General features: G+C 41.0%; 98 protein-coding genes and 1 pseudogene (1 of these 99 running past the window's edge). 49 read left to right on the top strand and 50 right to left on the bottom strand.

The genetic code is table 11. The annotated features are described in order from the left end of the window. On the bottom strand, nucleotides 1-1,198 hold the 5' portion of the coding sequence (locus NH454_RS11510) for a sugar MFS transporter (protein ID WP_138558694.1). The gene continues 74 nt to the left of window position 1, outside the view; only the first 1,198 of its 1,272 coding nucleotides appear in the window; its start codon is at nucleotides 1,196-1,198; the stop codon falls past the left edge of the window. Nucleotides 1,199-1,335: 137 nt separating this feature from the next. Here NH454_RS11510 and NH454_RS11505 point away from each other — a divergent pair, with 137 nt between their 5' ends. From NH454_RS11505 to NH454_RS11490, 4 genes are all read left to right on the top strand, one after another. Beyond that, complete coding sequence (locus tag NH454_RS11505) at nucleotides 1,336-2,553, top strand: AGE family epimerase/isomerase (protein WP_253039145.1); 1,218 nt, start codon at nucleotides 1,336-1,338, stop codon at nucleotides 2,551-2,553. Beyond that, a complete protein-coding gene (locus NH454_RS11500; protein WP_253039144.1) occupies nucleotides 2,553-3,506 on the top strand; it encodes a carbohydrate kinase in 954 nt (317 codons plus the stop codon). Before NH454_RS11505 ends, NH454_RS11500 begins: the two co-directional genes overlap by 1 nt. Nucleotides 3,507-3,794: 288 nt before the next feature. Then, a complete protein-coding gene (locus NH454_RS11495) occupies nucleotides 3,795-4,562 on the top strand; it encodes a hypothetical protein (protein ID WP_062565613.1) in 768 nt (255 codons plus the stop codon). Between the two features lie 75 nt (nucleotides 4,563-4,637). Then, nucleotides 4,638-6,374, top strand: a complete 1,737-nt coding sequence (locus NH454_RS11490) for a hypothetical protein (protein WP_253039143.1) — start codon at nucleotides 4,638-4,640, stop codon at nucleotides 6,372-6,374. A 26-nt stretch (nucleotides 6,375-6,400) separates the two neighbouring features. On the opposite strand, the gene NH454_RS11485 is transcribed toward NH454_RS11490, so the two are convergent. From NH454_RS11485 to NH454_RS11475, 3 genes are all read right to left on the bottom strand, one after another. Next, entirely contained in the window at nucleotides 6,401-6,925 is a 525-nt protein-coding gene (locus NH454_RS11485; protein WP_253039142.1) for an RNA methyltransferase, read from the bottom strand. After that, nucleotides 6,925-7,422 carry a YcgN family cysteine cluster protein gene (locus tag NH454_RS11480; protein WP_253039141.1) on the bottom strand — a complete coding sequence of 166 codons (498 nt, stop codon included), beginning with the start codon at nucleotides 7,420-7,422 and terminating at the stop codon, nucleotides 6,925-6,927. Before NH454_RS11480 ends, NH454_RS11485 begins: the two co-directional genes overlap by 1 nt. Nucleotides 7,423-7,501: 79 nt before the next feature. Beyond that, nucleotides 7,502-9,325, bottom strand: a complete 1,824-nt coding sequence (locus NH454_RS11475; RefSeq protein ID WP_135926443.1) for a DUF885 domain-containing protein — start codon at nucleotides 9,323-9,325, stop codon at nucleotides 7,502-7,504. 147 nt (nucleotides 9,326-9,472) lie between these two features. Here NH454_RS11475 and NH454_RS11470 point away from each other — a divergent pair, with 147 nt between their 5' ends. The 3 genes and pseudogenes from NH454_RS11470 to NH454_RS11460 all read left to right on the top strand — a co-directional run bounded on the left by NH454_RS11470 (nucleotide 9,473) and on the right by NH454_RS11460 (nucleotide 16,102). Continuing rightward, on the top strand, nucleotides 9,473-10,741 hold the full coding sequence (locus NH454_RS11470) for an amidohydrolase family protein (protein WP_253039140.1): 1,269 nt from the start codon (nucleotides 9,473-9,475) through the stop codon (nucleotides 10,739-10,741). Nucleotides 10,742-10,936: 195 nt separating this feature from the next. Beyond that, nucleotides 10,937-13,347: pseudogene (locus NH454_RS11465) on the top strand (TonB-dependent receptor). A gap of 412 nt (nucleotides 13,348-13,759) precedes the next feature. Then, nucleotides 13,760-16,102: a hypothetical protein gene (locus tag NH454_RS11460; RefSeq protein ID WP_253039139.1), complete on the top strand. Its 2,343-nt coding sequence runs from the start codon at nucleotides 13,760-13,762 to the stop codon at nucleotides 16,100-16,102. A gap of 281 nt (nucleotides 16,103-16,383) precedes the next feature. Here the strand turns inward: NH454_RS11460 and adhP are convergent, their stop codons facing one another. Continuing rightward, nucleotides 16,384-17,394 carry an alcohol dehydrogenase AdhP gene (adhP, locus tag NH454_RS11455; protein WP_253039138.1) on the bottom strand — a complete coding sequence of 337 codons (1,011 nt, stop codon included), beginning with the start codon at nucleotides 17,392-17,394 and terminating at the stop codon, nucleotides 16,384-16,386. Nucleotides 17,395-17,651: 257 nt separating this feature from the next. On the opposite strand from adhP, the gene NH454_RS11450 reads away from it, so the two are divergent. Both NH454_RS11450 and NH454_RS11445 read left to right on the top strand, forming a co-directional pair. Then, nucleotides 17,652-18,209, top strand: coding sequence for a MarR family transcriptional regulator (locus NH454_RS11450; RefSeq protein WP_253039136.1), 558 nt, complete (start codon nucleotides 17,652-17,654; stop codon nucleotides 18,207-18,209). A gap of 744 nt (nucleotides 18,210-18,953) precedes the next feature. Then, nucleotides 18,954-19,367 (top strand): hypothetical protein, encoded by a 414-nt coding sequence (locus tag NH454_RS11445; RefSeq protein ID WP_253039134.1) that lies wholly within the window; start codon nucleotides 18,954-18,956, stop codon nucleotides 19,365-19,367. 238 nt (nucleotides 19,368-19,605) lie between these two features. Here NH454_RS11445 and NH454_RS11440 read toward each other — a convergent pair whose 3' ends face one another. Then, nucleotides 19,606-20,631: a lytic murein transglycosylase gene (locus NH454_RS11440; RefSeq protein WP_253039132.1), complete on the bottom strand. Its 1,026-nt coding sequence runs from the start codon at nucleotides 20,629-20,631 to the stop codon at nucleotides 19,606-19,608. Then, nucleotides 20,624-20,905: a YcgL domain-containing protein gene (locus tag NH454_RS11435; RefSeq protein ID WP_135926436.1), complete on the bottom strand. Its 282-nt coding sequence runs from the start codon at nucleotides 20,903-20,905 to the stop codon at nucleotides 20,624-20,626. Before NH454_RS11435 ends, NH454_RS11440 begins: the two co-directional genes overlap by 8 nt. A gap of 155 nt (nucleotides 20,906-21,060) precedes the next feature. Here NH454_RS11435 and minC point away from each other — a divergent pair, with 155 nt between their 5' ends. Genes minC through minE form a run of 3 tightly spaced genes read left to right on the top strand, consistent with a single transcriptional unit; the run spans nucleotide 21,061 to nucleotide 22,845 of the window. Continuing rightward, nucleotides 21,061-21,765, top strand: coding sequence for a septum site-determining protein MinC (gene minC, locus NH454_RS11430; RefSeq protein WP_135926435.1), 705 nt, complete (start codon nucleotides 21,061-21,063; stop codon nucleotides 21,763-21,765). Between the two features lie 5 nt (nucleotides 21,766-21,770). After that, nucleotides 21,771-22,580: a septum site-determining protein MinD gene (gene minD, locus NH454_RS11425; protein WP_135926434.1), complete on the top strand. Its 810-nt coding sequence runs from the start codon at nucleotides 21,771-21,773 to the stop codon at nucleotides 22,578-22,580. Nucleotide 22,581: 1 nt separating this feature from the next. Continuing rightward, a complete protein-coding gene (minE, locus tag NH454_RS11420) occupies nucleotides 22,582-22,845 on the top strand; it encodes a cell division topological specificity factor MinE (RefSeq protein WP_135926433.1) in 264 nt (87 codons plus the stop codon). A gap of 55 nt (nucleotides 22,846-22,900) precedes the next feature. On the opposite strand, the gene NH454_RS11415 is transcribed toward minE, so the two are convergent. Continuing rightward, nucleotides 22,901-23,317: a GNAT family N-acetyltransferase gene (locus tag NH454_RS11415; RefSeq protein ID WP_253039131.1), complete on the bottom strand. Its 417-nt coding sequence runs from the start codon at nucleotides 23,315-23,317 to the stop codon at nucleotides 22,901-22,903. A gap of 74 nt (nucleotides 23,318-23,391) precedes the next feature. After that, nucleotides 23,392-26,181, bottom strand: a complete 2,790-nt coding sequence (locus NH454_RS11410) for a TonB-dependent receptor (protein WP_253039130.1) — start codon at nucleotides 26,179-26,181, stop codon at nucleotides 23,392-23,394. 554 nt (nucleotides 26,182-26,735) lie between these two features. Here NH454_RS11410 and NH454_RS11405 point away from each other — a divergent pair. Next, nucleotides 26,736-27,464: a copper homeostasis protein CutC gene (locus NH454_RS11405; RefSeq protein ID WP_253039129.1), complete on the top strand. Its 729-nt coding sequence runs from the start codon at nucleotides 26,736-26,738 to the stop codon at nucleotides 27,462-27,464. Nucleotides 27,465-27,466: 2 nt separating this feature from the next. Beyond that, complete coding sequence (locus NH454_RS11400; protein WP_253039128.1) at nucleotides 27,467-28,327, top strand: BadF/BadG/BcrA/BcrD ATPase family protein; 861 nt, start codon at nucleotides 27,467-27,469, stop codon at nucleotides 28,325-28,327. Here the strand turns inward: NH454_RS11400 and NH454_RS11395 are convergent. Beyond that, complete coding sequence (locus NH454_RS11395) at nucleotides 28,324-29,049, bottom strand: AraC family transcriptional regulator (protein ID WP_135926429.1); 726 nt, start codon at nucleotides 29,047-29,049, stop codon at nucleotides 28,324-28,326. The genes NH454_RS11400 and NH454_RS11395 overlap by 4 nt on opposite strands. 162 nt (nucleotides 29,050-29,211) lie before the next feature. On the opposite strand from NH454_RS11395, the gene NH454_RS11390 reads away from it, so the two are divergent. The 8 genes from NH454_RS11390 (at nucleotide 29,212) to NH454_RS11355 (ending at nucleotide 37,735) form a co-directional block, all read left to right on the top strand. Then, the gene (locus NH454_RS11390; protein ID WP_253039127.1) at nucleotides 29,212-30,372 is read left to right on the top strand and encodes a Gfo/Idh/MocA family oxidoreductase; all 1,161 of its coding nucleotides are present in this window, start codon (nucleotides 29,212-29,214) and stop codon (nucleotides 30,370-30,372) included. Between the two features lie 6 nt (nucleotides 30,373-30,378). Then, a complete protein-coding gene (locus NH454_RS11385) occupies nucleotides 30,379-31,431 on the top strand; it encodes a sugar phosphate isomerase/epimerase family protein (protein WP_253039126.1) in 1,053 nt (350 codons plus the stop codon). Between the two features lie 34 nt (nucleotides 31,432-31,465). Next, nucleotides 31,466-32,686, top strand: a complete 1,221-nt coding sequence (locus tag NH454_RS11380; RefSeq protein ID WP_253039125.1) for an MFS transporter — start codon at nucleotides 31,466-31,468, stop codon at nucleotides 32,684-32,686. 24 nt (nucleotides 32,687-32,710) lie between these two features. Continuing rightward, nucleotides 32,711-33,403, top strand: coding sequence for a DUF1080 domain-containing protein (locus NH454_RS11375; RefSeq protein WP_054552038.1), 693 nt, complete (start codon nucleotides 32,711-32,713; stop codon nucleotides 33,401-33,403). 1 nt (nucleotide 33,404) lies between these two features. Continuing rightward, nucleotides 33,405-35,084, top strand: a complete 1,680-nt coding sequence (locus NH454_RS11370; RefSeq protein ID WP_054552037.1) for a GMC family oxidoreductase — start codon at nucleotides 33,405-33,407, stop codon at nucleotides 35,082-35,084. Nucleotides 35,085-35,086: 2 nt separating this feature from the next. Beyond that, nucleotides 35,087-35,842 (top strand): gluconate 2-dehydrogenase subunit 3 family protein, encoded by a 756-nt coding sequence (locus NH454_RS11365; protein WP_253039124.1) that lies wholly within the window; start codon nucleotides 35,087-35,089, stop codon nucleotides 35,840-35,842. Nucleotides 35,843-35,915: 73 nt separating this feature from the next. After that, nucleotides 35,916-36,746: a sugar phosphate isomerase/epimerase gene (locus NH454_RS11360; protein ID WP_253039123.1), complete on the top strand. Its 831-nt coding sequence runs from the start codon at nucleotides 35,916-35,918 to the stop codon at nucleotides 36,744-36,746. Between the two features lie 536 nt (nucleotides 36,747-37,282). Then, nucleotides 37,283-37,735: a hypothetical protein gene (locus NH454_RS11355; RefSeq protein WP_138557683.1), complete on the top strand. Its 453-nt coding sequence runs from the start codon at nucleotides 37,283-37,285 to the stop codon at nucleotides 37,733-37,735. Between the two features lie 22 nt (nucleotides 37,736-37,757). On the opposite strand, the gene rnd is transcribed toward NH454_RS11355, so the two are convergent. The 3 genes from rnd to NH454_RS11340 form a co-directional block, all read right to left on the bottom strand. Next, nucleotides 37,758-38,888 carry a ribonuclease D gene (rnd, locus tag NH454_RS11350; protein WP_138557684.1) on the bottom strand — a complete coding sequence of 377 codons (1,131 nt, stop codon included), beginning with the start codon at nucleotides 38,886-38,888 and terminating at the stop codon, nucleotides 37,758-37,760. Between the two features lie 48 nt (nucleotides 38,889-38,936). Further along, nucleotides 38,937-40,598: a long-chain-fatty-acid--CoA ligase FadD gene (gene fadD, locus NH454_RS11345; protein ID WP_135926420.1), complete on the bottom strand. Its 1,662-nt coding sequence runs from the start codon at nucleotides 40,596-40,598 to the stop codon at nucleotides 38,937-38,939. A 118-nt stretch (nucleotides 40,599-40,716) separates the two neighbouring features. Beyond that, nucleotides 40,717-41,568, bottom strand: coding sequence for an alpha/beta hydrolase (locus tag NH454_RS11340; RefSeq protein WP_253039122.1), 852 nt, complete (start codon nucleotides 41,566-41,568; stop codon nucleotides 40,717-40,719). A gap of 110 nt (nucleotides 41,569-41,678) precedes the next feature. Here NH454_RS11340 and NH454_RS11335 point away from each other — a divergent pair, with 110 nt between their 5' ends. Next, nucleotides 41,679-42,968: an alkaline phosphatase gene (locus NH454_RS11335; RefSeq protein ID WP_063707462.1), complete on the top strand. Its 1,290-nt coding sequence runs from the start codon at nucleotides 41,679-41,681 to the stop codon at nucleotides 42,966-42,968. An 83-nt stretch (nucleotides 42,969-43,051) separates the two neighbouring features. Here the strand turns inward: NH454_RS11335 and NH454_RS11330 are convergent, their stop codons facing one another. The 5 genes from NH454_RS11330 to NH454_RS11310 form a co-directional block, all read right to left on the bottom strand. After that, nucleotides 43,052-43,375 (bottom strand): hypothetical protein, encoded by a 324-nt coding sequence (locus NH454_RS11330; protein WP_135926417.1) that lies wholly within the window; start codon nucleotides 43,373-43,375, stop codon nucleotides 43,052-43,054. 88 nt (nucleotides 43,376-43,463) lie between these two features. Next, on the bottom strand, nucleotides 43,464-44,156 hold the full coding sequence (gene tsaB, locus NH454_RS11325; protein ID WP_135926416.1) for a tRNA (adenosine(37)-N6)-threonylcarbamoyltransferase complex dimerization subunit type 1 TsaB: 693 nt from the start codon (nucleotides 44,154-44,156) through the stop codon (nucleotides 43,464-43,466). 10 nt (nucleotides 44,157-44,166) lie between these two features. Beyond that, nucleotides 44,167-46,083, bottom strand: a complete 1,917-nt coding sequence (locus NH454_RS11320; RefSeq protein WP_135926415.1) for an ATP-dependent DNA helicase — start codon at nucleotides 46,081-46,083, stop codon at nucleotides 44,167-44,169. A 104-nt stretch (nucleotides 46,084-46,187) separates the two neighbouring features. Continuing rightward, nucleotides 46,188-48,050, bottom strand: a complete 1,863-nt coding sequence (locus tag NH454_RS11315) for a M28 family metallopeptidase (RefSeq protein WP_253039120.1) — start codon at nucleotides 48,048-48,050, stop codon at nucleotides 46,188-46,190. A gap of 68 nt (nucleotides 48,051-48,118) precedes the next feature. Next, nucleotides 48,119-50,314 carry a pre-peptidase C-terminal domain-containing protein gene (locus NH454_RS11310; RefSeq protein ID WP_253039118.1) on the bottom strand — a complete coding sequence of 732 codons (2,196 nt, stop codon included), beginning with the start codon at nucleotides 50,312-50,314 and terminating at the stop codon, nucleotides 48,119-48,121. Nucleotides 50,315-50,701: 387 nt separating this feature from the next. Here NH454_RS11310 and NH454_RS11305 point away from each other — a divergent pair, with 387 nt between their 5' ends. Both NH454_RS11305 and NH454_RS11300 read left to right on the top strand, forming a co-directional pair. Then, complete coding sequence (locus NH454_RS11305; protein ID WP_135926412.1) at nucleotides 50,702-51,781, top strand: mechanosensitive ion channel family protein; 1,080 nt, start codon at nucleotides 50,702-50,704, stop codon at nucleotides 51,779-51,781. Between the two features lie 221 nt (nucleotides 51,782-52,002). Then, nucleotides 52,003-53,286 (top strand): sodium:proton antiporter, encoded by a 1,284-nt coding sequence (locus NH454_RS11300; RefSeq protein WP_253039116.1) that lies wholly within the window; start codon nucleotides 52,003-52,005, stop codon nucleotides 53,284-53,286. Between the two features lie 25 nt (nucleotides 53,287-53,311). Here the strand turns inward: NH454_RS11300 and NH454_RS11295 are convergent, their stop codons facing one another. After that, on the bottom strand, nucleotides 53,312-54,280 hold the full coding sequence (locus NH454_RS11295; RefSeq protein WP_253039114.1) for a sensor domain-containing diguanylate cyclase: 969 nt from the start codon (nucleotides 54,278-54,280) through the stop codon (nucleotides 53,312-53,314). Between the two features lie 83 nt (nucleotides 54,281-54,363). Beyond that, complete coding sequence (locus tag NH454_RS11290) at nucleotides 54,364-54,597, bottom strand: hypothetical protein (protein ID WP_063529102.1); 234 nt, start codon at nucleotides 54,595-54,597, stop codon at nucleotides 54,364-54,366. A 344-nt stretch (nucleotides 54,598-54,941) separates the two neighbouring features. On the opposite strand from NH454_RS11290, the gene hisG reads away from it, so the two are divergent. Genes hisG through hisIE form a run of 8 tightly spaced genes read left to right on the top strand, consistent with a single transcriptional unit; the run spans nucleotide 54,942 to nucleotide 62,009 of the window. Continuing rightward, nucleotides 54,942-55,841, top strand: a complete 900-nt coding sequence (gene hisG, locus NH454_RS11285) for an ATP phosphoribosyltransferase (RefSeq protein WP_135926409.1) — start codon at nucleotides 54,942-54,944, stop codon at nucleotides 55,839-55,841. Nucleotides 55,842-55,847: 6 nt separating this feature from the next. Continuing rightward, nucleotides 55,848-57,149 (top strand): histidinol dehydrogenase, encoded by a 1,302-nt coding sequence (gene hisD, locus NH454_RS11280; RefSeq protein ID WP_135926408.1) that lies wholly within the window; start codon nucleotides 55,848-55,850, stop codon nucleotides 57,147-57,149. After that, nucleotides 57,139-58,236: a histidinol-phosphate transaminase gene (hisC, locus tag NH454_RS11275; protein WP_253039112.1), complete on the top strand. Its 1,098-nt coding sequence runs from the start codon at nucleotides 57,139-57,141 to the stop codon at nucleotides 58,234-58,236. Before hisD ends, hisC begins: the two co-directional genes overlap by 11 nt. Next, nucleotides 58,233-59,294, top strand: a complete 1,062-nt coding sequence (gene hisB / locus NH454_RS11270) for a bifunctional histidinol-phosphatase/imidazoleglycerol-phosphate dehydratase HisB (protein WP_253039110.1) — start codon at nucleotides 58,233-58,235, stop codon at nucleotides 59,292-59,294. The genes hisC and hisB overlap by 4 nt, the downstream gene beginning before the upstream one ends. Continuing rightward, a complete protein-coding gene (hisH, locus tag NH454_RS11265; RefSeq protein WP_135926405.1) occupies nucleotides 59,291-59,881 on the top strand; it encodes an imidazole glycerol phosphate synthase subunit HisH in 591 nt (196 codons plus the stop codon). Before hisB ends, hisH begins: the two co-directional genes overlap by 4 nt. A 27-nt stretch (nucleotides 59,882-59,908) precedes the next feature. Next, the gene (locus tag NH454_RS11260; protein ID WP_235383593.1) at nucleotides 59,909-60,643 is read left to right on the top strand and encodes a 1-(5-phosphoribosyl)-5-[(5-phosphoribosylamino)methylideneamino] imidazole-4-carboxamide isomerase; all 735 of its coding nucleotides are present in this window, start codon (nucleotides 59,909-59,911) and stop codon (nucleotides 60,641-60,643) included. After that, complete coding sequence (hisF, locus tag NH454_RS11255; protein ID WP_055021694.1) at nucleotides 60,625-61,404, top strand: imidazole glycerol phosphate synthase subunit HisF; 780 nt, start codon at nucleotides 60,625-60,627, stop codon at nucleotides 61,402-61,404. The genes NH454_RS11260 and hisF overlap by 19 nt, the downstream gene beginning before the upstream one ends. Beyond that, nucleotides 61,395-62,009, top strand: coding sequence for a bifunctional phosphoribosyl-AMP cyclohydrolase/phosphoribosyl-ATP diphosphatase HisIE (gene hisIE / locus NH454_RS11250; RefSeq protein WP_054552013.1), 615 nt, complete (start codon nucleotides 61,395-61,397; stop codon nucleotides 62,007-62,009). Before hisF ends, hisIE begins: the two co-directional genes overlap by 10 nt. A gap of 62 nt (nucleotides 62,010-62,071) precedes the next feature. Here the strand turns inward: hisIE and NH454_RS11245 are convergent, their stop codons facing one another. Further along, entirely contained in the window at nucleotides 62,072-63,451 is a 1,380-nt protein-coding gene (locus NH454_RS11245) for a serine hydrolase (protein WP_253039108.1), read from the bottom strand. A 265-nt stretch (nucleotides 63,452-63,716) separates the two neighbouring features. Here NH454_RS11245 and NH454_RS11240 point away from each other — a divergent pair, with 265 nt between their 5' ends. The 4 genes from NH454_RS11240 (at nucleotide 63,717) to NH454_RS11225 (ending at nucleotide 66,206) form a co-directional block, all read left to right on the top strand. Then, nucleotides 63,717-64,454 carry a DUF4097 domain-containing protein gene (locus NH454_RS11240; RefSeq protein WP_253039106.1) on the top strand — a complete coding sequence of 246 codons (738 nt, stop codon included), beginning with the start codon at nucleotides 63,717-63,719 and terminating at the stop codon, nucleotides 64,452-64,454. A gap of 152 nt (nucleotides 64,455-64,606) precedes the next feature. Beyond that, complete coding sequence (locus NH454_RS11235; RefSeq protein WP_063707486.1) at nucleotides 64,607-65,119, top strand: hypothetical protein; 513 nt, start codon at nucleotides 64,607-64,609, stop codon at nucleotides 65,117-65,119. 41 nt (nucleotides 65,120-65,160) lie between these two features. After that, complete coding sequence (locus NH454_RS11230) at nucleotides 65,161-65,346, top strand: DUF1289 domain-containing protein (protein ID WP_135926394.1); 186 nt, start codon at nucleotides 65,161-65,163, stop codon at nucleotides 65,344-65,346. A 65-nt stretch (nucleotides 65,347-65,411) separates the two neighbouring features. Further along, nucleotides 65,412-66,206, top strand: coding sequence for a glycosyltransferase family 25 protein (locus tag NH454_RS11225; RefSeq protein WP_253039104.1), 795 nt, complete (start codon nucleotides 65,412-65,414; stop codon nucleotides 66,204-66,206). A 20-nt stretch (nucleotides 66,207-66,226) separates the two neighbouring features. On the opposite strand, the gene NH454_RS11220 is transcribed toward NH454_RS11225, so the two are convergent. Further along, entirely contained in the window at nucleotides 66,227-68,008 is a 1,782-nt protein-coding gene (locus NH454_RS11220) for a PDZ domain-containing protein (protein WP_253039102.1), read from the bottom strand. 202 nt (nucleotides 68,009-68,210) lie between these two features. On the opposite strand from NH454_RS11220, the gene NH454_RS11215 reads away from it, so the two are divergent. The 9 genes from NH454_RS11215 to ilvN all read left to right on the top strand — a co-directional run bounded on the left by NH454_RS11215 (nucleotide 68,211) and on the right by ilvN (nucleotide 79,500). After that, nucleotides 68,211-69,746: a GGDEF domain-containing protein gene (locus NH454_RS11215; protein WP_138557704.1), complete on the top strand. Its 1,536-nt coding sequence runs from the start codon at nucleotides 68,211-68,213 to the stop codon at nucleotides 69,744-69,746. Between the two features lie 71 nt (nucleotides 69,747-69,817). Then, nucleotides 69,818-71,161 (top strand): nucleotide 5'-monophosphate nucleosidase PpnN, encoded by a 1,344-nt coding sequence (gene ppnN, locus NH454_RS11210; protein WP_138557705.1) that lies wholly within the window; start codon nucleotides 69,818-69,820, stop codon nucleotides 71,159-71,161. A gap of 11 nt (nucleotides 71,162-71,172) precedes the next feature. Further along, nucleotides 71,173-71,946: a flap endonuclease Xni gene (gene xni / locus NH454_RS11205; protein WP_253039100.1), complete on the top strand. Its 774-nt coding sequence runs from the start codon at nucleotides 71,173-71,175 to the stop codon at nucleotides 71,944-71,946. 71 nt (nucleotides 71,947-72,017) lie between these two features. After that, nucleotides 72,018-72,401 carry a DUF3192 domain-containing protein gene (locus NH454_RS11200; RefSeq protein WP_075594547.1) on the top strand — a complete coding sequence of 128 codons (384 nt, stop codon included), beginning with the start codon at nucleotides 72,018-72,020 and terminating at the stop codon, nucleotides 72,399-72,401. A 6-nt stretch (nucleotides 72,402-72,407) separates the two neighbouring features. Further along, complete coding sequence (locus NH454_RS11195; RefSeq protein WP_253039099.1) at nucleotides 72,408-74,105, top strand: hypothetical protein; 1,698 nt, start codon at nucleotides 72,408-72,410, stop codon at nucleotides 74,103-74,105. A 215-nt stretch (nucleotides 74,106-74,320) separates the two neighbouring features. Continuing rightward, on the top strand, nucleotides 74,321-75,328 hold the full coding sequence (locus NH454_RS11190; protein WP_130052654.1) for an isocitrate dehydrogenase: 1,008 nt from the start codon (nucleotides 74,321-74,323) through the stop codon (nucleotides 75,326-75,328). 215 nt (nucleotides 75,329-75,543) lie between these two features. Next, nucleotides 75,544-76,518, top strand: coding sequence for a transposase (locus NH454_RS11185; RefSeq protein WP_253039098.1), 975 nt, complete (start codon nucleotides 75,544-75,546; stop codon nucleotides 76,516-76,518). A 760-nt stretch (nucleotides 76,519-77,278) separates the two neighbouring features. Beyond that, the gene (locus NH454_RS11180) at nucleotides 77,279-79,003 is read left to right on the top strand and encodes an acetolactate synthase 3 large subunit (protein ID WP_135926386.1); all 1,725 of its coding nucleotides are present in this window, start codon (nucleotides 77,279-77,281) and stop codon (nucleotides 79,001-79,003) included. After that, complete coding sequence (ilvN, locus tag NH454_RS11175) at nucleotides 79,003-79,500, top strand: acetolactate synthase small subunit (protein ID WP_135926385.1); 498 nt, start codon at nucleotides 79,003-79,005, stop codon at nucleotides 79,498-79,500. Before NH454_RS11180 ends, ilvN begins: the two co-directional genes overlap by 1 nt. Nucleotides 79,501-79,585: 85 nt before the next feature. Here ilvN and NH454_RS11170 read toward each other — a convergent pair whose 3' ends face one another. From NH454_RS11170 to NH454_RS11100, 15 genes are all read right to left on the bottom strand, one after another. Then, nucleotides 79,586-79,861 carry an HU family DNA-binding protein gene (locus tag NH454_RS11170; protein WP_036972004.1) on the bottom strand — a complete coding sequence of 92 codons (276 nt, stop codon included), beginning with the start codon at nucleotides 79,859-79,861 and terminating at the stop codon, nucleotides 79,586-79,588. A gap of 204 nt (nucleotides 79,862-80,065) precedes the next feature. Next, complete coding sequence (locus NH454_RS11165; protein ID WP_253039097.1) at nucleotides 80,066-80,599, bottom strand: DUF3833 domain-containing protein; 534 nt, start codon at nucleotides 80,597-80,599, stop codon at nucleotides 80,066-80,068. Further along, complete coding sequence (locus tag NH454_RS11160) at nucleotides 80,592-81,089, bottom strand: chalcone isomerase family protein (RefSeq protein WP_235383434.1); 498 nt, start codon at nucleotides 81,087-81,089, stop codon at nucleotides 80,592-80,594. The genes NH454_RS11165 and NH454_RS11160 overlap by 8 nt, the downstream gene beginning before the upstream one ends. A gap of 55 nt (nucleotides 81,090-81,144) precedes the next feature. Then, on the bottom strand, nucleotides 81,145-81,639 hold the full coding sequence (locus NH454_RS11155) for a DUF2878 domain-containing protein (protein ID WP_138557711.1): 495 nt from the start codon (nucleotides 81,637-81,639) through the stop codon (nucleotides 81,145-81,147). After that, nucleotides 81,617-82,879 (bottom strand): cyclopropane-fatty-acyl-phospholipid synthase family protein, encoded by a 1,263-nt coding sequence (locus tag NH454_RS11150; protein ID WP_138557712.1) that lies wholly within the window; start codon nucleotides 82,877-82,879, stop codon nucleotides 81,617-81,619. The genes NH454_RS11155 and NH454_RS11150 overlap by 23 nt, the downstream gene beginning before the upstream one ends. Nucleotides 82,880-82,892: 13 nt before the next feature. Then, complete coding sequence (locus NH454_RS11145) at nucleotides 82,893-83,633, bottom strand: DUF1365 domain-containing protein (protein ID WP_199527756.1); 741 nt, start codon at nucleotides 83,631-83,633, stop codon at nucleotides 82,893-82,895. Beyond that, nucleotides 83,626-84,882 carry an FAD-dependent oxidoreductase gene (locus tag NH454_RS11140; RefSeq protein ID WP_253039096.1) on the bottom strand — a complete coding sequence of 419 codons (1,257 nt, stop codon included), beginning with the start codon at nucleotides 84,880-84,882 and terminating at the stop codon, nucleotides 83,626-83,628. The genes NH454_RS11145 and NH454_RS11140 overlap by 8 nt, the downstream gene beginning before the upstream one ends. After that, nucleotides 84,879-85,589, bottom strand: coding sequence for an SDR family NAD(P)-dependent oxidoreductase (locus NH454_RS11135; RefSeq protein ID WP_135926379.1), 711 nt, complete (start codon nucleotides 85,587-85,589; stop codon nucleotides 84,879-84,881). Before NH454_RS11135 ends, NH454_RS11140 begins: the two co-directional genes overlap by 4 nt. After that, the gene (locus tag NH454_RS11130) at nucleotides 85,589-86,035 is read right to left on the bottom strand and encodes a nuclear transport factor 2 family protein (RefSeq protein WP_135926378.1); all 447 of its coding nucleotides are present in this window, start codon (nucleotides 86,033-86,035) and stop codon (nucleotides 85,589-85,591) included. The genes NH454_RS11135 and NH454_RS11130 overlap by 1 nt, the downstream gene beginning before the upstream one ends. A gap of 1 nt (nucleotide 86,036) precedes the next feature. Further along, nucleotides 86,037-87,428 (bottom strand): deoxyribodipyrimidine photo-lyase, encoded by a 1,392-nt coding sequence (gene phrB, locus NH454_RS11125; RefSeq protein ID WP_253039095.1) that lies wholly within the window; start codon nucleotides 87,426-87,428, stop codon nucleotides 86,037-86,039. Then, nucleotides 87,428-88,381 carry a DUF523 and DUF1722 domain-containing protein gene (locus NH454_RS11120; RefSeq protein ID WP_135926376.1) on the bottom strand — a complete coding sequence of 318 codons (954 nt, stop codon included), beginning with the start codon at nucleotides 88,379-88,381 and terminating at the stop codon, nucleotides 87,428-87,430. Before NH454_RS11120 ends, phrB begins: the two co-directional genes overlap by 1 nt. Before the next feature lie 10 nt (nucleotides 88,382-88,391). Next, nucleotides 88,392-89,042 carry a ChrR family anti-sigma-E factor gene (locus tag NH454_RS11115; RefSeq protein ID WP_253039094.1) on the bottom strand — a complete coding sequence of 217 codons (651 nt, stop codon included), beginning with the start codon at nucleotides 89,040-89,042 and terminating at the stop codon, nucleotides 88,392-88,394. Then, the gene (locus tag NH454_RS11110) at nucleotides 89,035-89,658 is read right to left on the bottom strand and encodes a sigma-70 family RNA polymerase sigma factor (protein WP_135926374.1); all 624 of its coding nucleotides are present in this window, start codon (nucleotides 89,656-89,658) and stop codon (nucleotides 89,035-89,037) included. The genes NH454_RS11115 and NH454_RS11110 overlap by 8 nt, the downstream gene beginning before the upstream one ends. Nucleotides 89,659-89,720: 62 nt before the next feature. Further along, nucleotides 89,721-90,299: an LON peptidase substrate-binding domain-containing protein gene (locus NH454_RS11105; RefSeq protein WP_253039093.1), complete on the bottom strand. Its 579-nt coding sequence runs from the start codon at nucleotides 90,297-90,299 to the stop codon at nucleotides 89,721-89,723. 219 nt (nucleotides 90,300-90,518) lie between these two features. Next, nucleotides 90,519-90,797: a hypothetical protein gene (locus NH454_RS11100; protein WP_135926372.1), complete on the bottom strand. Its 279-nt coding sequence runs from the start codon at nucleotides 90,795-90,797 to the stop codon at nucleotides 90,519-90,521. Between the two features lie 259 nt (nucleotides 90,798-91,056). On the opposite strand from NH454_RS11100, the gene NH454_RS11095 reads away from it, so the two are divergent. Continuing rightward, a complete protein-coding gene (locus NH454_RS11095) occupies nucleotides 91,057-91,686 on the top strand; it encodes a hemolysin III family protein (protein ID WP_253039092.1) in 630 nt (209 codons plus the stop codon). Here the strand turns inward: NH454_RS11095 and NH454_RS11090 are convergent. Together NH454_RS11090 and NH454_RS11085 are read right to left on the bottom strand one after the other, a co-directional pair. After that, nucleotides 91,683-91,991: an MGMT family protein gene (locus tag NH454_RS11090; RefSeq protein WP_235383426.1), complete on the bottom strand. Its 309-nt coding sequence runs from the start codon at nucleotides 91,989-91,991 to the stop codon at nucleotides 91,683-91,685. The genes NH454_RS11095 and NH454_RS11090 overlap by 4 nt on opposite strands. After that, the gene (locus tag NH454_RS11085) at nucleotides 91,975-92,886 is read right to left on the bottom strand and encodes a LysR family transcriptional regulator (protein WP_253039090.1); all 912 of its coding nucleotides are present in this window, start codon (nucleotides 92,884-92,886) and stop codon (nucleotides 91,975-91,977) included. Before NH454_RS11085 ends, NH454_RS11090 begins: the two co-directional genes overlap by 17 nt. A gap of 119 nt (nucleotides 92,887-93,005) precedes the next feature. Between NH454_RS11085 and NH454_RS11080 the strand changes: the two genes are divergently transcribed. Then, nucleotides 93,006-94,091 carry an efflux RND transporter periplasmic adaptor subunit gene (locus NH454_RS11080; RefSeq protein WP_135926368.1) on the top strand — a complete coding sequence of 362 codons (1,086 nt, stop codon included), beginning with the start codon at nucleotides 93,006-93,008 and terminating at the stop codon, nucleotides 94,089-94,091. Continuing rightward, nucleotides 94,091-97,162, top strand: a complete 3,072-nt coding sequence (locus NH454_RS11075) for an efflux RND transporter permease subunit (protein ID WP_135926367.1) — start codon at nucleotides 94,091-94,093, stop codon at nucleotides 97,160-97,162. The genes NH454_RS11080 and NH454_RS11075 overlap by 1 nt, the downstream gene beginning before the upstream one ends. Nucleotides 97,163-97,291: 129 nt before the next feature. Here the strand turns inward: NH454_RS11075 and rluF are convergent, their stop codons facing one another. The 11 genes from rluF to NH454_RS11020 form a co-directional block, all read right to left on the bottom strand. Then, the gene (gene rluF / locus NH454_RS11070) at nucleotides 97,292-98,236 is read right to left on the bottom strand and encodes a 23S rRNA pseudouridine(2604) synthase RluF (protein WP_253039088.1); all 945 of its coding nucleotides are present in this window, start codon (nucleotides 98,234-98,236) and stop codon (nucleotides 97,292-97,294) included. Between the two features lie 89 nt (nucleotides 98,237-98,325). Then, nucleotides 98,326-99,417 (bottom strand): ABC transporter substrate-binding protein, encoded by a 1,092-nt coding sequence (locus NH454_RS11065; RefSeq protein ID WP_253039086.1) that lies wholly within the window; start codon nucleotides 99,415-99,417, stop codon nucleotides 98,326-98,328. Between the two features lie 42 nt (nucleotides 99,418-99,459). Further along, entirely contained in the window at nucleotides 99,460-100,542 is a 1,083-nt protein-coding gene (locus NH454_RS11060; RefSeq protein WP_253039084.1) for a DUF418 domain-containing protein, read from the bottom strand. Nucleotides 100,543-100,549: 7 nt separating this feature from the next. Continuing rightward, complete coding sequence (locus NH454_RS11055) at nucleotides 100,550-101,764, bottom strand: HDOD domain-containing protein (protein WP_138557720.1); 1,215 nt, start codon at nucleotides 101,762-101,764, stop codon at nucleotides 100,550-100,552. A gap of 91 nt (nucleotides 101,765-101,855) precedes the next feature. Further along, complete coding sequence (locus NH454_RS11050) at nucleotides 101,856-103,394, bottom strand: glycogen/starch synthase (protein ID WP_135926362.1); 1,539 nt, start codon at nucleotides 103,392-103,394, stop codon at nucleotides 101,856-101,858. A 100-nt stretch (nucleotides 103,395-103,494) separates the two neighbouring features. Continuing rightward, complete coding sequence (glgC, locus tag NH454_RS11045; RefSeq protein WP_135926361.1) at nucleotides 103,495-104,778, bottom strand: glucose-1-phosphate adenylyltransferase; 1,284 nt, start codon at nucleotides 104,776-104,778, stop codon at nucleotides 103,495-103,497. Nucleotides 104,779-104,796: 18 nt separating this feature from the next. Further along, nucleotides 104,797-107,319 carry a glycogen/starch/alpha-glucan phosphorylase gene (locus tag NH454_RS11040; RefSeq protein ID WP_135926360.1) on the bottom strand — a complete coding sequence of 841 codons (2,523 nt, stop codon included), beginning with the start codon at nucleotides 107,317-107,319 and terminating at the stop codon, nucleotides 104,797-104,799. Continuing rightward, on the bottom strand, nucleotides 107,312-109,369 hold the full coding sequence (glgX, locus tag NH454_RS11035) for a glycogen debranching protein GlgX (RefSeq protein ID WP_138557723.1): 2,058 nt from the start codon (nucleotides 109,367-109,369) through the stop codon (nucleotides 107,312-107,314). The genes NH454_RS11040 and glgX overlap by 8 nt, the downstream gene beginning before the upstream one ends. Continuing rightward, entirely contained in the window at nucleotides 109,359-111,596 is a 2,238-nt protein-coding gene (glgB, locus tag NH454_RS11030) for a 1,4-alpha-glucan branching protein GlgB (protein ID WP_135926358.1), read from the bottom strand. The genes glgX and glgB overlap by 11 nt, the downstream gene beginning before the upstream one ends. After that, the gene (gene malQ / locus NH454_RS11025) at nucleotides 111,597-113,573 is read right to left on the bottom strand and encodes a 4-alpha-glucanotransferase (RefSeq protein WP_253039082.1); all 1,977 of its coding nucleotides are present in this window, start codon (nucleotides 113,571-113,573) and stop codon (nucleotides 111,597-111,599) included. An 8-nt stretch (nucleotides 113,574-113,581) separates the two neighbouring features. Further along, nucleotides 113,582-113,881, bottom strand: a complete 300-nt coding sequence (locus NH454_RS11020; protein WP_135926356.1) for an isoamylase early set domain-containing protein — start codon at nucleotides 113,879-113,881, stop codon at nucleotides 113,582-113,584. Nucleotides 113,882-115,343: the final 1,462 nt, after the last annotated feature.

Here is a 115,343-nt window from a genome sequence, read left to right as displayed (position 1 = left end):
AAATCACTGGTACAAAGAAGCTTTGCTGAATACTAACCGTATCTGCAACCACACCTTGTACTAATGGTACTAAGGCACCACCAACGATTGCTAAACATAACCAACCCGAACCTTTACTGGTTAGTGAGCCTAGGCTTTCGATTGCAACAGAGAAAATAGTTGGGAACATAATTGAATTGAATAAACCAATCGCTAGTACTGAGTAAAGCGCTACATCACCTTCAGTGAAAATAGTCACTAATAGCAATACAATAACCATCATGGCATTAAAGAATAACGCTTTTGAAGGCGCAATCTTTTGCAGTGCAGCAGAGCCAATAAAACGACCCACCATAGCACCACCCCAGTAGTAAGCAATTAGGCTTGCAGCCGCATGCTCTTCAAGGCCAGCAATATGCTCTTCACCAAAGTAATTTACTAAGAAGCTACCAATTGAAACCTCAGCACCTACGTAACAGAAGATACCCACAACACCCATCATTAAATGAGGTGCTTCAGCTAGGCTGTGGCCTTTCGCTTTACAGTCTTGCTCTTCTGTATGCTCTGCAATTACTGGTAATTTAAAGAAGGCAAATACCACAGCAATAGTCAGTAATGCTGCTGCAAGCATAAGGTAAGGTACTTTTACCGACTCAGCAGTTGCTGCGTTTGCAGCTAACGTACCCGCTGTACCGAAGAATAAAATACCACCCACATATGGGCCAACTGTTGTGCCTAGTGAGTTAAGTGCTTGTGCTAAATTTAAACGTGACGATGCCGTTTTTTCAGGACCTAACGCCACAACATACGGGTTAGCTGATACCTGTAATACGGTAATACCGGCCGCAAGTACAAATAATGCACCTAAGAATAACCAGTACTCATGCACAACAACCGCAGGGTAAAATAACATACAGCCGATTGATGCCACGACTAAGCCAGTTAGTACACCGTTTTTGTAGCCCATTTTTTTAACCAACATACCCGCTGGTAGCGAAACGATAAAGTAAGCACCAAAGAAACAAAACTGAACCAGCATTGCCTCTGTGTAGGTTAGATCGAATACCCCTTTTAAACGCGGGATTAAAACGTCATTTAAAACTGTAATGAAGCCCCATAAAAAGAACAGGGTTGTCATTGCCGTCAGTGGTAGCAGGTAGTTTTTATTTTGCTGCGAACCATCGGCGACAAACGATTGGTTTGTATTTATTTCACTCACGTGGTTTTCACTCCGTTAACAAGTTATCCTTGATTCTACACATTGAAGCAAAAATAGCACAAAGATTTACTAGGAACGTTCCAATATTTTTATTTCCTGCTATAGTTGCAAAACGAACATAGATTTATTGATACACCATGGCCACAGTTGACTTTAAAAGCCCTGTTTTTCTTAAACAGCACATAAAAGACATCCTTGCTTTTTATCATCCTCATTGTGTTGATCATACAGCCCATGGTTTAGCTGGGTTTTATCAGTATTTTAAAAATGATGGCGCAATTTACGATAAACAAACCCGTCATTTAGTATCGAGTACCCGCTTTGTTTTTAACTACGCGATGGCGTATATCGAGTTCAAAGAGCCTGAATATTTAAGCCTTGCTAAACATGGTTTAGCCCACCTTGAACATGCGCATAAGCAAGCATCTGGGGGTTATGCTTGGCTTATAAAGCAAGATGAGAGCGGCAAGGTAACTGTTTTAGACGATACCAACCATTGCTACGGGCTTGCCTTTGTATTGCTTGCAAACGCAGTTGCGTTAAAAGCAGGCATTAGCGACAGTAAAAATACCATTTCGCAGGTATGGGACTTATTAGAGCAGTACTACTTTGAACCCCAGCATAATGCCTACTTAGATGAACAAAATGCCGACTTTAGCCATGCAGATGACTACCGAGGCCAAAATGCCAATATGCATTTATGCGAAGCCTTACTCATGTGTTTTGAAGCAACCAACGAGACCCGTTATTTAAAGCGTGCTAAACAGCTTGCCGAGACCTTTACAGTAAAACTAGCCGCACACAGCCAACAGTTTGTCTGGGAGCATTACAATAAAAACTGGCAAATCGATTTAGATTACAACAAAGATGACCCACAGCATTTATTTAGACCTTGGGGATTTCAGCCAGGTCATCAAACTGAGTGGGCAAAATTGTTACTTATTTTACACCGCCATATTGACGAACCTTGGCTGGTAACGCGCGCCAAAAGCCTGTTTGATGAAACCCTAAGCATTGCATGGGATCAGCAACATGGTGGCATTTTCTATGGCTTTGCACCAGATAAGCAAATTTGTGATAGCGATAAATACTTTTGGGTGCAGGCCGAGTCATTAGCGGCAGCGGCCCTACTCGCTGATGCCACAAATGACGAAAGCTATTGGCAATGGTACGAAAAAATTTGGCTGTACAGTTGGCAGCATATGGTAGATCACCAATATGGTGCTTGGTATCGTATTTTATCTGCCCAAAACCAACCTTACAGTGACGAAAAATCGCCAGCAGGCAAAACTGACTACCATACTATGGGTGCCTGCTACGAAGTATTAAGAACCTTAACCTTGAGGAATGCATAATGAGTTTAGTGTGTTTTGGCGAAGCATTAATCGACTTTTTATCAGATGGTAAACAACCAGAGTCATTTACCAAATACGCAGGTGGCGCACCTGCCAATGTGGCTGTTGCAGCAGCAAAACTAGGCCTAAACACCAGCTTTTGCGGCATGTTAGGCGATGATATGTTTGGCCACTTTATTAAAGGTGAGCTAGATCAACATAGCGTTAATACATCTTATTGCCGCTTTACTGATGCAGCCAAAACAGCGCTTGCATTTGTATCACTTGATGAAAGTGGTGAACGCTCATTTAGCTTTTATCGCCCACCAGCGGCTGATTTACTTTATAGCGTAGACGACTTCGACCATGAAATGTTTGCAAATCACGCCATCATGCATGTATGCAGCAACAGTCTGACTGAGCACAACATCTATCAAACAACAATTTATGGTTTAACTCAGGCGAAAAAAGCCGGTGCAATTTGTAGTTTCGATATGAATCTGCGCGAAAACCTGTGGCCAAGTATGCGCCATACACTAGACAGAATGTGGCACGTTATATCTCTGGCAGATATCGTTAAACTCTCATTTGAAGAGCTTGAGTTTTTAAATCAAAAAAGCCATCAAGCAATGCCACTTGAGCACACTATTGATGCCATTTTAAAGGCCGGTGTAACCTGTTTGCTTGTTACCAATGGCGGCGAAGCAATCAGCTTTTACCACGCAGATTTTAAGGGCCAAGTTAGCCCACCAGCTACAAAAGTGGTTGATACCACAGCCGCAGGCGATGCATTTATTGGCGGCATGCTGTCAAAGATTGGTCAGCACTGTGAAAACAAACAAAGCTTTAAAGCGTTTTGCCAAACCCCAGCTAATATCGAACAAACTATTGCTTATGCAGCTAAAGCCGGCGCTTTTGCTGTAAGCCGTTATGGTGCATTTGCGTCTTTACCAAGCGCAGCCGATTTAGCCTAGAACTTTGTTTAGGTTGAGTAAAAAGCCCGGCATCAGTAATTAATGCCGGGCTCATTCGCTATTGCTCCGTTTTACATTTATCGATAATTGGTAAATACCTAAACACCTTCATGCTTTGATCGAACACCACATGATCCCCCGCTTTTAAAGCAATGCTAATCTCGCCAATTCAATGTTAAGTTGTTCACTGATTGAATAACAAAACGAAAATATTTCATCATCAAATCAATGCAAAAAAGCCCAGCGTTTCTATAATTAATACTGTGATTTACTTAAAAGGATTTGATAATGCTCACTTTAAAACAACCTCGTATGTTAACGATTTTATCTTTCGGTTTAGTATTCGCCTCACCAACTGTTTATGCCGACCAATGGCAATTTTCTGTAGAGCCTTATTTAATGGCCACTGCGATTGATGGCAGCTCGGCAATCGGCACTATAGAAGCCCCCCTTGAAGTCGAATTTGATACCATTTTAAACAACCTCGACAGCGCATTTATGCTCCATCTTGAGGGATATCATCAATCAAACTGGGGTTTTATTGCTGACTGGGGCTATATGGATTTAAGTAAATCTCATAACGCCCCAAAACTTGGCGTGCTCAGTGCTCGGGTGCGTCAAGCGGTGCTCGAATTAAGTGTTGCTTACCGTTTTTCTAGTCCTTCGATGGGTGATTGGGTTAACTATGTGGGTATTCGTCGTTGGGATAACACCTACGAATTCGATCTTGATCCTAACTTTATGTCACAAGTGTCCGTAGTCGACAGAGATGAAGATTGGATTGATCTCATTTTTGGCTTTCACTTTAACAAACAATTAAGCGAACATTGGCAATTAACAACTGCTGGGGATCTCGGTGGCTTTAACTTAAATGCTAAATTGACTGGCAGCTTTAAATTAGGTGCGGTGTATCAAATAAACCCGCATTGGGATCTGGGTATGAGCTATAAAACCACTTATGTAGATTACCAAACAGGCCAACGCGGAAATAAAAACTTCTTTAGTTATGATACATTTACCCACGGCCCGCAAATAAGCGTGAGCTATCAGTTTTAGTCGTTAGCCTGCTAGTAATTTGTTTCTATTTCATGGTATGTTTTTTAACTAATTAAAGAAAAAGGAATTCATCCTATGAATAATAAGCTTCTTGCTGGGGGCGCAATTGCTATTGTTGCAGGTGCGTTGTTGTACTCACAAAATAAAGCCAGTGTTGATGTAGATTTACCTGAGCTTGCCTACGTACCTGCCGACACGGCGGTTTTTTATGGTCAACTTAAACCGTTTCCGTACAGCAAATACTTTGCGCTTATGCCAGATGCAATGAAGGGCACGAGCGATTTAACGCCCATCATTGCTGAGCTTAAAACTGTTGATGATAAGAATGCCCTATTCCTTGCATCACTGATGGAAAAATACCAACAATCACTGAGCTCTTACGATGCCTTCAAATCGATTTGGGGCTTTGGTGATGACTACAAAGGCATGATGTATGCGCAAGGTTTAATGCCGATTGTGCGTTTTCAGGTCGCTGATCAAAACAGCATTATCAATAGCATTAAGCAATCTGCTGATGAAGCCGGTATTGCTTATACAACTGAAAGCCTTGAAGGCGTAAGTTACACGCGCTTTGCCATTGAACTTGAAGGCTTAGATAACTTCAACCTAATTGCATCAACTCACAATAATTGGGCTACCATCACGCTGGCCACTGCGCTTTCTAACGATCAAGATTTACGTATTGCCCTTGGCGTAGAAAAACCGGCTCAATCACTGGCTGAGACTAAAAAATTACCTGAGCTAATTAAAACTTTCTCGCTTGATGGCAACTCGGTTGGCTTTGTTGATCATCAACGTATCGCTAATGCTGTAACAGGCAAAGAAGACTCTCGCTTACACCAGATGCTCAAAGAGCTACTTGATAAAGCCCAGCAATCAAACGCATTAGCAGCAATTTCAACACCTGAGTGTCAAGATGATATTGCTGCCATTGCCGCTAAATGGCCTGCAACAGTATCAGGCACAACAAAAACCCGTATTACCGCTGACTACGCCGACTTTGACGTAAAAGCAGTATTGCAAAGCACAGATCAAGACTTACTAAATACGCTTCAAGCTGTCCGTGGCTTTGTACCAAAACATACCACTGGGCTTGACGGGCAAATGATGAGTGTTGCTTATGGTATTGATGTAGCAAAAGTCCTGCCACTGGCTAATACACTAACCGGTGCAATTAAATCAGCTGAGTTTAACTGTGGGCCAATTGTCGCGCTACAGAATGAAATGCAAGAAGTGAGCACCGCAGGCCTTGCTATGATGTCGGGCTTTGCAAATGGCGTACAAGGCATGAGTGTCAGCGTTCAAGATGCTGCATTTACTATCGATGACTACAATGGCCCACAAATAGATAAGCTTGATGCCATCGTTACCCTATCGGCTACCGATGCCCATGGCTTGTATTCAATTGCACAAGGTTTTGTACCGCCACTTGCTAACATAAAACTACCAGCCAATGGTGATGCCGTACTGATCAATGAATACATTCCATCGCCTGTGCCACTTAACTTTGATATTAAAATGGCGCTTAAGGGAAATCATATTGTGATTTTCACCGGTGATAAGTCAGCGCAGATTTCCGAGACTTTAGAGTCGCAAAGTGTCACTAAAAATGGCTTTGTGAACATGGCATTCGACGTACAAAAAATCTTATTACCTTTACTTGATACGATTGCATCAACGGGGCAATTAACTAATGAGGAAATGGCTGAGCTTGATTCGCTACGCGACCAACCTGTCGGTGTTTATTTTGCCACAGACATTACCGACAACGGCATTGGACTTGAAAGTAACGTACAAATTACTAAAAAGTAGTTTTGAGTTTGAATCTAAAAAGAGCGCTATTTAGCGCTCTTTTTTTGTTGCCATTTAAGTGAGTTGTTAGTGTCTCGACTATTACAAATGGTGTCGTTTGAACTTTCAATACCACCGAGTTTGGCAAGTCGGTCGTACAGCACAACATTGCAGGTTGCGGCTAGGTTCATACAGCCTATGGTTGGCACATACACTACTTCATCACACCATTTCAGCACGTCTTTACTGACTGAGCCATCTTCAGGGCCAAACACATAAAATGCATTTTCAGGGTGCTTAAATTCAGGCAGCGGCGTTGCACCTTCAACAAGCTCAATCACCACCATTGTGGCACCCTCAGGCTTTGCTTGCTCTAGGCTTTCGACTTGCGTGAGCGGAATATGCTCAAGCACATTTTTGGTATCGGTGTGATACTTATTAGCGCGTAAATAGCGGCTACCAGTAAAAAACACCTGCTTGGCGTTGTAACAACCCGCGGCACGTAATACCCCACCCACATTGGTTGGGCTTTTTGGGTTTAACAAGCCAATGCTTGCTTTAAGGGCGCTCATTAATCAATGTCTCTGGTTGGCCACTCGGCCACGTAAAGGTCAAAGTCATCTAGGTCTACATCACAGTCTTTCACTGTTTTGTCACGCACAGAAATACCCAACTCATGCATCATATCTTTACTGCCACCGTTCAGTAACGGGTGCCAAGATGCAAGGCCACGGCCTTCGTAAAGGCGACGGTAGCTACAGCTTTGTGGCATAAAAAAGATATCTTTGAGGTTTTCTTTAGTGAGCTTTACACATGAAGGCACCAAGGTTTGGCGGTTCGCATATTCGCTACACCCACAGGTGTCGTTGTCTAGGTATTGGCAAACGATATTAGTGAAAATGAGTTCTTCACCCTCGCGAAGTTGATCCGTTGCGGTAAATTCATCTTCGTCTTCACTGTCGATAAATGTGTTTAAACAACATTTACCACAGCCGTCACAAATGGCTTCCCATTCGGCTTGTGACATTTGCTCAAGCGAGCGCTTAAGCCAAAATTGATCTTCTAACATGGTATTACTCAAAGCCCCTAAACAGCGCGCATTCTAGCGTAAAGCCAGCATGCGCGCAAAGTTTAGCGTGTTTGAGCGATTACTTTTGCTCGTTAACCCAACGCTTAATTTTCTCTTCAAGAATTGGCATAGGTAATGCGCCATCAATCAGCACTTGCGTATGGAAAGCTTTAATGTCGAACTTATCGCCTAGCTCTTTGCTCGCGTAGTCACGTAGTTCTTGAATTTTGAACTGACCTAACTTGTACGACAGCGCTTGGCCCGGCCATGCAATGTAACGCTCAACTTCGGCGATAATGTCGCTTTCTGCCATTGATGAGTTAGCCAACATGTAATCAATACCTTGTTGACGTGTCCAACCTTTTGCGTGGAAACCAGTATCAAGCACTAAGCGCATTGCACGTAATTGCTCATCTGATAAACGGCCGTACCACATGTAAGGGTCGGTAAATAAGCCAAGCTCTTTACCTAAGCTTTCTGCATACAATGCCCAACCTTCTGCAAATACCGTGTAGCCACCGAATTTACGGAATAGTGGTAACCCTTCAATTTCTTGTTGCAAGGCAATTTGAAAGTGGTGACCCGGTGCGGCTTCGTGAATAGACAGGGTTTCAAGTAAAAACTTAGGCTGTGCTTTTAGATTAAAGGTATTGATATAGAAAATACCTGGGCGCGAACCATCTGGTGCTGGCGACTGGTAAGATGCACCCGCAGCTGATTCAGCGCGGAAATCTTCAACTGCTTTTACAACGTATGGCGCTTTTGGCGCAATATCGAACATTTGCGGCAGCTTAGCATCAATCTTTTCTTTTACAGCTTCGTACGCGGCAATTAACTCTTCTGGCGTATCGTAATAAAACTCATCTGAGGTTCTTAGGTGTTCAAAAAACGCTTTTAAATCGCCTTCAAAACCGACAGTCTCTTTGACTTTTTTCATCTCAGATAAAATACGCGATACTTCGCTTAAACCAATATCATGAATTTCATCAGCGTTTAAGCTCAGCGTAGTATGCTGTTTAATTTGGTACTCATACCAGGCTTTACCATTTGGTAGGTCGCTGTAACCAATGCTTTCACGGGCATTTGGAATATATTCATTCGCTAAAAAGTCAGCCATTTTTTGATACGCAGGCACTAAACGCTCGCTGATCATCGCCGTGTACGCGCTTGTTAGCTGTGCTTTTTGCTCGTCGCTGAAAGATTCAGGTAACTGAGCAATTGGCCCCCAGAATAATGACTCTTCTGGTTTTTCTACAATATGAGTTTGAAATTGCGGTAACAGTTTTTCAGCAAGCGGTTTAGGAAGAACCACTTTGTCTTTCATGCCTTGACGCATTGATTGCTCAACACTGTCTAACCAAGCGATGAAACCGTCAGCACGTTTTTCAAATGCTTGATAATCTTCGACCGTGTTAAAAGGTTGTGCACTTTGCCCAGAACCTAACGCAGCAAAGGTATTGTGCGCCCCGCCCATTTGGTTAATTGGCATTAAGTAACTTGGAAACTGAGCGCCTTCAATCGCAAGGTCTAAATCGCGGGCTAGAATTTCGTAGCTCAATAATGACTGACCTGTTAATTGCGCTTTGTCGATATTTGCTAGTTTGTTTTTGTATTCTTTAACAAAGTTAAGCTGCTCGTCGCGGTTTGCTTTACTAATAGGTGCAATAAATTGGTCGTTATATTCGCTACGGCCAATGTAAGTACCGCCAATTGGATTAAACTTTAAGCCTGCTTCAAAGTAGTCTGCTAGTAATGTATCAAGTTGCTCTTTGGCTGACGTTGCGCTTGGTGCTTGTTTGCTTACTGCCTGAGTTGTTTTTTCGTTGCTTGGCGTTGATTCATTACAACCAAGTAATGCAAACATCACCGCCGAACTAAGTAGTGCTAGTTTTACGTTTTTCATTCTTTCCCTGCCCTTATATTAAGTACGCGTAAATTATGAGGGTTTAGTTCCCTATTTAGCAAGTATCGCTGCAACTTATCGCAGTTTATTTACACTTTGCAAGCTGATTGCTAGAGTGGCGGCTCGACTTACCAATTTTGAATAAAAATGAAAAAGACAGCTCTTGCTATTAGCCTAGGCCTAGCTTGCCTAACCTCTTTAAATACCTACGCAACCACCTACTTATCGGCAAAAGCCATGGTAGATGTAAATTCAGGTAAACTGATTAAATCACCACTTATCAGTATAGATAATGGTCAAATCACAGCTGTACAAAGCAATAAACAGCCTAGCTTAAAAGACGGCGATAAGCATATTCAATTACCAGAGCTGACTCTGGTGCCAGGTTTAATGGATATGCATGTGCATTTAACAAGCGACCCTACCGTGCCGCGCAGTGAGCGAATTGGTCAATCGATTCCGCGTAAAGCAATTAAAGCGGCGCACTTTGCCGAAAAAACACTGTATGCAGGTTTTACAACGCTGCGTAACTTAGGCGCAGAAGGCTACAGCGTGATTGCAGTACGCGATGGCATTAACGCAGGCGACATTGTTGGCCCACGTATTTGGGCGGCAGGCCCGTCTTTAGGTGTTACTGGCGGTCACTGCGATAACAACCGTTTACCTCCAGAAATGAAATACACCGCCGAAGGCGTTGCCGACGGCCCATGGGCTGTGCGCGCTAAAGTGCGTGAAAACATTAAGTACGGTGCCAATGCTATTAAGTTTTGTGCAACAGGCGGGGTATTTTCTAAAGGCACAAAAGTCGGTATTCAACAATATAGCCAAGACGAAATGAACGCCATTGTTGACGAAGCTCATTTACGCGGCCTAACTGTTGCAGCCCATGCGCACGGTACCAGTGGTATTAAAGCGGCCATTGTTGCCGGTGTAGACAGTGTTGAGCACGTTAGCTTTGTTGATGACGAAGCCATTAAACTTGCGAAAAAACACGGCACTTGGTTCTCAATGGATATTTACAACACTGAGTACACCCTTGCCTTTGGCGAACAAAACGGGGTTGCAGAAGAAAACCTCAATAAAGAACGCCAAGTATCTAAAAAGCAACGCGATAGCTTTAACCGTGCGGTAAAAGCAGGCGTAAACATGGTATTTGGTACCGATGCAGCCATTTACCCTCATGGCGATAACGCAAAGCAGTTTTCGCGTATGGTTGAATTTGGTATGACACCGCTGCAAGCATTGCAGTCTGCCACCATCAATAGCGCTAAACTGCTTAAAGCTGATAATCAACTTGGCCAAATCAAAAGCGGTTTCTTAGCCGATATTATCGCCGTAAAAGGCAACCCGCTTGAAAACATTGCAGTACTTGAAGATGTACAATTTGTTATGAAAGACGGTAAAGTTTTTAAATAAGCTATTATGCTGGCTTTGCATGAGTGGAGCCAGCAACCTTTCTTGTATCTATATCGTAAACAAAATTACCAACCATAAAACCAGTTGTTAGCAACTTGTATCTAAACAAAGAAATTACCCAAAACAGATAAATAAAACTTGAAATGAAAACAACTCGCATTATCATTGCCGAAAAATTTCGACAATTTACCTATAATGACGACATATAAATACTCAATTTTAGCTCTAGCCTGCTTAAGCGCATTCAATGCAACCGCCAACGATTTAGATTCAGTTGAACGTATTACCGTATACGACAAACAAAACCGTGTAGTACTTGAATCTGGCCTTGCTACTAAATCAAATATGAGCCTTATGGAAACACCAGCTCCTGTAGTGGTTGTAGACCAAGAGCTTATCAACTCGCAAGGCGCAACAAACTTACAAGACTTAGTGCGTAACATCAGTGGTGTAACTCAAGCCGGTAATAACTACGGCATTGGCGATAACTTAGTGATCCGCGGTTTAGGCGCTAACTATACTTACGATGGCATGTACGGTGGTGCAGGCCTAGGTAACACCTTTAACCCAACACGCTCAATGACCAATGTTGAATCTGTAGAAGTACTTAAAGGCCCTGCAACGGGCTTATATGGTATGGGTAGCGCAGGTGGTGTTATCAACCTAATTGAAAAGAAGCCACAATTTACTGAAAAACACACCGTTAATGCCGAGCTTGGTCAATGGGATAGCTACTCATTAGGCTTTGATAGCACAGCAGCATTAACCGAAAACCTTGCTTATCGCGTTAACGCAAAAACCGCTCGCAGCGATGGTTACCGCGACTTAAAAGACGACCGTGATGAAATTTATGGCGCGTTAAAATACGTATTAAGCGACAAACAAGACATCATGATTTCTGCCGCTTATATCAAAGATGCCATTGCTGTTGATTCAATTGGCCACCCTATTCGTATTTTTAACAGCGACTCAGTGAATGGTAAAACTGCAGGTGAAGTAACCGCTGCCGATTTAATTAACGATGCTACGGCAAAAGGCCTGCAACTAACCGAACAGCAACGCCAACAATTAGCAGATTCACTGGCAGCAAATGATGGCCTAACACCTTATACCTTTGGTCATAACGGTATTATCTCGCCAATGGCAAATGACAACGAAGGCGAAGAGCTGCGCTTTAAGTTAACCCATAACTACTTTATTACTGATAATTTATTTTTAAATCAGCAACTACAATACCGTAATTACGAATCGAGCTTTGCCCGCCAAACGGGTGCTTATAACTACGTTTATTGGAACCGTAATGGCGTGATCAATGCCGACCCGCGCGCTCCTTTAGTGGTTGATGACGTACTTTACCCATTTGCCGCTCGTCGCCAAGAATACCGCCAAGTAGAGGCTGACGAAAAATCATGGCAATATTTTGCTGACTTACGTTATGACTTTAGCTTTGCCGGAATCGATAACGAACTACTTGTAAACGCCAACTACGAAGACCGCGATATTCGTTTTAAACAATACTCAATTTACGATGCCGACAAGGTCATTAAAAACAAAGATGGAGAGGTTATTTACCAAGGTCAATTACCTTACATTTTTGATATTCGTAATCCGAACTGGGGCGAAGGTAGCTTTTACGACTACGATCCACTAAAAACCAGCGATTACAATAAAAAAGTTCAAGCTTGGGGTGTAGGTATTCAACATGTTGCCTATATTCACGACACTTTCACAACCCGAGTAGGCGTTGCCTTTAACCGTATTAAACAAAGCACGAACACTTTGGTGTAGATGCGCGCTACCGCGCCAGTGCCGCCGAGCCAACGCCAGAAGCAGATACATCAGACAGCGGTATGACCTACAACCTAGGTGCAACCTACAAACTTAGCGATGATATTTCGTTCTTTGTAAACCACTCTAAAGGCCGTACAGCTTACAGTGTGCTTGGCAGTGTATCGGGTAACGAAGCAGACCGAGATGACGCAGAGTCAGTCAGTAACGACATTGGTATGCGTGTAAAAGCGTTTGACGATCAACTACTAGCATCACTTGTGGTATTTGATAGTGCCCGTACAAACCTTGAGTATGCCAACCCAGATTACGAAGCCGGCGTATCTGATCCATCAGTACCAAAAAGCTTTTACGATGGGGAAGAGCAAACCAAAGGTGTTGAGCTTGATTTAAATGCCGATTTAAACGAGCAATGGAAACTTAACGTAAACGCGGTGTATCAAGACGCCCGCGATAAGCAAAATCCAAATTCATCAAGCTTTGATTCTCGCCAAAAGGGTGTGCCTTATGTAACAGCAAGCAGCTGGTTAAGCTATGACGCTAAATGGTTTGATTTAGCCGAGCCACTGACAATCAGCGCAGGCGTGCAATATGTTGATGACCGCAGCACTCATTCAACCTCATTTGGCATTCCTGATGGCTACGTACCGAGCTACACAGTTTACGACGCCGCAATTCAATACCAAACAGATGATTGGAAACTACAGTTAAACTTAAATAACTTGTTTAACAAAACCTATTACTCAAAAGCCATGTTCTTAGGCGGTATGCCAGGTGAAGAGCGTAATGCTAAATTAACCTTTAGCTACACACTTTAATTGTGAATTGATAGCATAAAGCGCGGCTTAGTTAAGCCGCGCTTTTTTGTTTAGTGAAAGCGAGTTTGAGTAGTAGCTTGTTGTTGGACATTTACGAGTTAGTGATTCGGATTGAATCCATCTAATTTGGATAGCCTGAATTTATGTAAATCGAAGCAGACGCTATCGCAGATTTAACCATAATGTGTGATATTAATTATTAATGGCGAGAATGCTTAGTGTAGGTCTTACAGTAACTGTCCCAGTGATAAAATTACAGCCCGCCTACAAACTAACCTCATTTATGCTAACACTCCCATGTTATGGTATTGATTTATATTGTTTTTTCTAACTATCAAGGGCCATGAGACTATACAGCTGTATCGCTTAAGCGTGCAAAGATGCATAATAAATTAATTTTAAGGTTGAGAAAATGGATAGATTAAGCATAAGCACGCATCTGATCGGTATCCTCACAGCATTTTCAGCGTTTACTATGCCAATAGCCCTTGAAGTTCTAAACCGTGTAAAAAGTCGTTATGGTTCTGCTCACTACATGGACTCAATAGAGCAGATCATGGGTTTTAAAATCCAAGTACTCTTTCGGGAGTTGATAGTTACTTTGATTGCTATTATTTGCTTTACATTATTTGTTTGCTCAGTTGATAAAGATCTCTTTAAAGATGGTTATGTTCTATTTACGGAGTTTGTATTCTCTCTGATTACATCAGCACTTCTGATAAAAGAGTTTAAATTCATAAAAACTGTATTTCTCGCTACACGGTCAGACAATCTGGTCACTGAGCACCTAATTTCTAAACTCCAAACAAAAAACAACACCAACCATCCAGAAGAAGTAGAGCTGCTAGTTCAAATTGCCTGCTATAACATTGAACACACAGCAATCACTTCGGAAAAATCAACTGAGAACCGTCTATTTGAATTGATAGAAAAGGCATGTGTGAATCAAGATTGCTCAATAGACACCGATACTATTAAAAGGCTTGTGGATGGTTTGGCTGCAACATTGACATCAGCTAGAAATACGAACAGTCGAGACAAGTACGTGTCACTTCAAAGAGATTACGGAAGGCTCTTAGTTTTGTTCTTCGATAGAAAAATGAAAGATTACAATGTCTTCGAGACGTTTAGCCGAAGATTCTATGAAGAGAGCATTAAAGAGCTAAACACTGGTCAATACTGGCTTCTGAGAGGAGATTTTTTGATAAGCATACACACATGGGATATTCAAAACCCTCAAACTATCAGGTTCATAGATAGCCATGTACGCAGCCTAATCTACTTTTTAGTAGACAAGAAACCAGAGCTACTCCCAGAATTAATAGATAACTATAGAAATTTTATTTCATTTGAAAGTCATTTCGCTGATGACCTTTATGAACTTTCTCATCTTTTCGGCAGTTATAATCCCGCTCATTTTAAGGAAATGAGTAGTTTTACAGAAACTCATAAAGAACTTCTCACAACAACCCCTCAGGACTACATTAATAATTTTAAATTGCTTTTAGATAAGTACGTTCAAGATGCGTTGACTCCTCCAGTTACAGAGTCGAGACTAGACGAAATTATGCAAGTTAAATACGAGTACGAACAGCGCATGATATCCGAAATTATAAAGAGAGTAGGTGAGAGCACAGCCAAAAGTACTGCTCAACATACTTTAAGGGTGCTTGCAAATAAAAGCCAGTGGGGATGTATTTTAGACTGCCACGAAAGCTTCAGTCCAGCCCACTCCAAAGTGTCCCGCCTAGGTGTTAACCTTTTGCCAGCTTCTTTGAATTCAATGCTCCAGCAGTTGGGACAGCCTCAAGGTCATAGCTATTCGAATTCTGAAGAGCTTAGCCACGCGTACGTCAGAGCTGTTCCAATTTTAGTTATGTATGCTGTTTACTCTTGGAGAATCCAAAATATGGATGAGAATTTACACACCTGTATTAGCGCAATTACAAGCTCTTTAAATATGGGCGAGAAAAGTATTCAAATTGCCAACCGAATGCTCAACGAACTAAAACAGGCGACTTACTATGCAAAATCACCTGTTTATGCCGAAGCATTTTGTAATCACTTCGATATAAAACATGAAGAAGCTGACTTCAATTCCATTGTAATCCCCATACTTAGTAAAATCCAAGACTACCTAAACAATCAGCTAATAGAAATTAGGGAAACACAACCACTGAGCGAGGCAATCAAGCAGTTATACATAGATGGTATTTTAATGAAAGGGCAGAATTTAGCTGACAAATTTCCACTATTTAGTTTCGTATCGCTAAGCAAAGATAAACAAGTGCCTTTCAAGCTGCCTTCAAAGTCATATGAAAGAGAGAGATTCTTGGATAACACGGGGGTAGGATACGTTTCTAGGAGCTATAGGTTTATCGAAAGTATTTACAATGCAATAGCCCTAACAATTATAACTAAAAAAGGCTCATCATTATCTGCATTAGATTTTGAAGTCTTAGAAAACAACCACCTTTTAGTCATGACTCACAAGGACTGGCAAAACTTTACAAGCTCAAAAGACATAGATGATTTTAAAGATGTCAAACATCATCTGGTTTTTTCCGATGAGCCACTAGATGCGTTCTACGTTTATGATACGAAAGAAAGTCAAACTCTTGTTACTCTCTACAACCCTGAGATTAATCAAGAGTTGACGCCATTAGATGAGAACATGGGTAATGCGTTTGAATTCGAGTTTATCGATAAAGAAGGTAAAGTCACTGTTAAAGTAGATGCACACATTTACTGTTGATTAAACAAGGGGGACGGAGAAAAAGAATGTAACCTTCCCCCCCCCCGAAAATCCGGTCATTAGCAAATAAGCTTTTCTCGTTTACACTAAATTTAAGCATTACATGATGCCATTAGAAAATCTATTGCAGCCCAACTTTTAGGCGGTAGGAAGGGTTCTATTTGCTAACACAGAAAGGGGCAATAACAAGTTACAATACACTACTTTTAGCATATGAAAAACTGTCAGATTCAATTGAATCACTCAACCAAACCTGACAGTACTTGATAACAGACACAAGCTTAAAGCGTCATTACGATTCGGCCTGTGATATCGCCTTTTAGCATGTCGTCAAAAATATCGTTGATATCTTCTAAGCGTTTTTCTTCAATAATGGCTTTAACTTTACCTTTGGCGGCAAAGTCGAGACATTCTTTTAAGTCTTTACGCGTACCAACGATTGAGCCTACGACAGACACACCATTTAAAACAGTGTCGAAAATAGGCAATGGCATCTCTTCTGGTGGTAAACCGACTAACACGCATTTACCGCCACGGCGTACACTTTTATAGGCTTGCTCAAAACCTGGTTTTGATACTGCTGTACATACAACACCATGCGCACCACCCACTTGCTCAAAAATAGTTTCTGATGGTACTTGCTTCATAAAATCAATGGTAATATCTGCACCAAGCTCTTTAGCAAGGTTAAGTTTGCTTTCACCAGTATCAACGGCAATTACGTTAAAGCCCATCGCTTTTGCGTACTGCACCGCTAAGTGGCCTAGGCCGCCAACACCAACAATTGCAACCCAATCACCTGCTTTTGCACCCGTTACTTTTAATGCTTTGTACGTTGTAACGCCGGCACAAAATAATGGCGCAGCCTCCGCAAAGCTTAATCCGTCTGGTACTTTTACAACAAAGTCACCATGTGCAACACAATACTCAGCGTAACCACCATCTACTGAATACCCTGTGTTGTGCTGCTCAAGGCATAAGGTTTCTTTGCCTTCTAAGCAGTAATCACAATGCCCGCACGCACTATACAGCCAAGGGATCCCTACTCTATCGCCTACAGACAAGTGCTTTATATTAGCCCCTACTTTTTCAATTGTACCGACCCCTTCATGACCAGGTACTAATGGCATTTTAGGTTTTACAGGCCAATCCCCATGGCATGCATGTAAATCAGTGTGACACACACCGCACGCCGCTATTTTAACTAACACATCGTTTATCCCTACCTCAGGGCATGGAATATCCTCAATAGTTAGCTTACCTTTGTATTCTTTATTTATTGCAGCTTTCATAACATTCCTCCGTGGTATTATTTAGATTGAGCACTTTGAGCTTATACGATAATGCAAACGATTGTAACCAAAATTGATACAGAGCAAGTTGTTTATTTTTTGTACAAGTCACACTTTCTGTTTAACCGTTAGTAAAATCAACTAACTAACTTAAAACTTAGACTTTAGTCGTATAACATAGAATAGTGGCTATTTCTTTTAGTTATACCCCGAGCGTGCTAGCATTTAATTTCTGAAATTTTTGAATACTAAAAATTATGAGCCTATCTGAAAAAAACTTAGCTTTTGTTATGCACTGCGGTGAAATGGGTAGCCGTTGGGGCTTTAACCGCACCATTGGTCAAATGTGTGGATTATTAACCATTACTAAAGAGCCAATGACCGCCAATGAAATTGCCGATACCTTAAGTATCTCGCGCGGAAACGTAAGTATGGGTATTAAAGAGCTACAGTCTTGGCGCTTAATTAAAGTGCATCATATTCCGGGTGACCGTAAAGAATACTACGGCCCTGCTGGCAGCATTTGGGATATGGCCAACCGCGTATTCGAAGAGCGTAAAAAGCGCGAGATAGACCCAACCCTTAGCCTGCTTCGCGATAACATTTTAGAAGAAGCCCACACTGATAATGAGCGCTTTGCTCAGCAGCAAATGCAAGAAATTCACGATCTACTCGAAACTGTAACCAAATGGTCTGCAGAGCTACAACGCTTAAGCCCTGAGCAGCTTCAAAGCCTAATGAAACTGGGTTCTGGCATTGGCAAGGTACTTGATTTTAAAGATAAGATTTTGAAAAAGCCGGCGAAGAGTGAGTAAGTTAGCAAGTTTGACCTTGTAGGCGTGAAACTTGTTTCGCGCGCACTCTTGTAGGTCGTGCTTTAGCGCGTCACTTGAGAAAGTAGTCAAGATTGTGTCGCCATAAATGACGACCTACACCAATCCCCCTCGGTGTAGGAGGCGTTTTAACGCCGAACATTTAACCTTCACGGCTGAAGCCGTTCCTACGATGTTTTGTAGGTCGTGCTTTAGCGCGTCATTTGAGAAAGCATTCAAGATTGTGTCGCCATAAATGACGACCTACATCAATATAATCCCTCAACAGAAGCCTTTAAAGCCAAACATCCAAAGATTCACGGCTGAAGCCGTTCCTACGGTGTTTTGTAGGTCGTGCTTTAGCGCGTCATTTGAAAAATATTTAACGTTTTGTCGCCATAAATGACGACCTACATAAATATAATCCCTCAACAGAGGCATTTAAAGCCAAACATCCAAAGATTCACGGCTGAAGCCGTTCCTACGGTGTTTTGTAGGTCGTGCTTTAGCGCGTCATTTGAAAAATATTTAACGTTTTGTCGCCATAAATGACGACCTACATCAATATAATCCCTCAACAGAGGCCTTTAAAGCCAAACATCCAAAGATTCACGGCTAAAGCCGATCTTACGATGTTTTGTAGGTCGTGCTTTAGCGCGATTGAACGGGTAATCATAACTAGACTTGCCTTTGCTATACTAATAATTAAGTATTTATTTACGTTCTGACTTAAAAGGATATTAATCTATGTATAAACAGACAGAAATAAATTACTCGTTAATTATTATTTTATTAGTGATTAGTGCCTTTATAATTTTATCGCCTGAACTGGCTGGTCTCAAAATAATTATATTATCGATAAACCTGCTTATTACTTTGTTATTCTTTTCACTAACAATAGTCATCGATGAGCAAACGCTTCGTTGGTATTTTGGGTTTGGGATTATTAGCAAAAGTGTTGAATTATCTCAAATTGCCGATACTTCTACATACCAAACAAAATGGTATCACGGAATTGGTATACGTATGCTAAGTGATGGCTGGTTATATAATGCCTCAGTTGGAAATGCCGTTAAAATAACTTTAACTGACGGAAAAAACATATACCTTGGCTGTAAAGACGCTGATGCACTGCAACAAGTACTCAATGTAAAGGTTTAAAATTGTATCGAGGGGAAAGTTTGCGAGTTTGTAGGAGGCGTTTCAACGCTGAACATTTAAAGATTCACGGCTGAAGCCGTTCCTACAAAAAATGTTCAAGATTGTGTCGCCATAAATGACGACCTACACCAATACAATTTCTCGGCGAAGGAGGCGTTTAAACGCCGAATAAGTTAGCAAGTTGCTCGGGTAAAACTTGTAGCTTTACCCTTGGACCTTGCTAACTTTTATTAGTCAATTACTTAATCGCTGGGTAACCGATGCGGTCAGATAAGTAACCAACACTAGTAGCAAAGTAATACGAGCGATTCCAGTGCATAAGTGCTTTGTAGTTATCGTAGGCTAGATACATACGACCGTTTACGTCATCAGGCATTACCATTGCGGCGCTAATATCAACGTTTGGTAAGTCGCTACCATCCATTTTACGAACCCCAAGAGCTTGCCAATCAGCAAGGCTGCGCTCTGAATCTTTCCAATACTCTAACCATTGGCTGCGGGTTTTAGTGCCGCGTTTAAGAATATTTGAATTATCGAAGCCTTCAGGTAATTTAACTTGGCGACCCCAGGTTAAATCATCGTTCCACCCTGCTTGCTTTAAGTAATTGGCGATTGAAGCAAATGCGTCTTCTTCTGTGGTCCAAATGTCTTTGCGGCCATCACCATTGTAATCAACAGCGTAAGCGTTAAATGAGGTTGGCATAAACTGCGTTTGCCCCATTGCACCAGCCCACGAGCCTTTAAACTTATCAAGGGTAATGTGACCCTCTTTTAAGATATCAAGCGCTGCCCAAAGTTGGTTTTTGTACATAGTTTCGCGGCGACCATCAAAAGCAAGTGTTACTAATGATGCAATCACACTGTGACCACCTTGGATTTTACCGAAGTTACTTTCAAGGCCCCAAAGTGCCACAATAAAACGCGCTTGAACGCCGTATTCTTTGGCTACTTTTTCAAGTACGTCTTGGTGTTCTTTGTATAACTTACGCGCGCGGTCAATTTTCCATTGCGGCACACGTTTAGGTAAATAAGTTTCGAGAGTTTCTTTTACTTCTGGCTGATTTTTATCCGCTGAGATTACTTTCTTTTTAAATTTAGCCGTTGCGAATGCTTGCTCGATTAAGGCTTGATCATAGCCCTTTTCAATTGCTTCTTTTTTTAATGCAGCAACGTAAACGTCAAAATCAGCTTGGGTTTTTTCTTCTGCCAGTACTGATGTGCTCAAAGAGGCACTAAGTAAAATAACGGCAAGTTTTTTAATCACTCTCAACTCCCTTGTTTTTTTTGAATTGGGTTAACAGGTTTTCTTCTGGCGGTGGTAATTGTAAGTAGAAACCTTTATCAATTAACGCTTGCTTAACCGTTTCGATATCTGCAAAACCTAACTTTTCACGACTAGCAAGATTGATCATCATTACGTATTTAGGTTGACCAAACGTTTCTAGTAAAGGTTCAGGAACACGACCAAAATCGTCTCTTTTTTCAATAAAAAGGTAAGTATCCGCTTTTTTAATACTTTTATACACCGCAGTTAGCATTATGGCCCTATAATATCTTGCTTAACGAAGTCGCACACTATAACATGAGTCAAATAATAAGTTAGAAAAAATAGATTAGTTTTTACTGTGTATGCCTTGTTCAGCCTGTGTTTATATACAAACTATACTAATCAAAACAAATCAATTGAGCGTGTATGTCGGAACAAATTTTTGAGCTAAAAGGGAACCTTTTTACGTTATCTGTTTTACATTTATTTTCAGCAGATACATCCCTCTTAAGTAAGCAGTTAGATGAGAAAATCGCCCAAGCACCTAAGTTTTTTGCTGGTGCCCCCATCGTAATTAACTTAAGTGACATACAAGACGAAACACTTGATTTCTCATTCTTAAAGTCAATGTTAAGCGGTCTTTCGTTAAACCCTGTTGGTGTTTGCAATGGCTCTCAAGAGCAAAACGAAAGCGCGAAAGCTGCAGGCCTGTCGGTGTTAAATTATTCACAAGACGTTAAGGGTGCAACCGCTAAACAACAAACAAATACATCTATCGTTGAAAAAACCGTTCATTTGCCTGCGCAGGTTATTAGCGGCACTGTACGCTCTGGTCAGCAAGTATACGCAAAAGACCGCGACCTAATCGTGATTGGTTCTGTAAGTCATGGTGCCGAAGTAATAAGCGACGGTAACGTGCACATTTATGGCACCCTTCGCGGCCGTGCAATTGCAGGGGCAAAAGGTTACAACGAAGCACATATATTTTGCCAAAAATTAGAAGCAGAACTTGTTTCAATTAATGGTAGTTATTGGATCAGCGACTCTCTTCAGGGTGAACACTGGGGTAGCGCAGTACAAATCCAACAAAAAAATGATTCATTAGAAATTTCAGCTTTGGTTAAAGGATAAATCTCATGGCAAAAGTGATTGTCGTTACTTCTGGTAAAGGTGGTGTTGGTAAAACCACATCGAGTGCTGCGATTGGCACAGGTTTAGCACTTAAGGGCTTTAAAACCGTTATTATCGATTTTGATATTGGTCTGCGTAATCTTGACCTTATCATGGGGTGTGAGCGCCGCGTTGTTTATGATTTCGTAAACGTAATCAATGGTGAAGCAAACCTTAACCAAGCGCTTATCAAAGATAAACGCGTTGATAAGTTACATATTTTACCTGCTTCACAAACCCGCGATAAAGATGCCCTTACCCGTGATGGTGTTGAGCGTGTACTAAACGAGCTGAAAAAAGATTTTGATTACATTGTGTGTGATTCACCAGCAGGTATCGAAGCCGGTGCAATGATGGCAATGTACTTCGCTGACGAAGCGATTGTAACAACTAATCCAGAAGTATCATCAGTACGTGACTCTGACCGTATCCTAGGTATTTTACACAGCAAATCAAAACGTGCTGAAGAAGGCCTTGAAAGCGTAAAAGAGCACTTACTATTAACTCGCTATAATCCTGAGCGTGTTGAAAAAGGCGAAATGCTTTCGGTAGAAGACGTACAAGAAATCTTAGCGATTAAACTACTGGGCGTTATTCCAGAATCACAAGCTGTACTTAGTGCATCAAACTCTGGTCAACCGGTTATCTTAGATTCTGAATCGGATGCAGGCCAAGCGTACACTGATGCTATCAATCGTTTATTAGGCGAAACTGTTGATTTTCGTTTCTTAGACGTAGAGAAGAAAGGCTTATTTAAACGGATTTTTGGAGGTTAATGTGTCTTTACTTGACTACTTCCGCTCAGAAAAGAAAAGCAGTGCGTCACTTGCAAAAGAGCGATTGCAGATCATCGTCGCGCACGAACGTTCACAGCGTGGTACACCAGATTATTTACCACAGCTAAAACAAGACATCCTTGATGTTATTCGTAAATACGTGAATGTAAACAGTGATGCAGTTCAGGTGCAGTTTGACCAAAACGAAGATGACTTAGCGGTACTTGAGCTAAACGTCACTTTACCTGACGAAGAAAAGAAATAGTCAAAATTGGGCGCTTAGTTATTCTTAACAGCGCCCTTTTTTATTTCTGCTTTACTTATTTTTGCCACTGCATATGAAACTCGTAGTCATCTTCGCCTAGAGTTTTAAACCCTGCCCGTTGATATAGCCCATACGCTGGATTAGCTTTTAGCACCGTTAAATTAATTTCTGATGTTTGCGCTTTTAGTGCATCTAACACCTTTGTACCTAGCCCTTTGCCCTGCTCTTTAGGTGCAATTTGTAGCTGTAATAAACTAATTGCTTGGTCACTAACTATGAACTTGGCAGCGCCTACACATTGCCCGTTATTTAACACTAAATGACTGTGCTCAAAGTGCTCTGCCACTCGTGCTTGATGCTGCTCAAGTGATAAAAATAATCCCTGATTCTCTAAGTGCTCAACCATGGTATTTAACCTTAAGTCGAGTAAATAGGCTTTGTCTTGCTCGGTAGTCGCTACAAATTCAATCATTATTGTCTTAAAAAAAGAAAAAGGTACTTTTATAAAAGTACCTTTTTAGGTTGCAACAAACAACATATCTAAGATTAGAAGCTATAATTTGCGCCTAGGTAAAAACGGCGGCCTGAATATTGGTTATAGGTAAAGCGATTACTTTGTTTCCAATAACCTTCTTCTAACTCTTCTGTTAGGTTTACAACTGACGCGGTAAACGAAAAATCCTCTGTAAGGTTATAAGAGGCATTCACATCTAGCTGACCATAGTCTTTGGTATATAAGTTGTAGCCTTGGTGAATACCGTTGGCACGGTCGTCTTTCCAGTTATATGACGCACGAACACTAAAGTCGTCATTCTCAAAATACACCGACACATTATACTGGTGCTTAGCGGTGCCTGGAATTTCAGCCTTTGTTTTTTGCCCGTCAGTCGATACTTCGCTGGTGCTGGTATCTGTGTAGGTATAGTTGGTTAAAATACCAAAACCATTATCAAATGAATGCTGGAAGAATAGCTCTAAGCCTTCTGATTTTGCATCACCGCCACCTACTTTGGTGTTCATTTCAACTTCAATTGGGCCATTACAACAGTTGTGCTCACGCTCAACTATTTCTACTGATGAAATCGGTAAATTAGAAATATCCTTAGAGAATAAAGTTGCCCCTAGCGCAGAGCCATCATCGTAATACCATTCAATACCTAAATCGAATTGGTCAGATAGCATTGGCTCAAGCCCGGTGTTTACAGAAGTACCTGTACCACGGCCAGTCCATGAATCTGGTGAGTTAATGTTAACTGGTGGTCCGTATGATTCCGCTTGGCTTAAGTCTGAATAACTCACTCTTGCCATTGTGCGCGCTGCAGCAAAGCGAACAACAAGGTCTTCGGTTGCATCCCATGCTAAGTTAAAGCTTGGTAATACTTCACTGCCATCACTACTGCGTTCATTCGGGTCTGTATCATTATCATCATGGCCAATGACTTCGTCGTAAGTCAAAGTACTAAGCTCTGTATTTACATAGCGCACACCAACATTACCGCGGAAATCTTGCCATTCAAAATCAGCTTGTGTGTAAACAGACCAAATTTTCTCTTCAAGGGCATAGGTACCCGACAGTGAAGGTACGACTGTTTGGCTAAAGTTCTCTTTTAAGTAGTTATCAAGCGCTCCAAAATCAAACGCTAAGAAGTTAAATGCACCAGTATCACCCGCACTGTTATCAACCACATGGTCGCTCACCAATGTTGGTGCATCCGGGTGAAAATCTGGATTATGGAACCACTCAGTTCCCGGTAAATAACCACGGTAACCACCGTTATCTGCTATACCGTCATCCCAACGAAAGTCGTTACGAATACCTTTAATTTCGTGGTCGCGGTATTTAGCCCCCACATAGACACGGGTGAAAAAGCTGCCATCTAGGTCAAATTTTACATCAGTTTGAATGTAATCTTCTGAGTCTTCATTTTCAGATGAATAAGAATCAAACCAATCATAATATTGGTACGCTTGTTTATCGGTAGCTAAATCAGTCGACACTTCGTAGCTTGGTTTTCCGTTTTCAATTGACCATAACCAGCTATTTACTGAGCCTAAACGTGCATCAATATTAGCGTAGGTTTCTTTTGAAGTACCGCCTTCAGCTTCGGTATGACCAAGCTTTAATGTAACGCTGTAAGTATCGCCATAATAGGTACCTTCAAAATCATAGGTATTTGATTTTGACTCACCAAAGCGTTCACGCCCTGTCAACTGCGGTGATAACAAACCACGACGAACAGGCACACCGCCATTTACATCGGCATCACCCCAGTTATTGTCATTCAGTAAACCGTTATCAGCATTACCATAGGCAACCACCGTATCACCATCTAACACAATACCGTAATACGGGTTGTGGTTATCGTTCCACTCAGCAAAAGTAATGCTTTGCCCTGATTGGTCATACCCTAGCTTGGCACCAAAATAGTTAAAGTTTAAGTCAAGTCTGTCACTTGGCGCCCACTGAATGGCCACTTGATAACCATCACGTGTGCGGTCTTGGTTTGAGTTATTAACACTCATAGCCCGTGGTGCCCACACATTGTTGTACACTTCGCCAGTTGCTTGGTCTACTAGCGCTGGGCGCTCTGCCCCTTCAACCGTATCTGAGTGAAAACGCCAGTGTGAGGCGTTGTTAGTGATGGTTGTTACGGTGCGATCTTGACGAGTAAATCCGGCAAGTACACCAAAGTTTTCGTCGTCATTTTTCCATGAATACAGCACATTTACTTGCGGCTTAGTATCTTCAGACACATCATCGTAAGTAACCTCAGCGCTCAACGCCCCTGAGTTTGCTTCCATTTCAAGTGGTTTACGGGTGTGTAAAATAACTGTACCACCAATACCGCCTTCATCAATGCGAGCTTCAGCACTTTTGTATACTTCTACACTTTTGATCATGCTTGATGGCAATAGCGTGTAATTAAAACTACGGGTAGGAGTACCAGAACCTGATGAAGCGATATAGTTACCGTTTAATTGGGTAAGTGTCCAATCAGGTGACGTACCACGAATACTGACACGGCTACCTTCGCCACCATCGCGGTCAATCAAAACGCCCGATACACGTTGCAATGAATCAGCGACATTTTTATCAGGAAATTTACCAATATCCTCTGCTGTAATTGCATCGACAGTTGCAGCTGAAAGTCGTTTTATTGCTAAGTTTTCTGCGGTTGAAGAACGAATACCACGTACCTCAATCACTTCTACATCATCATTTACTTGCTCTGCCGCGTAACTTGTATTAACTGCAGCCAGTAGCGAAATCAAAATTGCATTACGCTTGAAATGCCGTCCCTGTCCTTTTGTTTTTATTACAGTTTGCTTGCCCATGCCTATCTCCAGTTGTGTGTTCGGTTTTTGTTTATGAGGCTTCAATACCAACCCGCAATAATACTTAGTCATTTTGAGGGATTAAACCTGTCGATACCTGCGTTAAAAATTTCTGATTTAGAACAACTAAATAACGAAATTTTTGCCTTGTTATCAACAAGGTTTTCTTGCCTCAAAATAGAACATTTAATTAAGCGAATTGGTATAACCTCTCAAAAAACGATTTATTGTTGTCGGTTTTTAAACTGATTTTTGGTAGTTAACAGCTTGTTAAACTCAAACTCAGAATAGGGGGAGGTGGTCAAAAAGTGATAATAAAAATTCGGTGACAGATATGACAAAATCGGCGTTAAGAATATTTTACCTTATTTTTTGTAATTTATGTTTTATAGTGAATCACAAGTTTATAGAGTCAAAAACACTTGCATTTAAAATAGGAACTAAATAATAAACCACTGATTTATAATTAAAATACTAACAGAAACAATACTATCATTATGGTTCTTAAATAGATACTTTAAAGCTGGTGTAATAAACATGGCAAACAAATAACAATGAGCAATGGTAAAATTCTTGAAGTCTGCTTAAATGAAACAGACACAAAGCAGCTGACAAACAATGTTTTAATGGCTGGCAACTTAGGTGTAAGCCGTTTTGAGCTATGCAGTAATTTACACCTAGGTGGCCTAACACCAAGTGTAAATGCGATTAACTGTGCTGTAAAAAGCCTAACCAATAACGCAGAATTAGTGGTGATGATCCGCCCTGACGCTGGTAATTTTTTTGTTAGTGCTAATTGTCAAAAATTAATGGAAAAACAAATAATAATGGCAGCGAATGCGGAGGCGCACGGGGTGGTATTTGGTGCAGTAAAACACGGCAAACTTGATTTAGAGGTGACCCGCTCTTTAGTTGCCACAGCCAAACAGCATGGCCTGATGGTGACCTTTCACCGTGCATTCGATACCCTAACAAACTCGTTAAGCGCACTTGATAAACTCATTAGCTTAGGAGTTGACCGCGTATTAACAGCAGGCACGCCGTGGCAAAGCGGCCAAAGTGCCGTAGATGGCTACAAGCTGCTCAACACATACTTAGCGCACAGCGCTAATCAAATAGAAATTGTTATGGGTGGTGGCGTTACTTTAGAAAACGCGGAAGCTCTTTGGCAATTAATAGAAAATCATTCAGCACATGCAGCTGTGCATGTACACTCATGTGTGCATAACGAAAACGGTGCAATTAACGTTGAGGCTATCAATAAGCTTCTTTCAAAGGATTAAGCATGGCAATGTATTTTTTAGGAATTGATGGTGGTGGCAGTAAGTGTAAAGTCCGTTTAGAAAACGAAAACGGCACTCTACTCAGCGAAGCTATAAGTGGCTCTGCAAACGTGGCCACCAGCTGCCAACAAAGCCAAGAATCAATACTCCACGCGACTGAACATGCTTTTCATGAGGCCGGGCTTGTCCTAAGCGAGCTAAAAAATACTTATGTGCATGCAGGACTTGCCGGAGCTAATATCGACTCAGCTTACCAAGCTATGACCAAGTGGCAGCACCCTTTTGCCAAGTTTACCCTCTCAACAGACATGCTAATTGCCTGTAAAGGCGCTCATCAACACCATGATGGTGCGGTGATTATTCTTGGTACGGGCTTTTGTGCGGGTTACCAGCTGCAAAACCAATTTAGCGAATTAGGGGGTTATGGTTTATTACTGAGCGATGGTGCCAGTGGTGGTTGGTTAGGTTTACAACTTTGCCGAAACGCATTTGAAGTTCTTGATGGTGTTGAAAAAAGTTCAGCGGCTGTAGATGCCCTGCTCACCCAGCTTAACTGCCACTCGAGCCAAGCGTTAAGTCAACGTTTAATATCGGCTCGCCCTGCTGAACTTGCCAAATTTGCGCCGCTTGTTTTTAGTCATTCAGACGACGCTTTTTGTCAGCAATTAATCAGTGAAGCTTGTGCATTCATTGCGCGCTATATCACTTACTTTGAAAAACAAGGTATTACAAAAGTCAGCTTGATGGGCGGCATTGCCAGTGCCATCACCCCTTACTTACCTAATGCCAGTAAAGCGCGTTTAACCCCTGCCCTTGCCAGTGCTGAGCAAGGGGCTATTCTAATGGCGAGAGAGGCAATTTAATCGTCTAATTGTTCACGCATTTGCGAAGGTATTTCACCAAACAAACGCCGAAATTGTTTGCTGAAGTAACTCGGTTCAGAAAACCCGCACTGATAAGCGACTTGTGAAATGGGCAGTCGCGTTTCGATAAGCAGTTTACGGGCATTTTCGAGACGCACTTCGTTAATAAATTGATTAGGTGTTTTTGCTAAGTGCTTTTTAAAACGACGCTCTAAAGCGCTCACCGACAAGTGTGCAAGCTCTGCCAATTCATCAATGCTGATCTGACGATGAAAATGCTCACGAATAAATTTTACCGGCTCTTCAATTGCCCTGACATGAGAAAGCGCTTTTGAGGTTTTTTGTAAATGTCGGGTCACCCCATAGGTGCCAATCACATTACCATCGTGATCTTTTAAAGCATGCTTTGATGTAGAAAACCAACCAAGTTCACCTTGTTGGGTTTGGTTTAGCTCTAAACGGTCAGTTACTATGTAGCCTTCCATCACCCGTTTATCATCATTGACGTACTGAAACGCGAGGTGCTTTGGCGAAAAATCAAAGTCAGTTTTTAGCAATATTTGCTCCAGTGTTTTATAACCCTGATGCTCAATAAAATGCTGATTACAATGCACGATTCTACTATCTGTATCTTTTACCCAAAAGAGGATATCTGGCAGTAAATCAAATGCAGCAATCAGCTGATTTACGCCAGCTTTTTTAATTATTTCTTGAATATCCATCGCTTTAATTTGTCTCTATAAAGAACAATCCTATATATTTTAAACGCCGATTTTGTTGCATTGTCAACCGAATTTTTATTAGCGCTTATCGCTTAAGCTTTCCTATTATCAATAACATGATATTAACAGTAGCCGACGCTATTTAAATTAGGAGCGCTTAAGATGAGCAAAGCTAAGATCCGCATGGCAATGGTAGGCGGTGGCGATGGAGCCTTTATTGGCGCTATTCATCGAATTGCAGCGCGATTAGACGGAATGATAGAGCTTGTTGCAGGCGCATTCAGTTCAGACGCAAACAAATGTAAAGCAACCGGCGAACTACTTGGACTTGATAGCAGCCGCTGCTACGACAGTTACCAGACACTATTTACCGAAGAAGCAAAATTACCCGCTGATGAGCGTATCGACTTTGTGGCTATTGTCACGCCAAACCATTTGCATTTTCCTGTCGCGAAAATGGCGCTTGAGCACGGCTTTCATGTGTTATCAGATAAACCTGCAACACTCACTCTCGCAGAAGCAGAGCAATTACAAAGCATTATTGCAAAACAGCAAGTTTTATATGGACTGACCCACACTTATACCGGTTACCCAATGGTAAAAGAAGCCAAGCATCGCGTTAAAGCTGGTGAGCTTGGCACCATACGAAAAGTGATTGTTGAGTACACCCAAGGTTGGTTAGCGCACAGCGAAGACGAAGGTTCAAAACAAGCGAGCTGGCGTTTAGACACCAGTAAGTCTGGCATTAGTTGTTGTATGGGCGATATTGGCGTGCATGCTGCTAACTTAGCTGAGTATGTTTCTGATCTCGAAATCACCGAGCTTTGCGCCGATTTAAATCATGTGGTTGAAGGCCGAGCCCTTGATGATGATGGCACCGTGCTACTTAGATTCAATAATGGTTGTAAGGGCGTTTTACTGGCAAGCCAAATTTCTATTGGCGATGAAAACAATTTACGCCTGCGTGTTTATGGCGATAAAGCTAGTCTTGAATGGTCGCAACTTGAGCCTAATAGCTTATGGCTAAGAGGCCACAATCAAGCCGCTACGTTACTAAGAGCTGGCGTGGGTGAATTACACCCTGACACTCAAAATGCCCTACGCACCCCTGCCGGTCACCCAGAGGGCTACCTTGAAGCATTCGCCAATATTTACCGCAATTTTGCAGCGCAAATTCATGCATTTAAGCAAGGCGACAACGCGACAAATTCTGCATTTGATGTACCAGGCATTAAAGATGCCGTGCGCGGTATGGCGTTTATTGAGCACGTTGTAGCTTCTTCAAAACAAGACACTAAATGGCACAAATTACAGATTGGATAATAAAGAATGAATAAAATCAAAGGGCCAGCAATTTTTTTGGCGCAGTTTATTTCAGAGCAAGCCCCCTTCAATAACTTTAAAGGTTTATGTGAGTGGGCAAGCGGTTTAGGTTACAAAGCGATTCAAGTGCCAACCTCAACCCCAGACATTTTCGATTTAGAAAAAGCAGCTCAAAGCCAGCAATACTGCGATGAAGTCACTGGTATTGCCACAGAGTATGGACTTACAATTTCAGAGTTATCAACGCATTTGCAAGGTCAGCTAATTGCTGTACACCCTGCCTACGATGAAATGTTCGATAACTTTGCCGCAGAACATGTAAAAGGTAACCCTGCTTCGCGTACCAAATGGGCAACAGAACAACTAATGCTAGCTGCGAAAGCGAGTAACAACCTTGGCTTAACCACCCATGCGACTTTCTCGGGTTCTTTTTTATGGCATACCTTTTACCCGTGGCCACAGCGTCCACAAGGGCTTGTTGAACAAGGCTTTAGTGAACTTGCTAAGCGCTGGTTACCCATTTTAGATTGCTTTGACGAGTATGGCGTGGACGTGTGTTATGAATTGCATCCGGGTGAAGACCTACATGATGGTGTGACATTTGAGCGCTTTTTAGCAGCAACCAATAATCACCCACGCGTTAATATTCTTTATGATCCGAGCCATTTTGTATTGCAACAGCTCGACTATTTAGCGTTTATCGATATCTATCATTCACGCATTAAGGCGTTTCATGTCAAAGATGCCGAATTTATCGCAAATGGCCGCTCAGGTGTTTATGGCGGATTTCAGAACTGGCAAGACCGACCGGGGCGTTTTCGTTCTTTAGGTGATGGCCAAGTAGATTTTAAGCAAATCTTTAGCAAGTTAACTCAATATGGTTTTGATGGTTGGGCTGTACTTGAATGGGAATGTTGCTTAAAGCACCCAGAAGATGGGGCAAGAGAAGGCGCTGAGTTTATTAAAGCACACTTGATAAACCCAACAGACAAAGCCTTTGACGATTTTGCCAGTGGCGCAACAAACACTGAGCGTAATAATCGAATTTTAGGTTTATAAAACCGACAACAATTGAACACACAGGACACACAATATGGACAACAATAATTATAACCGCATAGTCTTTCGGCTTTGCTGTATAGCACTGATTGTGACCTCTATGACCTTTGCCATTCGTGCTGGTATTTTGGGTCAACTTGGCAGTGAGTTTGGCTTAACCGATACCGAACTAGGTTGGGTTAATGCCATGGCATTTTTAGGTTTTCCCGTTGCGACTATGGTCGGCGGTATTATTTATAATGCCATTGGCGCTAAGAAATTAGTGGCTTTAGCGTTTATTTGTCATTTACTTGGTCTTGTTTTAACTATCACTGCTGATGGTTTTTGGGGCTTACTGGTTTCTACCTTTTTGATTGGTTTTGCCAACGGGGCTGTTGAAGCGGGCTGTAATCCACTGATTGCAGAAATGTACCCTAAAAATACCACCACTATGCTAAACCGTTTTCATGTTTGGTTCCCTGGTGGCATTGTGATTGGCGCACTTGCGTCGAATTTTATGTCGGGAGCGGGTTTAAACTGGCAATGGCAAGTGGCTTTAATTTTAGTTCCTACGGTTATTTATGGCGCTATGCTGATCAAAGCGCAGTTTCCACGCTTTGATACACGTACTCACTCAACTAGCAGCAATATTCGCCACTTATTCACGCCGTTATACATCTTTTTAATTGCCTGCATGACATTCACCGCAACCACTGAGTTTGGCACACAGCAATGGATTGAGCGTATTTTAGGGTCTTCAGGCGCCTCTCCTATGGTGGTGTTAGCCTTGATCACCGGCTTAATGGCTGTTGGTCGCTTCTTTGCAGGCCCAATTGTACATAGGCTTAATCCTACCGGTGTGTTACTTGGCTCTGCCATTTGTGCAAGTTTGGGGATTTTTATGATGAGTCAGGCCGAGGGCAGCATGATTTATCTGGCAGCGATGCTGTTTGCACTTGGCGTTACCTATTTTTGGCCGACCATGCTTGGCTGCGTTGCTGAATATATTCCAAAGTCAGGGGCGCTGGGTATGTCGTTAATGGGCGGTGCAGGCATGTTTGCTATGAGCATCTGGAACCCTGTAATTGGTAGCTGGATAGATACCGCACGCTCATCGGCACAGGCAAGTGGCGCAAACGCTGAACAAATTGAAATTTTAGCCGGACAGGCTGTATTACAAAACCTACTGATCTTCCCAATTATTTTAATCGTCGCATTCATTGGGTTGCATCTAGTAATTAATAACAACAAACGCACCGAAAAATGTGCGTCTTAAGCAAGTAAATCGTCGAGGAACACCATGTTTAAATCTCTTAAAGCACTGACTTTAATGCTCACCGTTAGTAGCTGTGCACTCGCTAATGCGGCTGATAATCAGCTTACACAACAAGAAAAGCAAGCTGGCTGGCAGTTATTGTTTGACGGCAAAGATATGTCGCAGTGGCGTAACTTTAAAAGCGAATCTTTAAATCCTGCATGGGTCGTTGAAGATGGCGCTATGACATTAACCAAAGGTGGCGGTGATCTGCTTACTAAAAAGCAATACCAAAACTTTGAATTACAGATTGATTGGAAAATCTCTACCAAAGGCAATAGCGGTATTTTTGTATTGGCTGATGAAACCGGACAGATGATTTACTCTCATGCGCCTGAAATTCAAATTATTGATAACGAAGAGCATCCAGATACCGAAATTGACTCGCACTTAGCAGGTTCGATTTACGATTTATTTGCTGCGCCAGTTGCGGCTCACAAGCCAGCAAATAGCTGGAATCATGTGCGCATTAAAATGCAAGACAACCACTTGCAAGTTTGGCAAAACGGTATTAGCACCACCAGCATTGTGATTGGTAGTACAACATGGAATACCCTTGTTAAAGGCAGTAAGTTTGCAACTTGGAAAAACTTTGCAACGGCTGAGCAAGGTCATATTGGGCTTCAAGACCACGGTGACAAAGTGTGGTTTAAAAATATAAAAATCAAGGAGCTATAAGATGTCTGATTTTAAACATAAGGTATTAGTTGTTGGCTCTGGTGCTGGCGGTGCAATGGCCGCTTATACGCTAACTAAACTCGGTCACAAAGTGTTATTACTTGAAGCGGGCCGTAATTATGACCCGAAAACAGAAAGCCCAATGTTTCGTCGTAACAGCGAAGCCCCGCTTATGGGTGCAGGTAACAAAGACAAAAACTTTGGCTTTTATGATGCAACCGTTGATGGCGGCTGGCAAGTACCTGATGAGCCATACACCAGCGCCAAAGGTAGCGACTTTTATTGGTGGCGCGCACGTATGTTAGGTGGTCGAACAAACCACTGGGGCCGCTATTCATTACGCTTTAGTGAGCACGATTTTAAAGGTAAAAGCCGTGATGGTCACGGTGCCGACTGGCCATTTGAATACGCTGATTTAGCACCTTGGTACGATAAAACAGAAGAGCTTGTTGGCGTATGTGGCACTAATACAGGCCATGAAGATATGCCAGATTCATCACCGGGTATTTTACAGCCGCCACCAAAACCGCGTGTGCCTGAACTTCTAATTGCCGCTTCTGCAAAGAAAATGGGCATTCAAGCAGTGCCGATGCATCGCGCGGTATTAACTCGCCCGAAAGATGATCGCATGGCGTGTTTTTATGCAACACCTTGTGGCTCTGGTTGCTCAATTGGTGCTGCTTTCCAAACTACGACATCATTACTGCCAATGGCAAAAGCCACCGGAAACTTAAAAGTCATTACCGATGCTATGGTTAAGTCAGTTAAGGTTGATGAGCAAGGTAAAGTCACTGGCGTCACTTATGTTGATAAACACACAGTAACCGAACACGCTATTGATGCCGATGTGGTTATCTTAGCCGCCAGCGCCTGTGAATCAGCACGTATTTTATTAAACTCAAAGAATAAAAAGCACCCGAAAGGCCTTGCTAATTCAAGTGGCCAAGTAGGTCGAAATTTAATGGATTCGACGGGTGCATGGTTAGGTGCGCAAATTCCGGCACTTAAAGGTCGCCCGCGTTATAACGAAGATGGACATACCGCTAACCATTTATTTATTCCTTGGTGGGGTCATCAAGCACAAGCTAACAATGAATTAGATTTTCCACGTGGTTATCACTTTGAAATTGGCAGTGGCTTTGGTCAGCCGGGCTCGGGTGTGTCGGGTGATAAACAAGGTTATGGCCCTGCCCTTAAACAACAAATTCGTGATGCATATGGCTCTTACGTTGGCTTTGCCCTACGTGGCGAGATGCTACCGAACAAAGATACCTACATGGAAATTGACGAAAACGTTAAAGACAAATGGGGTATTCCGGTATCAAAGTTTCACTTTAAGTGGTCTGACAGAGAGTTAAAGCAAATCGAACATGGTTTAAAAACCGCGAAACAAATCCTAGAAAACATGGGTGCGACCGTTGGCGAACTCCCGCCTGCTGAAAAGGCAATTTCAAAAGGTGGCGAAATCATTCACGAAGTGGGCACCACACGAATGGGTAGCTCGAAGAAAGACTCAGTAACCAATCAATGGGGTCAAACATGGGATTGTAATAACCTATTTGTAATGGATGCGGGCGTATTTGCTTCTAACCCTCATAAAAACTGTACGCTCACCATCATGACACTGGCAATGCGTAATTCAACTTGGCTTGCTCAACAAATTGATAACGGGGTACTTTAATTATGCATCATCGTAACGAAAATGACTCATATAACTATGTTTCTAACATGAGCCGCCGTGAGTCTTTAAAATGGCTTGGTCTATTAGCTGCGGGCTCAGCGGTTGGTTTAACTGCAGGTTGCACAAAAGCACTTGAAGATGACGGTGCAGTCTCTGCAAAAGAGCATTGGCCTGATTTAGATATTAAGCCTGTGACCGCTAAAGGCTATGGTCAAGACCCTAATTTGGTGATGCCACCAGAATCACCTTGGCCACTAACCTTAACCGCAGACGAGCTTACGTTAGTAGCATTATTAGCTGATTACATTGTGCCACGCGAAGGCGCTATTCCTTCAGCCAGTGAGCTAGAAGTACCGGCGGTTATTAATGAGTGGGTGAGCGCGCCTTATGAAGGCCAACAACGCGATAGAATTAAAATTTTAAACTCACTAGCGTGGCTTAAAGATGAAGCGCAGCTTCGTTTTAAAAAGCAATTTGTTGCACTTAACGAAAAGCAACATCGTGCGATTTTAGACGATATTGCATTTTTAAACGAGCAAACACCTGCGCAATTTCAGCGTATTGGTAAAGCTTTTTTACGCTTTAAAGAATTAGTGCTGGCAGCTTTTTTCTGTACGCCAGAAGGCTGTAAAGACATAGGCTACTTAGGCAATGTTCCTATTGCTGGTGATTACCCAGGGCCTTCAGATGAAGCAAAAGCCCATTTAGATCAGGTTTTAGCTGAGCTTGGTCTAAGCGAGTACGCCTATACCGATTAACTTTCCCCCTTGTGTTGTTTAATAACACAATTTAATGCAGGGGGTCACTCCCCTGCTTTTTTAGGATTTAAGTATGTTTAAAACCCGCATTTTATTGCTCATTATTAGCCTTGTATTTAGTGGTCAATTATTCGCAAAACTGCCAGTGAGTGTGCAATTGTGGTCAGTCAAAGACACCTTAAAAAATGACTTTCATGGTACGCTTAAATCACTTGCCGAAATGGGATTTGACGGCGTTGAGTTTGCCGAAGATTTTGGCCCTTATTCTGATAACCCTGCGGCCTTAAAAGCAAAGCTCTCTGAATTAGGTTTAGTTGCCAGTAGTGCCCACATCGGCTTTGATGCTCTCACCGAAAGCACTATTGATAGCACCCTACTGTTTTACAAAACCCTTGGTGTTACAACACTCTATGTACCTTGGGATGAGCGAGCATGGCATCCTGAAGGGGTTAAGTCACTGGTTAAACAGCTCACTAAAGTTAGTGATTATGCAACTCGCTTTAATATGAAGATCGGTTTTCACAATCATAATAAAGAGTTTAATGCATTTAATAACGCAACATTTTGGGATTATATTGCCAGTAACACACCCAAGACCATGCCATTGCAGTTAGATATTGGCTGGGTCAATTACGCAGCTAAAGATCCAATTTACTTCATTAAACAGTACCCTAACCGCACACTTGCTACGCACATCAAAGTACGTACGATTGAAGGTAGCAACATGAGCCCGATTATCGGCGAAAACAACATTGATTGGCCTGCCATCATCGACACTTTAGAGTCGCACGGCAACACCAAGTGGTTAGTGCTGGAGCAAGAAGAATACCCAAGTGGACTAACACCGCTACAAAGCGTTGCGAAATCAAAACAAAATCTGGATAAGATTTTATTAAATAAGTAATTGATTTTGATCTCTAGTCTGAATTAATTGTTTGTTTAAAAGTAAGTGAATTTCATACTAAAAACCTAAGAAATCAATACTGACACTGTTTGTTTTTTATACTTATAAAATACGTTTTTTTATTCGTCTGTGTCGGTTAAATAGGCATGCAGCTATTCGTTGCATGCCATATTACTTACTATTCACTTTATTGTAAGCAATAACGAAGCATCCTTTATTTTTCAGTATAGTAAGTTTAATTGGTACTTATAATAAGCTGATATTAAGTTATCTATAAATAACATTATTCACTTTTTTTGCATTAACCTGCTCTGACCTTTGGTCAATTTCAAGTTGTTTCAAAGCGGCTATAAAACAGCCCTCACAACCACATAATATATTGATTAAAAATATATTATTCATCATTCCTAGTAAAAAACATAGATAAAAAAATAATAATAAAAGCTGAACACTTGTCCCTATTTTCATTTTTTTGGCAGATTGCTTTAAATTCTTGGAGAGGTAGCATTAAGCTATAAAAATCTCAAAGGATGAGTATGAAAGTTCTAAATCTTAAGAAAAGGTCAGAAAAAAAGGTTTATTCTTTTTTAGCCTTATTATTGTTTTTCACATTGATGTTGTTAAAGCTTTTTTCTCCACAGCATATTATTTATGAGCTAATCGCTGCGCTGTGCTTTTTTATCGCGCTGGTTTTGTTCTTTCTAGCAATTAACTGCAAACATGCTCTTACTGTTTGCCGACACGGTATTTATTATCATTCAATTTGGGGGCACCACTACATTGCAGCGCAAGAAATAAAACTGATTCAGCATTACTCAAAATGTGGTTTAAGTTGCATATTTATAATAGGTCCTAGGTTTATTATATTTGCTCCTTTTTATTGTTTAACATCAAAACAAATGCACAGATTAAAACGATACGATTACAACCTATTACAATGGCTGCAAGTAAGTAATAAACGCGACAAATTTTATGGCTCTAAGCTCTGAGTAATTGCTTAGAGCCAAATTTTTAGTTATCCCACTCTTTAAGGGTGTCTTTTACAAGCTCATAACGCCACGAGTTTAATAAGTCGGGTTTTGAACTGTCTTTACGCTCTTGTGCATCTAGCTTCCAATTCCAACTAATCAATTGATTGATTTGCTTTTTAGATGCAAGCACATCTTCTGGGATTCCATTTGCTTTAGCAGCTTTGGTAATTTTTTGTTTTATATCTTTAGCGGCTTTTTTGTATGCCGGAAAATCAATAAGTCGTTTAAGTTGTGCTGGTTGCTCTTCTGGCGCAACCGCTTTACCCAGTTCGATGCATTTTAAAATTTCAACACCAGAACGGTTTACTTCCATTGGCTCAACACCCGGAACGCGGCGAAGTGCATTAAGACTTACTGGTTTACGTTTAGCTATTTCAACCAAATTATGTTCTTTTAACACAAAGTTAAGAGCAAGATTTTTGCGCTCTGCCTTTTCACGGCGCCACTTAGCAAGTTCACGTAATACCGCTAAATCATGCGGTCGTAACTGCCAAGCATTTTTAATGTCTTTGTAAAGCTGCTCTGCAGGTGTTTGATAAGCACGTTTTTGCGCGACTAACTCGCTTTCGCTGATCACAATGTCAAAAAAGCCTGCTTCATCAATTTGTTTTTTAATAATTTCAAAGCATGGGAGTAAATGAAAGGTATCGGCAGCGGCATAATCTAGCTGTTTTTCTGTAAGCGGGCGCTGCAACCAATTAGTGCGCGATTCACTTTTATCAATTTCGATATCTAGTAACTCTTTGACCATATGCGCAAAGCCCATGCAGTTACCATGACCTAAAATTTGCAATGCAAATTGGGTATCAAATAGCGGTGTTGGTACAAAGCCAGCGTACTTTTGAAACACTTCAATATCTTCTGACGGTGAATGCAGTACTTTTAACACCTCTGGGTTTTTAAGTACTTGCCAAAAATCATAGAGCGATAACTCTGCCAGTGGGTCGATTAACGCTAAATGCTCACCATCATATACTTGAATAAGTGCAACTTCAGGGTACAGGGTGCGGCGGCGCATAAACTCAGTATCAATTGCTAATACTGGTTTTCCTATTATTTTTTCTACAAAATCATTTAACTGATTTTGCGTTTCGATCAGTTGGTATTGCACTTACACCCCTTTGTTTCACATAAAAAAGCCGGCTAATGCCGGCTTTTATTATTTCTCTTCGTCCTTTAAGGCTCTTCTAAGAATCTTACCAACGTTGGTTTTTGGTAATTCATCTCTAAACTCAACGAGTTTAGGCACCTTATAGTTCGTTAAATTATCACGACAATGCTTTATTATATCTTTTTCAGTTAAAGATTGATCTTTTTTCACGACAAAAACTTTAACTTGCTCGCCACTTACTTCATGCGGGACACCGATAGCAGCTACTTCAAGCACACCATCGTGCATTGCGACAACTTCTTCAATCTCATTAGGGAATACATTAAAGCCAGATACGATAATCATGTCTTTCTTACGATCAACAATGTAGAAGAAGCCTTCATCATCGTAAGTTGCAATATCACCGGTTGCAAACCAACCGTCTTTTAAGCATTCGGCTGTTGCATCTGGACGGTTATAGTAACCTTGCATAACTTGTGGGCCTTTAACCCAAAGCTCGCCTGGCTCACCTTTCGCTGCTTCTTCGCCGTTTTCAAGCATTAGTTTAATGTCAGTACTTGGTGCTGGTAAACCAATTGAGCCGTTATAACCATCAAGATCATATGGGCTTACAGTTACAAGTGGTGCGCACTCAGTTAAACCATAACCTTCCATTAATTTGGTTTTAGTTACAGCTTGCCATTTTTCAGCAACTGGACGCTGTACCGCCATACCACCGCCAAGTGACATTTTTAAGCTTGAGAAATCAAGTTCAGCAAAACCCGGGGTATTTAGTAAACCATTAAATAAGGTATTTACACCCGTTACCGCAGTAAATTTGTGTTGTGCTAACTCTTTTACAAAACCCGGCATATCGCGTGGGTTTGTAATAAGTACATTTAAACCACCATATTTCATAAATGTTAGGCAGTTAGCTGTTAAAGCAAAGATATGATAAAGCGGCAGTGCCGTGATAACGACTTCTTTGCCACGCTCAAGCACGTTATCTAAGCAGCCCGATACTTGCTCAAGGTTACCTACCATGTTGCCATGCGATAGCATTGCACCTTTAGATACACCCGTAGTACCACCAGTGTATTGTAAAAATGCTAGGTCGTTTAAATCAACATCAGGCTTTTTGTAGGTTGCTTCGTTCCCAGCAAGTGCATCTGCAAATTTAATTGCATTTGGCAATGAGTAGCTAGGCACCATTTTTTTAATGTGCTTAACCACAAAGTTAACGATGTGCTTTTTAAGACCACCCACCATGTCACCTACTTGGGTAACCACGATGTGCTTAACGTTGGTTTTTGGTAAAGCCTTTTCTAGAGTATCTGCAAAATTAGCAAGAATGAAAATTGCTGATGATTCAGAGTCATTTAGTTGATGCTCTAATTCACGCACCGTGTAAAGTGGGTTTACGTTTACCACTACACAGCCTGCACGAAGAACACCTAGAATAGTCACAGGCGTTTGCAGTAGGTTCGGCATCATAACCGCTACTTTATCGCCTTTTTTCAGACCAAGATCATTTTGAATGTACGACGCAACACGTTTTGTAGCACTGTCTAACTCACTATAGGTCAACACTTTACCCATGTTGGTAAAGGCTGGAAGGTCACTATAGTCAGCAAAACTTTTTTCAAACAAGTCGAGTAGCGAGTGATAATGCTCAGGGTCGATTGTTTCAGGCATACCTTCTGGGTAGCGTTTAAGCCAGATTTTTTCCACTCTTAGCTCCTGTTTATAATTATATTTTTTTAATAACCTTAATCTAACTAAGGCCGTTTCTCAATGGAGTAAATACTCTAATGGTGCAGATAATCCCACATTTGGTGCAATTATACAATTAACTTGCTTTATACTGCCCAATAAATGCATGAATGTGCTCTAAGGTTAATGCAGGACTTTGCATATGGCAATGGTGACCTCCAGGTATCTCATGAATTTTTAACTCCTTGTAATATTTACCATATGCCTCTAGGTTATCTTTCACAAAAGGATACCCCTTATCCCCTAAGATAAGCTGACATGGTGCGTTTATTTGTTTGATGGTTGCAATACATTGTGCCTCATCAAAGCGAAATCCTGAGTGATTTTTAAGCTTTGGATCGGTTGTTAAATACCACTTCCCTGCTTTTTCGTAACTATTGCGTGTCATTAATAGCTCAGCTTGTGGGTATTCAAGATCACCACTTGCAAGCCTTGCACTAATAATGTGCGCTATTGAGTCAAATGCACGTGGCCCTTTAGTGTTTACCCGCGCTCTATTTAAAATTGCTTTACGAAGTTGGCTGCTCACTTCATTACTGTTTGTTGTAACGCAGCCTATTCCTTCAATAAAATTTACCGTTGCTACCTTTTCAGGAAAACAGCTGGCAAAAACCCCAGCAACCATGGCCCCCATTGAGTGGCCAACTAAATGCACTTTCGTTACATCAAGTGACTCAATAAACTTATATACGTCATCAATATAGTCAATAAAGTAATAGTGGGCATCACTACTTCGCCACTCAGATAAACCATGGCCAGGAAAATCGAGACAATACCAACGCTGATTAAGCTGCACATTTTGTAACATAGGTATGTAACTATGTGCGTTATCAAGCCAACCATGTAAGGCAATCACAACTTCTTCGCCATGACCAAAGGTTAGGCCATGCATTGCCTGAGTGCCAGTTTGAAAAGAAAAAGGTTGCACAATTGCTCCTATTTATTAAGCGTTTCAACTTAAAGGCGTTTATTTATCGTCTGGCTAGTATACAATAATCCCCGCAGTATAAATAAGGGCACAATAATAAGGTTACATCAATGAAATTAAAATTAAGTCTTTTAGCATTATTATGCTCAGCAGGCTCAGTAATGGCTGAATCAGCACCAAAAAATATCATTTATATGATTGGTGATGGTATGGGCCCGGCGTACACAACTGCATATCGTTACTTTAAAGATGATCCAAATACTAAAGTTGTTGACCCAACTGTTTTCGATACTATTTTACGTGGTATGGCACATACCTACCCTGATGATCATACCTATGTAACAGACAGCGCAGCAGGTGCAACAGCACTGAGCAGTGGCCATAAAAGTTATAATGGCGCAATTGCCGTTGATACTGATAAAAAACCAGTAAAAACCATGCTTGAAGTTGCAAAAGAACGCGGTATGACAACAGCACTCGTAGCTACTTCGCAAATCAATCATGCCACACCAGCAAGCTTTGCTTCGCACAACGAATCACGCCGCAACTACGACGAGATTGCTAACGACTATATCGATAACAAAATCGCAGGTAAATTACCGGTTGATTTAATGTTAGGTGGCGGCACTAAATATTATGTTCGTGAAGACCGTAATCTAGTTGAGGAGTTTAAAGCTGCAGGTTATCAATACAGCGATGACTTCGCAGCAATGAGTGACTTAAAACAAGTTCCTGCACTTGGTTTATTCGCTGAAGTAGGTTTACCGTTTGCGCTTGACGAAAATCCAACGCGCCTTACGCAAATGACAACTAAAGCACTTGATTTACTGGATGGTCAAAACGACAAAGGTTTTTTTGTGATGATCGAAGGTAGCCAAATTGACTGGTGTGGTCATGCAAACGACATCGCATGTGCAATGGGCGAAATGGACGACTTTGCTAAATCGATTGAACAAGCAAAAGCGTATGTAGATAAAAACCCTGATACTCTGCTTGTTATCACTGCCGACCACTCAACAGGTGGCTTAACACTTGGTGCTCATGGTCAATATAAGTGGGAAACTGACGTGATTAAAGGTGTTAAAGCAACAGCTGGCACTATCACAAAAGATCTACTTGAAAGCGATGACTTAAAAGCAGTATGGCAAAAGTATTCTGATATCGAATTCACTGATGCTAACAGCATTAAGCTAAGCGAAGCTAAGAAAATGGGCGAGAAAGCACTACTACTAGCTGTAAAAGATATCATCAATCATGCCAGCTTCACCGGTTGGACTACTGGCGGCCACACCGCTATTGATGTGCAAGTATTTGCCTATGGTAAACGTGCTGAAGATTTCTACGGTTCGCAAAACAATACTGCGATTGCCGACAAGCTGATTGATTTTATTAAACAGTAATTTATATTGAATACTGTCCAAACATAAAAAAGCCTAAACATTTTGTTTAGGCTTTTTTTTGTGAATTCAGTATTAGCAATTAACTAAGCATATACATCAACACCAATGAGGCTTTGCACTTCGGCGCGGCGCTCTAAGTTAGCAAATTCCGTGTAGGTTGAAATTGCCCGGCTGATTTTTGGGTTACTTGGTTTGTCATAAATTGTTTGCTGATAGTTTTGCGACTCAGCTTTAAACTCATCAGCAATAGCAACTGCTTGAGGGCTCGATTTAACATATTCGGTTGACGATTTTTGCTCAGCCGTTTGGTCTGATATCGCCTTAGGCTTATCTGTAACAGTATTTTTACGGCTATATTGACCGGGAATGTCACCGGTATAAAAGCCTGAGCCAATTGGTAAAGTCAAACTCGTAATTCCACATCAAACATGACTAAATTATGTGCCATAACTGACAAGCACGCAAGTCTCGTTATTCTCTCAGTTAATATCTCAGTTACTCTCGGCCTGGTAGCTTTTTCCAAGTCACTGTATCACGAACATATTTAGGCTGTGCATTGGCTGCTGTCACTGTTTCACCGTTAGCAAAAGCCGTTGCAACCGAGGCCAGCATGTATTTCGCATCAGGCAGTAAAATAGTTTCATTTAAACTTACATTTGCAAGTTCTGAAACAAGCGAAGGATAGGTCTGCCAGCCAGTACCTACCGCAGTTGCTGCTGTTTCAGGTAGCGTTAGCAACTCAGGTTTAATAACTTGCTCTTCATCAACAAGTAGCATTAAGCCATTATCATCTGCTTTGTAGTGAGCGAAATAAATCTCACCCATACGCGCATCAATCGCAGAAAACACATCACTTGCTTGGTGTTGTTCAAATGCTTGTTGCGCCATCATCTGCAATGTTGATACGCCAACCAAAGGTAAACGTGCGGCATAAGCTAAACCTTGAGCAATTGCAACACTGATGCGCACGCCCGTAAAGCTACCCGGTCCTTGACCAAAACCAATGACATCTAAGTCGGTTAATTTACATTGAGCCTTTGCGAGTAACTCATCAATTAAAGGCAAAATCTTTTGGCTGTGCTGCTGTGGGCACTCTTCAAAATGATGAAATGTTTGCCCTTGATAATGTAGCACCAGCGACAACGCTTCAGTTGATGCATCTAAGGCAAGAATATTGTGTTTAATCATCTAAGTTACTCTAATTGATCTGTTCTAAAAACGCGTTTGCCATTGCTAAATCGCGTGTGCGGCGCATGGGTGGCAAACTTTTTAAAAATACTTGGCCGTAATGGCGTGTTACTAAGCGGTTATCGCAAATAACCAGCACACCTTTATCTTTACTATCGCGAATAAGTCGCCCTACCCCTTGCTTTAATGCAATCACCGCTTGGGGTAATTGAATATGCGCAAATGGGTCTTTACCTTGCAGCTGGCAATCTTGCATTTTTGCTTGCAATAAAGGGTCATCTGGTGCGGCAAACGGCAATTTGTCAATGATAACACAACTTAATGTGCTGCCTCTAACATCTACGCCTTCCCAAAATGAGGCTGTGCCGAGTAAAACGGCATTACCGTGACGGGTAAACTTCTCAAGGATAATGCGTTTAGACATTTGCCCTTGCATATAAACCGGATAATCCATTTGTGTGGTTAAACCTTCAGCCACTAAGTGCATCATACGATAGCTAGTAAATAGCACAAAGCAGCGACCTTTTGCTGATTTTATCAACTCAAGGGTCAACTTAATAATAGCATGGGGCATATTATTAGCATGAGACTCAGGTAAGTAGCGCGGTAAGCAAAGTAGTGCTTGTTGTTGATAATCAAACGGACTTTCAACAATCATGCTTTGCGCTGGTTTTAAGCCAAGGCTGGCGTTAAAGTGCGCTAAGTCGTTATCGACCGATAAAGTGGCCGATGTAAACACAAAGCCAGCTCCCGTGTCTTTCATCATTTGAGCGAATTTAGCCGATACATTAAGCGGTGTAATGTTTACCGTTAGGTATCGGCGAGTGGTTTCGTACCAATAACTATAGCCCGTTTGTGCGGTATCAAATACCCGCTCTAACTGACCTTTAAAGGCCAATGTACGCTCAAATGGATGCTCTATTTTTTCGCTACGGTCTAAGCATAACTTTAATACTTGGTATAAAAAGTCGAGGTCGCTAATTACTCGGTGCAGTGCTGCACAAATCTCTTTATCGGCCAGCTTTTCACGCCAATCACCACGGCTACCATCAACCCCAAACTGTAAGCGTAAATCTGCTACGCTGGTTTCTAACTTGTTGAGGGTTTTACCTAATTGCAGCATATCCGGGATATCTGCACGGTATATTGCTCGTAAGTCATTAATTAAATCCACCAGCTTTTTAGTGCTAACACTTTCACCAAAATAGTCACTGGCAATTTCACTAAGCTGATGCGCCTCATCAAAAATATAGGCGTCTGCGGTAGGCATTAATTCAGCAAAACCCGTGTCTTTCACGGCCATATCAGCAAAAAACAAATGATGGTTGATCACCACCACATCAGCTTCCATGGCGTTTAAGCGCGCTTTGCGAATATAACAGTCTTGAAAATCGGGGCACTCTTTACCCAAACAGTTATCAGCAGTTGAGCTAACATAAGGCAGTACTTTGGCGTCTTCTTCTATGCCTATACAATCTGCTAAATCGCCGGAACGGGTTTCGCTTGCAAACTTTGCCACCATCGCGAGTTGATGCATTACATCAGGATCATCTGTTGGCACATGCGCAACATGCTGACTTAAACGATACGTACACAAATAATTCGCGCGGCCTTTTAAAAGGGCAACTTTTTTAGTGGCGCTCAGTGCTTTGACTAAATTGGGTAAATCACGGTGAAATAACTGCTCTTGCAGTGCTTTTGAACCCGTTGAGATGATGGTTTTGCCTTTTGATTTTAACGCAGGCGCTAAGTAAGCATAGGTTTTACCCGTGCCTGTGCCCGCCTCAACCACTAATTGGTGACGTTTTTTTAAGGCATCGTCAACTGCAACAGCCATGTCAATTTGTGGCTGCCGAGGAGTATATCCATCAAGAGAAAGTGCAAGGGGGCCAGTGGCACTGAAAAGTTGTTTGATAAACTTCGCCAATAGATTAAAAGTGATGGGCAGATTTTACGTAACTGACTTGCCAAGGGCAAGACTAAATGAGGAAGCAAGGCTTCCTCATGGTTAAAAGTATGATTGCGTTTAAATCATTGTCCTTGAATCGTTAATGTCACGCCTGATGCAGCTCGGTAACCCTGTAAATCTATGTACCAAGTTCCACTTTGTGGGTTATCAAATTGACAACTTTCTTCGTTACCATTTTTGTAAGGCCGACATAGATAATTTGAACTTGTTGACGCTGAGCCATAGTTAACATACAAATCTCCATCGCCACTACCGCCAGTAATCGTCACCGTTAAATTACTAAGGCCTGCTGGTATTTGTTGAGTAAAGCGCTGCCAACTACCGGTAGCGACACTCACGTTTGTCTCAGTTCGATCAAGGTTGTCGCCGCCACCTGAGGTGCTATAACTTCCCGTGAGTGACACATTCGAAATCTCATTCCACGCTTCAACCATGACATGATACGTACCAGTTTGAACTGACGACATCACACAGCTTTCATTACTTGTAGAAGTTGTGCTTTTACAATCAAAGTCCTGTAAGGTCGGCTTACTGCCAAATTTAACGTATAAATCGGCATCACCGGAGCCCCCCTCAGTTACAAACTCAAGGTTACTGCTCATTGCAGGTACTTCAAGCGTAAAGAATAGCTGCTCTTTTGCTGCGCCCGCCAATCCCGTTTTAGCTACGCCATTTTCAAGCTGATTAGTCGGCTCAGTTACTACATCACCGGCATTTTTTGCCATTTCAGCAACATAACTCACTGCTAGTTTTGCAAACTTACTCGCGTGAGCCGCATCAAATTGGGCATCGTTTGATGTGTGGATCAAAGGGTTAATGTCACTCATTGTTGATTCAAATGGCATTGAGGCGGCAAACCCTTGTTGATACCAAGAGGCATGATCTGAGCAGCCATAACCACATTGATCAAAGCCATAGCTCACTGAGGGCTGGTAAGCATCGAGCAACTGCGATAAATACTGATTTTGCGATGAGTTTGTGTAATCCGTCATCATCACAATATCTGTGCTGCTGCCGTTATAACCAGTCATATCAAACTGCACCATGCCTACAACATTCTTCCCCTGTGTTTTATAACTTTGAGCAATATCTTTTGAGCCTCTAAGGCCTACTTCTTCAGCAGCAAAACCCATAATTTGTATGGTCCGCTGAGGTTGGTAGTTATTTTCCACTATTGCTTTTAGGGTTTGTGTTAGCACTGCAATACCCGAGGCATTATCATCTGCACCAGGAGCTCGACCATTGCTTGGATTAGACTGATTGATTGAGTCTAAATGACCACCAATAATGACGATTTCATCTGCTTTTTCTGCACCAGGAATGGTCACAATAACTGATGATTGAGAAAAGCTATGGTTAAAATACTCAACAGTTATATCACTGCGGCTACTGGCTATTTGTTGCCAATGGCTCTTTAACCAATCTGCTGCATCAACACCACTTTGCACTGCATAATATCGGTTATGAAAGTTCATCATGCTATTAACCGTATCACTCAGTTCACTACTATCAATCGATGATAGTAGCGCATTAACTGTCGCGGCATTATCAATACTGTAATTAACAAAGCTCGCATTCATTGTACCTTGCGAAACCGCATTTAATTGCTGAGTATAAAGCTCGGCATCTGCTAATGAGTCATGGGCGACAAAACCACCGCAGCGATGATAGTTATCGTGCATAAACTCACTTAAACCAGCGATATCCTGTTTGTTAACGCGCATAAAATTAACTTGATTCAAAGCCGATTTTTGCATCGCAAAATTACTGCTTTGTTTACGTTTACTCACTGTATCTTGTTGAAAGTGCTCTGCAGCAAGGGCATCAATGGTGACCCAAATTGTTTCGTCTTGCGCTGCATAACTTAGTTGGCTCAGTGACAGTGTGGCAAAGCCCACTAAGCACTGTGTTAGACGGGTTGTCATAATCAATCCTTTTATGATGTGTATTTTAATAAAATAAAAAAGGGAGCCGAAGCTCCCTAAAAGGGTGGCTAGTTAGCCGAAATGGTGAGTGTTACACCACTTGCAGCGCTGTAGCCGCGAAGGTCGATATACCAAGTACCCGCTTGTGGGTTTGTAAATGTACAGGTTTCGCTATTGCCGTTTTTATAAGGACGGCAGTCATAGCTAGATGTTGTCGATTGTGAACCAAAGTTCACATACAAGTCAGCATCACCAGAGCCACCAGAAATAGTCACATCCAGTGACGAGTAACCCGCATCGAGGTCTTGCGTGAACCGAGTCCAGCTATTTGTACCAACACTTAAGTTAGACTCAGTGCGGTTAATTGGTGTTACACCACCACCGCTGCCCGAATCAAAGCTACCTGTAAGTGATACACCTGAAATTTGATTCCACGCTTCTACCATTACGTAGTAAGTACCCGCTTGCACATTACTAATAGCGCAGCTTTCTGTGCTAGTAGATGAAGTGCTTTTACAATCAAAGTTGCTCAGTGTTGGTTTTGCGCCATACATAACATAAAGGTCTGCATCACCACTTCCACCAGTTGTATTGAATTGTAAATTCGTTGCACCTGCTGGCACTTCAAGAGTAAAGAACATTTGATCTTTCGCTGCGCCACTGATCCCTGTGCGCGCAACGCCATTAGTTAGTTCTTCATCACCGCTTGGAGGTGGCTCAGTCGTACCACAGCTACTACCCGCACTTAAGCTTGAAGTCACACCCACCGCCGCAAGTGCCGCTTGAACATCTGCTGGGTCATAGCTTAAATCACAGGCTGCATCCATCACGCCATTACCAGCTAAATCCCAGTTTGTGCTGGCTGTCCAGTAAAGTTGGTTAGCACGTGCCATCACAACAAATGCCTTTTGCGTATCCCAACCTGGTGTGGTTGCGAGGTTATAAAATGCCTTGTTGAATACACCTGAGCTATAGTGCACATCCATACCTGAGTAGTAATTGTTTTGATGGTCAATCGAGCTGCCATCTTGGGTTGGGTTATTCATGTAACGAAGTGCACCGTTACCTTTGAAGATTTCCTGACCCACTAACCAATCGTTTGAGCCTTTCATATAAAACTCAGCCGCTTCACCTGCCATATCAGAGAACGCTTCGTTCAAACCACCTGATTTACCAGAATAAACGAGGCCTGAGTTTTGCTCGGTAAAACCATGGCTTACTTCATGCGCCGAGACATCAAGACTAACCAGTGGGTAGAAGGTATTTTGACCATCACCAAAGGTCATAGCACTACCATCCCAAAACGCATTTTCGTAATTACTGCCGTAATGAACGCGCATTTGCAATTGGAAAGTTAATGGCGCAGTACCAACCCAATCGTTATACATATTAAAAATTACGTTACCGAAATAATGCGCATCATTTAAAGGCGAGTACGCACCGTTAATTTCTTTAAAGGTATTTTCTGGGCATGTAAATGAATATGCTGTCGAACCACTTGTACCACCATTTAGGTTAATGGTTTTTACATTGGCGTTGTTCATCGTACAAGTGCTGCCCGACTGAGCAACATCTAGGCTGTCAAAATCAGTACCATAAATGTACTTACCTGTTTTTAAGTTACCACCTGGGCCTGTTGCACTGGCATGTTGTAAGTTATCGAAGCTAAATAAAACTTCACCGCTGTTAGCATCAATAATTTGATATGGACGAGATGGGTTGTCGCCATACGTCACATAAGATACTTCATACACAAGGTGTGCAACACTGTCCTCGTCTAGCCAAATAGCTAAACGTGATTGTTCATTATGCTTTTTTAACCCAACTGATTTAATTGCAGCAGGTGAATTAGCAAGGCCTTTTGCCATTGCTTTTTTCTTGTTTAGTGCCGGAGACACTGAGTCGATGTCGGCGGCAATGTCATACACCGCTGCACCATGTGCGCGCTTTAATTGGCCATTACCATCAAATGTAAGGCTAACCGTATCGCCAATAACAGGTAGACCTTGATACATCTGCTGATAACGGCGCGTGGTGTTGCCGTTACTGGTTTTGATTTCTTTTAATACAACTAAATCATTCCCTGCACCTAAACCAACTAACTGATTTGGATTTGCACTCAATACTGATGATGCATTGGTTTGCAAAGCTTGGTTAATCCCTGTTTGTTCGTTTAGGTATTTCTTGTTCGCAGCTACTGCACTTGTTGCTTGAGTCAAAGCAAAAGCAGCAAGAGTTGCTAATGTGATTTTAGATAAATTCACGTTTACGCTCCGTTAGATTGTTATGTATTTAATATTTTCCTAGTAACCGGACTGCACCGTTCCCGATTAGTGACCAGCCTAGATTGAATGGAGCGAAATTGAAAATGAAACAAAAAATTTACAAGTAAAGTATTAGCTCTAATTTAAAACACTATAATTAACAGCAAGATAATCATTTTCAGGTTTATCAAATGTTAACAGATACAACTTCAATGTAAATTTATTGATACAAAAAGATAACATTTAATAAACATTTGTACCTTTTATTTGTATTTATTTTGCTCACCTTACCATTTGTGATTCATCGCTAAAAATTCAGCTATTAACCAAAAAGCCTAGGTACATAACTTGCAGCTATCGCAAGTATCTAGGGTTTAAGGACTAAGTATGATTACTGAACTAATACAAAATGAATGGCTAAATGAGCCTTGGCTGGTCGTCATTGGCGGCACTGTACTAGCCGCCATAACCCTGTTTTTATTAAAGTTTGTAATTATCTATTGCCTAAAAAAATGGACCCAACGAACTGATTTTGTGTTCGATACCTTGCTTGTTAACTCACTTTCTACGCCATTGACCTTGTGCACAATGATGGTGCTTGTGATCATTTTTGGTCAGTTATTAAACATCACCGGCTTTATGGCCGAACACCCCTTACCCATTGCAGCCACCGCTAAAGCCATTTGTATTTTTGCCTTAGTGTTATTTTTAGACCATTTCTTATTTGGCACCGTTGATTATTACAGTGCCCGCTCAGTGGTTGTTTCGAATAGTCATAGCATCATTAAAGGCTTGATCCGCTGCGCCATAGTCTGTATTGGCTTATTGGTGTTATTGGGCACGTTGGGGATTTCAATCACTCCGATTATTGCCTCTTTGGGCATTACCTCACTTGCTGTTGCTTTGGCTTTGCAACCTACACTTGAAAACTTCTTTTCAGGCGTTCAGTTGGTGATTGATAAACCTATTCGGGTTGGCGATTTTATAGAACTTGAAAGTGGCGACCAAGGTTTTGTTGAAAAAATTGGTTGGCGCTCTACATGGGTAAAAATGTTGCCGAATAACATGATAGTCATCCCAAATAGTCAGCTGTCTAAATCACGCATCATTAATTACTTTTATCCCGAAAAAGAACTCAGCGTCCCCGTTGAGGTGGGTGTTCATTATGGCTCAGATCTTGAAAAAGTTGAGCAAGTGACTTTGGATGTTGCCAGACAGATTTTAAAAAGTCATCAATGGGGTGTTGATGACTACGATACTTTTGTGGTGTTTCACACCTTTGATCAATCAAGTATTAACTTTACGGTGATGCTAAGAGCAAAAGAGTACTTCAACCGATTTTGGGTTAAATCAGCGTTTATAAAAGCACTCCATAAACGTTACGCCGAAGAAGGCATTGTGATCCCTTATCCAATCAGGGCTATAAATACCAGTCAAGAATCTGCCCAGTTCAACAAATTGACCTAACTAAACTTATCAATGCTACATATTTTGCAGGGCTTTTTATGTCTCTTTTTAGACATTTTTAACAGCAATTATACATATGCAATCAGCATCAAGTATTTTTACTCTAAAAAGTCATAAAAATCGCATAAACACTGTGACATACCTATATTAGAGGCGTACTATATGCGGCCAGAAAGTGACAGCTTTCTGCGTCTTGTTATAAAAATATTTAAGGTCAAACAATGAATGCTTGGTACCTCATTTGTTTTCTTTCAGCATTAGCTATTTTTATTGCTTTTGCTAATCAATATATCCTCAAAATGCAAACCACGATTGCTATAACAACTGGCTCTGTTGTTATTTCTTTGCTACTTATTCTTGCCGTTAAAATGCTTGGTGATACAACGGCCCTCGAAATAACTCAGATTGTTTCTAGTATCAACTTTAATCAGTTGCTATTAAAAGGCATGCTTGGGTTTTTGCTATTCGCAGGGGCATTGGAAATCAACTTGGCAGCCCTTCGTAAACAACGATGGGAGATAACTGCATTAGTGCTATTTTCAACCATAACCTCCACGGTCATAGTCGGTTATTTAAGTTATTACTTATTTGCCTTTGTTGGCTGGCCAGTGCCGTTTATTTATTGCTTGCTGTTTGGAGCATTAATAAGCCCAACCGATCCGATTGCCGTGTTAGCCATTATTAAACAAATGCGAGCCCCAGAAGGAATTTCTGTGCAAGTTGAAGGTGAGTCTTTGTTTAATGATGGTATTGGCTTAGTCATATTCACCACCATATTTTCAGTGGCCTTTTATGGCACCGAAGCCACTGTTGCTGATGTTGCTGAGCTGTTCTTAGTGGATGCCATTGGCGGTATTGTGTTTGGGTTAGTCATTGCATTGGTTGGGCACTTTTTGATCATTAATAGCCGCGATGTGAATATTCGGTTACTTCTAACTTTGACCATCCCAACCGCTGGTTTTGCTGCGGCAAATATATGGGAAATATCGGGCGCACTTGCCATGGTTACCAGTGGTATTTTGCTTGGCAATATTACCCGCTCAAAGGCAACAGAGCGCACAGGGCCTGAAGATACCCGTTATGTAAAAGACTTTTGGCATGCCACCGATAGTTTTTTAAACGCCTTGCTGTTTTTGATCATCGGTATGCTCATCGTGACTATGCCTATTACCTTTGAAGAAATCGGTTTAGGTCTACTCATGGTACCTGTGGTGTTATTAGCGCGTTTTATAAGTGTAGGTGCGCCATTTGTATTCTTTAAAAAGTATCGTCAATACGATAAACACTCGGTAAAAATCTTAACTTGGGGCGGCCTGCGTGGTGGATTAGCACTAGCAATGGCTGCAGCTATACCTCGTGATCAAGTGATGATTGCAGGGTCTGACTTGCATGACCTAATAGTAATAGTGACTTATGTAGTTGTGATTTTTTCGATTATTGTACAAGGCTTAACAATCTCACCATTGATCCAAAGCAGTATTCAATCTGCTAAAACACAACAGTGAGTATGCCATTAGTCATTAAAAAGGCTCATAATTGAGCCTTTTTTTGTACCTTTGCGTTATACATTCTACTATCAGCAACAGCTAATAGCTTTGCAAGTGAACAGGGTTGCTGGCCCGAAAAATCAGCAATTCCATAAGAAAAACTCAATATGCTTTGACCTGTAAAACTCGAAGGTAAATTACAAAATGACTGCAGTAGACGTTGCATGATTGTTTCGCATTCTGAGGTGTTTAAATCAGTAAACAGAATCACGAACTCATCCCCACTCAAACGTGCATATAAGTCTGCTTTTCGGCAGTATTCTTTTAGTAATGATGCAAATTCTTTCAGAACTCTATCACCAGCAGAATGCCCAAAGTTATCATTAATGTATTTGAAGTTATCTAAATCTATAAATACCAATTTGGCATTTAATTGCTGCCTAATACACAAATCTAAATAATGCTCAGCAGTGCTTGTAAAACCTCGACGATTAGGGAGCAAGGTCAATTCGTCCATTGTAGCAAGTTGCAATATGGCAAATTCACGCTCAATAATTGCAGCAAAATCTTTCAGCGCTTGAAGATTTTTATTACTCAATGTGCGTGGTTTATAGTCAATAATACACAGTGTTCCAATACAATTACCTGATTTAAGGATGATTGGGCATCCCGCATAAAAGCGAATATGTGGCTCTCCAACTACTAGCGGATTATCTGCAAACCTTTTGTCTTTCAACGCATCATTAATCACAAAAGGTTCGTCTTGTAGGATTGCGTGGCCACAAAAAGAGATATCTCGGGCAGTTTCAGTGACATTTAAACCAACACAAGACTTAAACCACTGACGTTGCTCATCAACTAAACTTATGATGCAAATTGGCACTGAAAAGAATTGCTGAGCAAGGCGTGTGATTCTGTCGAAAACAGGTTCACTTTGCGTATCTAATATTTCAAGCGAACGCAATTCGTCAAGGCGAGCTTGCTCATTCAATGGCACTGCGGGTTTATCCATTAATCTGCCCTGTAAAATATAAATGAACTTACTTAAACGTTAGCAGAAATTGCGCTACTGTTGCAGAAAAATTTGGCTTTCGTTTAAGCCCAGGTATCTAGGTGCTTATTACCCTCTTCATCTTCTTCAATAGCATTTTTACTGTTTTTATCGCCATTCTCAGCAGCTTTTTTACGTCGTTCAATTTCACGTTTTTGCCGTTTTTCTAGCTCAATTCGCTGCACGTTCGCGTCTTTTACGCCCGCAATATGAAACGCGCCTTTACTCTCCAACTGTAAGCGTGTTATGCGACCTAAAAAGGGGATCATGATATCCATTTGTACCTCCTATCACTCCATTTATTATCGGCAGTTATAGCATATACTTTAATTTAGAAAAAAAATGCTTGCCAAAGATTAGCAAAGCATGTTTATCTATATACGTAAATTATTTAAACAGATATACGCACTGGTTTACATAAACGAGTGCAATACAGGAAAAATTATGCGTTTCAATCTGACAACTATCCATCATCACCATCATTCACCGGAATAGCCTGTCAGGTTTTTCGCTGAGAGGTTATTCCTAAAAGGAACCTCTGGCGAGCAATCAACCAAATTATTTATTTTCGCCCTGAGGTTCCCTCGGGGTTTTTAGTTTTTGAATTAAAGGAAAATAAATAATGAGCAATACCAATCGTTTACGAATCGCCATCCAAAAAGGTGGCCGCTTATCAAAAGACTGCCAAGAATTACTTAAGCAATTAGGCGTTAAATTAAACCTTCGTGAACAACGTTTAATCGCACACTCTACCAACATGCCAATTGATGTACTTCGTGTACGCGATGACGATATTCCGGGCCTAGTAATGGACGGTGTGTGTGACCTAGGTATCGTTGGCGAAAACGTACTTGTTGAAGTACAAGCCGAACGCGAACGCCAAGGCGCAGCATTCGAAGTAAATAAACTTTCTAAACTTGATTTCGGTTACTGCCGCCTAGCACTTGCATGGCCACAAGAACTTGGCCCGCAAGATAAAAGCTGGTTTGAAGGTAAACGCATTGCCACTACCTACCCAGAAATCTTGAGCCAATACCTAAAACGTGAAGGCATCAACGCAAGCACGGTAATGTTAACGGGTTCTGTTGAAGTAGCCCCGCGTGCAGGTTTAGCTGATGCAATCTGTGATTTAGTGTCTACCGGTGCAACATTAGAAGCAAACGGCCTAATGCAAGGCGAGACCATCTTAGAATCAAACGCATGTTTAATTCAAAACAAAGACCTTAAAGACCAAAGTAAACTTGATTTAATCAATACGCTAATGCCGCGTCTACGTGGTGTTCGTCAAGCTAAAGAAAGTAAATACATTATGTTACACGCACCAAAAGCAAAGCTTGATGAAGTATGCGACTTACTACCTGGTACTGGCCAGCCAACATTGTTAGCACTTGCTGGTAGCGACGATTACGTAGCACTGCACATGGTTAGCAGCGAAACTCTATTTTGGGAAACAATGGAACAGTTAAAAGCACTGGGTGCTAACTCAATCCTTGTTATGCCAATTGAAAAAATGATGGAGTAATAATCCATGTTTCGCTGGAATGAGGAAAATCAACAAGCACAGCAGGCGGTACTCACCCGCCCTGCTGTTACTGCAAGTAAAGAGGTCGAAGCAATTTGCATCGACATCTTAAATGCAGTTAAAACCGAAGGTGACGCTGCGTTGTTAAAGATGGCTAAAGAGTTTGATAAGCGCGAGACACCGCGCTTATTAGTGCCAGTTGAAGAAATTAATCAAGCTGAGCAGTTATTATCAAACGAGTTAAAAGCCGCCATCGAAACGGCCTATGCTAATGTAAAACGCTTTCACCAAGCACAATTACCTAAAGACATTAAGTTAACAACGCAACCTGGTGTGTTATGTGAACTTAAATATCAAGCCATTGAAGCGGTAGGTATTTACGTGCCAGGTGGCAGTGCGCCATTGCCATCATCAGTGATCATGCAAGGAGTGCTTGCACAATTAAGCGGTGCACAAACTGTTGTGCTTACTACACCTGTAAAAGCCGATGAAACCATCAACCCTGCCATTTTATATGCAGCAAAACTATGTGGTATTAAAACCATTGTAGAAAGTGGTGGCGCCGGAGCGATTGCAGCAATGGCATATGGCACAGAGTCAGTGCCTAAAGTGAACAAGATTTTTGGCCCGGGAAATAGCTTTGTCACCATGGCAAAACAACTTGTTGCGCAAACCATTCCGGGCATGGCGATTGATATGCCTGCGGGCCCTTCTGAAGTGTTAGTGATTGCAGATGAGCGTGCAAACCCAGAGTTTATTGCGGCAGATTTATTATCGCAAGCAGAGCACGGTGCCGATTCGCAGGTTATTTTACTGTGTAACAGCGAACGTATTATTGAAAAAACACAGCAAGCTTTAACTGAGCAGCTAGCAAAATTAAGTCGCAAAGACACTGCCGAGCAAGCGCTTGCAAACTCAAGCTTGATATTAGTGGACTCGGTTGAGCAAGCCTTTGCGGTGTCTGCTCAATATGGTCCTGAGCACCTTATTTTACAACTTGCTGATGCGCAGCCTTATTTAAACTTAGTGAAAAATGCTGGCTCAGTATTTGTAGGCGATTACACCCCAGAGTCTGCCGGTGACTATGCGTCTGGCACGAATCACGTACTACCAACGTATGGTTACAGTGCGACCTATTCGAGCTTAAACTTACTGGACTTCTTTAGAACTTACACAGTGCAAACCATCAGCAAAAATGGTTTACGTGAATTATCTAAAGCAATTTTACCTTTGGCCGCAGCAGAGGGGCTTGATGCTCACGCTAATGCTGTTTCAATTCGTCTTGAGGCTATGAACAATGAGCGATAATTCAAAAATAACAACGCTGTTGCCAGATAACATTGCAGCGCTTACAGCCTATAGTTCAGCGAAAAGTGAAAAACTAACAGGTACAACGTGGTTAAATGCCAACGAAAGCCCGTATTCACGTACGCCAAATATCAATTTAGCTGATTTAAACCGCTACCCAGATCCGCAGCCTCAGCAAGTGATCAATCGTTACGCTTGCTATGCTAATTTAGAGCCAGAGCAAGTATTGATGACCCGCGGTGCTGATGAGGGTATTGAACTATTAGTACGTACTTTTTGTAGCCCAGCTAAAGATAGCATAGCACTCTTTTTGCCAACTTACGGCATGTACAAAGTAACAGCTGATACCCACAACATTGCGATTAACGGTTTAACTCAAGAGCTGTTATTAAAAGGCACAGTTGATGAGATTGTCACTGCAGTTGCTGATTCAAAGTTGGTGTTTATTTGTAATCCAAATAACCCTACCGGCAGCATGACAAGCCTAGACAAAATCAGAAAAATCACCCAGCAACTTGCGGGTAAAGCGATTGTAGTGGTGGATGAAGCTTATATAGAATTTTGCCCAGAACAAACAGCGGCAAGCCTGATCAACGAGTTTAGTAACCTTGTGGTACTAAGAACCTTATCAAAAGCATTTGCACTTGCGGGTTTAAGAACAGGCTTTACGCTAGCCAACAGCGAGCTACTTGCGCCTATTCGTAAAGTGATTGCGCCTTACCCTGTATCAACGGTGGTTGCGAGCATTGCCGCAGATGCATTAAGTAGCGACAACATCGCTTCAATGCGCCGTCAGGTAACGATTTTAAATAGCTTAAAAGCCAAACTGAAAAGCTGGCTTGAGCAATCACCAGCTGTTATCAAAGTACTGAGCGGTGAAGGTAACTTCGTCACCTTAAAACTAAAAGACAAACAATCATTTAATATCGCACTTGAGCAAGGACTCGTGATGCGTGCCTTCACCTTATATGGCGAAAATGATTGGTTACGAATTTCTATCGGTAACGAGCAAGAACTAGAACAAGTAAAAATTTGGTTAGATGGCTTATCACTGACCAGCAATACAGTAGAACAGGAATTATCATGAGCAACCCGTATTTATTTATTGACCGCGATGGCACGATTATCGAAGAGCCTATCACCGACAAACAGGTTGATAGCCTAGAAAAATTAGTGTTCTTGCCGAATGTGATCCCTGCTCTATTACAACTTCAAGCGGCAGGTTACCGCCTTGTGATGGTTTCAAACCAAGATGGTTTAGGCACTGATAGCTTCCCGACCGCTGATTTTGATATTGCCCAAGACAAGATGATGGATATCTTAAACAGCCAAGGGATTAAATTTGATGAAGTTCTGATCTGCCCGCACTTTGATGAGCAAAATTGTGACTGCCGTAAACCAAAAACTGGCTTACTTACTGAGCTGATGCGCTCAGGTAAAGTCGATTTATCACGCTCATTTGTGATTGGCGACCGCCAAACTGACATCGGACTTGCCAATAACTTATGCTGCGAAGGTATTTTGTATGATGGCAGTTGGGATGCCATTGTCACTAAGCTGACAACCGCGAACCGTGAAGGCCGTGTCACTCGCAACACCAAAGAAACGCAAATCGATGTGCAAGTTAATTTAGACCAAACAAAAAATGGCGAAATTAGCACTGGCCTTGGCTTTTTCGATCACATGCTTGACCAAATTCGCACTCACGCCAATATCGGACTTAATATTCAAGCCACTGGCGACTTACACATTGACGAGCATCACCTTGTTGAAGATATCGGTATTGCGCTTGGCCTAGCCCTTAAACAAGCCCTAGGTACAAAAACGCAAATTGGTCGCTATGGTTTTGCATTACCTATGGATGAATGTAAAGCAGAAGCGCAAATTGATTTATCAGGCCGCGCCTCATTTGTATTAAACGCTGATTTTAGCCGTGAAAAAGTGGGCGACTTAGACGTACAAATGGTTGAGCACTTCTTTAAAAGCTTAAGTGATAATGCCGCCATGAGCCTAATTCTGTCGGTTAGCGACGGTAACTGTCACCACCAAGTTGAAGGCCTATTTAAAGCGTTTGCAAGAGCACTTCGTGCTGCGATTGCAAAAGATGCTTCGCAACAAACTGCCAGCTCTAAGGGGTGTTTATGATTGCCATAATTAATACCGGTTGTGCCAACATTAACTCTGTTCGCTTTGCCTTTGAACGCTTAGGTGAAAAGCCAGAGGTGATCACCTCACCTGAACAACTAAAAGGCTTTGAACGTGCGATTTTACCTGGTGTAGGCCATGCTTCCGTTGCAATGAAACGCTTAAAAGACGGTGGTTGGCAACAAGCAATTGATGAATATCAACGCCCGCTGATGGGAATTTGTTTAGGCATGCAATTACTTTGTGATAGCACTGAAGAAGGCAATGTCGATTGCCTTGGCAAAATTCCGGGTGTTGTTAAGCACTTAGATGTGGGTACATTAACTTCTCCACACATGGGTTGGAACGACCTAAGCGTACTAAAAGAGCATGCACTTACCAAAGGGTTATCGGCGCAGGATCAAGTGTACTTTGTGCATAGCTTTGCGCACACAGTAAACGATGCAACCCTAGTAAGCGGTGAATACGGGCAAGCTTTTTCAGCCATTGTTGCCAAAGATAACTACGCAGGCATGCAGTTCCACCCTGAGCGAAGCGCCAAAGTAGGCACCCGACTTTTACAAAACTTTTTAGATTGGCAGCTGTAAGCGCAGCAAAAAATAAGAGAAATAAACGTGATTATTCCAGCACTCGATGTATTACAAAACCAAATTGTGCGCTTATACCAAGGTAAGTATGATACAGCACAATTTTACCCTTACGAACTTGGCGCACGCTTACAAGAGTACGCAAGCAGCGGCGCAGGCAAACTGCACCTAGTTGATTTAGAAGGCGCGCGCGATCCAAATAAAAAACAATGGCAGCATATTCAAGCCGCAACCAAAGCGCTTAATGTACCTTATCAAGTGGGCGGCGGTATTCGCTCTGAGCAAGATGTTGCTGACTGGCTTGAAGCCGGTGCTAATCAAGTCGTGATCGGCTCAATGGCCGTTGAAAAGCGCGAACAAGTAAAGGCGTGGATTGAAAAATTTGGCAGCGAACACTTTGTTATCGCATTGGATGTTAATAAAACTGACAACGGCTGGGCGCCAGCAACACATGGTTGGTTAAGTGAATCTGAGTTTGGTTTGTTCGAACTTGTTGATTTTTACGTGGCACTTGGTGTGGTTGATTTTCTGTGTACTGACATCAGTAAAGACGGCACCATGACCGGCCCTTCGTTTGCACTTTATGAAGATTTAACCAACCACAACAGCGAGATTAAAGTTCAAGCATCAGGCGGTGTAAGCTCTCTTGATGATATCGCAAAGCTGAAAAAACTAGGCGTTGGCGGTGTTATATTAGGTAAATCATTACTCGATGGTGCCTTTAATGTTGAGGAGGCGCTAGCATGTTATCAAAACGCATAATCCCTTGTTTAGATGTAAAAGACGGCCAAGTCGTTAAAGGTGTTAAATTTAAAGGCCATGAAGTGGTTGGTGATATTTTAACGCTTGCTAAGGCATACAGCGATGCCGGTGCGGATGAACTGGTGTTTTATGAAATCAGTGCCAGCGTCGAAAAACGCCTACTTGATGTCAATTGGGTAGAGAACATTGCACGCCACATTGATATTCCATTTTGTGTGGCTGGCGGTATTAAATCTGTTGCCGATGCAGCACGTGTTTTAGAACGTGGTGCAGATAAAATCAGTATTAACAGCCCTGCTATCGCGCGCCCTGAGCTTATCAAAGAGTTACACGATGAGTTTGGTAAACAGTGCGTGGTTGTGGGAATAGATAGCTTTTATGATGAAAACACTGGCGAGTATTTAGTCTACCAGCTAACTGGCGACCCAAATGCATCAAGCCGTACTCGCTATAAAACCGAAGAATGGGTTAAGCGTGTGCAAGACCTAGGTGCTGGTGAAATCGTACTCAATTGCATGAACCAAGACGGCGTGCGTAAAGGCTACGACAATGTTCAGCTATCAAAAATGCGTGCACTGTGCGATATTCCACTGATTGCATCGGGCGGCGCAGGGACGATGCAAGACTTTGTTGATGTATTTCAGCAAAGCCAAGTTGATGGCGCGCTCGCTGCCAGCGTATTTCACAAGAACGTCATTGATATTGGCGAACTAAAACAATTTTTAATCGATAATAATGTAGCGGCAAGACTATGCAATTAACCAAAGACACTCTTTCTCAAGTCGATTTTGCCAAAAGCGAATTGATCCCAGCTATCGTGCAAGACGCACGCTCTGGGGTGATTTTAATGCAAGGCTTTATGAATCAAGACGCATTAGCTGCCACTTTCGACAAACAAAAAGTAACCTTTTACTCGCGTTCTAAAGAGCGTTTATGGACCAAAGGCGAAACATCAGAAAACTACCTTGAAGTAGTCTCAGTACACACCGACTGCGATTACGACTCACTATTAGTACTGGCAAACCCACTTGGGCCAACATGCCACTTAGGTACACAAAGCTGCTTCGGCGATGATGCTAAACCTAGCTTGTCGTTTTTAGCTGAGCTTGAACAAGTTATTGTCTCGCGTAAAGACGATGATCCAAGCAAAAGCTACACAGCGTCTTTGTTTGCAAAAGACTTAAGCCGTAGTTGCCAAAAAGTGGGTGAAGAAGGTGTCGAAGTTGCCCTTGCAGCCATGAAACATGATAACGATGAATTAACCAATGAATCGGCAGACTTACTGTATCACTTAACCGTGTTATTGCAGCGCCAAGGCCTATCGTTGGCCGATGTAGTGAGCTGTTTACAAGGCCGCCATAAGTAATTGAAATTGATTAAGATGCACCTTTTTAGGTGCATCTTTTTTAGTGCATCTGAAACCTGATTTCATCTACCCAGAGCTTTTAGAACATCACGAGTAAAGTCATGTTCACTAAAGCCTTTAAGACCCGCAAGGTCATACCCTCGCCTAACAATAACTAGCTGCTCGCTTGGAATAATCACCAAATATTGACCACGATTGCCTCGCGCAGCAATAGTATCGTTTGGTAATTCAGGAAAACGTTCGTTATAAAGCCACCACTGTGCACCGTAGCCCGGTGCCGTTTCTGGGGGTTGAGCAGGAGCTGGTTTACTAATATAACTTAACCAGTCTTTTGGTAATATTTGCTCATCTTGCCAACGACCATTGTTCAAGTGTAATAGCCCTAAGCGAGCAAGATCCCGTGAAGTAGTCCACACTTGCGATGACAAAATAAAGTCACTTTGCCAATCTGACTCTAAAAATGTGTGCTGCATGCCGATTTTATCGAGTAAATTGTCATAGGGATAACGCAAATAGCTCGCCTCATCGTTGAACGTTTCTCGTAAGGTGCGTAGCGCTAACATGGTGTCGTTATTGGCGTATTTCCAGCGGCTACCTGGCTTTACTTCTAATGCGGTATGCGTTGCAGTATCAGACACTAAACCGCCGCCCATATACACACGGTCTGTCCGGTTGCCCGCTTTATTACTGTCTAAGCCTGATGCCATGTGAAGCAAGTTTTCAAGGGTAATTCCGCCACGAGGGTCAAGTGGGTGAGACCAGCTTTCAAGCCCAGCATGCTTTGTAACATCAAGTCGTTTTTGTGCTACCGCCACACCAATGATGCTCGCGCCAATACTTTTTGCAACAGACCAAGTACGCTGTGCGGTTTCTGGGGTAAAGCCTGCTTTATATTGCTCTGCTAAAATCGCCTGAGGGCTTGCTATTAAAATTGCTGAAGTGCGTGCGCCTTCACCATAATGACGAGTAAAAGCCTGAGCAATAACCTCATCAAGCGCCTTATTACCCGTTGCTTTATTGACACCATTTAACGTTTGCCAAGGCTTACCATCATCCTTTTGGTAGGCTAAATTTTCTTTAAACGGTGCTTGCACGAGTGTTGCAACTTTAAGGCTTGCCCCTACGGGTAAATCAACACAGCCTAAACGAGGACGCCACACCGATATGCGCTGTTTATCTTTATCGTAATCAACAATGACTCGCTTGTGCTCAGTATCAATGTTCGCTTGCAGTGTTTTTACAGTGTCTGCGATTAAAGGGTAAATACCGGTAAGTTCATCAATATCGATTTGATCTTTGCTTTTACCAGCGTTAAACGTGGCACTACAGGTAAAATTGGCGACGTACCCAGCGGCATAGGCTTTTAAGGTTGTATCTGTTTCTTCGCTACAAACAAAAAAGCTGGTGCTCAATAACGCGCTTAGGAAGGTTATTTTTTTCATTATTACTCCTTGAAGACCAAAGAGTTTAAATTAGCAAAAGAAAAAAATAATGGTATATTTTTACGGCAGTATTCGCTCCTTGAGCGACAAATAACCCAACAAAATAGGTTCATTGTTAATAAACAAAATGAATTTAGAGTCCGAAGCTCCTATTGTCTACGCAACTTTTTTTCTATTTATGTAAAAATTTTTTAAAGCCTTTAAACCTTTTTTATCAGCACTTGCGACTAAGCTAATAACACCACAGATATGAAAGGGAACAACCATGTTAAGTACAGTAAAAACACTCTCACTCATTGCCGCAGGCTTATTATCAGCACAGACATTTGCTTGGGGTGAAATGCCTCTACAAGCAACTAAAAACCTAACGCTAGATGCAGCATCATTAAGCGCTTTAAAAGTAGAAGCAGGCTCAGGTTTTTTACACATTACCGGTAGTGACAGTGATCAAGTGACCGTTAAAGCCGAGATTTATCAAGAAAAGCCACATGATGAGTATTGCTTAACGCTTGAAGCTAAAGATAAGCGTGCTGCGCTTGGTGCAGGCCAATGTGAATATCAAACCAACAAACAAACTCGCATTGATTTAACTGTTTCTATCCCTCGTTCATTTAATGTTGATGTACATGATGGCTCTGGCGAAATTATCATTAGCAAAGTTGCGAATACAGTGATCAACGATGGTTCTGGTTCAATTACCGCGAATGACATTACAGGCACATTAGAAATCAATGATGGTTCGGGTAGCATTGATGTTCGTAATGTAAGCCATGATATTAAAATTCATGACGGCTCTGGCAATATTAATGTTGCTAAAGCACAGGGCAATATTGAAGTACACGATGGCTCAGGCGGTATCGACTTAAATGATATTTCGGGTGATGTTGTCATTTCAGATGGTTCGGGCAGCATTCGCGTTGATACCGCAGCAAACTTTGAGTTACTAAGTGATGGTTCTGGCTCAGTAAAAGTGACCAACATTGCTGGTAAAACTAAGATGTAAGCCTACGCTTTCACAGTTATTAGCAACTAAAATGCCTTCCTTTGCGAAGGCATTTTAAATTGTAATCACCAATCTTTATTAGCATTTTTACAAGGGCTTAGGTATCCTTTAGGAAACGTTTAAGGAACTGCTATTTAAAAGGATAGCCTGATATGAAAAAGCCACTCGCCGCCTTACTAACTGGCCTTGTTTTAACTGGTTGTACAGGACTAACAACTGAACAACAAGCGGCCATTGATAACCTAACCCCTTGCGAGAAAATTAATGCCCTATTAGGTGCTTACGACAACCGCTTTGAAGGCTTAAAACGTAGCCGTGTAAATACTAAATACATGGAAACATGGACAGCAAAATACAACCTTATTGCCGATAACTGTCAAATCACAGCGCTTGATAAAGACAATGTCACCTACCGCTGTGTAGGCAACTATGAGCAACAGCAGCAAGCTGTCGCTGATCACACCCGTGCGGTTAATTTTACCCAAGCGTGTTTAGCAGGTAATAATTGGCATCAAACACAAAAAGAGTCTGCTGAATCGTTACGCACCACGTTTGTACTTGACGAAAACAACCCTGTTATTTCAATTCACTCGGGTAAAACCCTGTCGCGTAAACAGCCTTGGTCTACCACCCTTGAAATTGGTAAGCCAGTTGAAGGTAAGTAATACACTTTGGAAGGCTAATAGACATTAGCCTTCGTATCTCTATGGCACATTCAAAAAAACCAACCAGCCAATTTAAAACAGATTGCATCGGTCAATGTCATCGCCTCAATGGCTATTGCACTGGCTGTGGTCGCAGTAATGATGAAATTTTTGATTGGATCATTTTATCCGAGCAAGAAAAACAAGCGATTTTAAATACTCCTCGCCCTGACATAAAAGCGAAATAGTTCTGACACCCAAGCGTCATTAAAGCTTGTTAGCCTGATTCAAACTGACCCATCAGGTAACAATAATGACCGCTATTTTTGTAATTAACTTAGCAAGCTCTACAGAACGATTAAACCGTGTAAGCCATGAGCTCAACGCACAAAATTTGGCATTTGAACGCCTTGATGCAATTGATGGTAGAGAGCTGTCTGATACAGCGATTGCTGAGCATTATAATGCTGATTTAAATCTAAAAAAATACCATAAACCATTGAGTAAAGGTGAAATTGGCTGCTACCTGAGCCACAGAAAAGCATGGCAAACCATGGTCGATAGGCAATTAGATTACGCCATTATTTTAGAAGATGACTTTGTTCTCGACCGCTCTATTCACAGTGCAATTGAAAACATTAATACCTTGAAACAGCCTTGGCAGATAATAAAATTGGCCGCTTATAAAGACCGAAATCGGGAAATTGCCTTTACAAAACCCCTTGCTGATGAGCAGCATTTAGTCATTCATAAAAAGCTTATGTCTGGCTGCTGTGCAACGGCTGTTAGCTTGGCTGGTGCAAAAGCGCTATTAAAAGCCACTGCTGCATTTGGTCGCCCTGTCGATTGCGATTTACAGCATGTGTGGGAAACAGGCGTATATGGATACTCTTTACTGCCCTACCCGGTATCACAACCCGATAATTCACAAAGCGATATTCGTGATAGATCAAGCAAAGTTAAAAAGTCGTTTTGGCGACGTAAAACGCAGCAACTTCACAGTGCACTATTAAACGCACAATACACTAAGCAGTTTGTAAAAGCGCAGCAAACACCAAACAAAAAGAAAGGAGCCGCAGCTCCTCTCTTACCAATCAAAAATCATTAACGAGTTATTTTGCTTGACTGTTATTTAGCTTGATTTGGGTGGTCAACACCCATCCATGCTTTAAACAATGCCATTTGAGCTGGTGTTGCATCTTTTAATGCTTTTACCTTTTTCTCTTTATCAAAGTCTTCGCTCAGTGTTAGCGTTGTGCTTTGCAGTGCATCACGTCTAATAAAATCAACAGTCACTGTGTCGCCTGCTTTAAACGTTTCAAGGCTGGCTGTTAAGTCTTTACCAACATGCTTTTTGTTAAACGCAACGATTTTATCATCTGTAGTTAAGCCTGCTTGCCATGCAGCGCCACCACGACGAACATGAGTTAGGGTTAATAACTCACCGCTGTTTTTAGCAAACGAGTCAATACTAGGTACTGATTTAGCGTCTTCTGGGCGAATTAAACCTAAGCCCACTTTTTCAAGTAGCAAATCAAAATCGATAGCTGCTGGCTGATCCACATTTGCTTGCCACCAAGCACTGTAATCACGACCTGTAAGTTCTTTTAAAATCGCTTTAACATCATCAGGCGTAAAACCATCAGGTAAACGATGCTTGTTGTACAGTTCACGGTGAACATCGCGGTAACTGATTTTGCCATCGCTTTTTTCTAGCAAATCAATATCAAGCGCCATTGAGATCAATGAACCTTCTAAATAGATATTGGTGCTATAGTTGCGAGCGTGGTCACCGCCTTGGTTGATCCACTTATCAAAACTGGTTTCGGTTGCGCTTTGCACTTCGCGACCCGGTGTTTGTAAGTGACGATTAATCGTTTTCGTTAACGTACCAAAAAACTCATCGGTTGTTTCAATACCAGAGCGAACCATTAAGTGGTCTTCAAAGTAGCTGGTTGAGCCCTCTGCAATCCATAATGTTTTAGCGTAGTTAATATTGGTGTAGTCGTACGGTGCAATACCTTTAGGGCGGTATGCTTTAACGTTCCAAGTATGAATAAATTCGTGAGCTGCGGTGCTGATAAACGCAAGGTAGTCTTTACGAGAACCAAAACGGTCACGTGGGCGCTGGATAATCGTAGAGTTTAAATGCTCTGTTGCGCCACCGGCACCAGACGTAGCATGGACCATAAATACATAGCGCTCATATGGGTAACCGTCCCAAATTACATTGCCAGTTGTCACTAGCTTTTTAAGATCAGTTAGCATTTGATCTACGTCGTAGTTGCCTTCACCCCAAATAACGAGTTCGTATTCACGACCATCAACAGTGAACTTGTGTAGCTCATTGATACCTGTTTCGATTGGTGAATCAACTAAAATGTCGTAATCAGCGGCTTTAAAGCTGTGTTTAGAGCCCGCATTTTCCATACCCGATACTGAACGCCATTGTTTTGGTACGTTTAATTTTACGGTTACCGGGTCTTGACGGAATGATTCACTAAACATGAAAAAGCCAGATGCATCAATAAATGCATGGCTGTCATCAATATGACGAGCGCGTTTACCTAGCTCGTTAGCGTAAACTTGGTAATCTACATTGACTTGAGTTGGCTCGTTTAAGTGAACACGCCACGTGCTGTGATCAATTTTTTCCCACTTTAATGGCCTGCCGTCATCATCTTTTGCTTCGAAAAAACGTACGCCATTAGCAAGATTCAAAATTTCATAACGACCAGTACGCCAAGCGGGAAGTTTAACATCTAAATGTGCTTGTGCAGTTTCAGGAAACTCAACACTCACATTACCTAAATGATGCTCTGGCTCAGTAATCGACAGTGAATAGTTTACATCTGCAAACACACTGCTTGAGCACGCTGCCAAAATTGACAGTGCCAAAAACTTTTTCATAACAACTCTTTTTATTACTTTTAAAATTGCGGATAAGCCTAACAATTGCGAGAAAAAATGTGAATTAAAAACCGATAAACAGCCATTGCAACAGGTTTGATATACAAATTAACTAAGTTTTTGACTTGGAACCTACATTTCGTATTAATTTGTTGTAAACTTACCCTATAGAAAATTTGAATCTTGACGGCGGTATTACTAGGTGCAGCAACAGCATGATGTTCTTAATAAAAAGTTAAAGCAGGCTATCGACGCACGCACAGTGGTCGAAGATGCACGCAAACATCAAGTTGAAGTGCTTTCACAGTTTGCGGCAAAACTGTCGCTCAGCTGTAAAGGGCTAGACATTGAGCTAGATAACCGTTTAGCCAAATTTAGAAACGCACTAAAAAAAGGTGTTAATTTTGAATTACTAACACCTTTCATAGATGATGTACTTGGTCTTCTAAAACAACAAGAAACCAAGCAAATGGCTCAACAACGCGAGCTTAACAAAAGCATCACTGATGCAGGTAAACAATTACAAAAAGTCCAAGGTTTACCTGATAATGCCCGTCGAACATTGCGTTATCTGCTTGACCACGAATTGAATAATATACAGTCTAATCATGACTTTATACCTTTATTGTCTAAGCTGGTTACTATTTATCACCAAGCACTTCAAGCAAAGCTCGCTAAAAGTAGTCAAGCCGAGGCATTAATCAAACCTGAGTTAGCGTCTGAGCTGCTGTCTCTTGCTAATGAGCTTGTGCTCGAGGATGAAAGTGCAGAGCAAATAAATATAATTAAAAGCAAAATCACTCATAATGACAGTGTTGACGATTTACTTGATTCTGCGCTGAGTATTATCACCATCATCACGCGTAATATGAGTAAAGAGCGTCAATCTGCACAAAGCTTTTTAATCTCATTAAATCAAACTATTGAAGATTTACATCACTCTATTGTTTCAACCAGTAAACACTCAGAGTCGATTAGCGCAGAATACGATTCGCTGAACAAACAGATTGAAGCAAAAATTAAGAATCTTCATACGCAAACTCAGCAGGCTACTTCAATAACATCACTTAAAGAATTAGTAGAAGAAGAACTAAAATCTTTAAGTGATGATTTAATTGCTAAAGAAAAACTAGAGCAAACGGAGCGAGAAAACTTGCTCGCTAGCTTTAACGATATCAATAGCCGTATTAGCCATTTAGAAACTAAACTTTCAACTTATAAACAACGCTTAAATGAACAACGATTTAAAAGTTTGCTAGATGGTTTAACAAAACTACCCAACCGCGCAGCGTTTGATGAACGGTTTAATCAAGAGTTTCAATTATTTGATCTACAAGAGTCGGCAGTGACATTTGTAGTAATTGATGTAGACCATTTTAAATCAATTAATGACCAATATGGCCACAGTGCCGGTGACAAAACATTACAAGTCATTGCTAAAGCACTACAAAAATCAATACGTAAATCAGACTTTATTGCCCGTTACGGTGGCGAAGAGTTTGTGTTACTAATGAGCGGTATGTCACTTGAAAGTGCAGCAGCTCCACTTGAAAAGTTGCGTAAGACAATTCAAGGTATTCCATTTAAATTCAAAGATAAGCAAGTAGAAATCACCATTTCTGCTGGCGCAACCCAGTTGAAAAAAGGTGATACCCCACTGATTGCCTTTGACCGTGCAGACGAAGCACTATACAAAGCCAAGAACGAGGGACGAAATAAAGTTTGCATTAGCAAATAAAGGCCTCATCTTGTTAATAAGGTCTTTGACACACAATGATAAAGGCTCATTGACGAGCCAGGAGAGTGCTTATGTTAAAACAACTGAATCCTACAGGTGTACTGGATTTACTATCGCAACTAGAAGTTGATCTACTCGAACAATCATCCACCAGCGAGCGCTATAAATTATTTAGGAACTGTGTGCTCGCGGTTCTTAATGTGGGCAGCCACACTGACTCAAGCTCTGAAATTTACAACAAATACGAAAATTTCGATATTCGCTTATTGAGCCGCGAACGCGGGATTAAAATTGAGCTTGAAAACCCACCCGAATCAGCCTTTGTCGATGGCGAAATTATCACCGGTATTCATGAACATATCTTCTCGGTTATTCGCGATATTCTATTTATTTGTCAAAAATACGAAAAAGATTTAACTGAGCAAAAAGCCATAACTCATATGGTGTTTGACATGCTCAGGAATGCAGGTGCACTAAGAGTCAATAGCGATCCGAGCATGATAGTTTGCTGGGGTGGCCACTCTATAAACGAAGTCGAATACAAATACACCAAGCAAGTTGGCTATGAGCTTGGGCTTCGTGGCTTAAACATTTGTACAGGTTGTGGCCCAGGTGCAATGAAAGGCCCAATGAAAGGCGCGACGATAGGCCATGCCAAACAGCGTATTACTAATAATCGTTATTTAGGTTTAACTGAACCAAGTATTATTGCCGCTGAGCCACCTAACCCAATTGTAAACGAATTAGTGATTTTGCCTGATATCGAAAAACGTTTAGAGGCGTTTATCCGTACAGCTCATGGCATTATTATTTTCCCAGGTGGCGCGGGTACCGCAGAAGAGCTGTTATATCTTTTAGGTATTTTGCTGCACCCTGAAAACGAAAAACAATCTTTACCTGTGATCTTAACTGGCCCTAGAGAGAGTGAAAATTACTTTATTGAGCTGTGTAAATTCGTTGAGAAAACGCTTGGTAAAGAGGCGCTTGATAAGTTTGAAGTGATCATCGATGACCCAGAGCGAGTTGGCAAAACACTCAAATCAAAAATGGCTGAAGTGCGTGAATACCGCAAGAGTCAAGGTGATGCATACTACTTTAACTGGACGCTAAAAATCGATAATGATTTTCAACAGCCGTTTGCACCGACTCATGCCAATATGGCGAGTTTGGATTTACACTTAGATCAGCCGACTCAGCAACTAGCCGCTAATTTACGCCGTGCGTTTTCAGGTATTGTGGCCGGTAATGTTAAAGACGAAGGCTTGCAAGCCATCAAGCAACATGGCCGATTTGTATTAAGTGGTGAGCCTGCATTAATGGCTGATATGGATAAACTACTTGCTGCTTTTGTTGAGCAAGGGCGAATGAAATTACCCGGTAGTAAGTATATTCCTTGCTATGAGATAAAAGCTTAACAGGAGACTATGTGACAACCCAGTTACTTTTAATAGATGCGTTAAATCTCAGTAGGCGCATCTATGCTGTTGATAGTAATCAGAGTCATCACAGTGAAGAACATATGATAAAAGCAAGCTGTGCCCGCGTGGCACATGCTTGTAAAAAGTTACGTCAGCAAACTAAAGCTACTCACGCGATTGCTGTGTTTGATGGTGAAAAAAGCTGGCGTTATCACTACTATGAGGCGTACAAAAGCACTCGCTCACCGATGCCAGATACCCTAAAACAAAACTTATCGCTTTTTAAACAAGCCATTGAACAAACAGGCATTGTGGTGTTTTCACCTAACAATGATGAAGCTGACGATATAATTGCCACGCTGGCACATAAAGCCGCGACTAATAATGTACCTTCTACTATCGTTTCTACAGATAAAGGGTTTTTACCATTTTTATCTGAGCAGATTGCTATTTATGATTACTTCAAAAAACAGTATCTTGAAGCCGACGACATTACACAGCGCTTTAATGTTCCAAAACATCGACTCGCTGATTTTTGGGCTTTAGCTGGTGATAAAACCAATGACATACCCGGCGTGAAAGGTATTGGTAACAAAACTGCGCAGCAATTAGTAAATGAGTATGAGTCAATTGCAGCCGCAATCAACGACGATGAACTAAACCCTTCAGTAAAGCGCAAATTGAACGATGAGATGGATATGTTTGTTATTTCGAAAAATCTTGTGATGTTACGCACAGATATTCACTTAGGCTTTAGTTTAAAGCAGTTAAGGCTCAATTAATCGCAATCTCGTAGCGCACTTGGATATCACAGCGTATACTGCAAATTCGCGTTAATTTTAAAGAGTTACACATGTTTAAAAAGGTTTTCCAATATCTGGTGCTGGGTTTAGGTGTTTATGCACTTATCGCCACTCTTGTGATCACTTTTTATAAAGATGATCCACAAGCCATGATCTGGCAAGACCGTGAAGCTTTTAATAAACGTTACATCTCGAAACTATCTATCGATAAGCCTGAAAACTTAAACGCCGTACTTGATTACTTAGGCAGCCCAGATCTAACCTATGCTAAACGGGTCGAAGACAATGTTTGGCAAATCATTTTTTACCGCACACAACACGTAAAATCGGATGGTATTACAACAATAGATGAGTGCACTGGCTTGCTGTTTAAAAATGGTCAATTAGTATTGTGGGGGCCAAGTGCCTATGAAAGCTATCAACAAGAAACCTAACCGCTTATGATGGAAAACGTGACGCCTCGTGAGTTGGCACGCTTATTTGATAGTACGCACCAGTTGCTCAAGCTTTATTATCAAAAGCAGAAATGGTCGCAAATTTATCCTTTATTAAGCAACCTTGCTGAGCGATATTACTTAATCTACCAAGCCTGCCCAAAGGGTATGCAAGCGCAACTTAGCTTATATGTTCCTAATCATGGCTACACAACAAATTTAGTTGTAAACCAATGCGTTATTGCTTGCATTCTATGTCGTAGCCTAAATTACAACCAAGCAATTAGTGAACAAATTATTAGCTGCTGTTTAGCTAATTACCTGTGCGTACAAACTCAAAGCAATAAATTAGCTGCCTGTGAAAAATTAACATTACAAGATAAAAAACTTTGGCAGAGTCGTCACCAGCTTGCTGCAAAATTACTGCAAAGCTCAGGTCCTCATACATTATCTATTCAGCATTTGTTAGCGCGGTTAAATAAATACAAACAAGCACTTTTAAGTGCGCCAAAAATTATGATTTATGACGGAGCAACAACACTTGTAGCTTTAGCTAACATTATCGCCATGAATACCACTTATCGTGAATCTGGTGGGCATATTAGTATACATAAAGCATTGGCTGATATTTATCTTCGTACACCTAATGAGTTTGCTCAAAATGCAATAAAGGCGCTCATTGCGCACATAGGCCCATACATTCCAGCAAGTGAAGTAAATTACGCTGAACGCATTCTTATCTATTTAACCACCGATGAGCAAGGTAGGCATATTTTAGTCGATGCTAGCCGCCCAGAAAAAGTACGCTGGCATCGCATCAAAGCTAATTTGAGCATTTTAGACAAACAAAGAACATGTAAAGACACGCGTTTGCTCTACACCGTATGGTTTAGTGAGAACATCAATTTTACAGAACCACCACCTATAAATCAGCAACGCAGACAGCAATACTTAGCATTAATTAGTGACTTAAAAGTATCAAAAGAATACAGCTATCGTGGTTTAAATAAACTGTTAAGTCCCTACCCTGAATTAATTACGCAACTGACAATTGCCGCTAAGCCCTATAATAAAGAGCAGCAAAGAGCCAAAGACTTGCGTCATTGTTTATCGATGGTTGGATACGACAATGCACCGGCAATCATTCAGAAAGTATTGTTTCAACGCTTAGTGGCAACAACTACTCACCCACTGTTTCAGCATATTTCTAAACGACTTGAAAATATGGTGCGGATTATTCAAGCATTGTTTAAACACTCTGACTCAGTGCAATTTGAACACGTTAGCTTGCCATTATATGCCTACGTTTTATACCTTTGCGAATATCAAGCTACGAGCCTGTCTCGAAAAACTATATTTGAACAAGCTGAAGAGCATGTTATTAGCCCACCATTGGCCTGCCTATTTGGTGTTAATCACCTAGATCAAGCCCCATTGACTGAATATTTAAATCAGCTAATTGGTGACAACGTCTGGACTCAACATTTACTGGCTAGTGAACAACACAAAAAACAGCAACTCAGCATAAATGAGAAACATTGGATAGCTATTAAATTATTTACTTATTATGTTTTTCAACCAAAAGCTTTATTTAGCAGCTGGCAAGAGCAAATCATTTTCGACAGCCTATCGGCTGCTGGTTGGGGCTCAAAAGCTAATTTTTATGCATATTTGAAAAATTGCGAGTTTGCAGACAATTTTTAGAATGTGTTGTTAAAAAGTGCGAAAACGTTAAATAAATATGAACTTTAGTCTGTTTATAGTCAGTATTCACAGGATAAACTGGTAAAAAGCTGAATAAATTGCTATAAAAGCCGCTTAAATTTTCAAACACATCCACGTAAACCTTCTAACAAGTAAATCGCATGCTATTTCGCGACGAGTTTACGTGTTTATCTACTCATAAATAGGAAAAGTAAATGGCTAAACAAACCATCACAGTGATCAAAGGCGACGGCATTGGTCCTAGCATTATTGATTCAGCACTTGAGATCCTTGAAGCTGCAGGTTGCGATTTTGATTATGAATTCGTTGATGCTGGCCTTGCTGCCCTAGAAAAAACTGGTGAGTTACTTCCGCAAGAAACAATCGACACAATTGCGCGTAACAAGATCACTTTAAAAGGCCCATTAACTACACCAGTTGGTGAAGGTTTCACTTCAATCAACGTGACTTTACGTAAAAAGTTTGGCCTATATGCTAATGTTCGTCCTGTTAAATCATTTGCAGGTACACAAGCTCGTTACGACGATATCGACATCATCACTGTTCGTGAAAACACACAAGGTATGTACTCAGGTCTTGGCCAAGTTGTATCTGAAGATGGTAACGAAGCAGAAGCAATGTCAAAAATCACCCGTGAAGGTGCAGAAAAAATCGTAACTTTTGCATACGAGCTAGCGGTACGTGAAGGCCGTAAAAAAGTAACGGCTGTTCACAAAGCTAACATCCTTAAATCAACATCTGGTTTATTCTTAAAAGTTGCACGTGAAGTAGCTGAGCGTTACCCGCAAATCGAATCAACAGAAATGATTGTTGATGCAACATGTATGAAACTAGTTATGACTCCAGATGAGTTTGATGTAATCGTTACTACAAACTTATTCGGTGATATCTTATCTGACCTATGTGCTGGTCTAGTTGGTGGTCTTGGTATGGCTCCTGGCGCAAACATTGGTGAAGATGCAGCTATCTTCGAAGCTGTACACGGTAGCGCACCAGACATCGCTGGTAAAAACCTTGCAAACCCAACTTCAGTGATCTTAGCATCAATCCAAATGCTAGAGCACCTAGGTATGGCTGACACTGCAGAGCGCATCCGCAGTGCAGTTGCAGATGTTATCAAAACAGGCGACCGCACAACGCGTGACCTTGGCGGCAGCCACGGTACGACAGACTTCACTCAAGCAGTAATTGAGCGTCTATAAGAGAATAATTGTTTAGGGCTTAAGACAACCTAGCCCTTAAACACTCCCTACCCAAAGCCAGTCTAAGACTGGCTTTTTTATACCCTCAATTAATTGGACATCCATATTAATTAGACATCCATAACACACACATAAAACTAGACACCCAACTTAATAGTTCTCACTTCTCAAAATTATGACTAAACTTACATAGTTCACTCATGGAGGAGAAGAACATGGCAACCCCTCGCAGAAACTTAATTAGCGTTTCAAACACACCCTATTATCACTGTATTTCACGCTGCGTTCGTCGCGCTTTTTTGTGTGGGCATGATCCACTAACAGGCCGCTCATATGAACATAGGCGGGATTGGGTTGAAAAGAAACTACTTCAACTTGGTCGGATATTTTGTATAGATATTTGCGCCTACGCAGTAATGAGTAATCACACACATCTGGTTCTGCACATTGATATAGCAAAAGCGAAGCGTTTAAGTAATAAAGCTATTATGATTAGGTGGCACAAGTTATTCAACAGTACATTCCTATGCCAACGCTTCTTAAATGGCGAATTACTAACACAAGCAGAGCTCTTGGCAGTTAATGACAGAGTTAATTTATATCGAGAAAGGCTAAGTAGTATTAGTTGGTTTATGCGTGTTCTAAATGAGAGCATCGCGCGAAAAGCGAATCAAGAAGATGATTGCAAAGGGCGTTTTTGGGAAGGTCGCTTTAAATCGCAAGCCTTGCTTGATGACGCAGCACTTGCAGCTTGCCTTGCTTATGTTGACTTGAACCCTGTGAGAGCAAAAGCAGCTAGTTTACCGGAGCAATCAGACTACACCAGTATAAAATCACGTATTGAGTCAGCTCAAAAAGCAAAGCAACCGAAAACACTTATGCGCTTTGCAGGTAAACTACGCAAGCATATGCCTAAAGGACTCCCATTTGAACTTAAAACCTATTTGCAACTTATTGATTGGACTGGCCATTCTATAAGAGAAGGTAAACCTGGTGTAATCCCACTAGATGCAGCACCTATATTAGAAAGATTAAATATCTGCTCTGATAATTGGCTTACACTCACCACTTCCTTTACCCGCTCATTTAAAAATACTGCAGGTAAAGAGCAAGCTATCACGGCTTATGCAAATAACATGAAACGAAAGCGAAGAAGCTCAATTACAAACAGCTTAGCTTTATTTGCTTAATTATAAATTAAACCTCCAGAACATAATTAATGAGCACAACCTCGTTGCAAACCTGAGGTATGCACTCTTTACAACTAATGCTTAGCAAATTGTCCAAGAAGAAACTAAATCCATCATTTTTAGTGTTAATTTGCATTTTAGTGGGCAATATTATTCATACCTTAATATCCACACGCTCTTTTAGTTAAAGACCATATAGATTGTTAATTACGATTGAAAAATAAAACTGGGTGTCTTGTTTAGTTAAGCTGCGTATTGGCTGTAAGTAAAAGTTAAAGTGGGTGTCTTATTAAAAGAGTTTAAAAAGTGGATTTTACTAGGCTAAGTTATGCGTATCAGTGATAAGTACGCATTATCTATATGCAAAGCTCAACATTCATCACACAATCAATTTAATGCATAGTTACACCTGCAAAAACATAAAACCACACTTTAATTTGCAATAAAAACATACAAAAATGAAAATATAGAAAAATTAATGCAAAATAACACTTTTGCGGTTGACATCAGTTTCTAAAACACTTAAAAATACATCTAACATTTTTTAAACAACAGCCTTCTAGTCGGCTGTGATTTTTAGAAGAAATTAATAAACAATGAATATTAGCCGTCACCTTTTAGTCGTCAATGTACTCGTACTGGTCTTAGTTACAAGCCCAGCGGGAGTCTATTAAAAGGTGAAAGCACGCTTTTTAAAAAACCCCCGCCCTATGCGGGGGTTTTTTTATGCATTTATGCTTGCACACACAGAGGAATGAGGATGAGTACAACAGAATACAATGGATCCGAACTAGTTGTTCGGGCACTTAAAGAATTGAATGTAAAGTATATTTTTGGTTACCCTGGTGGTTCTGTACTTGATTTATACGACGCATTATTTCAGCAAGAAGATATTGAGCATATTTTAGTTCGACATGAGCAAGCCGCAACACATATGGCCGATGGCTATGCCAGAGCAACAGGTGACGTTGGTGTTGTTCTTGCCACCTCAGGTCCGGGTGCAACAAACTGTATTACCGGTATTGCAACCGCTTATATGGACTCTATTCCTATGGTGGTGCTTTCTGGGCAAGTGCCTACAGGTTTAATTGGTGATGATGCTTTCCAAGAAACAGATATTGTTGGTTGTTCTCGTCCAATCGTTAAACACAGTTACAACTGTCGCAGCGCAAAAGATATCCCTACTATTTTAGCTAAAGCATTTTACTTAGCGAGCACCGGACGCCCAGGCCCAGTTGTGGTTGAATTACCAAAGGATATGTTAAACCCTGAGCTTAAATTTCCTTTTGAGTTTCCAAAAACCACTGAACTACGTACTTATAATCCAAATACCAAAGGTCATTCAAAACAAATTCGTAAAGCTGTCACAGCAATTTTAGAAGCGAAGAAATTAGTGATCTATTCTGGTGGCGGTATTATTTTATCAAACACCTCTGAGCAACTAACTCACTTGGTTGAATCATTAAACGCACCAATCACTAACACTTTAATGGGCCTAGGCGGTATCAGCGGCACTCACCCTAACTTTATTGGCATGTTAGGAATGCATGGTAGCCTTGAGGCAAATAAAGCCATGGCGAACGCGGATGTGATCTTAGCGCTAGGTGCACGATTTGATGATCGGGTTACGAATAACGTTAAAAAATTCTGCCCAAATGCAACCATAGTACATGTTGATGTCGATCCAACTTCAATCTCTAAAACAATTAAAGCGCATATCCCGGTTGTTGGTTGCTTAAAGACCGTACTCGAACAATTACAAGCGGCTATTGATAAGAGCTCAATATCGATAGACCGTTCTGCGCAAGAAGATTGGTGGCGACAAATCATCAGCTGGCGTGAGCAAAAATGCCTTAGCTACAGCACAGATGGCGATAAAATCAAACCACAAGCAGTTATCGAGGCAATTTACAAAGCAACCAATGGCGATGCTTACATCAGCTCTGACGTAGGCCAGCATCAAATGTTTGCAGCTCAATATTATCCATTTAAACATCCTCGCCAATGGATTAATTCTGGTGGTTTAGGCACCATGGGCTTTGGTCTACCAGCGGCAATGGGTGTTAAGCTTGCCTTCCCTGATAAAGAGTCAATCTGTGTAACTGGTGATGGTTCAATCCAAATGAACATTCAAGAGCTATCAACATGTTTACAATACAATTTAGCAGTAAAGGTTGTGTCGTTGAATAACCGCTCACTAGGCATGGTACGTCAATGGCAGGATATGATGTATTCAGGACGTCACTCATCTTCTTACATGGAATCACTTCCAGATTTCGTAAAATTAGTAGAAAGCTATGGCCATGTAGGTATTCGCGTTGATCATATTGATGAACTACAGCCTGCTATTGAAAAAGCCATGTCTATAAACGACAGACTGGTATTTTTAGATATCTGTGTTGATGAAAAAGAACATGTTTACCCAATGCAAATTAAGCTAGGGGCTGTAGATGATATGTGGTTACGTAAAGGAGTAAAAGCATAATGCGCCGTATTTTATCAATCTTATTAGAAAACGAACCTGGTTCACTATCGCGCATTGTTGGCTTATTTTCACAACGCGCTTATAACATCGACAGTTTGACTGTTGGTACGACTGACGATCATTCATTATCACGAATTACCATTACCACCATGGGTGATGATCGTATTGTTGAGCAAATCACCAAGCAAGTTAATAAGCTAGTCGATGTACTAAAAATTATCGATCTAACTGAGATGGCACATATTGAGCGTGAACTGTTATTAGTTAAAGTATTCGCACAAGATGAGAATACACGTGCTGCTGTTACGCGAGTTGTTGATGTATTCCAAGGGGCTATCTTAGATATGGGCCGTCACAGCTATACTCTGCAGCTTGTAGCGAGCACAGAGAAGGTTGAATCCTTCCTTGATACATTACGTCATGAAAGTGATTTGATTGAAGTAGTTCGCTCTGGCGCGGTTGGTATTGGTCGTGGTGATAAAGCGTTAAAGGCATAAGCCTTTTTCGCCACTTCGATTCAAATATAACAAATACAAAAAAAGGGCTATAAGCCCTTTTTTCAATATAAACCTAGTTACCCAATTATGGATTAACTTGGTCTTTAAGACCTTTACCCGCTTTAAAGCTTGGGATAGTTGCTGCTGCGATTTGAATTTCTGCACCAGTTTGTGGGTTACGGCCAGTACGCGCTGCACGCTCTTTTACTGAGAAAGTACCGAAACCAACTAATGCTACTGAGTTACCTTCTTTAAGAGAATTAGTAACTGCGCCAGTGAATGCATCTAGTGCACGCGTTGCTGCCGCTTTTGAGATTTCTGCATCAGTAGCAATTTTTTCAACTAATTGAGCTTTATTCATTGTTAGATTCCTATTCGTTATTATTTTGCCTTCGCAAAACCTATCTTTATGCATTTTTGAGAAGTTAGCAACAGCAAATTGCTATTTTTACGTAATTTGTTCAAAAATGACTACTATTTAACTATCAAAAACGAGGTTAGCGACGTTAATATTAATAAAGACTTAATTTAACCAACATCGCGAAGTTTTCTGGTAATTAAACGATTACTCGATTTTCTCGATAACTAAGGTTACTTCCCCGACCTCGATGCCAAACTTATCAATAGCAGTGCGGTTTATCAAGCGTGATTGTGTTACCAAGTACATCCAATCATCAAAATTTACCACTAAAGTACTATCATCATATGGAAGCTCGACAGAATATGTCCAATGGAACACACTGCCATTACTTTCACCTTCTGCTTCGCCAATAACATCTGACGCTGTACCTATTATACTGCCATCATCATTAATGGTGATGTACCAAACACGTGTTTGCGTTTCACCGTCATCATAAACAAATTGCTCGTCAATCACGCCTTTGTTGCCATCCCAGCTTGCTTGCATGTCGACTACCAGCTTACGAGTTAATTCGCCTTTGTGGTCCTGTACTACCCCATAGGCTTTTAGCTCACCACTAAAAAACTGCTTAAAGTTAAATTCAGGTTCTGTACCTCGATAATAATCAACATCGGGCGCAGAGCAGCTGGTAATTAACATTACCATAGCTAAAATAAGGATTGCTTTGAGTTTAATCATGTTTCCCTCCAATAAGCTGTTTGCGTAGTGATGGCTCAGAAGTCTCTGCGCTTAGCCAGATTGCTAAAAAGTTATCGGCAAACTTGTCATCATTTATCTGTCCAAGTGCCTTGCCATTAAAGTAAAAGGTCCCTATTGCCTGCTCATTTGTTTGAAACGTTAATGAATCGTTTTTAGAAATATCGGGCCATAAGTCCAACAGCTGTTTGTCGTAAGCCCCTACCATTTCATCTAAGCCTAAATGCTGCCATTGCTCGTTAGTGGCTTTAACAATGTCTTTGGCTTTAAAATCACGCAAATAGGTAAGTGTTAATTTACTAGGGTGTTGACCGAATGTGTAAGTGCCGTTGGGAGTCTCAAGTTTGGCGTTATAAACATCCCAAAATAAATACTCCATTTTAGCTTGGCCAACGGTTTTAAAACCATTTGCAGCAACATCTGCCATAAACAATGAGCACATAAATGCCGCTATAGTCATACACTGTTTCATCGTCTTATCCTAAAAAACTAGTTATGCAATGTTACGTAAAACCATCACTAACTGATCATTTAGCGGCTAAAAAACGCTTATTAAAGGTAATAATGCATACAAACATCGTTGCCCAGCCTAAACCGTAATACAGCCAAAAACTTACAACAGTCAGATCCGTGCTTAATACGCCAAATCGTATACCTGCATAATAGCTAGCCGGAGCAAAGGCTAAACAAACCAACCAAGCGAAATACCAAGGAAGCTTTTGCAAAAACTGCATAGACGTATTAATGGTTAGTAATAGTGCAGCCCAAAGAAAAGCGAGCCATAGAGGCAATGGAGATACTTTATAATTAATTAGCTCAAAACCACTTGCAAGCCATTCATAGCCCAGCGCAATTGGTAGACCACATGCTAAAAGCAGTATGTCTTGCTTGCGTTGCTCTGATAAAAAAAGCATTAAACAAATAATAAAAGAGGCAGGGATTACCGCATCGCGCTCAAGGAGTAAGGCACTAAACCATACTCCTTGAAACAACACGAAATTAATAATCGAGCGCAATGCCATCGTCAGAGTGTCCAAATCGCGGTTTACGGGCTACGAGGTGCACAGTGCTTATTGCACGAGTTCTAAATGCACCTTCACAATAGGCTAGGTAAAACAACCATAAACGATAAAAGCGCTGATCAAACTTAACTTTATCAATTTCAGGCCAGCTGGCAACAAAGCGCTCTCGCCAATCAGCCAATGTTCTTGCATAGTGAACACCAATATCTTTTACACTATGAACCACCATGTCAGTTTGCTGTTTAATTTGCTTATTCATTTCGTCTAAGCAAGGTAGACAACCACCCGGGAAGATATACTGCTGAATGAAGTCAGAGTTTTTCAGGTAATGACTATAACGTTGATCAGCAATGGTAATGGCTTGGATCAGCATTGCGCCGCTGTCTTTCAACAAAGAGTGACATTTGGCAAAAAAGCCTGGTAAATACTCATGCCCAACAGCTTCAATCATTTCAATAGACACGAGCTTGTCGTATTTGCCCTCTAAGAGACGGTAATCCTGCTTTAATAAGGTAATTTTATGCTCAAGATTTAGCTCTTTAACTTTTTCTTCAACATAGGCATATTGCTCATCTGAAATAGTTGTAGTCGTTACATGGCAGTCAAAATGCGTTGCCGCGTAAATCGCAAAGGCGCCCCACCCTGTGCCAATCTCAATTACTGAGTCACCTGGCTGTAAATCAACTTGCTCACAAATTAATGCCAGTTTGTGATCTTGGGCTTGTTCAAGAGTGGCTTGTTTTGAAGGGTACACGGCACATGAATACAACATTTCATCACTTAAAAACGCACTATAAAGGTCGTTACCTAAATCATAATGCGCTGCGATATTTTTCTTAGAGCCTTGAGCTGAATTTCGATTTCTAAAATGATTTAAGCGATGAGCTATACCACTAAAAAAAGCGAATTTTTTCTCAAAAGCATCAAGCTCGTCTTGGTTTAAGGCAAATATTTCAATTAATTTAGTAAGGTTATCACAATCCCAGAAACCTAGAATGTAGGCTTCACCTGCCCCAACGCTTCCTGACAATGCAAACAATTTGTACATAGCCGCATCGTTAACTGTAACAGTGGCGTGTATATCACTGGCTGTATCACCAAATTGTGTACGGTCATTTCCTTCAATTAAAGTAATGCGGCCAATTTTGATGCTATTAAATGCACCTATTACTAATTTTTTGTATAGTTTTGCCACCCAACCTGTTGCTTGAGTCTCAGTCAAATTTGATACTTTTTCCATCACATCACCTAGTTTAATTCTCTTGTTTGCCCGAATGACCAATAAATGGCACACGTTTACAAAATAGTTTCAGCGCGTGAATATAAATACCTTTGAATATACTCAACGTCATTGCTGGAAACTGCTTGAGCACCGCACTCATCCTCTCTTTATTGAGTGGATGCTTTTGCAAACGTAGCGTTGCGTCAAACAAGAGTGTGTCGTCTTTTTTATTTTCAATATGAATCATGGTGTTATCAGGATTCATTCTGATATGCCAATAATAGTTCATATCTAAGTTCATGAAAGGTGATACGGAAAAAACCTTTTTAAAGTTCACTTTTTTTTCGAGCGGCACGACATAATAATGACGTTCATTCCACGGAGTATTACTTACTTCAGCAAGCATATGCGTGAAATTACCATCATTACTTTGGTAGAAAAAAAAGTTAACAGGACTGAAATATATTCCCATACAACGAAGTTGCCCAAGCATATACACTTTAGTAAAGGTTTGCTTTACACCTAATTCAGCTATCTTGGCGAGCGCACGTTGCTGTACTGATAGCTGCATGTTTGTCTGAAAATTAAAATAATCGCTTTGTTTAAACTTTAGAGGTTTAAAGCCTGAACAGCCCAGCCATGGGTGAATGTTATTAAGTTCTTCAGGCTGAGCTAAATCGACCCACATCATGTAAAGTGGGTATTTGAAATGATGTTTTTTAACTGCGAAACGTCGGTGTCTTACGTCACCGACATAAATGGCGCTATTCAAATTCAACCCCAAGCTGCTTTGCCACGTTGACCGCACTTCTTACACCATCTTCATGAAAGCCGTTATACCAATAAGCGCCACAGAAATAGCTATTATTTTTGCCGTCGATTAATGACTTTTGCTGCTGTGCGGCAATCGATTCTTTATTAAATACCGGATGGTGGTAGGTAAACTCGCGTAAAATTTTATCTTTATTGATACCGTCAAGGTGGTTAAGGGTTACACAAAATTGCGTGTCGCTTTGAATACCTTGCAGAATATTCATTTGATAAGTCACAACAGCCGCTTTGTCTGTGTTGTTATTCAACAAATAGTTCCAGCTAGCCCAAGCTGCCTTGCGTTTTGGCAACAACGCTGTGTCAGTATGTAAAACCACTGAATTAGCAGTATAAGGAATGGCTGAAAGTACATTCTTTTCGTCTTCACTTGGGTCAAGTAATAACTTTAAAGCCTGATCAGAATGGCAAGCAAACACCACTTTGTCGAATATTTCGCTATGACCATCATCAAAATGAACGTGAACACTGTCATCTTTTCGAGATACCGAGCTGATATTGCTATTTAAACGAATTTTATCAGCGAAGCCTTTGATCATGGGTTTAATGTATTCGCGAGAGCCCCCCGGAATAACATACCACTGCGGACGATTAGTGATATCCAGCAAACCGTGGTTATAAAAGAACTTAACAAAAAACTCTACGCCAACTTGTGCCATTTCTTTAATACTGGTTGACCAAATAGCAGCGCCCATCGGCAAAATATAATGGAATCGAAAGAACTCGTTAAAGTCATGCTCATCCAAAAACTCGCCTAATGTTTGATTGGCCTTGTAGTTTTGTTGTGCATGCAATGATTTACACACTTCATTGAAGCGCACTATGTCTTTTAAGAGTTTCCAAAACTTAGGACGAAAGATATTACGCTTTTGAGCGAACAAGCTCCAAAATGTATGACCGTTATACTCAAAGCCCGTTTGCTCGTTATGCACACTAAAACTCATTTGAGTTTTCTGACGCTCGACACCCAAACGCTTAAGTAATTTTTCAAAATATGGGTAAGTGCGGTCGTTAAATACAATAAAACCTGTGTCTACAGCGTATTCAACGCCATCAACCTTTACGTCAATGGTTGCAGTATGGCCACCTATGTAGTCGTTTTTCTCAAATACGGTTACATCGTAGTGCTTATGCAATAGGTGCGCACAGCTTAAACCCGCTATGCCAGATCCAATAACAGCCACTTTTTTCAACGTGATAATCCTTTTGCTAGCTTCAGCCAAAGTGGCGTAGGAAGCATTCTTAAAAATTTCAAAATGAAGGTAAAACGGTGCGGAAAGTGCACTTCTTTGCGCCTTTTCGCGACCCCTTTATAAATATAATTTGCCGCTTTTTCAGCACTCACCGCCATTGGCATTGGAAAGTCGTTTTTATCAGTCAGCGGCGTTTTAACAAAACCAGGGTGAACTAAAGTCACATCAACATCTTTTAAATCAACCGCTAAGCTATTAGCTAAATAACTTACACCGGCTTTAGACGCGCCATAAGCCTGGCTGCGCGGTAGCGGTAAGTAGGTCACACTAGAGCTTACAATCACCAGCTGACCACCGGGTTTTATCTTTGGTAGTAATGCCTCAAGGCAATAGCCCATACTGAGTAGATTAGTGGTGATCACACGTTCGAACAAACTGCTATCAAAATTACGAGCATCATCAATATATTCACAATTGCCTGCATTTAGAATGACACGATCGAATTGTGTATAGGCGACTGTGCTCGAACGTATATCCTGAAGGTCTGTTGCATCAAATTGGCAAGACTCAATGTTTTGATGTTGGCTCAATTTAGCAAGCTTTTCTGTATTCCTGCCACATGCAATCACATGCTCATTATTGTCTGCGTATAGCTTTGCTAATGACTCGCCAATACCGGAAGTTGCGCCTGTAATTAATGTTGTCATTATGCACTCGCCCTTTTATCAATAAATTTAACAGCCGAGCCAAGTACAGGGATATGCCTGTATAGCATAGCGCCTACGTCAAAATAATCGCGATGGTTAATTATTTTATCACCAGCAAACTTTAAACGGCTATGGCCTGCAACTGAGATTGCTTGCCCTTTATTGAGCTTAGGATGACGGTATTGCATGGTCCAGTAGATGAACGCGGTATCATCTTTGCTCTGAGTATTTTCAGTAACATAGCTGTCTTCAATAACAAATTCGCAAGATATAACGTTAGCATAGAGGTTTTTGAAATACTCACGTAGCTCCCCAAGACCATTTACCGCATGCAAGGGATCTGCAAAGTGAATATCTGGATGATAGATTTCATCCAGTAGCTGTAAATTGTCTTTATTGAGTGTTTGATAAACATCAATAAATCTATCAAGGATCGCCTTGTCCATGTCACACCTTAAATGCGTTTAGCGCTCGCTCTCGCGCGGCTTTATGATCAACAATTGCTGGCCAATAACTGCTCGACTTACCCTGTTTCGCTAAATAGTCATGCGGAAAATGGATTTGCTTTGCAGGTATTTTTTCCAACTCTGGTAGATATTTACGGATAAATTCACCATCTGGATCAAATCGCTCACTTTGGGTGATTGGATTGAAAATTCGAAAATACGGCTGAGCATCACATCCCGTACTTGCAGCCCATTGCCAGCCACCGTTGTTAGAGGCAAGGTCGCCGTCTATAAGGTGCTGCATAAAAAAGCGCTCGCCTTTACGCCAATCAATTAATAAGTGCTTAGTTAAAAAGCTTGCGACCACCATGCGCAAACGATTATGCATCCAACCAGTTTGCAGTAACTGCCTCATTGCAGCATCAACTAGTGGGTAGCCTGTTTTACCTTCGCACCACGCTTTAAAGTCGCTCTCATCATCACGCCATTTCACAGCGTTGTATTTATCATTGAAGTTAGCGTATTTACTTAGGTTTGGATAAATAGCGATAAGGTGACGGTAAAACTCACGCCAAATCAACTCGTTAACCCAACAAAACAAGTTACTTTTGCTGCTACGTAGTACATCAGGATGGCGCTGCTGAATAAGTGCCAATAATTGCTGAACGCTAACAATACCCAAGGCTAAATATGGGCTTAATCCCGAAGTGCCTTTAATGCTTGGGATATCACGCTGGTCTTGATAGGTTGCTAGCTTTTCTTCAATAAAGCGCGCGCAAACGTGGCTGAGGGTATCATCATCAACAGGCCATTTTTCTGAGCAGCCGTCTGAGTCTAATAACTCATTTGGCTGCCATTCAATGGCCTCGAACATCTTAGGCGGCTCAGCAAAATAAAAGTGGGTGTCTTGATAAGTTTTAAGCCATGCATTTTTAAATGGCGTAAATACTTTGAACATTTCACCACTTTGATTTTTGATGCTTCCCGGCGGCGCAATTACATCGCCGTCGTATGCATAAAAAGCAATGTTTTTACTGTCAGCATGCTGTAAAAACGCTTTATCACGGTTTACTTCGTTAAGCTCATATTCGTTGTTAGCGTATACATTTTTTACCTGATGTTGCTCACAAAATGACGCTAATTTTTCAACGCACCCATCGTAATCAACCGCATCAATGACATGTAATTTAATACCTTTACTGGCTAAAAGCTCACCTAAAAAGCCAAGCCTACGCTTTAGTAAATCAAGCTGTATAGTTGCCACATCATGTTTTTGCCATTGCTTTTCAGTAATAAAAAAAACTGCATCTTGGCAACCATTTTCGATTGCCTGATATAGTGCATCGTTATTAAAAAGGCGCAAATCGCGCCTAAACCAAAATAAAGTGTTCATTAAATTCCGTAGCGTAGTTTTAATTCGTTCGGATAGGGGTCTAGATAAACTTGTTTCGCCAAGTATTCATTTGGGTGAACTTTTAAATGATGCTTAATTAATGTCAGTGGAACATAAAGTGGTACAAGACCTTTACGGTATTCGTCGATTGCATCTCTTAGTTCTTGCTTTTCTATTTTAGAAAGTGACTTTTTGAAATAACCCTGTAAATGCATCAAGGTATTTGCATTGTTTTTGCGAGAAGCTGGTTTTTTGAGGGCTGTCATTAACCCTAGAATATATTCATCTGCCAAGGCTTGGATATCTTCACCATCAAAGGTGCCCAGTAAATTCCCTAAACTACGGTAAGCTTCGTAATTATGTGCCATCAATAAATACTTATATTGAGCATGAAACTGGGTCAATCTATGAACTGTGAGTGGCTGCTCACATAGTGTTTGCCAATGCTTGTAGGTATAAACGCGCATAACAAAGTTTTCGCGAAGATGCATATCGTTTAAACGGCCGTTTTCTTCACAAGGCAACAATGGATTGTGTGCCATTATTTGCTCTGCAAAAAAGCCGACACCTTCTGAGGTGTTACCTGTACCCGCTTCGTTGTAGATTTTAATACGTTCCATACCGCAACTAGGGCTTTTGGCACAAAACACAAAGCCGCTTAACTCAGCGGTTTGCTCTGTTGCCACTCGTTTACCATATTCTGTTAGTTTAGGGCCAACATCGCCAGTACCATCAGGACGGCACACTTTAATGGTGTCGCCAACTCGCACTTGGCGAATCGTTGGTCTAGGGATTGGCAACCCTACAGCTACTTCAGGGCAAAACTTTTTATACTCAACATGGTTAGCCAACTCATCCATGCAAAAATTAGATTTTTTGTGTCCACTGTCAAAGCGAACTTTGTCGCCTGCTAAACAGGCGCTTAAACCAATTTTAATTGTCGATTGCTGCATATAAACTCTACTAATAGATTAGATTACCAATTGGATTTAGTAATTTACTAATACCTTTATTGAAGTGTAGGGCACTACTAACAACTGTAAAGCACAAGCACCCTTCAATTGTTTTTGGCGTGTGATTGTGGCGACCATCTAACATCATAAAGTCACCTGGTACATAGTGTCCGTCTTCATCACTAAACTCACCGTCTAATAATAAAGTTAGCTCAAACCCCGTATGTGTGTGCTCAGGTATTTCACCACCCGCATCAATGTGCAGTAGACTTGCTCGTAATGGGCCGTCGTCTAAATCAATTCGAGAGCGGGCAAGTTTACCTATTTGCATAAAGTTACTGTGACCAATACGCGTAAGTGCTCTAGGTAATGTGTAGGTTTTATCTTTAACATCAACCGATACCTGTGCTTGCTCGTATACCTCATCGATTGACTCGTCAGCTATGATGGCATCAAAAAGAGTTTTATCGAACATATCATCCATATCATTAGCAGATTCGATAAATATGTTGTCTGCATTTTTTGCCTCAAGCGCGGCTAACTCTTTTTGGCATACAGGACACATTTCAACATGAATAGCGACTGCAACACTCAAAGTGGCTGGTAAATTACCTTCACTGAACTTGGCAAGTAATTCGTTGCTAGGATGGTGCTTAATCATGGTGATCTCCCATTTCATTGCGTAACTTCTGCAAGGCTAAGCGAAGACGGGACTTCACTGTGCCTACGGGAATATTTAAATGTTCAGCAAGTTGCTCTTGCGACATATCTTGAAAGTAAACGCCACGCACGACTTCACGTTGTGCAAGTGGTAATTTATCAAGGTATTGTTTAATTTGTTTATCTTCTAAGTGGTCACTAAATTCGTGTTGACCCGGCTGGGCTTCATCAATTAGAGGCCAAATATCTTCACTGATACACTCTTCTTTACTGCTCTTCATTTTTCTGAGCATATCGAAAGACGCGTTACGCATCACGGTATAAACCCATGTCGTCGCCGCCCCTTTCTCTTTATGGTAAAGATGTGCTTTACGCCAAACTGAGGTTAACGTTTCTTGAACTAATTCCATTGCTTGTGCTTCAGAGCCGAATTGCTTTATCCCAAAACGTTTAATTTTTGGTGAGAAATATTGGAAAAGTATTGCAAACGCACGTTTATCACGGTGCGTAGCAACAGCAAATAATGCATCAGCAAGCTCTTTGCTTGGTGTATCTGGCATGGCAGAGTATTGACCTGTGTTAGGTTTACAACCTGTTTGAAGTTGTTGACTTACCATCTTTATGTCATCCAATTATTGTCGTTTGTACTAATACGCCAAAAAGTTGGTGTTAGATCACATTAATCAGTAAATTCGTTGTTAATTAGAGTATGGAGGAAACTTAGCAAGTTTTCAAAGCTAGATTTATAAGCAAGTTGTTGTTTTTTAACTAACGATATAGGCAGGATCTCTAGCCAACGAGCAGCGACCCAAGCAAGGTTATCAAATTGTGGAGTTTTATATAGACCCGCTAAGTCAGGTTGATTTGCAAACACAGCACGAAGTGTGTCGCTTAGTAAGGTATTTTTGTCATTAATTGGCGTGCTTACATACCACGAAGGTGACGTAATTATTTCGATGTCAGCATGGCGTAGCTGCTGCTTATCCTGACTAGCGTTGTGAATAGAAACCGCTTGTTCAGCATAAACATCAATTAATAGTTGGCCATTATCATCTTGATTGAAATCGGTTATTTGCATTAAACAACCTATCTCGGGCAAGTTAAGATCTGTGTCGTGTTGGTAAGTGCAAAGCACAAAACCTGTATTATCTTGCACAGCTTCTTTGACCATTGTTAAATAACGTTGCTCAAAGATTCTTAGCTTGGTGAACCCTTCAGGTAAAATAAAAACCGGTAAAGGAAAAATCGCACGCTTCATAAAGTCTACTATTCAAAAACCACATGCCTTTAATTACGTGCGCTTTCTATCCGCCGATCAATATTTCATGAAATCTTAATCTCTAATTGTACTTTAGAAGTTGAACCATTGCGCAACGTTACGAAATAATTCGATTGATGCATATGCACTGAGTAAACTCAAAACCGGTGCAACCATAAGTAAAAATAAGCTGATTTCACTACTCATTGTCTTGTTTCCTTACTGCTTGTTTGTTGCTTTAGGAGCTTGAGCAACTTTTAACTCTTCTTCTTTCGAAGCAATTGCATCTTCACTCATGTATGTATCTAGTAACTTTTGAGCATCAAACTCAATGCTGTTCATTACGCTTTGTTTCAATTCGTTACTTGCTTGTTGAACATAGCTTTTAACAGATTGTGTAATTGTGTTGCTGATATCTAATTCAAAGTCAGTAGCACTTGCTTGAGTTGACGCAAATACAAGTAACGCAGCAGTAGTTAATTTAAGTGAGTTATTCATAGTGGTATTCCTTGTCTCTTTAAGTAATTAGTCGTAATTACTTAATCAAAGGTTGTGCCACCCTGAAAATAAATCTTAAGTTATTGATTTTAAACCATTTAAAAAATAAATTAAATTTTCAACCGCATTCAGGGTTGGTTAATAAAACCAACAAATTTAAATGTTTTGACCAACAATTAGTGAAAAAATAAGCATTGCCAACTTCAGCGTACACTTGTACACTTAAACTGTTTTAATCACTCATTTTTAGTAGATAGATATGACAGAACAACTCCCCTACTCACGCCAAGAAGAACAACTTAACGTGCTCACTCATGGCCTAGGAGTCCTGTTTGCGGTATATGTGCTGTGGGATTTAATATCACAATCTAACGTTATATCAGCTACGGTAAGTGCCATCGTCTATGGAGCAAGCCTACTAGTATTATTTTTAGCTTCTACTTTGTATCACGCAAGCACCAAGGAGCGTATACGGGCCATTTATAAAAAATGTGACCACTGTGCTATTTACTTGCTTATTGCGGGTACTTACACGCCTTATTTGGTTATTTCGTTATCAGGGGCATGGTCAATTGCAGCTTTGGTGTTTATTTGGTCTTTAGCACTTGGCGGCGTTGCGTATAAATTACTAGTCAAAAACACCAATAAAAAGGTCTCACTCGCTACCTATTTATTAATGGGTTGGTTTGCATTAGCGCTTGTTTACCCACTTTATTTAAACCTTGATTTAAGCGCTTTATGGTGGCTGCTAGCAGGTGGGATTGCTTACAGTTTAGGCACTGTGTTTTACAGTGCTAAAACTCGCCATTACAGCCATGCAATTTGGCATGTATTTGTGCTGGTTGGCTGTGTTTGCCACTACTTATCAATTAGTTTGTATGTTTATTAGTGCCACTGATGCAAGCGCATATTAATTTTGGCCTTGTTAAAGGTAACGCCTTCACTGAGTAGTTTTTGTCGTTGCTCAAGATGTTTATTGCTACCCTCTGGAAACGATATTTTGCCTTGGCTATTTACTACTCGATGCCACGGAATACGTGAACCTTCAGGCATCACTTTCAATAACCGCCCTACTAACCTTGCGTTATTAGGATAACCTGCAAGCTTTGCAACTTGCCCATAACTGGCTACTTTTCCTGCTGGAATGGCGCAAATAATGGTATAAATTAAATCTTCTTTAGTTGCCTGCTGCACGACTAGACTCCAAATACTGTTTGCTGACTTCGCTAAAATCTTGCCAAATAGCTCTCGCAACAGGGCCATGATGTACAGAGTGCTGCCTAAAAACACGTATTTCAGCGCCAAACTGGTGTTCACGGTCAGTAATTTTTATTTGCTGCAACAAACCGGCTTCAATCTCAGCTTGGCAATGTTGCAAACTAATCATCGCCCAACCCGCACCAGACAGTAAAAACGACTTTACACTGGTTATATCGTCAATTTTCATTAATGCAGAGCCCAATGTATAAGACAACCTATCACTATCGAAACTCAAGTCACTCTCAAACATAGCCAAGCATGGGTAATTTTGAATATCAGCAAAGCTAATTTTACTAGGTACCACATTAGGTGCGCTGACTATACCGATATCAAATTTACCTATAGGCAAACTTTCAAGATCCCCTGTTGCATGGAAGAGGTCAAACCAAGGCCCAATCCCTAAATCCGCTTTATGACTGTTTACTTGTTCAAGGGATACAAAGCGTTTACCTGAAGAAATACTAAACTCAGTACTAGCAAAACGTTGGAAGGTTTCACTTATGACTTGATTGTAACTAGGTTGGTGGCAAAGTTGCTCGTAGCAAATTTTATAATTAGCTTCATTTCCTAGCGCCAACTCTTTAGCAAGCGAGCTCAGTTCACTGTTTGCGTTAAGTAACTGACGTGCCTCACGATAAAAAATACGGCCTTTTTCAGTAAGATGTAAGCGATACTGGCTACGGTCTAAAAGCTCAAACCCCAGCTCAGATTCGAGTTTTTTTATCGCCAGTGTTAGTGCAGGTTGGGTTTTATGAAGTTTTATAGCGGCTTGGCTCAAACTAGCACTCTGTACAATTGCATCTAAAATAACGAGTTGATTTAGGTTCATGATATAAAAACCACTATATAAATAAAATTAATGATGTTTCTAAAATTTAATAATTTTTATTTTATATGTTTGCAGCGTATCCTGCAGCTAATTTATGCATCATATCTATGGAGAAGACAATGAAATTGGCATTCGTTGCGATAACTACGAGCCTAATTTTGATGCTTGCGGCATGTTCTGAGCAGGCATCTAATACTGAGGTTGAGCCAGTTGTGCGCCCGGTAAAATTATTCACTATAAGTAATCTTTCAGATGAAACTATACGTAGTTTTCCAGCTGAAGTTGTTGCTAACCAAGGTTCATATCTCGCATTTAGAGTGAATGGTGAGTTACTTGAGTTCCCAGCGCTTGCCGGTCAGCATGTTGAAAAAGGACAACTGCTTGCCAAACTCGACCCTGAAGACTTTCAACTACAATATGATGAGCGCAAAGCGCGTTTTGAACTCGCAGAATCTCAACTTGAACGTGTACAAAAGCTTTTTGACCGTTCAATCGCCAGTCAATCTGAGTTAGACCAAGCCCTTGCTAACAAGCAAGTAGCAGAATCAGCATTAAAGATAGCTAAAACGAATTTAGATAACAGTGAACTACGTGCCCCATTTGCAGGCACTGTAGCAAAGGTGTTTGTGAAAAACTTTGAGAACATTCAAGCCAAGCAGAATATTTTACGACTTGAAACCCGTGATTTAATGGATGTTGTTATTCAAGTCCCAGAAAAACTCATTGCACGCATCGATAAAGATGTTGAATATCAACCTGATGTTGTCTTTGATGGCTATCCTAACAAATCTTATAAACTGTCTGTGAAAGAATTTGATACTCAAGCAGATCCAATCACCCTAACCTATAAAGTGGTATTTTCTTTACCGGTTCCTAAAGATTTTAATCTACTTGAAGGTATGACTGGCCGCGTTGATATTGATTTAAGCAAGATCACCAACTCACAATCACCCTATACATTATTACCTGTAGAAGCTGTTTTCTCTGAGCCAACCGAGCCTGAAAGTAACAATAGTTATGTATGGATTTATGACGAAGAAAGTGGCCTTGTCCATAAGCAAGCTGTAGAAGTAGGACAGCTACATCGTGATAGTATTGAAGTATTATCGGGTATCAAAGCAGGACAAAAAATAGTCGCTGCAGGGGTTAACTTTTTAGAAGAAGGCATGAAAGTTCGTCCTTGGCAAAAAGAGCGAGGCTTATAATGAGCTTTGCTGCACTTGCTATCGAAAGGAAAGTGGTAAGTTGGATGTTTGCGCTGTTTTTGCTTATTGGCGGAACAGTGGCTTACTTTGGCCTAGGACAACTTGAAGACCCTGAATTCACCTTAAAAAAAGCCATGGTGATCACCCTGTATCCAGGTGCGTCGCCACAACAGGTTGAAGAAGAAGTTACCTTTCCCATAGAGAATGCGATTCAACAACTGCCGTATGTTGATTACGTAACCAGTATTTCATCACCGGGTAAATCGCAAATTACCGTCGAGATGAAAAGCAATTATCGTAAACAAGACTTACGCCAAATATGGGACGAACTGCGTCGTAAAATCAACGACCAAGCAGCCTCAATGCCATCTGGGGTTTATCCGAGTAAAATTATGGATGACTTTGGTGATGTATACGGTGTGATGTACGCGGTAACTGGCGATGGTTACTCTTACGATGAACTGAAAGATTACGTTGATTATTTAAAACGTGAGCTTGTGTTGGTTGATGGCGTTAGTAAAGTAACTGTTGGTGGCGAGCAACAAGCACAGGTTATGGTTGAAATTTCAACCCGTAAACTTGCCCAGCTAGGTATTTCACCCAACCGCATTTATCAACTTTTACAAACTCAAAATAGTGTGTCGAACGCAGGTAAGGTGCGCGTCGGCGATGAGTCAATTCGCTTACACCCAACTGGTGAATTTAAAGACGTTAAAGAGCTTGAAAATCTTCTTATTTCAAAGCCAGGTGAAAATGAACTTATTTATTTAGGTGATGTTGCTAAGGTATTTCGTGAATACGCTGAAGTACCAAACAATATTATTCGCTATAACCAACAGCAAGCATTACTGGTAGGTGTGTCATTTAGCACAGGCGTAAACGTCGTTGATGTAGGGGCAAATATTGATGCCCATCTAGCGTCACTCGAATACCAGCGACCGCATGGTATGGAAATCAACAGCGTTTATAACCAGCCAGCCGAAGTTGAGAAGTCAGTAAGTGGCTTTATTATCAGCCTGCTTGAAGCGGTTGCCATTGTTATTATTGTACTTTTAGTTTTTATGGGCTTTAAAAGTGGAGTATTGATTGGTGTAATACTTCTGCTTACCGTATTAGGCACTTTTATTTTCATGAAATTGTTTGCCATAGATTTACAACGTATCTCATTAGGCGCCCTGATTATTGCCTTAGGTATGCTGGTTGATAATGCCATTGTAGTAACCGAAGGTATATTGATAAACCTCAAGCGCGGACAAACAAAACTGCAAGCTGCAACTAACATAGTTGATCAAACCAAGTGGCCGTTACTCGGTGCGACGGTTATCGCTATTACGGCATTTGCGCCAATTGGTTTGAGTTCAGATGCCAGTGGTGAATTTGCTGGCAGCTTGTTCTGGGTGTTGTTTATTTCATTATTATTAAGCTGGATCACAGCTATCACCCTAACGCCATTTTTTGCTGATTTAATGTTTAAACAAGCAACTGAAAAACAGCCACATCATGATGAAGACCCTTATCAAGGTGTTATTTTTAATGTCTATAAAGGCGTGTTACATGCGGCAATGCGTTATCGTAAAACCACATTGTTACTAATGGTTATCATGCTAGTGAGTGCTGTGTTTGGTTTTAAATTTATCAAGCAGTCGTTTTTCCCAGCATCAAATACACCAATGTTTTATGTTGATTATTGGCATACACAAGGTGCTGATATTCATACCACAATGGATGGCGTCGCAAAACTTGAAAAATTCTTACAAGCAGACCCTCTTGTAGAAGAAGTAACAACGACAGTCGGCCAAGGTGCGCCTCGCTTTATGCTGACTTACGCACCTGAAAAATCATACCCAGCTTATGGGCAATTGATTATTCGTGTAAAAGACCGTGAAGCCGTCACCACTATGATCAAAAAAGTACGTGATTACCAACACGAGCATGTACTTGATGCTCAGCTTAAAGTTAAACGTATGGAAATTGGCCCATCAACTGATGCAAAAATCGAAGCGCGTTTTTCTGGTGCTGATCCCGTGGTACTTCGCCAGTTAGCAAAAGAGGCAAAAGACATTCTGCATCAAGATGCAGGAGCATTTAACATTCGTGACGATTGGCGAGCACGCTCTAAGTTAATTCGTCCTCAGTTTAACGAGCAAAAAGCCCGTCGCTTAGGGATTGCCAAATCTGACCTCGATCAGCTGCTGTTAACCAGCTTATCAGGTAAGCAAGTGGGTGTTTATAAAGATGGCACGCAAATGCTGCCCATTATTGCCCGCTCGCCTGCAGAAGAGCGCTTAAACGTTGAAAGCCTGCGTGACTTACAAATATACAGCCCTGTGTTAGGTGTGTTTGTACCCGTTACACAAGTGGTTGATGACTTTGTGGTTGAGTGGGAAGACAGCTTGATCATGCGACGTGATCGTAAGCGTACTATCACAGTGATGGCCGACCACGATGTTATTGGTGATGAAACACCAGCAAAGCTCTTTGCACGTGTTCGCAAAGATATAGAAGCCATTAAACTTCCTAATGGCTATGAACTGCAATGGGGCGGCGAGTTTGAGTCGTCAAGCAAAGCACAAAAAGCCATTTTCGGTTCATTGCCACTTGGTTATTTAGCCATGTTCGCAATCACAGTACTGCTGTTTAACTCTGTTAAGCAACCATTGGTAATATGGGCGACGGTGCCGTTAGCAATCATTGGTGTATCGGCAGGTTTATTACTAATGAATGCAGCATTTAGCTTTATGGCACTGCTTGGCTTACTTAGTTTAAGCGGCATGCTCATCAAAAACGGCATTGTATTAGTTGATCAAATTAACCTTGAACTCGATAGCGGGAAAGACCCTTATAAAGCAGTGTTTGACTCTGGTGTAAGCCGTGTTCGCCCTGTAGCGATGGCTGCGATTACCACCATTTTAGGCATGATCCCACTGCTATTTGACGTGTTCTTCCAGTCAATGGCGGTAACCATTATGTTTGGCCTTGGTTTTGCCACAGTGCTGACCCTGATTGTTGTGCCTGTGCTTTATACCATGCTGTTTAAGATCAAAGTACCTAAACAGCGTCACGCTAATTAATACAGATTGACTCTCAACCAAAAGCCCTAACAGCAAACTGTTAGGGCTTTTTCTTTATTAGAATGACTGGTAACTAAAACCGCCACAGCATAAAAAGCTATTCAAACACTACATTTTAAAAGCTCAAGCTTACTTTTTCAGGCTTAATGTACCTGTGCGTTTGGTGCTGCTACGTTTCGTTTGATTTGGTTTTGCTGAGTGCGAATTGCCAGCCTTTGCTCTTGATTGACCTTGTTTGGCATCGTTGCGTGCTTTTTTCACGTATTTAGAAAAATCGCGCTTTTTTTCTTCTTCATTACGTGGTTTTTGCTTGGCACGGGCTTGGGTTGGCTGTTTATTTTCATCAATTGAGCGCTCTTCTGTTTTACCTGAGTCGGCAATTGAGTTATTGATCTCTGCCATTTCTTGCTCGGTTAAATGACGCCACTGCCCTACTTTTAACCCTTTTAGGGTAACGTTCATGATACGTGTGCGTTTAAGAGTCACCACTTCATAACCTAAATACTCACACATGCGGCGAATTTGGCGGTTTAAGCCTTGTGTTAACACAATGGTAAATTGCTGTGGGCCAGTTTGTTTTACCTTACACTTTTTAGTAACAGTATCAAGAATAGGAATACCGTTTGCCATCTTGTTAACAAACTGGCGGTTTAGCGGTTTATCAACTGTCACTACGTATTCTTTTTCATGATTATTACCAGCACGCAGGATTTTATTAACGATGTCTCCTTCGTTGGTTAAAAAAATCAAGCCTTCTGAAGGCCTATCTAAGCGTCCGATTGGGAAAATACGCTCTGGGTAGTTAACCGCTTTAACAATGTTACTTTGAATTTTTCGCTCAGTTGTACAAGTAATACCAACAGGTTTGTTATAGGCGATATAAACTCGTTTAGGTTTTGCTTTTAATGGCTGACCATCAATCAGAACGTCATCATCATTGCTGACTTTTACGCCCATTTCAGGCAAGTTGCCGTTAACAGTTACACGACCTTCTTCAATATATTTATCTGCCTCACGGCGTGAACAAAAACCTGTTTCACTGATAAATTTATTTAATCGCTTTAACTCTGTCATGGCATACTTCTGTCTGGATTTTAAAGCCGCTAGTTTATACCAGAAGCCTTTGCCAAGCTAGGTAGAATCTAGGCTCTTTCGCAGCACTTTTAGTGCAGCGCTGCATTTTTAGGCTTTTCACTCAATAAATTATGCAGGGTATCAAAATCGAACGCGTACTCGCTACTTTTAGTGTTTTGCAGTAAAAAGGTTTCAAAGGGGATAACCGACCAGTCTTTAATATTTCTAAGCCAGCCATAACTTTTTATGTTGTGCTGTGTAATGACCCCAAGTTGAAACTTAATCGCATTATGGTTTTGCCAATAAGGATTACCATTTTTATGATCGACTAAGCTTATTAATGCCCACGCCCCCATCATAAAATGCCCGCCAACACTGGCCGTGAGTTTTTGCTGTTCAATCAAGTCTAAATTTTCATCAAGCCAATCTATACCACCAATAAAATAGGCTTTCTCTGCTTTTTCTTTTACTGCTTCAAGTGCACCTTGTGCCATTAAATCAGAAGCGCACCAAATTACATTAGTATCTGGATATCGTTGTAATAAACGACTTACTTTATGCACTGCCTCTTGCTTGCTCCAGTTGGCATAAACAACTTGCTCAAGCTCGACATCTTGTTTACGTAAGTAATGAACAAGGCCATCACTGCGGGTATCTGATTCGGAGCCATAATGACCATTAATCGCAACAAAATGCGGCGTTTGCTTTGTAGCTATTGCCTCATTAAGCAAAGCTTTGCCAAGTTGCTCTCCCGCTTTAAAGTTATCGTGAAAAACCTCTCCTAACCAGTATTTAAAGCGCTGGCGAGGCTTACCAACTTCATCTCGCTCAACGCCGACAATAGTTTCTTCCAGTGTTATAAAGTTAACTTTGTGCTGCTCAAGTAGAGTCATTGACTGCTCAGCACCACCTGGGTAATTGATCAAGATAGCGTAATCTGGCTTGGGGTTATATTGTAGGTACTGTTTTAATTCAGCTAATTGAATATGACGATTACCACCGCCGTAAATGGTCGTGAGATTGACATTATTTTGCTCGGCAGCCACGTGCATGATATCACTCACTTTTTGCCAAAATATGTCGGTTTTAACTGATGGATTAACGAGCAACACAGAAAACTGATCGCCTGCATAAAGTGGTGAACAGCAAAGCAATGTTAAAACTAACCAGCAAGTCCGCATAACCACTCCGTTTTGTTTTCTTTTATTGTAGTATACGAGACATTATCTCGACAATTTTCGCCAGATTAATTCACACGGACCATGTTTAAAGTACTGGCTATAGGCTTTACAAAATACCAATTGAAAAACAAGCACACCCGCAATAACCAACCAATAATCTATTCGATCGAAATTAAGTGCAGCGCTTGAGAATGCAACTTTAAAAAACAGTATAAATATTACTGTTTGCATCAGATATAAAGTCAATGACATGCGTCCAGCCTGCTGTAGCAGTAACCATTTACTGGATTTATTTTTAACTATTTTTACAATGATATGGCAATAGCAAATGGCCATAGCTAAAGCTGCTAGCCAATTTATAGGCTCGACAATCGCGTACATAAATACACTACTGTTAGGGTCTATCATCAACCTTACGACTGTTAAACCAATAGCCGCTGGAACAATCATGTTAAGCTGAGCTTTCGTTAAGCCGTCAACAAAAACCCCTTGTTTATATAGATAAACGCCCACTAGCATTAGCCCTGCGGCCATCCACATAGTGATCAGCGGCACTGCAATAAGCATCACAGTAAACATTAATACGTTACTGACAAATCCAGCAAAGTAGGAAGAATAAGCCGCATCATAAGCCATCAAAAACGCGTCTGAGCTTCGCGTTAAAGGCGTTAATTCAGGTTCGACAAAGGCAAGTAAAAATGAAATAAAGGCACCGAGAAGTAAAAACAACATGCCCATACGCAGTATTTTTTCGTTATCTTGCTGGCTAAATTTAAGGGTTAACCAACCAGCACAGGCATAAATAAACAAAATATCGCCGGCCCAAAGCAAAAAGCCGTGAGCAAGGCCAATATAAGCAAGCACTTTTAAGCGATTGTGTTGTTTATCTATACTTTGCCAAAGCTGCCATTGAATAACCAATGAGGCACCAAATAATAGGCAAAAAAGGCTTCTAAAACGTCCATCAATAAATAACACATTAATGATGTTTATGACGGTATCAGAAATTGGTGGCGATGAGCTTGGGGTATAATCATACTCAAACATAGCAAAGGTATAGATGTTCATAAACATCAAACCTAGCACCGCAATACCTCGTAAAACATCCATATTTATATTGCGCATAGTTCCCTTATAAGTTTTGTCTACAGCTATCGCTCCAATTTACCGCATTTTCGTATATTTTGGGAAGCTCCCCACTCTCAATATTTAAATAGGCAACTGCTTGCTCCAGTGCCCACCAGCTTCCTGTTTCGTATGCTTTAACAGTTTCGAGAATGTAATAGAGAATATTCTTTTCTTGCATTAATGCTGCATGTATTTCGTCAGGAAACGGCAATCTATCCAACAGCTTTTCCATCGGCTGATCTAATATTGCATCGAGTAATGAAAACAGCCCCGTTAAAAATGCCTCTCCGGTTTGTTGTTTTGCGACACGCTGCGCTATTAATTCACAAAAACGCGCTCTGACAACACAAAGCCGAGTAAGCTCGGCTGGTTTTGATTGGGCGCTATGGGCGGTGATGATCAAACTAACAAACTTTTTCAGTCGTTCATGACCTAGGTACACAAGCGCTTGCTTTAATGAACCTATTTTACTTTTTATTGGAAATACACCACTGTTTATTAAGCGTAATAGCTTATACGCAAGTGCAGTATCTAAAGAAAACAGTCCCGCGATTTCGCTAATATTAGGATCAGGGCGCATTACTTCAGCATAAATCGACAAAACTAATGCATAGTTGTAATCTATATCGCGATGTTGGATCATTTTTGGTTTTGCAAAAAAGTAACCTTGGAAAAAATCGAAACCCATTTTGTAGGCTTTCTCATAATCATCGGCAGTTTCAAGCTTTTCTGCTAATAGTTTTATTTTTTTATGCTTTTTCAGCTTCTGTAAAACAGGCGCAATGTCCTCAAAGGGGGTTTGCTTCACATCGAACTTAATCAAGCGAATTAACTTTAAAAAGCGGTCCCATTCAGGTTGGTATACGAAATCATCAAGAGCAAGTTTGTAGTTATTATGGAAAAGCTCCCGACAAAATTCATAGTTTTCATCTGATGGCTCCATCGTTTCGAGAAGCTCAATAACCACGTCTTGAGTTGGCAAAAACGCGCATAGGTCCAGTTTCAACGATTCTGGACCTATGTTAATTAACGCCTTTTTGCCCGACGTAATATGGCGAGTGCCTAGATTGAGCTGGTTTTCCATAATCAGACGCGCAGTAGCTGTGCTCTCTGAAACATCCGGGAAACTGTTTTTTAAACTATCTCTAAATAGTAGCTCATAGGCGACAACTTGTTGACGACGATTAAAGACCGCTTGCCTAGCAACAAATACAGCCACTTTACCTACTTTTGAATTTTTATATCACACTAAGTAATTAATAGCTGAAATAGACAAAAAAGTCACTTAATTACCATGAATCACGCAATATTTATTGATATAAGCCTGATAAATAGCCATCTGCAACAGATCCCCATGTAAAACGAGCATTTTTAGCTTGTTCACATATCGAGCGCCATTGCTCAGGTTGCGACTTTTTAAGGTCTAGCGCATCACTAAAACCAGTAATAAGTTCGTAGCTTTGAGAGGCTAAACTCTCACCTCTAAAACTAAAACCACTGACATTATGCTCGACCGTATCCTGTAAACCGCCAACACCATGAACTAAGCATGGCTGTCCAGCGCGCATTGCTAACATTTGACTTATTCCACATGGCTCAAATGAGCTTGGCATTAAGAATAAATCACCCAAGTGATACATATATTCACCAACCAAGTGTGCATAGCCTTTTAAAAATAGCAGATTCTCTTGGCGTGCCATGACAGTTGTCATGATTTGCTCAAGTTCAGCATCACCAGAGCCAAGAATTATCATGTAGCCATCATGTTGCTTTAAGCGTTGACATAACTCATCTAAAACCAATGCTTTTTCATAAGGTTGACGCAGTAAAAGTGCCTTTTGATCTGTTAATCGACCAACACTCGTAACAAGCGGACCCGCAAAAGGTTTTGTTTTGAACTGTAATAAACGTTGGTGAGCAAGATAATAACTTGAATCCAAGATGGGGCTCTTCGCCATCCATTGAAATAGTGCCGACTCTGCATGATGGTAAAGTGTTGCAAGGCTGATATCTTTGAGTTCCATTCCTGGATATTCACAACCATTTAGGATCCCTACCACACGACCTTCACGATAGGCTGCCTGCAAATCAGCTTCTAGTCCTTCTCCACCAAAAAAACCATTTGCAGCATCACTCGGACGCAATACTTCTTGACAGTAGGTCGGTGAAACAAGGTGCACTTTATCAACTAAATTAATCGCTGCTCGCATCGGATTAAAACAATCGTGATAACGCGGATCGCACAATTTCTCGCCGTTATAATTTAAGCCCGGAAACCATGCTTCTAAACTTGAGCTATCGCCTTTAAATGGGCGAATACCTTGCAATGCCAAATTATGAACGGTATAAGCTAAAAATAACTTAGATAATGTACGGTAACGACCGTCATTTTTTAGTAATAATGCCACACAGGCGCTATGCCAGTCATGCAAATGCATTACATCAGGGGTTCGGATAATTCCTTGTAGTAAGGCTTCACACACCGCCGCATTAAACAATGCAAACTTACTCGCATCGGTCGCAAAGGGCCTGCCAGGTTCATCATTACAATACACGGCACCATTATGGCGACTGAATTCCCAATGAGAAATAATCAGTTGCGTAACACCGTGTTCACTATTGGCAAGTTTCCACACGTCTAGTTGCTGCATATGCCCTGCAAATGGAACATGTACAACACCGATATGATGACGTTCAAGATAATGAAATCCGTAATCAGGGATCACAACATCAACAGTAAGGCCTTTATCAACTAACGCTTTAGGACAGTCCCTAACAACATCCGCTACACCACCGACTTTAGCATTCGGTAATGCGTCATTCTCTGCAGCCACCATCAACACATGCATGATTAGCAGTACTCCATAACATTAATTCTTACTATGAAACAAGGAGTAGCAATTGCTACTCCTTACTACACTATGACTTTACCATTAAACAAAGTATTTATTACTTTGCTTTTGTTGCCTTTGCTTTTTTCTCAAGCTCATTCAACATGTCTCGGGTAACAAGTACGATACCCTTTTTCGACACTCTAAAGCCATTTTCTTTATCAGCTTCATTATCAAAACCAATTTCAAGGCCAGCAGGGATCTCACAGTTACGGTCTATAATAGCACGCCTAATGCGGCAATTACGGTTAATTTTAACCCCAGGTAAGATCACTGACTCTTCGATTTCACAATATGAATGAACATATACATTCGAAAACAGCAGTGATTTTCTAACCATTGAACCAGAGATAATACAGCCACCCGATACCGTTGAATCCACAGCCATACCACGTCTATCATCATCATTAAAAATGAATTTAGCAGGTGGTAATTGCTCTTGATATGTCCAAATCGGCCATTTAGGATCGTATAAGTCAAGCTGAGGCTCTGGCATAACAAGCTCCATATTGGCTTCCCAAAACGAATCCAGGGTACCTACATCACGCCAGTATGGCTGGCCTTCATTTTCATCTCTAAATGGGTATGCAAATACATTGTGCTCTTCAATGATGGCCGGGATAATATCGTGTCCAAAGTCACGACCAGAACCCTCTGTTTCTGCATCTTTTTTTAACTGTTCAAATAAGAACTCTGTGTTAAAAATGTAGTTACCCATTGACGCTAAACAAGTACCTGGTTTACCCGGCACTGAAGTTGGCTCAGATGGTTTCTCATCAAAACGGCGAACTCTGTTATTCTCATCAACAGTCATTACACCAAAGGTACCTGCGGCCTCTTCACACGGTACTTCGATACAGCACACTGTCATATCTGCACCAGTTTCAACATGCTTAGCAAGTAAACCGCCGTAATCCATGCAGTAAACGTGGTCACCTGAAAGAATCATCACGTATTTAGGCAGCTCATGACGAATGATATCCATATTTTGGAAAACGGCGTCTGCCGTACCACAGTACCAATCATCACCTTTACGTTGTGATGCCGGAAGTATTTCTACCGACTCACCGAGTTCTTTCTTAAAGTGTCCCCATGCACGGTTTACATGGCGGATTAATGAGTGTGACTTGTATTGAGTTGCTATACCAACACGACGAATGCCTGAGTTAATACAGTTTGATAGAGGAAAATCGATTATTCGATGTTTCCCGCCAAAATACACTGCTGGCTTAGCACGCCAGTCTGTTAATTCATGTAAACGAGAACCACGCCCACCTGCTAAAATGAGTGCATACGTTTCTCTTGTTAAACTACTTATGTATCGATTTGCATAACTAGGCATAACTCTCTCCGTCTTAAGTTAGCTGCTTTTCTTCTGTGTGTTTTGCTTTGCGCTAATGTCTAACAGTGGTTCCAAGTGCCAGATGTCATCACTGTATTGACTAATTGTTCTATCGCTCGAAAACATGCCACTAGCCGCCGTATTTAAAATACTCATTTGCGTCCAGTGAGCAGTGTCTAGGTAAGCTTTTTCAACTTGCTCTTGTGCCTCAACGAAGCTGGCAAAATCATGTGCAACTAACCACGGATCGTGCGGGCTCTTAATCGCAGCAATAATGTCGTCGAATAGATTTGGTTCAAACAAGTTAAAGTGACCGCTTTCGAGTAACTGCATTACCTTGTATAGGCTGTCGGTTTGATGAATAATTTGCTCAGGATTATAGTGCGCTTTGATATCATCAATTTGTTCTGCTCGAGCACCAAACAAGAAGAAATTATCAGCACCTACTGCGTCACGGATCTCGATATTGGCACCATCTAACGTACCAATGGTCAAAGCACCATTCATCATGAACTTCATGTTACCGGTACCCGATGCTTCTTTACCTGCTGTTGAAATTTGCTCAGACAAATCCGTTGCTGGGCAAATAGTTTCCATTGCTGTCACGTTATAATTCGGTAAAAAAGCCACTCTCAAGTACGGTTTTGCCAATGGATCTTTATTGATCACTTCAGCAACATTATTAATTAACTTAATTATCTTCTTCGCCATGTAGTAACCAGGTGCTGCTTTACCACCTAATAACACACAACGAGGGACTATATTTGAAGTATCACCTTGGCGAATACGATCATATAAGTGAATAACATGTAATATATTTAATAATTGGCGCTTGTATTCATGAATACGTTTTACTTGCACATCAAACATCATTGATGGATCAAACTCAACGCCACAACGAGCCTTAACAAGTTCAACAAGGCGTTGCTTATTGCTATGTTTAACTGCTTGCCATTCTTTGTGGAATTTAGTGTCGTCGTATAAGCGACGTAATTGACTGACTTTACTGAAGTCACCTACCCACTCATCACCTATGTGCTTATTGAGTAGTTTGGCTAAATCAGGGTTACAATGTGCAAGCCAACGACGTGGCGTAACCCCATTGGTCTTATTATTGAATTTTTCTGGCCAAAGCTGATAAAACTCATTGAATAAGCCCGCTTTAAGTAGCTCGGTATGAAGTGCAGCAACGCCATTTACTGAGTAGCTACCAACAATTGCCAAATACGCCATGCGGATTTGTGGCTCTGGGCCTTCTTCAATAAGCGATAATGCTCGTTGTTTTTCAACATCTCCAGGCCATGCTTGAGCAACATCTGCTAAGAAGCGGGCATTGATTTCATAGATTATTTCTAAGATACGCGGTAATAATCGCGCAAATAATGATACTGACCACTTCTCTAATGCTTCTGGCAGTAAAGTGTGGTTAGTATAAGCCATGGTTTTTGTGGTAATAGACCAGGCTTCTTGCCAATCTAGCTCATACTCATCAACCAAAATACGCATCAGTTCTGCTACAGCAATACTTGGGTGTGTATCGTTTAATTGAAAAACATGGTAATCAGCAAAGTCAGAGAAATCTTCGCCATGTTTGCTAACCCACGTATCTATGATGTCTTGTAAGCTCGCCGATGATAAGAAGTATTGCTGGCGTAAACGAAGCTCTTTACCATTTTCACTGCTATCATTTGGATAAAGTACCATGGTGATTTGTTCCGCAAGGTTTTTACGAGCAACAGCTTCTGAATAACTCCCTGCGTTGAATTCGCTCAAATCAAATTCGTCAGTCGCCTCTGATTTCCATAACCGTAGCGTGTTTACGATATCGTTTTTATAGCCTGGAATTGGCACATCATAAGGCACAGCTAAGACATCGTGAGAATCAAGCCATTGACGGTGCTCACGTCCGTATTTATCAGTATAACTTTCAACATGACCAAAGAATTTTACACGCTTTGATTGCTCTGGGGCACTTAGCTCCCAAGGATGACCTTCGCGTAACCAGTTATCGGGCTGTTCAATTTGATGGCCATTTTCAATCGCTTGATTAAACATGCCATATTCATAACGAATACCATAACCAATCACAGGTAGTGCCAAGCTTGCACAACTATCCAAGAAACACGCAGCTAGACGGCCCAAACCACCGTTACCTAAACCTGCGTCGTGCTCAGCTTCTGCAACTGTCTCTAACTTTGTACAGTAATCTTGTAATGCTTTTGCAACTTGATCGTCTAAATCTAGGTTTAGAATGGCATTACCAAGAGCACGACCCATTAAAAATTCAAGAGATAAATAAGCAGTTTTACGACGCTTTTGTCCGTGAATTTGCTGATTAGTTACACGGCAACGTGCAACCAATCTGTCACGAATAGTTAATGCTAAAGCATGATATAAATATAATTGCGATTCACCGACTTTGTCACGCCCAAGGGTGTAATAAAAATGGCGAGATAAATCATCATCTAAGGTGCTTTCATCAACGGTAGGGGCATCCTGCCAGCCCTTAACAACACATACTTGATCGGCATTTTTAGCCATGATTAGGATCCTCTGAATTGGCGGTAAAAACCCAGCTGCTCATTGCAGCAATCTGTTGTTCCTTATCAACATCATAAGTTGACATAGGATGTATACTTGTCAGTGCTAAATGCCACTTCCCTTTCGCAAGAGGGGGTAATTGACAAGTAACAGACTCTGACCCAGCATTTAAAATGATCAATAAAGCTTGGTTTGTGTGTTTATCAGTCAGGCTATAAATCAACACTTGGCGATCACCTTGATGCCAATCGTCTTGTTCCATTGCGGTGCCTGATTCGGTGAACCACGCGACGTCGTAGCGTGGATCATTATCATGAACAAAAAAACGATGCTTAAAGACACTAAACTGCTTTCGTAAACGCAAAACATCATCGATGAATCGGGTTAATGGATGATTAATTTGCGAGTCTTTCCATGCAAGCCAGCTAGTGCGATTATTTTGGCAATACGCGTTATTATTACCACCTTGTGAATGGGCCATTTCGCTTCCTAGTGAAAGCATTGGAACCCCTTTTGAAAGTAATAACGTCAATAGAATATTTTTTTGTTGCTGCAAACGTAATGCGTTAATTTCTTTATCGTCAGTAAAACCTTCTACACCACAATTAAAGGAGTGGTTGGCACTGTGTCCATCTCTATTTTGTTCACCGTTGGCTTCATTATGTTTCTGTTCATAACTCACTAAATCATTAAGCGTGAAACCATCATGGCTCGTCACAAAATTAATGCTGTTAAGTGGTCCTCTGAGATTATGCTCAAATAAGTCGAACGAACCATGTAAACGCTTTGCAAGCTCACCTATAACCCCCTGCTCTTGTCGCCAAAAACGTCGGATAGTGTCACGATACTTGTCGTTCCACTCACGCCAAGGTGCAGGAAAAGCCCCTAATTGGTAACCGCCCGGGCCAATATCCCATGGCTCAGCAATCAGTTTTACTTTACTCAAAACAGGATCTTGGTTGATTGCTTGGAAAAACGCATGCGCTTGATTAAAGCCATTAGGATTACGAGCAAGAATCGTTGCAAGGTCGAAACGAAAACCGTCTACCCCCATTACTTCAACCCAATATCGCAAGCTATCAAGCACCAGCTGTAAGGTTCTTGGTGAATCAATATTCACAGTATTACCACAGCCGGTATCATTGATATAATGCTGAGGTTTATCAGCCACAGTGCGATAATAGCCAAGGTTATCTAAGCCGCGTAAAGAAAGAATAGGCCCATCAGTTCCTGCTTCAGCAGTATGGTTATAGACAACATCTAAAATTACTTCGATATCAGCCTTATGAAGAGCCGCAACCATTTGCTGAAATTCGCCGATATCATCATTCACTAGATAATCTTTGTGCGGCGTGAAGAAATTAAGCGTGTTGTAACCCCAATAGTTTTGTAGGCCTTTAGCCGTTAAGAACTGCTCACTTATGAATGCGTGCACAGGGAGTAATTCAAGACAAGTCACCCCTATAGTGCGTAAATGCTCTATAAAACTCGGATGGCTTAAGCCTAAGAACTTACCTTGTAGTGCTTTAGGGATCATTGGGTGTCGACATGTTGCGCCAGTAACATGGCACTCATAAATCACCGTTTTACCCCAACTATGGTTAGGTTTTTTACCCGTATAAGGTGCAAGCTCGCGAACTCGAGACTTGGGCATATCAACAGCGTTATTGACTTGACTCAACTTACCTACAGGCATCTGACCATAATGGCGCTCACTCCAAGTAAACTCACCATGCAAGTCTCGCGCATAAGGGTCTAGTAGTAGCTTGTGATTATTAAAGAAAAGCCCTTTTTCTGGTGCATATTCACCATCTGCCCTGTAACCATACAATGCCCCTGCTTTTAAAGGGCTAACGTGCAATGTCCAAATGCCACCTTCGTTAAGGTGCATTGAAAGAGTCATTACTTCTGAATGACCGCTATTGTCAAATAAACACAATGACACATGCTGAGCTTGGGGTGCATACACAGCAAAATTAACACCGTTTTCAACAATAGATGCCCCTAGAGGCATCGTTGAACCGATTTGAAGCTCTACACTATGACTCATCGTTCACCTTCTTCAGGTAAATAGTTGCAAGCCCAGGTAAAGACACGCTTATACTTTGATTGTAACCATGACTCGCAGTAGGCTGACTAAAGATAAGTTGTTCTGTATTACCGCTAACTTCAACACCTGAACCAAAGTATTCTTCATTGTCAGAATTAAAGATAACTTGATAACGACCTGGCTTAGGAACGCCTATTACATAGTCATGATAAACTTGCGGTGTTAAGTTACTAATTACCAGAACAAAATCGTCAGCATGCTTGGCATAACGGATGAAACTAAACATGCTTTGCTCTGCATTAGAACTATCTAACCATGCAAAGCCCGCTGGGCTAGTATCTTGCTCATAGAGTGCAGGAGTCGTGGTATAAATATTATTCAGTTGTTTAATTGTTTGTTGCATACCACTATGACTAACATGCTCAAGCAAGTGCCAGTCAATTGATTGATCATGATTCCATTCACTACGCTGAGCAATTTCAGCTCCCATAAATAACAGCTTTTTACCTGGATGAGCCCACATAAATGCGTAGTATGCTCGTAAATTAGCAAACTTCTGCCAATCATCACCTGGCATTTTCTCTATCAATGAGCCTTTACCATGCACAACTTCGTCGTGACTTAATGGTAAAATGTAGTTCTCGCTATAGGCATACACCATTGAAAACGTCATTTCATGATGATGGTGGGCACGATATAAAGAATCACGCTGCATATAATGCAAACTATCGTTCATCCAACCCATATTCCATTTATAGCCAAAGCCTAAACCGCCATGATCGACCTGCCGTGTCACTCCCGGCCAAGCAGTTGATTCTTCAGCTACCATCATAATGCCAGGATTTTTACCGTAACAGCGCAGATTAACCTGCTTTAAACATTCTATTGCACCAAGATTTTCACGACCGCCATACTGGTTTGGGATCCATTGCCCTTCTTCTCGGCTGTAATCGAGATACAACATTGATGCAACCGCATCAACACGCAAACCATCAATGCCAAATTCATGCAACCAATACATTGCATTAGCTATCAAAAAGCTGCGAACTTCAGCACGATCATAATTGTAAATATAGGTATTCCAATCAGGGTGAAATCCCTGTCTTACATCTGCATGCTCGTATAAATGCGTGCCATCAAAACGATGTAAACCATGTGGATCACTTGGGAAATGACCCGGCACCCAATCTAAAATAATACCGAGATCAGCGTCATGGCATTGCTCAATAAAATATACAAAATCCTCAAAACTGCCATAACGGCTAGTTGGGGCAAATAAGCCCACAGGCTGATAACCCCAAGAACCATCAAATGGATACTCACTGATAGGCATTAATTGTAAATGCGTAAAACCAAGATCTTTAGTGTACGGAATAAGGTTATCGGCAAGCTCACGCCATGTTAAATAGCGGCCCTCATCATCGCGTCGCTGCCAAGAGCCTGCATGCACTTCGTAAATACTGATAGGTGCATCGATACTGTTACGCTTTGCGCGATTTGCTAACGCTTCATCAGACAACTGTATCTTCTTATTTAGCTTTTGTAAGACAGAAGCAGTACCCGGCGCTTGTTGCATTTTAAATGCAAACGGATCGGCTTTATCAAGTACTTCACCAGAAGGTGTACTAATCGCAAACTTATAGCACTGATGCTCTTTTAAACCTGGGATAAATAATTCCCAAACGCCACTGGCTGGGTGAAAGCGCATAAAATGACGGTTGCGCTGCCAATAATTAAATTCGCCAATAACTGAAACGCTACTCGCGTTAGGTGCCCAAACAGTAAATCGCACACCTTCAACACCTTGCTGAGTTACAAAGTGCGCACCAAAGTGCTGATAAGCGTGCTCAAGACTACCTTCGTTAAATAAGTACATAGCTTGTTCATCAAGTGTACTTGTAAAACGATACTCATCTTCTTGAAGATACTGACTGCCATCCCCATAATTCACATCCAGTTGGTAATCAGGGATTGATTTTGCTTTGACAGTTGCAATAAATAAATCGCTGTCACCTTGCTTTTTGGCCTCAATAACCTGCTTGCCTTGCAAAATTGACAACTGGCTTGCCCCAGGTAAAAAACAGCGAATCTCAAAGCTTGATGCACTAACTTTATGGGGCCCTAAAAAACTGAAAGGATCTTTATAACAACCTGAAGACAATGCATCGATATGTGCTTGATAAACCATGGGTTCAGCAAAAGGCTTTTGACCAACACGACTGCTCATTTATTGATTCCTTATCGAAATTAAATTGGCTAAAAATGCATGCTGAGCACGAATAATTTGCTCAGTTGGGCGTGAAAGAACGCGCCGCCAATTTGGGTATTCTTTATCAGTTCCGGGAATGTTCACCGGCAAAATTTGCTGATCTAAATCGTCAATTTGAATGGTAAATAATCTGGCTGGAGCAGCTGCTAACGATGAGGCTAATAACTCATACACCACAGACGCTTCAGAATCTAATGATAAGTGCTGCCCTGATTCTCTTGCGATAAAATTAAGCATACGATGCTTTTCGACATTTCTCGCTTCATGTTGCGCAGCGCTTTGTGCACTATCAAGCAAACCATACTCTTGCTTAACAGTAATATCGTGACCAGTCCACCACCCTTTAAATGGCGGTACATCATGATTAGCAATCATCAACAAACTATGCGGTGCAAAGTGCTCTGATGCTAAAAATTCACCTTGATAATCTTTTTCAAAATAGAACAAGCCATTTGAATAAATTGCACTTGCTTTTAGTGCTTCGCGAACCTCACTTGGTACAACACCTAGATCCTCACCTATCACGACACAGTGATTAAGATGGGATTCTATTTTCAGTATCGCCAACAAATGTTCAAATGGGTAGTAAACATAACATCCATCTTGCTGGGCGTTATTTTCAAAACACCACCACAGCCTTCTGATTGCCATCACATGATCTATGCGCAATCCACCAACATCTTCCATATTGGCGCGGATCAAAGAGCGATAGAAGGCAAAATTATTTTTACTTAACTTTTGAGGATTTAAAGCTGGCAACCCCCAATTCTGACCTTGTTCAGCCCAAGGATCAGGAGGCGCTCCCACATTTGCCCCCACTGCAAATAACTCTTCTTGGCTACGAAACTCACTGCCATCACCAGCGCAACCAACAGCTAGATCGTTAATAAGACCTATCGCCATATTTGCTTCATTTGCAATATGCTGACAATGATTTAGCTGTAAATGTGCCTGCCACTGCAAGTAACTGGCATATTCATTATCGTCAACTACCAAGGTTGCTAGACTGTGCTTATGATTACTACAAAACTGCTTAAACTCTGCTTTTCGTTCAGCTGACGCTGTCCGGCAAAATTGAGTGTATAAACAACGAAATGCATCATATTTAAATCGACTAACAGCAGAATAATCTATAAAAGGTTCAGTTGTAGCGGGTTTTTCACTGAGCAATTGTGATAGTGAGTCATTATTCAATGCATCTTCACACAGTGAAATCGAAATATATAGCGGGTTTAACAACGCTCGGCTGTTAGGGCTATAAGGGCTAGCTCGCTCAGGACTGTGTTCAAATAATAAATGCAATGGATTAAGTAAAATGTAATCAATTTCTTGTTGCGCCACTTCACGGATTAAAGTTGCTAAATCAGCAAAATCGCCAATACCTAATCCTTGCGCATTACACAAACTGTAAAGTTGGATGGAAAGTCCCAAACGCTTTTTATCATCAATTGAGTAACACTCTTTAGGTGTTATCCATAATTGGCTATGAGCTTGTTGATCAGCAACCGTTATCACTGCATCATGATAACCAATAGGCATAGCAGGAACAGGTAAAGCGACTTCGAGGTAACGAACCCCATTAAAACCATAGTCTCCTGTCACGGCAAGTCCTTGCAGATTTTCACGTGTCAGATTTAAGGACAAGGATGGTATGCTAAGGTGACAAGCTCGGCTCAACAAGCGTTCATCGATACGAACTTTTAAGTAAGGGTCATGTGCCTCAATAATGCTAGTTTGAGGCAACAAAGTCAGCCACGTTCCTGCATCTAAAACAAAATTTAACTGATTTATTTGATCAGAATTAGCTGTGTCTATACCACAACAGCTTAGTGCCTGGCGGCGTGTATTTTCTTCGAAAATAACATGCTCGCCAGTATACTTCGTATATTCATAGCCTATGCCATGCAGATAATATAACTGCGAAAGTGACTGCATCAACTCACCTAAACGCGTTGGGTATTAACAATACTATTATCTGTTCCAAATTCATTTGGAATATAGCCATCAGCCTGGTGGTCGTTATCCCACTCTTGACCATTAATTAGATAACGAAAATGAAATTCTTTATCAAGTGGTAGGCGTTGTTTACATTTAAACACTTGTTCTTTTTTATTGAATTTCATTGGCACTGGTTGCCAATCTGTAAATTCTGCAACTAACTGCACGTCATCTGCATCGGGACGCTTAAACTCAAAGGTAACTTCTGTTTCGTCTTTAGTCTTAAAAAAACGTTTACTTAACATAGTGGGCTCCAATCAACCAATTGGTAAATTTATCCTTGTCACAGTACCGCTTTTAACAACTTACTGCGCGAAACTGTGCGTTTAAGGTTTATTTATCTAGATACTTATGAAAATAAGTGAACTTAGTAAATCAAACCTATGTTTACGCATTATGACAGTGCATCAGCTTATTTTTTGCACCAAAAAAGAGCAAAAAACAAACTATCCTAACGCCCATCATCTTGCTAACTTGTTATGAGCAATAACTGAACCAAGTTGGCTATAAAATATAGTTTAATTTCAATATGTTTTTTAGGTGTTGCTTTTAAAGCATTGTAAAAGTAGTTAACTTGCGGACTTTGGTAAAGTGAATAAATTTGAAGCTTATTTAGAGTAAAAACACTAAATACAACATTACACTTAATACAACAAGAATAAATACAACAAACTGCATGAGTAGTTAATTTCTAAAATAAAAACACACGTTCAACAGCAACGAAAACTTAACCTTTATTTTTACTTATATTTTTAGGTTAAATAAACACAATAAAAACAGCATCACCTTATTATATTGCAAACAAATATATAGAATAAAAAGACCACTATATAAGCTGACGATACAATTTACATTTTTTAAAAAATATCTCAGCAATAAAACGAAGACAATAAGTAGAAAAGCGTAAATTTTAGACTTACATGCAGTCCCTTTTGAAAAGAACTTTCCAAATCTATGCAACAAGCTAATGATTTTTCCCTACAGTTTAAAACCAGTTCTCTCACTAATCTGTAAACACTTGAAAGCTTAAAAACCACCAAAAACGCAACTTTTATACAAAAACAACCACAAAGAGAAAATTATCATACATATTGTTATTATAAATAAATTGATCATGCACAAAGAAATCATCACCTCAAATGCGCTAAACTAGAATATCTGCTCGATAATACACTTACTCTGCTGCGACACAATTCAGCAATTAGCAACAATAGAAGAATTATTTGAGAAGGAAAAGGTTAGAGCAAATATACTAAACAATGTGAAATTTCACATTTACTTACACCCATTGTTCCATTAGACAAGAAAGGCTTTGTTAATTAAATTTACAAGCAATATACTCAAGGCATTAAGCTGGTGAGTTTTATAGTAAAACATTAACACCAAAACGGTAGTAATCTATGACCAAATCTTTTCGTATAACGTGCATAACCATAATAACCGTAATGGCTTTTTGTTATGGCTGTAACATACTGTTAACCAAGCAAGTTAATGATATACAATTCAATATTAATACTGCAGAATTGAGAACATTTGAGCGAGCGTTGGCCTTGTTGATCAAATGCAACTCTCTAACAAATTCACTTAACTTACTGATATTTAGGCAGACCAAGGGTGTTGATCTTATTTAGCGCCTTCACTTTGATCATCGCTTCAACCAGTTGGCGATTGTAATCACGCGCATTTAGCTTAGCCCCCATCAACTGT

Source organism: Pseudoalteromonas sp. Ps84H-4 (genome assembly GCF_024124645.1).
Lineage (GTDB): Bacteria > Pseudomonadota > Gammaproteobacteria > Enterobacterales > Alteromonadaceae > Pseudoalteromonas > Pseudoalteromonas lipolytica_C.
The sequence above is the reverse complement of the archived record's forward strand: the minus strand, read 5'-3'. Positions and strand labels throughout refer to the sequence as shown.

Bases quoted from the DNA above. Each gene is read 5' to 3' on its own strand.
- NH454_RS11505 (WP_253039145.1), top strand. From the start codon at position 1,336: ATGGCCACAGTTGACTTTAAAAGCCCTGTTTTTCTTAAACAGCACATA.
- NH454_RS11500 (WP_253039144.1), top strand. From the start codon at position 2,553: ATGAGTTTAGTGTGTTTTGGCGAAGCATTAATCGACTTTTTATCAGAT.
- NH454_RS11495 (WP_062565613.1), top strand. From the start codon at position 3,795: ATGCTCACTTTAAAACAACCTCGTATGTTAACGATTTTATCTTTCGGT.
- NH454_RS11490 (WP_253039143.1), top strand. From the start codon at position 4,638: ATGAATAATAAGCTTCTTGCTGGGGGCGCAATTGCTATTGTTGCAGGT.
- NH454_RS11485 (WP_253039142.1), bottom strand. From the start codon at position 6,925: ATGAGCGCCCTTAAAGCAAGCATTGGCTTGTTAAACCCAAAAAGCCCA.
- NH454_RS11480 (WP_253039141.1), bottom strand. From the start codon at position 7,422: ATGTTAGAAGATCAATTTTGGCTTAAGCGCTCGCTTGAGCAAATGTCA.
- NH454_RS11475 (WP_135926443.1), bottom strand. From the start codon at position 9,325: ATGAAAAACGTAAAACTAGCACTACTTAGTTCGGCGGTGATGTTTGCA.
- NH454_RS11470 (WP_253039140.1), top strand. From the start codon at position 9,473: ATGAAAAAGACAGCTCTTGCTATTAGCCTAGGCCTAGCTTGCCTAACC.
- NH454_RS11460 (WP_253039139.1), top strand. From the start codon at position 13,760: ATGGATAGATTAAGCATAAGCACGCATCTGATCGGTATCCTCACAGCA.
- adhP (WP_253039138.1), bottom strand. From the start codon at position 17,394: ATGAAAGCTGCAATAAATAAAGAATACAAAGGTAAGCTAACTATTGAG.
- NH454_RS11450 (WP_253039136.1), top strand. From the start codon at position 17,652: ATGAGCCTATCTGAAAAAAACTTAGCTTTTGTTATGCACTGCGGTGAA.
- NH454_RS11445 (WP_253039134.1), top strand. From the start codon at position 18,954: ATGTATAAACAGACAGAAATAAATTACTCGTTAATTATTATTTTATTA.
- NH454_RS11435 (WP_135926436.1), bottom strand. From the start codon at position 20,905: ATGCTAACTGCGGTGTATAAAAGTATTAAAAAAGCGGATACTTACCTT.
- minC (WP_135926435.1), top strand. From the start codon at position 21,061: ATGTCGGAACAAATTTTTGAGCTAAAAGGGAACCTTTTTACGTTATCT.
- minD (WP_135926434.1), top strand. From the start codon at position 21,771: ATGGCAAAAGTGATTGTCGTTACTTCTGGTAAAGGTGGTGTTGGTAAA.
- NH454_RS11415 (WP_253039131.1), bottom strand. From the start codon at position 23,317: ATGATTGAATTTGTAGCGACTACCGAGCAAGACAAAGCCTATTTACTC.
- NH454_RS11410 (WP_253039130.1), bottom strand. From the start codon at position 26,181: ATGGGCAAGCAAACTGTAATAAAAACAAAAGGACAGGGACGGCATTTC.
- NH454_RS11405 (WP_253039129.1), top strand. From the start codon at position 26,736: ATGAGCAATGGTAAAATTCTTGAAGTCTGCTTAAATGAAACAGACACA.
- NH454_RS11400 (WP_253039128.1), top strand. From the start codon at position 27,467: ATGGCAATGTATTTTTTAGGAATTGATGGTGGTGGCAGTAAGTGTAAA.
- NH454_RS11395 (WP_135926429.1), bottom strand. From the start codon at position 29,049: ATGGATATTCAAGAAATAATTAAAAAAGCTGGCGTAAATCAGCTGATT.
- NH454_RS11390 (WP_253039127.1), top strand. From the start codon at position 29,212: ATGAGCAAAGCTAAGATCCGCATGGCAATGGTAGGCGGTGGCGATGGA.
- NH454_RS11385 (WP_253039126.1), top strand. From the start codon at position 30,379: ATGAATAAAATCAAAGGGCCAGCAATTTTTTTGGCGCAGTTTATTTCA.
- NH454_RS11380 (WP_253039125.1), top strand. From the start codon at position 31,466: ATGGACAACAATAATTATAACCGCATAGTCTTTCGGCTTTGCTGTATA.
- NH454_RS11375 (WP_054552038.1), top strand. From the start codon at position 32,711: ATGTTTAAATCTCTTAAAGCACTGACTTTAATGCTCACCGTTAGTAGC.
- NH454_RS11370 (WP_054552037.1), top strand. From the start codon at position 33,405: ATGTCTGATTTTAAACATAAGGTATTAGTTGTTGGCTCTGGTGCTGGC.
- NH454_RS11365 (WP_253039124.1), top strand. From the start codon at position 35,087: ATGCATCATCGTAACGAAAATGACTCATATAACTATGTTTCTAACATG.
- NH454_RS11360 (WP_253039123.1), top strand. From the start codon at position 35,916: ATGTTTAAAACCCGCATTTTATTGCTCATTATTAGCCTTGTATTTAGT.
- NH454_RS11355 (WP_138557683.1), top strand. From the start codon at position 37,283: ATGAAAGTTCTAAATCTTAAGAAAAGGTCAGAAAAAAAGGTTTATTCT.
- NH454_RS11335 (WP_063707462.1), top strand. From the start codon at position 41,679: ATGAAATTAAAATTAAGTCTTTTAGCATTATTATGCTCAGCAGGCTCA.
- tsaB (WP_135926416.1), bottom strand. From the start codon at position 44,156: ATGATTAAACACAATATTCTTGCCTTAGATGCATCAACTGAAGCGTTG.
- NH454_RS11315 (WP_253039120.1), bottom strand. From the start codon at position 48,050: ATGACAACCCGTCTAACACAGTGCTTAGTGGGCTTTGCCACACTGTCA.
- NH454_RS11305 (WP_135926412.1), top strand. From the start codon at position 50,702: ATGATTACTGAACTAATACAAAATGAATGGCTAAATGAGCCTTGGCTG.
- NH454_RS11300 (WP_253039116.1), top strand. From the start codon at position 52,003: ATGAATGCTTGGTACCTCATTTGTTTTCTTTCAGCATTAGCTATTTTT.
- NH454_RS11295 (WP_253039114.1), bottom strand. From the start codon at position 54,280: ATGGATAAACCCGCAGTGCCATTGAATGAGCAAGCTCGCCTTGACGAA.
- NH454_RS11290 (WP_063529102.1), bottom strand. From the start codon at position 54,597: ATGGATATCATGATCCCCTTTTTAGGTCGCATAACACGCTTACAGTTG.
- hisG (WP_135926409.1), top strand. From the start codon at position 54,942: ATGAGCAATACCAATCGTTTACGAATCGCCATCCAAAAAGGTGGCCGC.
- hisD (WP_135926408.1), top strand. From the start codon at position 55,848: ATGTTTCGCTGGAATGAGGAAAATCAACAAGCACAGCAGGCGGTACTC.
- hisC (WP_253039112.1), top strand. From the start codon at position 57,139: ATGAGCGATAATTCAAAAATAACAACGCTGTTGCCAGATAACATTGCA.
- hisB (WP_253039110.1), top strand. From the start codon at position 58,233: ATGAGCAACCCGTATTTATTTATTGACCGCGATGGCACGATTATCGAA.
- hisH (WP_135926405.1), top strand. From the start codon at position 59,291: ATGATTGCCATAATTAATACCGGTTGTGCCAACATTAACTCTGTTCGC.
- hisF (WP_055021694.1), top strand. From the start codon at position 60,625: ATGTTATCAAAACGCATAATCCCTTGTTTAGATGTAAAAGACGGCCAA.
- hisIE (WP_054552013.1), top strand. From the start codon at position 61,395: ATGCAATTAACCAAAGACACTCTTTCTCAAGTCGATTTTGCCAAAAGC.
- NH454_RS11245 (WP_253039108.1), bottom strand. From the start codon at position 63,451: ATGAAAAAAATAACCTTCCTAAGCGCGTTATTGAGCACCAGCTTTTTT.
- NH454_RS11240 (WP_253039106.1), top strand. From the start codon at position 63,717: ATGTTAAGTACAGTAAAAACACTCTCACTCATTGCCGCAGGCTTATTA.
- NH454_RS11235 (WP_063707486.1), top strand. From the start codon at position 64,607: ATGAAAAAGCCACTCGCCGCCTTACTAACTGGCCTTGTTTTAACTGGT.
- NH454_RS11230 (WP_135926394.1), top strand. From the start codon at position 65,161: ATGGCACATTCAAAAAAACCAACCAGCCAATTTAAAACAGATTGCATC.
- NH454_RS11225 (WP_253039104.1), top strand. From the start codon at position 65,412: ATGACCGCTATTTTTGTAATTAACTTAGCAAGCTCTACAGAACGATTA.
- NH454_RS11220 (WP_253039102.1), bottom strand. From the start codon at position 68,008: ATGAAAAAGTTTTTGGCACTGTCAATTTTGGCAGCGTGCTCAAGCAGT.
- ppnN (WP_138557705.1), top strand. From the start codon at position 69,818: ATGTTAAAACAACTGAATCCTACAGGTGTACTGGATTTACTATCGCAA.
- NH454_RS11200 (WP_075594547.1), top strand. From the start codon at position 72,018: ATGTTTAAAAAGGTTTTCCAATATCTGGTGCTGGGTTTAGGTGTTTAT.
- NH454_RS11195 (WP_253039099.1), top strand. From the start codon at position 72,408: ATGATGGAAAACGTGACGCCTCGTGAGTTGGCACGCTTATTTGATAGT.
- NH454_RS11190 (WP_130052654.1), top strand. From the start codon at position 74,321: ATGGCTAAACAAACCATCACAGTGATCAAAGGCGACGGCATTGGTCCT.
- NH454_RS11185 (WP_253039098.1), top strand. From the start codon at position 75,544: ATGGCAACCCCTCGCAGAAACTTAATTAGCGTTTCAAACACACCCTAT.
- NH454_RS11180 (WP_135926386.1), top strand. From the start codon at position 77,279: ATGAGTACAACAGAATACAATGGATCCGAACTAGTTGTTCGGGCACTT.
- ilvN (WP_135926385.1), top strand. From the start codon at position 79,003: ATGCGCCGTATTTTATCAATCTTATTAGAAAACGAACCTGGTTCACTA.
- NH454_RS11170 (WP_036972004.1), bottom strand. From the start codon at position 79,861: ATGAATAAAGCTCAATTAGTTGAAAAAATTGCTACTGATGCAGAAATC.
- NH454_RS11165 (WP_253039097.1), bottom strand. From the start codon at position 80,599: ATGATTAAACTCAAAGCAATCCTTATTTTAGCTATGGTAATGTTAATT.
- NH454_RS11160 (WP_235383434.1), bottom strand. From the start codon at position 81,089: ATGAAACAGTGTATGACTATAGCGGCATTTATGTGCTCATTGTTTATG.
- NH454_RS11155 (WP_138557711.1), bottom strand. From the start codon at position 81,639: ATGGCATTGCGCTCGATTATTAATTTCGTGTTGTTTCAAGGAGTATGG.
- NH454_RS11150 (WP_138557712.1), bottom strand. From the start codon at position 82,879: ATGGAAAAAGTATCAAATTTGACTGAGACTCAAGCAACAGGTTGGGTG.
- NH454_RS11135 (WP_135926379.1), bottom strand. From the start codon at position 85,589: ATGACAACATTAATTACAGGCGCAACTTCCGGTATTGGCGAGTCATTA.
- NH454_RS11130 (WP_135926378.1), bottom strand. From the start codon at position 86,035: ATGGACAAGGCGATCCTTGATAGATTTATTGATGTTTATCAAACACTC.
- phrB (WP_253039095.1), bottom strand. From the start codon at position 87,428: ATGAACACTTTATTTTGGTTTAGGCGCGATTTGCGCCTTTTTAATAAC.
- NH454_RS11120 (WP_135926376.1), bottom strand. From the start codon at position 88,381: ATGCAGCAATCGACAATTAAAATTGGTTTAAGCGCCTGTTTAGCAGGC.
- NH454_RS11115 (WP_253039094.1), bottom strand. From the start codon at position 89,042: ATGATTAAGCACCATCCTAGCAACGAATTACTTGCCAAGTTCAGTGAA.
- NH454_RS11110 (WP_135926374.1), bottom strand. From the start codon at position 89,658: ATGGTAAGTCAACAACTTCAAACAGGTTGTAAACCTAACACAGGTCAA.
- NH454_RS11105 (WP_253039093.1), bottom strand. From the start codon at position 90,299: ATGAAGCGTGCGATTTTTCCTTTACCGGTTTTTATTTTACCTGAAGGG.
- NH454_RS11100 (WP_135926372.1), bottom strand. From the start codon at position 90,797: ATGAATAACTCACTTAAATTAACTACTGCTGCGTTACTTGTATTTGCG.
- NH454_RS11095 (WP_253039092.1), top strand. From the start codon at position 91,057: ATGACAGAACAACTCCCCTACTCACGCCAAGAAGAACAACTTAACGTG.
- NH454_RS11085 (WP_253039090.1), bottom strand. From the start codon at position 92,886: ATGAACCTAAATCAACTCGTTATTTTAGATGCAATTGTACAGAGTGCT.
- NH454_RS11080 (WP_135926368.1), top strand. From the start codon at position 93,006: ATGAAATTGGCATTCGTTGCGATAACTACGAGCCTAATTTTGATGCTT.
- NH454_RS11075 (WP_135926367.1), top strand. From the start codon at position 94,091: ATGAGCTTTGCTGCACTTGCTATCGAAAGGAAAGTGGTAAGTTGGATG.
- rluF (WP_253039088.1), bottom strand. From the start codon at position 98,236: ATGACAGAGTTAAAGCGATTAAATAAATTTATCAGTGAAACAGGTTTT.
- NH454_RS11065 (WP_253039086.1), bottom strand. From the start codon at position 99,417: ATGCGGACTTGCTGGTTAGTTTTAACATTGCTTTGCTGTTCACCACTT.
- NH454_RS11060 (WP_253039084.1), bottom strand. From the start codon at position 100,542: ATGCGCAATATAAATATGGATGTTTTACGAGGTATTGCGGTGCTAGGT.
- NH454_RS11050 (WP_135926362.1), bottom strand. From the start codon at position 103,394: ATGCATGTGTTGATGGTGGCTGCAGAGAATGACGCATTACCGAATGCT.
- glgC (WP_135926361.1), bottom strand. From the start codon at position 104,778: ATGCCTAGTTATGCAAATCGATACATAAGTAGTTTAACAAGAGAAACG.
- NH454_RS11040 (WP_135926360.1), bottom strand. From the start codon at position 107,319: ATGGCTAAAAATGCCGATCAAGTATGTGTTGTTAAGGGCTGGCAGGAT.
- glgX (WP_138557723.1), bottom strand. From the start codon at position 109,369: ATGAGTCATAGTGTAGAGCTTCAAATCGGTTCAACGATGCCTCTAGGG.
- glgB (WP_135926358.1), bottom strand. From the start codon at position 111,596: ATGAGCAGTCGTGTTGGTCAAAAGCCTTTTGCTGAACCCATGGTTTAT.
- malQ (WP_253039082.1), bottom strand. From the start codon at position 113,573: ATGCAGTCACTTTCGCAGTTATATTATCTGCATGGCATAGGCTATGAA.
- NH454_RS11020 (WP_135926356.1), bottom strand. From the start codon at position 113,881: ATGTTAAGTAAACGTTTTTTTAAGACTAAAGACGAAACAGAAGTTACC.